109 protein-coding genes, 1 tRNA gene and 1 pseudogene (1 of these 111 only partly in view) are annotated in these 113,256 nt (G+C 65.9%); 82 read left to right on the forward strand and 29 right to left on the reverse strand.

The window, feature by feature from the left end; translation table 11 throughout:
* Positions 1-281: 281 nt before the first annotated feature.
* From J3U95_RS05770 to J3U95_RS05835, 14 genes are all read left to right on the forward strand, one after another.
* Positions 282-1,031, forward strand: coding sequence for a PEP-CTERM sorting domain-containing protein (locus J3U95_RS05770; RefSeq protein WP_208277698.1), 750 nt, complete (start codon positions 282-284; stop codon positions 1,029-1,031).
* Between the two features lie 74 nt (positions 1,032-1,105).
* Positions 1,106-1,909: a uracil-DNA glycosylase family protein gene (locus tag J3U95_RS05775; RefSeq protein ID WP_208277699.1), complete on the forward strand. Its 804-nt coding sequence runs from the start codon at positions 1,106-1,108 to the stop codon at positions 1,907-1,909.
* Positions 1,910-2,112: 203 nt separating this feature from the next.
* On the forward strand, positions 2,113-2,589 hold the full coding sequence (gene iscR / locus J3U95_RS05780) for a Fe-S cluster assembly transcriptional regulator IscR (protein ID WP_208277700.1): 477 nt from the start codon (positions 2,113-2,115) through the stop codon (positions 2,587-2,589).
* Positions 2,590-2,608: 19 nt separating this feature from the next.
* Positions 2,609-3,865 carry an IscS subfamily cysteine desulfurase gene (locus J3U95_RS05785; protein ID WP_208277701.1) on the forward strand — a complete coding sequence of 419 codons (1,257 nt, stop codon included), beginning with the start codon at positions 2,609-2,611 and terminating at the stop codon, positions 3,863-3,865.
* Positions 3,866-3,887: 22 nt separating this feature from the next.
* Positions 3,888-4,280 (forward strand): Fe-S cluster assembly scaffold IscU, encoded by a 393-nt coding sequence (gene iscU, locus J3U95_RS05790; RefSeq protein ID WP_005666324.1) that lies wholly within the window; start codon positions 3,888-3,890, stop codon positions 4,278-4,280.
* Positions 4,281-4,310: 30 nt separating this feature from the next.
* A complete protein-coding gene (iscA, locus tag J3U95_RS05795) occupies positions 4,311-4,634 on the forward strand; it encodes an iron-sulfur cluster assembly protein IscA (protein ID WP_005666326.1) in 324 nt (107 codons plus the stop codon).
* A 17-nt stretch (positions 4,635-4,651) separates the two neighbouring features.
* A complete protein-coding gene (gene hscB, locus J3U95_RS05800) occupies positions 4,652-5,167 on the forward strand; it encodes a Fe-S protein assembly co-chaperone HscB (RefSeq protein ID WP_208277702.1) in 516 nt (171 codons plus the stop codon).
* Positions 5,168-5,241: 74 nt separating this feature from the next.
* Positions 5,242-7,131 (forward strand): Fe-S protein assembly chaperone HscA, encoded by a 1,890-nt coding sequence (gene hscA, locus J3U95_RS05805; RefSeq protein ID WP_208277703.1) that lies wholly within the window; start codon positions 5,242-5,244, stop codon positions 7,129-7,131.
* A gap of 126 nt (positions 7,132-7,257) precedes the next feature.
* Entirely contained in the window at positions 7,258-7,599 is a 342-nt protein-coding gene (gene fdx / locus J3U95_RS05810; RefSeq protein ID WP_208277704.1) for an ISC system 2Fe-2S type ferredoxin, read from the forward strand.
* 7 nt (positions 7,600-7,606) lie between these two features.
* Positions 7,607-8,491 carry a class I SAM-dependent methyltransferase gene (locus tag J3U95_RS05815; RefSeq protein ID WP_208277705.1) on the forward strand — a complete coding sequence of 295 codons (885 nt, stop codon included), beginning with the start codon at positions 7,607-7,609 and terminating at the stop codon, positions 8,489-8,491.
* A gap of 4 nt (positions 8,492-8,495) precedes the next feature.
* Entirely contained in the window at positions 8,496-9,530 is a 1,035-nt protein-coding gene (ltaE, locus tag J3U95_RS05820) for a low-specificity L-threonine aldolase (RefSeq protein WP_208277706.1), read from the forward strand.
* Positions 9,527-10,213 carry an RNA pseudouridine synthase gene (locus J3U95_RS05825; RefSeq protein ID WP_208277707.1) on the forward strand — a complete coding sequence of 229 codons (687 nt, stop codon included), beginning with the start codon at positions 9,527-9,529 and terminating at the stop codon, positions 10,211-10,213. The genes ltaE and J3U95_RS05825 overlap by 4 nt, the downstream gene beginning before the upstream one ends.
* A gap of 12 nt (positions 10,214-10,225) precedes the next feature.
* Positions 10,226-10,732 carry a hypothetical protein gene (locus J3U95_RS05830; RefSeq protein WP_208277708.1) on the forward strand — a complete coding sequence of 169 codons (507 nt, stop codon included), beginning with the start codon at positions 10,226-10,228 and terminating at the stop codon, positions 10,730-10,732.
* Positions 10,733-10,799: 67 nt separating this feature from the next.
* Complete coding sequence (locus tag J3U95_RS05835) at positions 10,800-12,437, forward strand: choice-of-anchor I family protein (protein WP_208277709.1); 1,638 nt, start codon at positions 10,800-10,802, stop codon at positions 12,435-12,437.
* On the opposite strand, the gene J3U95_RS05840 is transcribed toward J3U95_RS05835, so the two are convergent.
* From J3U95_RS05840 to J3U95_RS05860, 5 genes are all read right to left on the reverse strand, one after another.
* On the reverse strand, positions 12,431-13,420 hold the full coding sequence (locus J3U95_RS05840) for an SDR family oxidoreductase (protein ID WP_208277710.1): 990 nt from the start codon (positions 13,418-13,420) through the stop codon (positions 12,431-12,433). The genes J3U95_RS05835 and J3U95_RS05840 overlap by 7 nt on opposite strands.
* Before the next feature lie 91 nt (positions 13,421-13,511).
* The gene (locus J3U95_RS05845) at positions 13,512-14,060 is read right to left on the reverse strand and encodes an RDD family protein (RefSeq protein WP_208277711.1); all 549 of its coding nucleotides are present in this window, start codon (positions 14,058-14,060) and stop codon (positions 13,512-13,514) included.
* The gene (locus J3U95_RS05850; RefSeq protein WP_208277712.1) at positions 14,047-14,892 is read right to left on the reverse strand and encodes a DUF3106 domain-containing protein; all 846 of its coding nucleotides are present in this window, start codon (positions 14,890-14,892) and stop codon (positions 14,047-14,049) included. The genes J3U95_RS05845 and J3U95_RS05850 overlap by 14 nt, the downstream gene beginning before the upstream one ends.
* Positions 14,889-15,305: a DUF3619 family protein gene (locus J3U95_RS05855; protein WP_208277713.1), complete on the reverse strand. Its 417-nt coding sequence runs from the start codon at positions 15,303-15,305 to the stop codon at positions 14,889-14,891. Before J3U95_RS05855 ends, J3U95_RS05850 begins: the two co-directional genes overlap by 4 nt.
* The gene (locus J3U95_RS05860; RefSeq protein WP_109347029.1) at positions 15,302-15,874 is read right to left on the reverse strand and encodes an RNA polymerase sigma factor; all 573 of its coding nucleotides are present in this window, start codon (positions 15,872-15,874) and stop codon (positions 15,302-15,304) included. Before J3U95_RS05860 ends, J3U95_RS05855 begins: the two co-directional genes overlap by 4 nt.
* A 218-nt stretch (positions 15,875-16,092) precedes the next feature.
* Between J3U95_RS05860 and J3U95_RS05865 the strand changes: the two genes are divergently transcribed.
* The 10 genes from J3U95_RS05865 to J3U95_RS05910 all read left to right on the forward strand — a co-directional run bounded on the left by J3U95_RS05865 (position 16,093) and on the right by J3U95_RS05910 (position 26,442).
* A complete protein-coding gene (locus J3U95_RS05865; RefSeq protein ID WP_208277714.1) occupies positions 16,093-16,968 on the forward strand; it encodes a TauD/TfdA dioxygenase family protein in 876 nt (291 codons plus the stop codon).
* A 17-nt stretch (positions 16,969-16,985) separates the two neighbouring features.
* A complete protein-coding gene (locus J3U95_RS05870) occupies positions 16,986-17,990 on the forward strand; it encodes an ABC transporter substrate-binding protein (protein WP_208277715.1) in 1,005 nt (334 codons plus the stop codon).
* Position 17,991: 1 nt separating this feature from the next.
* Positions 17,992-18,843, forward strand: a complete 852-nt coding sequence (locus J3U95_RS05875) for an ABC transporter ATP-binding protein (RefSeq protein ID WP_208277716.1) — start codon at positions 17,992-17,994, stop codon at positions 18,841-18,843.
* Positions 18,843-19,703: an ABC transporter permease gene (locus J3U95_RS05880; RefSeq protein ID WP_208277717.1), complete on the forward strand. Its 861-nt coding sequence runs from the start codon at positions 18,843-18,845 to the stop codon at positions 19,701-19,703. The genes J3U95_RS05875 and J3U95_RS05880 overlap by 1 nt, the downstream gene beginning before the upstream one ends.
* Positions 19,704-20,159: 456 nt before the next feature.
* Positions 20,160-21,887, forward strand: coding sequence for an acetolactate synthase 3 catalytic subunit (locus J3U95_RS05885; RefSeq protein WP_208277718.1), 1,728 nt, complete (start codon positions 20,160-20,162; stop codon positions 21,885-21,887).
* Positions 21,887-22,378 (forward strand): acetolactate synthase small subunit, encoded by a 492-nt coding sequence (gene ilvN, locus J3U95_RS05890; protein ID WP_005666354.1) that lies wholly within the window; start codon positions 21,887-21,889, stop codon positions 22,376-22,378. Before J3U95_RS05885 ends, ilvN begins: the two co-directional genes overlap by 1 nt.
* Before the next feature lie 101 nt (positions 22,379-22,479).
* Positions 22,480-23,496 carry a ketol-acid reductoisomerase gene (gene ilvC, locus J3U95_RS05895; protein ID WP_109347036.1) on the forward strand — a complete coding sequence of 339 codons (1,017 nt, stop codon included), beginning with the start codon at positions 22,480-22,482 and terminating at the stop codon, positions 23,494-23,496.
* Positions 23,497-23,744: 248 nt separating this feature from the next.
* Positions 23,745-24,515, forward strand: coding sequence for an SIMPL domain-containing protein (locus tag J3U95_RS05900; protein ID WP_208277719.1), 771 nt, complete (start codon positions 23,745-23,747; stop codon positions 24,513-24,515).
* A gap of 130 nt (positions 24,516-24,645) precedes the next feature.
* The gene (pssA, locus tag J3U95_RS05905; protein WP_208277720.1) at positions 24,646-25,512 is read left to right on the forward strand and encodes a CDP-diacylglycerol--serine O-phosphatidyltransferase; all 867 of its coding nucleotides are present in this window, start codon (positions 24,646-24,648) and stop codon (positions 25,510-25,512) included.
* Positions 25,513-26,442 (forward strand): alpha/beta hydrolase, encoded by a 930-nt coding sequence (locus tag J3U95_RS05910; RefSeq protein ID WP_370662046.1) that lies wholly within the window; start codon positions 25,513-25,515, stop codon positions 26,440-26,442.
* A gap of 3 nt (positions 26,443-26,445) precedes the next feature.
* On the opposite strand, the gene bamE is transcribed toward J3U95_RS05910, so the two are convergent.
* Together bamE and J3U95_RS05920 are read right to left on the reverse strand one after the other, a co-directional pair.
* Positions 26,446-26,931, reverse strand: coding sequence for an outer membrane protein assembly factor BamE domain-containing protein (gene bamE, locus J3U95_RS05915; RefSeq protein ID WP_208277721.1), 486 nt, complete (start codon positions 26,929-26,931; stop codon positions 26,446-26,448).
* 22 nt (positions 26,932-26,953) lie between these two features.
* Positions 26,954-27,448 carry a hypothetical protein gene (locus tag J3U95_RS05920; RefSeq protein WP_208277722.1) on the reverse strand — a complete coding sequence of 165 codons (495 nt, stop codon included), beginning with the start codon at positions 27,446-27,448 and terminating at the stop codon, positions 26,954-26,956.
* A gap of 188 nt (positions 27,449-27,636) precedes the next feature.
* Here J3U95_RS05920 and rpsO point away from each other — a divergent pair, with 188 nt between their 5' ends.
* The 14 genes from rpsO to J3U95_RS05990 all read left to right on the forward strand — a co-directional run bounded on the left by rpsO (position 27,637) and on the right by J3U95_RS05990 (position 45,103).
* A complete protein-coding gene (rpsO, locus tag J3U95_RS05925; RefSeq protein WP_005666365.1) occupies positions 27,637-27,906 on the forward strand; it encodes a 30S ribosomal protein S15 in 270 nt (89 codons plus the stop codon).
* A 176-nt stretch (positions 27,907-28,082) separates the two neighbouring features.
* Entirely contained in the window at positions 28,083-30,185 is a 2,103-nt protein-coding gene (gene pnp, locus J3U95_RS05930; protein ID WP_208277723.1) for a polyribonucleotide nucleotidyltransferase, read from the forward strand.
* Positions 30,186-30,457: 272 nt separating this feature from the next.
* Positions 30,458-32,299, forward strand: coding sequence for an ABC transporter ATP-binding protein/permease (locus tag J3U95_RS05935; protein WP_208277724.1), 1,842 nt, complete (start codon positions 30,458-30,460; stop codon positions 32,297-32,299).
* 198 nt (positions 32,300-32,497) lie between these two features.
* Positions 32,498-32,746 (forward strand): LysR substrate-binding domain-containing protein, encoded by a 249-nt coding sequence (locus J3U95_RS05940; RefSeq protein WP_229519670.1) that lies wholly within the window; start codon positions 32,498-32,500, stop codon positions 32,744-32,746.
* A gap of 145 nt (positions 32,747-32,891) precedes the next feature.
* The gene (locus J3U95_RS05945; protein ID WP_208277725.1) at positions 32,892-33,227 is read left to right on the forward strand and encodes a DUF2946 family protein; all 336 of its coding nucleotides are present in this window, start codon (positions 32,892-32,894) and stop codon (positions 33,225-33,227) included.
* Between the two features lie 97 nt (positions 33,228-33,324).
* Complete coding sequence (locus J3U95_RS05950) at positions 33,325-34,569, forward strand: TolC family protein (RefSeq protein ID WP_208277726.1); 1,245 nt, start codon at positions 33,325-33,327, stop codon at positions 34,567-34,569.
* Complete coding sequence (locus J3U95_RS05955) at positions 34,566-35,756, forward strand: efflux RND transporter periplasmic adaptor subunit (protein ID WP_208277727.1); 1,191 nt, start codon at positions 34,566-34,568, stop codon at positions 35,754-35,756. The genes J3U95_RS05950 and J3U95_RS05955 overlap by 4 nt, the downstream gene beginning before the upstream one ends.
* Positions 35,757-35,790: 34 nt before the next feature.
* Positions 35,791-38,964 carry an efflux RND transporter permease subunit gene (locus J3U95_RS05960; protein WP_208277961.1) on the forward strand — a complete coding sequence of 1,058 codons (3,174 nt, stop codon included), beginning with the start codon at positions 35,791-35,793 and terminating at the stop codon, positions 38,962-38,964.
* Between the two features lie 142 nt (positions 38,965-39,106).
* The gene (locus J3U95_RS05965) at positions 39,107-39,970 is read left to right on the forward strand and encodes an STAS domain-containing protein (RefSeq protein WP_208277728.1); all 864 of its coding nucleotides are present in this window, start codon (positions 39,107-39,109) and stop codon (positions 39,968-39,970) included.
* Between the two features lie 10 nt (positions 39,971-39,980).
* The gene (locus J3U95_RS05970; protein ID WP_005666383.1) at positions 39,981-40,337 is read left to right on the forward strand and encodes an STAS domain-containing protein; all 357 of its coding nucleotides are present in this window, start codon (positions 39,981-39,983) and stop codon (positions 40,335-40,337) included.
* Entirely contained in the window at positions 40,337-40,804 is a 468-nt protein-coding gene (locus J3U95_RS05975; protein WP_208277729.1) for an anti-sigma regulatory factor, read from the forward strand. Before J3U95_RS05970 ends, J3U95_RS05975 begins: the two co-directional genes overlap by 1 nt.
* On the forward strand, positions 40,792-41,820 hold the full coding sequence (locus J3U95_RS05980) for an ATP-binding protein (protein ID WP_208277730.1): 1,029 nt from the start codon (positions 40,792-40,794) through the stop codon (positions 41,818-41,820). Before J3U95_RS05975 ends, J3U95_RS05980 begins: the two co-directional genes overlap by 13 nt.
* Positions 41,817-43,199 (forward strand): ATP-binding protein, encoded by a 1,383-nt coding sequence (locus J3U95_RS05985; protein WP_208277731.1) that lies wholly within the window; start codon positions 41,817-41,819, stop codon positions 43,197-43,199. The genes J3U95_RS05980 and J3U95_RS05985 overlap by 4 nt, the downstream gene beginning before the upstream one ends.
* The gene (locus J3U95_RS05990; protein WP_208277732.1) at positions 43,196-45,103 is read left to right on the forward strand and encodes a hybrid sensor histidine kinase/response regulator; all 1,908 of its coding nucleotides are present in this window, start codon (positions 43,196-43,198) and stop codon (positions 45,101-45,103) included. The genes J3U95_RS05985 and J3U95_RS05990 overlap by 4 nt, the downstream gene beginning before the upstream one ends.
* 10 nt (positions 45,104-45,113) lie before the next feature.
* On the opposite strand, the gene modC is transcribed toward J3U95_RS05990, so the two are convergent.
* From modC to modA, 3 genes are read right to left on the reverse strand one after another with little or no spacing between them, the layout of a single operon-like run.
* The gene (gene modC / locus J3U95_RS05995) at positions 45,114-46,190 is read right to left on the reverse strand and encodes a molybdenum ABC transporter ATP-binding protein (protein WP_208277733.1); all 1,077 of its coding nucleotides are present in this window, start codon (positions 46,188-46,190) and stop codon (positions 45,114-45,116) included.
* The gene (modB, locus tag J3U95_RS06000; RefSeq protein WP_208277734.1) at positions 46,187-46,870 is read right to left on the reverse strand and encodes a molybdate ABC transporter permease subunit; all 684 of its coding nucleotides are present in this window, start codon (positions 46,868-46,870) and stop codon (positions 46,187-46,189) included. Before modB ends, modC begins: the two co-directional genes overlap by 4 nt.
* A gap of 4 nt (positions 46,871-46,874) precedes the next feature.
* Positions 46,875-47,618, reverse strand: coding sequence for a molybdate ABC transporter substrate-binding protein (gene modA, locus J3U95_RS06005; protein WP_208277735.1), 744 nt, complete (start codon positions 47,616-47,618; stop codon positions 46,875-46,877).
* A gap of 112 nt (positions 47,619-47,730) precedes the next feature.
* On the opposite strand from modA, the gene J3U95_RS06010 reads away from it, so the two are divergent.
* Positions 47,731-48,543, forward strand: a complete 813-nt coding sequence (locus J3U95_RS06010) for a TOBE domain-containing protein (RefSeq protein WP_208277736.1) — start codon at positions 47,731-47,733, stop codon at positions 48,541-48,543.
* A gap of 4 nt (positions 48,544-48,547) precedes the next feature.
* Here J3U95_RS06010 and J3U95_RS06015 read toward each other — a convergent pair whose 3' ends face one another.
* The 3 genes from J3U95_RS06015 to J3U95_RS06025 form a co-directional block, all read right to left on the reverse strand.
* Positions 48,548-48,829, reverse strand: coding sequence for a PAAR domain-containing protein (locus tag J3U95_RS06015; RefSeq protein ID WP_208277737.1), 282 nt, complete (start codon positions 48,827-48,829; stop codon positions 48,548-48,550).
* A gap of 118 nt (positions 48,830-48,947) precedes the next feature.
* Positions 48,948-50,357, reverse strand: coding sequence for a M16 family metallopeptidase (locus J3U95_RS06020; protein WP_208277738.1), 1,410 nt, complete (start codon positions 50,355-50,357; stop codon positions 48,948-48,950).
* A 10-nt stretch (positions 50,358-50,367) separates the two neighbouring features.
* Complete coding sequence (locus J3U95_RS06025) at positions 50,368-51,753, reverse strand: M16 family metallopeptidase (RefSeq protein WP_229519671.1); 1,386 nt, start codon at positions 51,751-51,753, stop codon at positions 50,368-50,370.
* A gap of 279 nt (positions 51,754-52,032) precedes the next feature.
* On the opposite strand from J3U95_RS06025, the gene J3U95_RS06030 reads away from it, so the two are divergent.
* Together J3U95_RS06030 and J3U95_RS06035 are read left to right on the forward strand one after the other, a co-directional pair.
* Complete coding sequence (locus J3U95_RS06030; RefSeq protein WP_208277740.1) at positions 52,033-52,809, forward strand: GIN domain-containing protein; 777 nt, start codon at positions 52,033-52,035, stop codon at positions 52,807-52,809.
* A gap of 24 nt (positions 52,810-52,833) precedes the next feature.
* Complete coding sequence (locus tag J3U95_RS06035; protein ID WP_208277741.1) at positions 52,834-53,457, forward strand: tetratricopeptide repeat protein; 624 nt, start codon at positions 52,834-52,836, stop codon at positions 53,455-53,457.
* Between the two features lie 4 nt (positions 53,458-53,461).
* Here J3U95_RS06035 and J3U95_RS06040 read toward each other — a convergent pair whose 3' ends face one another.
* Entirely contained in the window at positions 53,462-54,757 is a 1,296-nt protein-coding gene (locus tag J3U95_RS06040) for an SGNH/GDSL hydrolase family protein (RefSeq protein ID WP_208277742.1), read from the reverse strand.
* 261 nt (positions 54,758-55,018) lie between these two features.
* Here J3U95_RS06040 and J3U95_RS06045 point away from each other — a divergent pair, with 261 nt between their 5' ends.
* From J3U95_RS06045 to J3U95_RS06175, 27 genes and pseudogenes are all read left to right on the forward strand, one after another.
* A complete protein-coding gene (locus J3U95_RS06045) occupies positions 55,019-55,516 on the forward strand; it encodes an Rv1443c family protein (RefSeq protein WP_208277743.1) in 498 nt (165 codons plus the stop codon).
* Positions 55,517-55,588: 72 nt separating this feature from the next.
* Positions 55,589-56,539 (forward strand): MYG1 family protein, encoded by a 951-nt coding sequence (locus J3U95_RS06050; RefSeq protein ID WP_208277744.1) that lies wholly within the window; start codon positions 55,589-55,591, stop codon positions 56,537-56,539.
* A gap of 77 nt (positions 56,540-56,616) precedes the next feature.
* Positions 56,617-57,603, forward strand: coding sequence for an NAD(P)H-quinone oxidoreductase (locus J3U95_RS06055; protein ID WP_208277745.1), 987 nt, complete (start codon positions 56,617-56,619; stop codon positions 57,601-57,603).
* A gap of 159 nt (positions 57,604-57,762) precedes the next feature.
* The gene (gene tpiA, locus J3U95_RS06060; RefSeq protein ID WP_208277746.1) at positions 57,763-58,509 is read left to right on the forward strand and encodes a triose-phosphate isomerase; all 747 of its coding nucleotides are present in this window, start codon (positions 57,763-57,765) and stop codon (positions 58,507-58,509) included.
* Positions 58,510-58,597: 88 nt separating this feature from the next.
* A complete protein-coding gene (gene secG / locus J3U95_RS06065) occupies positions 58,598-59,065 on the forward strand; it encodes a preprotein translocase subunit SecG (RefSeq protein ID WP_208277747.1) in 468 nt (155 codons plus the stop codon).
* 297 nt (positions 59,066-59,362) lie between these two features.
* Positions 59,363-59,447, forward strand: a tRNA-Leu gene (locus J3U95_RS06070).
* Positions 59,448-59,618: 171 nt separating this feature from the next.
* On the forward strand, positions 59,619-59,978 hold the full coding sequence (locus J3U95_RS06075) for an NADH-quinone oxidoreductase subunit A (protein ID WP_005666426.1): 360 nt from the start codon (positions 59,619-59,621) through the stop codon (positions 59,976-59,978).
* Between the two features lie 3 nt (positions 59,979-59,981).
* Positions 59,982-60,458, forward strand: a complete 477-nt coding sequence (locus J3U95_RS06080; RefSeq protein ID WP_005666428.1) for a NuoB/complex I 20 kDa subunit family protein — start codon at positions 59,982-59,984, stop codon at positions 60,456-60,458.
* Between the two features lie 18 nt (positions 60,459-60,476).
* Positions 60,477-61,070: an NADH-quinone oxidoreductase subunit C gene (locus tag J3U95_RS06085; RefSeq protein WP_208277748.1), complete on the forward strand. Its 594-nt coding sequence runs from the start codon at positions 60,477-60,479 to the stop codon at positions 61,068-61,070.
* The gene (locus tag J3U95_RS06090; protein WP_109347070.1) at positions 61,070-62,323 is read left to right on the forward strand and encodes an NADH-quinone oxidoreductase subunit D; all 1,254 of its coding nucleotides are present in this window, start codon (positions 61,070-61,072) and stop codon (positions 62,321-62,323) included. The genes J3U95_RS06085 and J3U95_RS06090 overlap by 1 nt, the downstream gene beginning before the upstream one ends.
* Positions 62,324-62,344: 21 nt before the next feature.
* Positions 62,345-62,821 carry an NADH-quinone oxidoreductase subunit NuoE gene (nuoE, locus tag J3U95_RS06095; protein WP_208277749.1) on the forward strand — a complete coding sequence of 159 codons (477 nt, stop codon included), beginning with the start codon at positions 62,345-62,347 and terminating at the stop codon, positions 62,819-62,821.
* Entirely contained in the window at positions 62,818-64,113 is a 1,296-nt protein-coding gene (gene nuoF / locus J3U95_RS06100) for an NADH-quinone oxidoreductase subunit NuoF (protein ID WP_208277750.1), read from the forward strand. Before nuoE ends, nuoF begins: the two co-directional genes overlap by 4 nt.
* Positions 64,114-64,134: 21 nt before the next feature.
* Positions 64,135-66,477 carry an NADH-quinone oxidoreductase subunit NuoG gene (nuoG, locus tag J3U95_RS06105; RefSeq protein ID WP_208277751.1) on the forward strand — a complete coding sequence of 781 codons (2,343 nt, stop codon included), beginning with the start codon at positions 64,135-64,137 and terminating at the stop codon, positions 66,475-66,477.
* Positions 66,477-67,568, forward strand: coding sequence for an NADH-quinone oxidoreductase subunit NuoH (gene nuoH / locus J3U95_RS06110; RefSeq protein WP_005666438.1), 1,092 nt, complete (start codon positions 66,477-66,479; stop codon positions 67,566-67,568). The genes nuoG and nuoH overlap by 1 nt, the downstream gene beginning before the upstream one ends.
* Before the next feature lie 9 nt (positions 67,569-67,577).
* A complete protein-coding gene (gene nuoI / locus J3U95_RS06115) occupies positions 67,578-68,066 on the forward strand; it encodes an NADH-quinone oxidoreductase subunit NuoI (protein ID WP_005666441.1) in 489 nt (162 codons plus the stop codon).
* Positions 68,067-68,088: 22 nt separating this feature from the next.
* Positions 68,089-68,769: an NADH-quinone oxidoreductase subunit J gene (locus J3U95_RS06120; protein ID WP_208277752.1), complete on the forward strand. Its 681-nt coding sequence runs from the start codon at positions 68,089-68,091 to the stop codon at positions 68,767-68,769.
* Positions 68,766-69,074 (forward strand): NADH-quinone oxidoreductase subunit NuoK, encoded by a 309-nt coding sequence (nuoK, locus tag J3U95_RS06125; protein ID WP_005666445.1) that lies wholly within the window; start codon positions 68,766-68,768, stop codon positions 69,072-69,074. Before J3U95_RS06120 ends, nuoK begins: the two co-directional genes overlap by 4 nt.
* Positions 69,075-69,113: 39 nt before the next feature.
* Complete coding sequence (gene nuoL, locus J3U95_RS06130; protein ID WP_208277753.1) at positions 69,114-71,225, forward strand: NADH-quinone oxidoreductase subunit L; 2,112 nt, start codon at positions 69,114-69,116, stop codon at positions 71,223-71,225.
* 22 nt (positions 71,226-71,247) lie between these two features.
* A complete protein-coding gene (locus tag J3U95_RS06135; RefSeq protein WP_005666449.1) occupies positions 71,248-72,750 on the forward strand; it encodes an NADH-quinone oxidoreductase subunit M in 1,503 nt (500 codons plus the stop codon).
* 6 nt (positions 72,751-72,756) lie between these two features.
* Positions 72,757-74,271, forward strand: coding sequence for an NADH-quinone oxidoreductase subunit NuoN (nuoN, locus tag J3U95_RS06140; RefSeq protein WP_208277754.1), 1,515 nt, complete (start codon positions 72,757-72,759; stop codon positions 74,269-74,271).
* Positions 74,272-74,274: 3 nt separating this feature from the next.
* Positions 74,275-74,604: a DUF2818 family protein gene (locus J3U95_RS06145; RefSeq protein ID WP_208277755.1), complete on the forward strand. Its 330-nt coding sequence runs from the start codon at positions 74,275-74,277 to the stop codon at positions 74,602-74,604.
* A 119-nt stretch (positions 74,605-74,723) separates the two neighbouring features.
* On the forward strand, positions 74,724-75,281 hold the full coding sequence (locus J3U95_RS06150) for an NUDIX domain-containing protein (RefSeq protein WP_208277962.1): 558 nt from the start codon (positions 74,724-74,726) through the stop codon (positions 75,279-75,281).
* A gap of 29 nt (positions 75,282-75,310) precedes the next feature.
* A complete protein-coding gene (locus J3U95_RS06155; RefSeq protein ID WP_208277756.1) occupies positions 75,311-76,000 on the forward strand; it encodes a hypothetical protein in 690 nt (229 codons plus the stop codon).
* Entirely contained in the window at positions 75,997-76,734 is a 738-nt protein-coding gene (ispD, locus tag J3U95_RS06160; protein ID WP_208277757.1) for a 2-C-methyl-D-erythritol 4-phosphate cytidylyltransferase, read from the forward strand. The genes J3U95_RS06155 and ispD overlap by 4 nt, the downstream gene beginning before the upstream one ends.
* Positions 76,735-76,753: 19 nt before the next feature.
* Positions 76,754-77,269 carry a 2-C-methyl-D-erythritol 2,4-cyclodiphosphate synthase gene (gene ispF / locus J3U95_RS06165; RefSeq protein WP_109347082.1) on the forward strand — a complete coding sequence of 172 codons (516 nt, stop codon included), beginning with the start codon at positions 76,754-76,756 and terminating at the stop codon, positions 77,267-77,269.
* 48 nt (positions 77,270-77,317) lie between these two features.
* Positions 77,318-78,585: pseudogene (locus J3U95_RS06170) on the forward strand (MFS transporter).
* A 2-nt stretch (positions 78,586-78,587) separates the two neighbouring features.
* Positions 78,588-78,896 carry a hypothetical protein gene (locus J3U95_RS06175; RefSeq protein WP_208277758.1) on the forward strand — a complete coding sequence of 103 codons (309 nt, stop codon included), beginning with the start codon at positions 78,588-78,590 and terminating at the stop codon, positions 78,894-78,896.
* A 52-nt stretch (positions 78,897-78,948) separates the two neighbouring features.
* On the opposite strand, the gene J3U95_RS06180 is transcribed toward J3U95_RS06175, so the two are convergent.
* Together J3U95_RS06180 and J3U95_RS06185 are read right to left on the reverse strand one after the other, a co-directional pair.
* A complete protein-coding gene (locus J3U95_RS06180) occupies positions 78,949-79,134 on the reverse strand; it encodes a hypothetical protein (RefSeq protein ID WP_208277759.1) in 186 nt (61 codons plus the stop codon).
* 6 nt (positions 79,135-79,140) lie between these two features.
* Positions 79,141-79,500 carry an NADH-quinone oxidoreductase subunit A gene (locus J3U95_RS06185; RefSeq protein ID WP_208277760.1) on the reverse strand — a complete coding sequence of 120 codons (360 nt, stop codon included), beginning with the start codon at positions 79,498-79,500 and terminating at the stop codon, positions 79,141-79,143.
* 237 nt (positions 79,501-79,737) lie between these two features.
* Between J3U95_RS06185 and J3U95_RS06190 the strand changes: the two genes are divergently transcribed.
* Both J3U95_RS06190 and J3U95_RS06195 read left to right on the forward strand, forming a co-directional pair.
* Positions 79,738-80,292, forward strand: coding sequence for an NADPH-dependent FMN reductase (locus J3U95_RS06190; protein WP_208277761.1), 555 nt, complete (start codon positions 79,738-79,740; stop codon positions 80,290-80,292).
* A gap of 33 nt (positions 80,293-80,325) precedes the next feature.
* Positions 80,326-81,237 carry an ion transporter gene (locus J3U95_RS06195; protein ID WP_208277762.1) on the forward strand — a complete coding sequence of 304 codons (912 nt, stop codon included), beginning with the start codon at positions 80,326-80,328 and terminating at the stop codon, positions 81,235-81,237.
* A gap of 50 nt (positions 81,238-81,287) precedes the next feature.
* Here J3U95_RS06195 and J3U95_RS06200 read toward each other — a convergent pair whose 3' ends face one another.
* A complete protein-coding gene (locus J3U95_RS06200) occupies positions 81,288-82,100 on the reverse strand; it encodes a hypothetical protein (protein WP_208277763.1) in 813 nt (270 codons plus the stop codon).
* A 193-nt stretch (positions 82,101-82,293) separates the two neighbouring features.
* Between J3U95_RS06200 and J3U95_RS06205 the strand changes: the two genes are divergently transcribed.
* On the forward strand, positions 82,294-82,869 hold the full coding sequence (locus J3U95_RS06205) for a phasin family protein (RefSeq protein ID WP_208277764.1): 576 nt from the start codon (positions 82,294-82,296) through the stop codon (positions 82,867-82,869).
* Between the two features lies 1 nt (position 82,870).
* Here the strand turns inward: J3U95_RS06205 and J3U95_RS06210 are convergent, their stop codons facing one another.
* The 3 genes from J3U95_RS06210 to J3U95_RS06220 form a co-directional block, all read right to left on the reverse strand.
* Complete coding sequence (locus J3U95_RS06210; protein ID WP_208277765.1) at positions 82,871-84,091, reverse strand: acyltransferase family protein; 1,221 nt, start codon at positions 84,089-84,091, stop codon at positions 82,871-82,873.
* A 97-nt stretch (positions 84,092-84,188) separates the two neighbouring features.
* Positions 84,189-84,896, reverse strand: coding sequence for a LytR/AlgR family response regulator transcription factor (locus tag J3U95_RS06215; protein WP_208277766.1), 708 nt, complete (start codon positions 84,894-84,896; stop codon positions 84,189-84,191).
* The gene (locus tag J3U95_RS06220; RefSeq protein ID WP_370662043.1) at positions 84,884-85,954 is read right to left on the reverse strand and encodes a sensor histidine kinase; all 1,071 of its coding nucleotides are present in this window, start codon (positions 85,952-85,954) and stop codon (positions 84,884-84,886) included. Before J3U95_RS06220 ends, J3U95_RS06215 begins: the two co-directional genes overlap by 13 nt.
* A gap of 131 nt (positions 85,955-86,085) precedes the next feature.
* Between J3U95_RS06220 and J3U95_RS06225 the strand changes: the two genes are divergently transcribed.
* Complete coding sequence (locus J3U95_RS06225; protein ID WP_208277768.1) at positions 86,086-88,512, forward strand: hybrid sensor histidine kinase/response regulator; 2,427 nt, start codon at positions 86,086-86,088, stop codon at positions 88,510-88,512.
* A gap of 26 nt (positions 88,513-88,538) precedes the next feature.
* Here J3U95_RS06225 and J3U95_RS06230 read toward each other — a convergent pair whose 3' ends face one another.
* The 3 genes from J3U95_RS06230 to ribA form a co-directional block, all read right to left on the reverse strand.
* Positions 88,539-89,549 (reverse strand): FHA domain-containing protein, encoded by a 1,011-nt coding sequence (locus tag J3U95_RS06230; RefSeq protein ID WP_208277769.1) that lies wholly within the window; start codon positions 89,547-89,549, stop codon positions 88,539-88,541.
* Positions 89,546-91,009, reverse strand: coding sequence for a trypsin-like peptidase domain-containing protein (locus J3U95_RS06235; protein ID WP_208277770.1), 1,464 nt, complete (start codon positions 91,007-91,009; stop codon positions 89,546-89,548). The genes J3U95_RS06230 and J3U95_RS06235 overlap by 4 nt, the downstream gene beginning before the upstream one ends.
* 83 nt (positions 91,010-91,092) lie before the next feature.
* On the reverse strand, positions 91,093-91,785 hold the full coding sequence (ribA, locus tag J3U95_RS06240; protein ID WP_109347095.1) for a GTP cyclohydrolase II: 693 nt from the start codon (positions 91,783-91,785) through the stop codon (positions 91,093-91,095).
* Between the two features lie 242 nt (positions 91,786-92,027).
* Between ribA and J3U95_RS06245 the strand changes: the two genes are divergently transcribed.
* Positions 92,028-94,310, forward strand: coding sequence for an ATP-binding protein (locus tag J3U95_RS06245; protein ID WP_208277771.1), 2,283 nt, complete (start codon positions 92,028-92,030; stop codon positions 94,308-94,310).
* Between the two features lie 185 nt (positions 94,311-94,495).
* Here J3U95_RS06245 and J3U95_RS06250 read toward each other — a convergent pair whose 3' ends face one another.
* From J3U95_RS06250 to J3U95_RS06260, 3 genes are all read right to left on the reverse strand, one after another.
* A complete protein-coding gene (locus J3U95_RS06250) occupies positions 94,496-95,812 on the reverse strand; it encodes a hypothetical protein (protein WP_208277772.1) in 1,317 nt (438 codons plus the stop codon).
* Between the two features lie 51 nt (positions 95,813-95,863).
* A complete protein-coding gene (locus J3U95_RS06255) occupies positions 95,864-96,262 on the reverse strand; it encodes a response regulator transcription factor (protein ID WP_208277773.1) in 399 nt (132 codons plus the stop codon).
* Positions 96,263-96,335: 73 nt separating this feature from the next.
* Positions 96,336-96,557, reverse strand: coding sequence for a DUF3820 family protein (locus J3U95_RS06260; protein WP_208277774.1), 222 nt, complete (start codon positions 96,555-96,557; stop codon positions 96,336-96,338).
* A 65-nt stretch (positions 96,558-96,622) separates the two neighbouring features.
* Between J3U95_RS06260 and J3U95_RS06265 the strand changes: the two genes are divergently transcribed.
* Positions 96,623-97,039, forward strand: coding sequence for a DUF1810 domain-containing protein (locus tag J3U95_RS06265; protein ID WP_208277775.1), 417 nt, complete (start codon positions 96,623-96,625; stop codon positions 97,037-97,039).
* A 2-nt stretch (positions 97,040-97,041) separates the two neighbouring features.
* Here J3U95_RS06265 and J3U95_RS06270 read toward each other — a convergent pair whose 3' ends face one another.
* Positions 97,042-97,467 carry a DUF7684 family protein gene (locus J3U95_RS06270; RefSeq protein WP_208277776.1) on the reverse strand — a complete coding sequence of 142 codons (426 nt, stop codon included), beginning with the start codon at positions 97,465-97,467 and terminating at the stop codon, positions 97,042-97,044.
* A gap of 54 nt (positions 97,468-97,521) precedes the next feature.
* Positions 97,522-97,899: a MerR family transcriptional regulator gene (locus J3U95_RS06275; RefSeq protein WP_208277777.1), complete on the reverse strand. Its 378-nt coding sequence runs from the start codon at positions 97,897-97,899 to the stop codon at positions 97,522-97,524.
* Positions 97,900-97,969: 70 nt separating this feature from the next.
* Here J3U95_RS06275 and J3U95_RS06280 point away from each other — a divergent pair, with 70 nt between their 5' ends.
* Complete coding sequence (locus J3U95_RS06280) at positions 97,970-98,899, forward strand: alpha/beta fold hydrolase (protein WP_208277778.1); 930 nt, start codon at positions 97,970-97,972, stop codon at positions 98,897-98,899.
* Here the strand turns inward: J3U95_RS06280 and J3U95_RS06285 are convergent.
* Complete coding sequence (locus J3U95_RS06285) at positions 98,896-100,827, reverse strand: PAS domain-containing hybrid sensor histidine kinase/response regulator (RefSeq protein WP_208277779.1); 1,932 nt, start codon at positions 100,825-100,827, stop codon at positions 98,896-98,898. The genes J3U95_RS06280 and J3U95_RS06285 overlap by 4 nt on opposite strands.
* A 212-nt stretch (positions 100,828-101,039) precedes the next feature.
* On the opposite strand from J3U95_RS06285, the gene J3U95_RS06290 reads away from it, so the two are divergent.
* The 7 genes from J3U95_RS06290 to J3U95_RS06320 all read left to right on the forward strand — a co-directional run.
* Positions 101,040-102,527 carry an NYN domain-containing protein gene (locus J3U95_RS06290; RefSeq protein ID WP_208277780.1) on the forward strand — a complete coding sequence of 496 codons (1,488 nt, stop codon included), beginning with the start codon at positions 101,040-101,042 and terminating at the stop codon, positions 102,525-102,527.
* A gap of 114 nt (positions 102,528-102,641) precedes the next feature.
* Positions 102,642-103,073, forward strand: coding sequence for a hypothetical protein (locus J3U95_RS06295; RefSeq protein WP_208277781.1), 432 nt, complete (start codon positions 102,642-102,644; stop codon positions 103,071-103,073).
* Positions 103,074-103,153: 80 nt separating this feature from the next.
* Positions 103,154-104,638, forward strand: coding sequence for a sodium:solute symporter (locus J3U95_RS06300; protein WP_208277782.1), 1,485 nt, complete (start codon positions 103,154-103,156; stop codon positions 104,636-104,638).
* Between the two features lie 17 nt (positions 104,639-104,655).
* Positions 104,656-106,512, forward strand: coding sequence for a signal peptide peptidase SppA (gene sppA, locus J3U95_RS06305; protein WP_208277783.1), 1,857 nt, complete (start codon positions 104,656-104,658; stop codon positions 106,510-106,512).
* 252 nt (positions 106,513-106,764) lie between these two features.
* Positions 106,765-108,090, forward strand: coding sequence for an efflux RND transporter periplasmic adaptor subunit (locus J3U95_RS06310; RefSeq protein ID WP_208277784.1), 1,326 nt, complete (start codon positions 106,765-106,767; stop codon positions 108,088-108,090).
* A gap of 85 nt (positions 108,091-108,175) precedes the next feature.
* Positions 108,176-111,271, forward strand: coding sequence for an efflux RND transporter permease subunit (locus J3U95_RS06315; protein ID WP_208277785.1), 3,096 nt, complete (start codon positions 108,176-108,178; stop codon positions 111,269-111,271).
* On the forward strand, positions 111,268-113,256 hold the 5' portion of the coding sequence (locus J3U95_RS06320; RefSeq protein WP_208277786.1) for an efflux RND transporter permease subunit. The gene runs 1,278 nt beyond the window's last position; 1,989 of the gene's 3,267 nt are visible here — the first part of the coding sequence; its start codon is at positions 111,268-111,270; the stop codon falls past the right edge of the window. The genes J3U95_RS06315 and J3U95_RS06320 overlap by 4 nt, the downstream gene beginning before the upstream one ends.

The following is a 113,256-nucleotide window of genomic DNA, read 5'->3' on the forward strand; positions in this document are numbered from 1 at the left end:
CCGTGCCGCCATCCTCAATCGCTTCACGCGCTTGGGCACGCCCACGACCGTAGCGGTGACCATGCCGTAAATCCGTCTGGGGTTTGGGGTACTACGCGCTCAATTGATTTATGCAACAAAGCCCCGTAGACCGAGAAATAGGGCAGCCCTAGAATCACTCATCCATTTCCCCTGCATGTATTTCAGCGCGTTTTAAATCGATTCCGGTTTTGGCTGGAAGGGGTGGATATTCGCCTTTTTTTAAATATTCATAAGGGAAGATCATGACCTTGCATAAATTAATGTTTGTGTTGGCGCTTTCTCTGGCGGCGACCGTCGTCAAGGCCGCACCGGCCTCGTCGTTCGTCGACTTTTCCAACGGCGCCCAGGGATGGGAAGGGTCGCAGCCCGCCAATGGCGTGGGCGGGTCATGGATCGACACCTCCCTGGGCAATGGCGCTCCCGCCCTGCACACGGTGATGGAAAACTTCGGCATCGGTTTCAGTAACCGCAGCGAGAATTACGTGGGGGATTATTCGAAGCTCGGCAGCGTGACCATCGGCCTGGACATCATCGCCAATTCGATCAGCTATGTCGGCCAGCAGGTGTCGCGCAACCTGGTCGTCGAATTGCGTGACTACGACAATACGCCGGAAGGCATGCCTTATACCAGCGTCTGGTTCGACCTGGGCGTCATCGACGCCACGCTCGGCTGGCAGCACCTGTCGGTGACGATCGAAGATACCGCCATGGCGGCCCTGCCGGCCGGCTGGGGCGGATACGGCACGACGGATGACGCCCAGGGTCCGGGTCTCCCGCCCGGCCGCACCTTCGCCGACGTGCTGTCCAGCGTGGACGAACTGGTCTTCTCCACCCTCGTTCCCGGCTGGTTCTACGGCTTCACCGACTTCGACATCGCGATCGACAATATCTCGGTCAGCGCCGGGGTGGCCGAGGTGCCGGAACCGTCGAGCGTCGCCCTGATGTTTGGCGGTCTCGGCATGCTGGGCTGGATGGCGCGCCGCCGCTCGCGTCATACACCGATGGCCTGACCGAGGGCCACAGGCTGGCGAGCCGGATCGACGGGGCGGGATACAATCCGGCCTCGTCTTTTTACCGGTACGCCATGAACTCTACCGCCGCCCATGCGCCTTCCGCGCGCGTTTCCGCCTCGCTTCCCACCCCGATCCTGCAAACCCTCGACCTGGCCGACGCCTCCTGGCGCCCCATCCTCGAAGCCGGCCTCGAGGCCGTCGCCCGCGCCAATCCCGGCTACCTGCCGGCGCTCGCCGTCGACGACTACCTGCCCACCGAGCATCGCCTGTTCGCCGCCTTCGCCCAGCCGCTGGACAAGGTGCGCTACGTCCTGGTGGGCGAGGGCCCATACCCGCGCGCGGCCAGCGCCACCGGCGTCTGCTTCATGGATGGCGCGGTAGGCGAGTTGTGGTGCGAGAGCGGCCTGTCGAAGCCGGTCAACCGCGCGACCTCGCTGCGCAACTTCATGAAGATGCTGCTGGTGGCGAGCGGCCAGTTGCAGCCTGACGCGACCGGCAGCGCCGCGCTGGCGCCGATCGCGCTGGCGGCGCGTGGCGACGGCTCGATCCAGACCCTGGCCGAACTGCAGGACAACCTCACCAGCCACGGCTTCCTGCTGCTGAATGCGGCGCTGGTGTTCCGCAAGCACGTCGCGCCGGCGATCGATGCGCGCGCCTGGCTACCGTTCCTGCAGACGGTGCTGGCGGCGCTGGCCGAACGGCCGCAACCGCCGACCCTGGTCCTGTGGGGCAAGATCGCCGAGCAGCTGAAAAAGCTGCCCGAGACGGCCGCCTTCCCGCAGGCGCTGGCCGAGCATCCCTACAATCTGAGCTTCATCGGGCATGCCGGGATGCAACAGCTGTTTGGCCCGATGGAACTGTTGCGCAAGCGATAACGGCCGGCGTTGCGGCGTTCAAACGAAAGGGAGAGAGGGCGGGAGGCCCATTTTGAGGGCCTTCGAGACAAGATGTCCGCGATTTGCTATACTTGACTAAATCGTTCAACTAATCGGGTTTTTAGCCCGGTCCCGCGAGAGAAGTCGGCGGCAGGACGAGATAGTTGGACAAGAGGAATATTTTAACATTAACCGGGGTTGTAATGCGTCTGACCACCAAAGGCCGTTTTGCTGTTACCGCGATGATCGATCTTGCCATGCGTCAAGGCAATGGTCCGGTCACGCTGTCGGGCATCAGCCAGCGCCAGGCCATTTCGCTGTCCTACCTGGAGCAGCTGTTCGGCAAGCTGCGCCGCCACGAGATCGTCGAATCGATCCGCGGCCCGGGTGGCGGCTACAGCCTGGCCCGTCCGGCGGGCAAGGTGACGGTGGCCGACATCATCATCGCCGTCGACGAGCCGCTGGATGCGACCCAGTGCGGTGGCAAAGAGAATTGCCATGGCGCCCATACCGATGGCGCCCGCTGCATGACCCACGAATTGTGGACCACGCTGAACGAAAAAATGGTCGACTACCTCGATTCGGTATCGCTGCAAGACCTGGTCGACCAGCAGCGGCAAAAAGAACAGAACGTCGTGCACGTGCACCGTGGCGCCCCCGCCGCCATCGGAACAAACTGAAGCTTACTGGAGTGAATTGATGAACGCGCCTTTGGACAAGAAAACCGAGCAGAGCTTCGCGACTGCGCCCCATTTCCCGATCTACCTGGACTACTCGGCCACCACGCCGGTCGATCCACGCGTGGCGGACGCCATGATCCCGTTCCTGCGCGAGCAGTTCGGCAACCCGGCCTCGCGCAGCCACGCCTATGGCTGGAGCGCGGAAGCCGCGGTCGAAGAGGCGCGCCAGAACGTGGCGAACATGGTCGGCGCCGATCCGCGCGAGATCATCTGGACTTCGGGCGCGACCGAGAGCAACAACCTGGCGCTCAAGGGTGCGGCCCAGTTCTACAAGACCAAGGGCAAGCACATCATCACGGTCAAGACCGAGCACAAGTCGGTGCTCGACACCGTGCGCGAACTCGAGCGCGTCGGCTTCGACGCCACCTACCTCGAGCCGCAAGACAACGGCCTGATCACCGTCGCGCAGCTGGAAGCCGCGCTGCGTCCGGACACCATCCTGGTCTCGGTCATGCTGGTCAATAACGAGATCGGCGTGGTCCAGCCGATCGAAGAGCTGGCCGCGCTGTGCCGCTCGAAAGGCATCATCTTCCACTGCGACGCCGCGCAAGCCGTCGGCAAGGTGGTCATCGACCTCGACAAATCGAAGGTCGACCTGATGACCTTCACCGCGCACAAGGTCTACGGCCCGAAAGGCGTCGGCGCCCTGTACGTGCGCCGCAAGCCGCGCGTGCGCCTGGAAGCGCAGATGCACGGCGGCGGCCACGAGCGCGGCCTGCGCTCGGGCACCCTGCCGACCCACCAGCTGGTGGGCATGGGCGAAGCGTTCCGCCTGGCGAAAGAAGAGATGGAAGGTGAGCTGGTGCGTATCCGCGCGCTGCGCGACCGCCTGGCCAAGGGCCTGCTCGAGATCGAAGAAGTCTATATCAACGGCGACATGGACCACCGCGTGCCGCACAACCTGAACGTCTCGTTCAACTATGTCGAAGGCGAGTCGCTGATTATGGCGGTCAAGGACATCGCCGTGTCGTCCGGTTCGGCCTGCACCTCGGCCAGCCTGGAACCATCGTACGTGCTGCGCGCCCTGGGCCGCAGCGACGAACTGGCGCACAGCTCGATCCGCTTCACCATCGGCCGCTTCACGACCGAGGAAGAGATCGACTTCGCCGTCAACCTGCTGAAAGCGAAGGTTGGCAAATTGCGCGAACTGTCGCCGCTGTGGGACATGTTCAAGGAAGGGATCGACCTCAACTCGATCCAATGGGCAGCCCACTAAATCAAGATTAAGGAGCATCACCATGGCATATTCGGACAAAGTACTCGACCACTACGAAAACCCGCGCAACGTCGGCGCCTTCGACAAGGGCGACGATGCAGTCGGCACCGGCATGGTCGGCGCGCCGGCCTGCGGCGACGTCATGAAACTGCAGATCAAGGTCAACGACCAGGGCCTGATAGAAGACGCGAAGTTCAAGACCTATGGCTGCGGTTCGGCCATCGCATCGAGCTCGCTGATCACCGAATGGGTGAAGGGCAAGAGCCTCGACGAAGCGCTGGCGATCAAGAACACGCAGATCGCCGAAGAACTGGCCCTGCCTCCGGTCAAGATTCACTGCTCGATCCTGGCCGAAGACGCGATCAAGGCCGCCGTCGCCGACTACAAGGCAAAGCACGAGAAGGCAGCAGCGTAATTTTTTAGTAGAACAGAGCTGGAGAAGCACATGGCAATCACCCTGACCGAAAAAGCCGCGAAACACGTCAACCGTTACCTCGAACGCCGGGGCAAGGGCATCGGCTTGCGCTTCGGTGTGCGCACCACCGGCTGCTCCGGCCTGGCCTACAAGCTCGAGTACGTCGACGAGAGCGCCGCCGAAGACGCGGTGTTCGAGTCGCACGGCGTCAAGGTCTTCGTCGACCCGAAAAGCCTGGCCTACATCGACGGCACCGAGCTCGATTTCGCCCGCGAAGGGCTCAATGAAGGCTTCCGCTTCAACAACCCGAACGTCAAGGACAACTGCGGCTGCGGCGAGAGCTTCCGTATCTAAGCCGATAACCCACGCCGATGCAGAATCACTTCGACCTGTTCCAGCTGCCGGCCCGTTTCGAGGTCGACCAGGATGCCCTCGATAGCGCGTACCGCGAAGTCCAGGGCCGCGTCCACCCGGATCGCTTCGTCAACGCCACCGACGCCGAAAAGCGCGTCGCGATGCAGTGGGCGACCCGCGCCAACGAGGCCTATCAAACCCTGCGCAACCCGCAGAAGCGCGCGCAATACCTGTGCGAACTGAACGGCGTCGACCTGCAAACCGAGTCGAACACGGCCATGCCCCCAAGCTTCCTGATGCAGCAGATGGAATGGCGCGAGGAGCTCGAGGACGCGCGCGCGGCCAAGGACGCCATCGCGCTCGACCGCCTGGAAGCGCAGCTGCGCACCGAGCGCAAGAACATGCTGGCCGCCGTTGCGAGCCAGCTGGACGCGGGCGACTTCAGCGGCGCCGCGCAAGGCGTGCGCGGCCTGATGTTCCTCGATAAATTCGGCGACGAAGTGCAGTACGCCTTCGAGGCGATCGACGCCTGATCCGCTGCGGATCGCTGGTCGGACGGTCCACCGTTCGGCTCCCGGCGCAGAAAAACAATATTGGTATCACGACTATGGCACTCCTCCAAATCGCCGAACCCGGCATGTCCACCGCCCCGCACCAGCATCGCCTGGCCGTGGGCATCGACCTGGGCACCACCAACTCGCTCGTCGCCACCGTCCGTAGCGGCAGCCCCGAAGTGCTGAGCGACGAGGAGGGCCGTTCGCTGCTGCCGTCGATCGTGCGCTACCTGCCGAACGGCCACGCCAACATCGGCCACAAGGCGCGCGTCCACCAGACGACCGACCCGAAGAACACGATCGTCTCGGTCAAACGCTTCATGGGCCGCGGCCTCAAGGACATCGCCCACGCCGAGAACCTGCCTTACGACTTCGTCGAAGGCGAGGGCATGGTCCAGCTGAACACCGTCGCCGGCGTGAAAAGCCCGGTCGAGGTGTCGGCCCAGATCCTGGCCACCCTGCGCCAGCGCGCCGAGGATTCGCTGGGCGACGACCTAGTCGGCGCCGTGATCACCGTGCCGGCCTACTTCGACGACGCCCAGCGCCAGGCCACCAAGGACGCGGCCCAGCTGGCCGGCCTGAACGTGCTGCGCCTGCTGTCCGAGCCGACCGCCGCCGCCATCGCCTATGGCCTCGACCATGGCAAAGAGGGCGTCTACGCCGTCTACGACCTTGGCGGCGGCACCTTCGATATCTCGATCCTCAAGCTCTCGAAAGGCGTGTTCGAGGTGCTGTCGACCGGTGGCGATTCGGCCCTGGGCGGCGACGATTTCGATCATCGCCTGTTCTGCTGGATCACCGAGCAGGCCAAGCTGGCGCCACTGTCCGAACAGGACACCGCGACCCTGATGGTCAAGGCGCGCCAGGCCAAGGAACTGCTGTCGACCAATGAGGAAACGATGGTCGAGGCGATCCTGAAGTCGGGCGAGATCGTGCAGGTGACGGTCACCGCAGCGGTGTTCTCCGAGATCACCAAGCACCTGGTCGGCAAGACCATGAACGCGATCCGCAAGGCGATGCGCGACGCGAACGTCAGTGTCGAAGACGTCGACGGCGTGGTGATGGTCGGCGGCGCAACGCGCATGCCGCACGTGCGCCGCGCCGTCTCGGAATTCTTCCAGACCATCCCGCACGCCAATATCGACCCGGACCGCGTGGTGGCGTTGGGCGCCGCGATCCAGGCCAATCTGCTGGCCGGCAACCGCGCCGAGGGTGACGACTGGCTGCTGCTGGACGTGACCCCGCTGTCGCTGGGCATCGAGACGATGGGCGGCCTGGTCGAGAAGATCATCCCGCGCAATTCGACGATCCCTGTCGCGCGCGCCCAGGAATTCACGACCTTCAAGGATGGCCAGACCGCGCTGGCGGTGCACGTGGTGCAGGGCGAGCGCGAGCTGGTGTCGGACTGCCGTTCGCTGGCGCGCTTCGAGCTGCGCGGCATTCCGCCAATGGCGGCCGGCGCCGCGCGCATCCGCGTCACCTATCAGGTGGACGCCGACGGCTTGCTGTCGGTGGCCGCGCGCGAGATGCGTTCGGGCGTGGAAGCCTCGATCACGGTCAAGCCATCCTATGGCCTGGGCGACGACGACGTGGCGCGCATGCTGCAGGAGTCGTATAGCTCGGCGTCTAGCGACATGCAGATGCGCGCACTGCGCGAAGAGCAGGTCGAGGCCGAGCGCATCCTGCTGGCGACGCAGTCGGCGCTGGATGCCGATATCGAACTGCTGGCGGCGGAAGAGCAGGCCGCGATTGGCCAGCAGCTGCAGGCGGTGCGCGATGCGGTGACGGCGTCGAACGACGCGTCGACCGCACCGGGCCAGCGCCAGGACGCTCTGCACACCGCGGTGCAGGCGCTGGCCAAGGGCACCGAAGAATTCGCCGCCCGCCGCATGGACAAGAGCGTGCGCAAGGCGCTGGCGGGCAAGTCGCTGGACGAGGTTTGATTCGTCGAACTCGGCCCGCACCGCCCGCATGTCATTACCTCCAGTGGAGGTAACGACGTAGCGACTGACGCGGCATAGAATAAGCAGTAGCGCACCACACACAACATACAAACCGAGGTAACCCAAGTGCCACAAATCGTCATCCTCCCACACCCGGTGTTCTGCCCAGACGGCGCCGTGCTCGAAGCGCCAAGCGGCAAGTCGGTCTGCGACGTCCTGCTCGACAACGACATCGAGATCGAGCACGCCTGCGATCGCGTCTGCGCCTGCACCACCTGCCACGTGATCGTGCGCGAAGGCTTCGAATCGCTGAACGAGCAGGAAGAGAAGGAAGAAGACATGCTCGACAAGGCCTGGGGCCTGGAGCCGAATTCGCGCCTGTCGTGCCAGGCGATCGTCGCGGAAGAAGACCTGGTGGTCGAGATCCCGAAATACACGATCAACCACGCCGCCGAAAAGAATCACTGAGCCGTCCATGAAGCGTCTTGAGCAAGCCCGGAAATCCCCGGCACCACAGGAGCTGCCGCCGGAGGTCCGTCCCGGCCAGTCGATCGAGCTGCTCAAGGAGCTGCACATCCTGACCCGCGACGGCAAGTTGAACCAGGACAGCCGCCGCAAGCTCAAGCAGGTCTACCACCTGTACAACTTCATCGAGCCGCTGCTGCGCGACGTCAAGAGCGAAAAAGGCAGCGTCTCGCTGGTCGACCACGGCGCCGGCAAGTCCTACCTCGGCTTCATCCTGTACGACCTGTTCGTCAAGGCCGAGGGCGAAGGCTCCCACATCTACGGCATCGAGACCCGCGAAGAGCTGGTCAGCAAATCGACCGAGCTGGCCGCGCGCCTGGGTTTCAATGGGATGTCGTTCCTGCCGCTGTCGGTCGCCGAGTCGACCACATCGAGCAAGCTGCCCGAGACGATCGACATCGTCACCGCGCTGCACGCCTGTAACACCGCCACCGACGACGCCATCGATTTCGCCCTCAAGAAGAAGGCGAAACACATGGTGCTGGTGCCGTGCTGCCAGGCCGAAGTCGCGTCCGTGCTGCGCAAGAACAAGGGCAAGGACATCAAGCGCAGCGCGCTGACCGAGATCTGGCGCCATCCGATCCACACGCGCGAGTTCGGCAGCCAGATCACCAATGTGCTGCGCTGCCTGCAGCTCGAGGCCCACGGCTACCAGGTCACGGTCACCGAACTGGTGGGCTGGGAACACTCGATGAAGAACGAACTGATCGTCGCAACCTATAAAAACCTGCCGCGCCGCCGGCCGAGCGAACGCCTGAATGAAGTGCTGCACGAGGTCGGCCTTGAAGAAATGAAGAGCCGTTTTTATACCCCGCAAGCCGAGACCACGGAATAAGAAGATGAGCCAAGACCAACAGCGCTGGATCGACCTGCGCAGCGACACCGTCACCCAGCCGAGCGCCGCGATGCGCGCCACCATGGTGGCGGCCCCGGTCGGCGACGACGTCTACGGCGACGACCCGACCGTCAACCGCCTGCAGGACTATGCGGCCGAGCTGTTCGGCTTCGAAGCGGGCATGTTCGCCCCGAGCGGCACCCAGACGAACCTGATCGCCCTGATGACCCACTGCGGTCGCGGCGACGAATACCTGGTCGGCCAGGAAGCGCACACCTACAAGTACGAAGGCGGTGGCGCCGCGGTGCTGGGCAGCATCCAGCCGCAGCCGATCGCGAACCAGCCGGACGGCAGCATTTTACTTTCCGACATCGAGGCTTATATCAAGCCGGACGATATGCACTTCGCGCGCACCCGTCTGCTGGCGCTCGAAAACACCATCGGTGGCCGCGTGCTGAGCCAGGAATACATCGCGGCGGCGACCACGCTCGCCCACGATAAAGGCCTGGCGACCCACCTCGATGGCGCGCGCATCTGCAACGCGGCCGTCAAGCAGGGCATCAGCCTGGTTGACGCAGTCAAAGGTTTCGATACCGTGTCAGTGTGCCTGTCCAAGGGCCTCGGCGCGCCGGTCGGTTCGGTCCTGCTGGGACCGAAGTCCTTCATCGAGCAGGGCAAGCGCTGGCGCAAGATGCTGGGCGGCGGCATGCGCCAGGCCGGCGTGATCGCCGCCGCGGCCCACTATGCGCTCGAGCACAACGTCGCGCTGCTCGCCAATGACCACGACAACGCGGCCGAACTGGCGCAGGGCCTGGCGAAAATCGAACAGCTGAAGGTCGGCATGCCCCAAACGAACATCTTCTGGATGGAGGTGCCGGCAGCCGCCTGCGCGCCGCTGCGCCAGGCGCTCGAGCGCGCCGGCATCCGCGCTACCGTCGGCCCGAAAATGCGCCTGGTGACCCACCTCGACATCTCGAACGCCGACGTCAAGCGCACGGTCGAGGTGTTCACGGCCTTCTTCGCGGATTGGCGCGTATGACGGACGAAGGAATTCGCCTGGCCAAGCGCGTCGCCGAAGTGGCGGGGTGCTCGCGCGCCGAGGCTGAACGTTACATCGCCGGCGGCTGGGTCAGTGTCGATGGCGCGGTGGCTGAAGATCCCGCCTCGCGCGTGACGCCGACGCAGGCCGTCGTCCTGCTGCCGGGCGCGACCCCGGTCGAGCCGGAACCGGTCACCATCCTGCTGCACAAGCCGGCCGGCGTCCCGCAGGACGCGTTGCTGGCCGGGATCGGCGCCGACACGCAAGTGCTGGACAATGGTTTCGGCAAGCCTTTCCTGCGCCGGCACCTCTTCAAGCTGGCGCTGGCGACGCCGCTCGAGACGATGGCATCTGGCCTGGTCGTGTTCAGCCAGGACTGGCGCGTGATGCGCAAACTCGTCGAGGATGCGCCGCGCAACGAGTATGAATACGTGGCCGAGGTGGACGGAAAGATCGCCGAGGGCGGCCTCGATAAGCTGGGCCGCATGTTCCGCGCCAGCTGGCAAAGCGAGGCGCGCCTGCGCGTCGCCGGCAAGAACATCCAGCGCGGCCAGATCGAACGCCTGTGCGGCGACGTCGGCCTGAAGGTGACCGCGCTGCGCCGCCTGCGCATCGGCCGCATTTCCATGGGCAGCCTGCCGCCGGGCGGCTGGCGTTACCTGCGCGACGTCGAGCGCTTCTGAGTTCTTCCTGATATGCCAAGTTCGTTCCGCCTGGTCGCGACCAGCGTCCTGTTTTTCCTGTTGCTGGGGCCCGTGATCCCGGTGATCGAATTCACCCTGGCCACCCTGTTCACCAAGGGCCGCATCGAGCTCATGCCGTCGTTCTACCTGGCGGCGCTGCTGTTCGGCGCCCTGATCGCGGGCGCGCTCGGCCTGGTCCACGGCATGCTGGTGGCGCTGGCCGTCAAGCTGGAGCCGCTGCGCCGGCGCCTGCAGACCACGCCGCGGCGCGTGCTGCTGGGGGCGGGCGCGGCGCTGCTGTGCGGGCTGGCGATGACCGCCGCCACGCTCTACATCGCGCGCCATTCCTACGGCGACCTGCTGGGCGGGATGGACCCGAACAACCCGGATCCATGGAAGATCATCCGCGCCTATATGGTGATCGAGCTCTTCATCCTGCCGGCGCTGGCCTGCGGCATCCTGTTCCAGCTGCTGCCCTGGTCGCGCAAGCTGATGCAGCGCGCCGTCGAACGGGCTTGAGAAGTCACACTGCTGTCATCTCGCGCCCATATGCTGTCGATTTTTCATCCTTGGAAAATCGACAACCATGTTCCTGCGCCGTCCCGCCAAGCCTTCCCGTTACCTTCCCATGATGAGCGCGATCGCGCTGGCCTGCGTGCTCGCGGCCTGCGGTGGCGACGACGACGATCCGACCCCGACCATGCTCGCGCTGCAGAAGATCGGCGGCTACGACGGCGGGGCGGTCGGCGCGGCCGAGATCACGGCCTATGATGCGGGCAGCCGCCGCCTGTTCGTCGTCAACGGCGCCAACGGCACGGTCGACGTGCTCGACCTGGCGGCTCCAAGCACGCCGAAACTGATCGGCACCATCAACGTGTCGAGCCTGGGCAAGGCGGTCAACAGCGTCGCCGTGCACGACGGCCTGGTGGCGCTGGCGATCGAATCCAATCCCAAGACCCAGCCGGGCACCGTCGCCTTCTACAATGCGGCCGACCTCAAGCTGGTCAATAGCGTCAAGGTCGGCGCGCTGCCCGACATGCTGACCTTCACGCCGGACGGCAGCAAGGTGCTGGTCGCGAACGAGGGTGAGCCGAGCGGCTACGGCGTGGCTGGCACGACCGATCCGGAAGGCTCGGTCAGCATCATCACCGTCAACCGCGGCGGCACGCCCTCGGTCGCCACCGCCGACTTCCGCGCCTTCAACGGCCAGGAAGCCGCGCTGCGCGCGCAGGGCATCCGCATCTTTGGACCGAACGCCAGCGCGGCCCAGGACTTCGAGCCGGAATACATCACCGTCACCGACGACGGCCGCACCGCGTACGTGACCCTGCAGGAAAACAACGCGATCGCCATCGTCGACGTCGCGACGGCCAAGGTCACCGCGGTCAAGCCGCTCGGCTTCAAGGACCACAGCATTGCTGGCATGGGGCTGGATGCGTCGGACGAGGACGGCGGCACCAATACCAATAGCGGTTCGCCGGCCATCAAGATCGGTCCGCAGCCGGTGAAAGGCATGTACCTGCCGGACGCCATCGCCAGCTATTCGGTGGACGGCAAGCATTATCTGATCACCGCCAACGAGGGCGACGCGCGCGCCGACTGGCCGGGCTTCAACGAAGAGAGCCGCGTGCGTGCGCACTGCACGGCAGGCCTGGATCCGGCCGTCTTCCCGGACGCAACGAACCAGATCTTCGATTCGAACCTGGGCCGCCTGCGCATCACCACCACGCCGAATGGCGGCAAGGACGGCAAGAACGCGGCCGGCCAGTGCAATGAACTGTACACCTTCGGCGGCCGTTCGTTCTCGATCTGGGATACCGACATCAAGCGTGTCTACGATTCGGGCGACGAATTCGAGCAGCGCACCAAGGCGCTGCCGAACGTCAAGTTCAACGCCAGCAACGACAATAACGACCTGGAAGACCGCAGCGCGTCGAAGGGACCGGAACCGGAAGGCGCGGTGGTCGGCAAGTTCGGCAACAAGCACTACGCCTTCATCGGCCTGGAGCGCGTCGGCGGCGTGATGGTGTACGACGTGAGCAAGCCGGCCCAGGCCTCCTTCGTCACCTACCTGAACACCCGCGACGGCGACAAGGGCGACCTGGGTCCGGAAGGCCTGACCCTGATCCCGGCTCACAAGTCGCCGAACGGCAAGCCGCTGCTGATCGTCGGTAACGAAGTCAGCGGCACCACCGCCATCATGCAGATCAACCTGACTTACTGATCCGCGCGCTTACGCAGCAGCTGCATGCCGATCGCGGCGGCGACCACCGCCGCACCGGCCACCAGCGCCTTGCTGGCCGGCTGGCTGGGCTGCGGCCTCCGTTGATTGAGGCGGCTCGGGTCGGCATGCAGGCCACTGGCGCCATGCGGCGCTTCGTACAGCGCACCGCGCGTGTCGTGCGTGCGCTCGGCCCGCTTAGCCCAAGCATCCATGAAGCGATTCATCCCGGCCGCGACCAGATTCGGCGCCAGCTGGGTGGCCTTCATGGCGGCGGCGGGCGCCCCGATCACGGTCGTGTCGCGCGGACGGCGCGCCAGCTTGACGACGGCATCGGCCACGGTTTCCGGCGCCAGCGCGCCCGGCGGATACGAGAGATGGGCGCCGGTATAGTTGGCCGCGTGGCTGAAGCCGGGCGAATCCACGAAAGTAGGGTACACGTCGCAGACGTGGATGTGGCGCCGCTTGCCTACCTCCGCCCGCAGTGCCTTGGAAAAGCCGCGCAGGCCGAACTTGCTGGCCGCGTAGGCCGCGGCGTAGGGCGTGGCGACGTAGCCGCCGGACGAGATCATATTGACCCAGGTGCCGTGGTCCTGCTCCAGGAAGATCGGCAGCACCGCGTGCGCGTCGTTCATGTGGGTGAGCAGGTTCGTTTCGATCACCTGGCGGTGGTCGGCCATGGGCACGTCGTGGTACTTGCCGACCACGCCGGCGCCGACGTTGCTGAACCATAGGTCGATTGTCCCCAGGATGCTTCGCGCCTCGCGCGCGAAAGCTGCCACCGCCTTGGCGTCGGTCGCGTCGACCACCACCGTTTCGGCCCGGCCGCCGGCCTGGAAGCAGCGGCGGGCGACATCGTCGAGGCCTTCCTTGCCGCGCGCGCCGAGCACCAGGTCGGCGCCCTCGCGGGCAAAGGCGATGGCGGTCGCGGCGCCGATGCCGCTCGAGGCGCCCATGATGACCACACGGAGATTCGATCGCTTCATCGTTGACCTTTCATTCACAGTGAAAAGGCCGATTATTCCGCGATTTTAAATGCCGCCGCGTTCGAATTCCGCGCGGCAAGCTAGGGATGTCCTAGCGCTTGATCTTGGGCAGCTGGACCAGGCGGGTGCCGGCCAGGCGGTCGTGCAGGAACTGACGATCCTTGTCGAGGAAGGCGGTGAGCGCCCAGGCGACGATGCCGACCGCCAGCGCAATGCTGATCTCGGTCTTGGCATGCAGCCCGGCCGCGGCGCACACGATCAGAGCCGGCGCGAACCAGCACCAGGCGGCAAGATAGCGCACGATGGCCGTGCGCCATGGCAGGCGCGCGTGCCCGGCCTGGACCACCTTGATGCGCCAGGTCTTCATGGCCAGCGTGTGGCCGCTGTCGCGCCAGCACCAGGTGAAATACAGGCCCGTCACCAGGAACAGCCACAGCTTCAGCCCATGCTGGAACAGCGGTTCCTGGCGGTTGCCGGTGAGGAGCAGGTAGACCAGCACCGCCAGCATCTCGACGGCGAACAGCAGGAAGAATTCATAGACCATCACCGTCGCGCGGCGTTTGACGGTCGGCGTCGGGTAGGACGGGGCGTGCGCCGGACTGGCCGCGCCCGGATCGGCAAGCGACTCAGTTGCTTGCATTGGCGGCCTGCGCGGGTGCCTGCTGGCCGCTGGGTGCGGCGATCGCGCCGCCGGCATCGGCGGCAGGGGAGCTGGCCGCCGGCCCCGGCGTCACAGGGGAGGCGGGGGCAGGAGCAGGGCCGGGAACGGCGCTGCCCGGCGGCGTTGCCGGCGGTACGCTGGCGGTCGCGGTCGGGACCACGGTATCCGTGCCGATCAGGATGCATTCGGCGCCGCGGCGGGTGGTATTCGGTGGGCAGGGCGTCGGCGTGACCAGCATCGGCGCTTCAGGCAGCGCCACCGGGATGCTCTTGTTGCGCGCCGCAGCCGGGCTGTTGGCCAGCTTGCGTTTCTGGTCGTCCGACAGCTGCTTGTAGTTTTCCCAGTTGGCCGCCTTGTCGCCGCCCTGGGCCAGGCGACTGGTGCGGCTGTAGTTCTCGCGCGCGAGTTCGCGCTGTTCGGGGGTGAGCTTCATCCACTGGCGCATGCGCTCGTGCACGCGCTGCTGCTCGAACGCGGGCATCGAGGCGAAGCGGGCCGACATCTCGATCCACTTGCGCTTGCGCGGTCCTTCCATCTGGTTCCACTCGGGTTCCAGCGGCGCCAGCGCCACTTGCTGGGCGCTGCTCAGATCGTTCCACAGGGGCTTGTCGAAGCTTTTGGGCGACGCGCGTTCGCCATCGACGGCATCGGCCACCGACGGCAGGACGGACGGGGTGTCGAAACGGTCGACGATGACCCAGGCGATTACGCCCGCTACCAGGACCCCGGCCACCGTTTTCAGGACGGGGAACCGTGATTTCGAGGCGCCGGGCTCCGATGCGCGAGACTGTGAAGCGTCGTTCTTCGTCATTGCCGGCGCTGCTGCGACTCCAGGTAAGCGGAAAAGCCCGGGTCGAGGTACGCGTTGAGCGGCAGTTCATCGGACAGCACGGCTGCGTCGATGTCGGCCAGCTCGGCGATCTGCTGTTGCTGTTCGTGCTGGTAGACACCGCCCATGCCGATCACCAGGGCCAGGATCGGCACCGCGACGGCCAGGCGCGACATGGCCGGGCCGCTCACGATATTGCCGAAGCCGGCCAGCATCTCGCGCCAGCCGGAAGGGGCCGGTTTGAAATACTCGACCGGCGCGTCCGCCTTCTTGCGCGCGAGCGCGGCGGCGCGCGCGGCGGCCAGCCGGTCCGTGGTCGATGCCGGCAGGGTGTCGAGCTGTTCGTCCAGTGCATGGCGGATTTTGTACGCCAGGTTGATGTCGTCGGTATTCATAAAGTGATTCCCTTGGCCTTGAGCGCTGCGGCGAGGGCGTGGGTGGCACGGGAGCAATGTGTCTTGACGCTGCCTTCGGAGCATCCCATTGCTTCGGCCGTTTCGGCCACGTCCATATCCTGCCAGTAACGCATGAGGAAGGCTTCCCGTTGACGCGTTGGGAGCTTTTGTACTTCTTCTTCGATCAAGCGCAAGGTTTGTTCGCGCTCAATCTGGTCCGCGCTCGACTCTGCGGCGGCCGAACCTTCTTCGGCCTCGTATGAGGCAAGTATATCAAAGTCGTCATCGTCATCTCCCTCACGGCGGCTGAAGCCGGAAAACAGGCTGACCCAGGTGTTGCGCACCTTCTCACGGCGGAAGTAATCGAGAATGGTCGTCTGCAGGATGCGCTGGAACAGCATCGGCAGCTCGGCGGCTGGTTTGTCGCCATATTTTTCGGCCAGCTTGATCATGGCGTCCTGGACGATGTCCAGCGCCGACTCGTCCTTGCGCACCGCATACACCGCCTGCTTGAACGCACGCCGTTCGACATTCTCGAGGAAGTCGTTGAGTTCTTTATCTGTGGCCATGCGGGTTCAAGGAAGCGCTCGTCTTACTCGTGCTTTAAGGAAAACCTTCGCATCCTAGCAAAAAACGTCCTGGCCTGCACCGACATCTCACAGTGGAAGAAGGCGGTAATGCCATTTGCATAACGGTTAAAAACTGCATGAAGATACGCGAAATCATTCGTTGTTCGTCTATTGGAGCGTGATTAGGCTGTCAACACGACCATACAGCCTCCGCCATCATGCCGCTCGATATTCCCCGCCAAGCATTTGCTATTCACCCCATCATCGGCGCTCCGCTGGGCGCCGAAGTCGTCGGCCTCGACCTGTCGCGTCCGCTCGGTGTGCAGGATTTCGAGCGCCTGCACCGCGCCCACCTCGACCACCACGTGCTGGTGTTCCGCGACCAGCACATCACGCCTGCCCAGCAGGTAGAGTTCAGCCGCCGGTTCGGCCAGTTGCAGATCCACGTGCTGCGCAATTTCCAGCTGACGGGCCATCCCGAGGTGCTGATCGTCTCGAACATCCGCGAGAACGGCGAGCCGATCGGCCTGGGCGATGCCGGCCATTTCTGGCATTCCGACCTGTCGTACAAGGAAACGCCGAGCCTGGGCTCGATGTTGCATGCGCAAGAGTTGCCGCCGGAGGGCGGCGATACCCTGTTCGCGAACCAGCACACGGCCTGGCAAGCCTTGCCTGACGAGCTGAAGCGCGAAGTAGAGGGCTTGCGGGCCGAACACTGGTATCTGGCCAAGTACGACGAACTGCGCCGGAAAAATCCGTTCCGCCCGAAGCTCAGCCAGGCCCAGATCGACGAAGTCAAACCGGTCGATCACCCGGTGGTGCGTACCCATCCCGAGACCGGCCGCAAGGCCCTGTTCGTCAGCGAACATTTCACGACCCGCATCCTTGGCGTGCCGGAACAGCGCAGCCGTGAGCTGCTCGACGCGCTGTTCGACTACGGCACACGCCCGCAACATGTCTATCGCCATCAGTGGCGGCCCCACGACATGGTGTTCTGGGACAACCGCTCGCTGATGCACCTGGCGGCCGGCTGTCCGGATCACCTGCGCCGCAAGCTGTACCGCACGACCATCGAAGGCGACGTTCCGTTCTGACTTAAACTGGGAAATCCATGAAACTCCACAAGAAGTTCCTTGCCGTCAGCGCGGCGCTGGCCTTGGCAGTGCCATCACTGGCCCAGGCCGAAGGTCGGATCCGCATCGCCGAGCAGTTCGGCGTGGTCTACCTGCTGCTGAACGTGGCGCAAGACCAGAAACTCATCGAAAAGCATGGCAAGAAGCAGGGCGTCGACGTCGACGTCGGCTGGGTCAAGCTGTCCGGCGGCGCGGTGATCAACGATGCGCTGCTGTCGGGCTCGATCGATATCGCCGGCGCCGGCGTCGGCCCCCTGATGACGATCTGGGACCGCACCAGGGGGCGCCAGAACGTGCGCGGCGTGGCCTCGCTGGGCAGCTTCCCCTATTACCTGGTCAGCACCAATCCGGCGGTCAAGACCATTGCCGACTTCGGCCCGAAAGACCGCATCGCCTTGCCGGCGGTGACGGTGTCGGTGCAGGCCCGCATCCTGCAGATGGCGGCCGCCAAACAGTGGGGCAATGCCCAATTCAAGAAACTCGACCCGATCACCCAGACCGTTCCGCACCCGGACGCGGCCGCGGCCCTGATCGCCGGCAAGACCGAACTGAACGCCCACTTCGGCGGGCCGCCATTCCAGGAGCAAGAACTTGCCGGTAACCCGAATGCGAGAATCGTGCTCGATTCCTACCAAGTGCTGGGAGGGCCGGCCTCGGCGACGGTGCTGTATGCCACCGAAAAATACGTGAAGCAAAATCCCAAGACCTACCGCGCCTTCCTCGATGCGCTGGCCGAGGCGGCCGAGTACATCGCGACCAATCCGGAAGGCGCGGCCGATGCCTACCTGCGCGTCAACAAGGGCAATATCGACCGCGCGCTGCTGCTGAAAGTGATCAAGGATCCGAAGACGCAGTTCCGGGTCGCGCCGCAGAATACGCTGGGCCTGGCGCAATTCCTGCACCAGGTCGGCGCCATCAAGAACAAGCCGGCCTCGTGGAAGGATTACTTCTTCGAGCATCCGGTCATCGCCAACGGGAGCTGAGATGATTACCCCCGTCATACCGCTGAACCTGGTCCAAAAAGTTGCAACGGCAGAGCCACTGCTGCGCGCCGAGCACGTCACGCTCGAGTACGCCGGCGAGCGCGGCATCGTGCGGGCCACGGACGACGTCAGCTTCGACGTCCATCGCGGCGACCGCTTCGTGCTGCTGGGACCGTCCGGCTGCGGCAAGTCGACCTTGTTGAAAGCGATCGGCGGCTTCATCGCGCCGCGCGCCGGCAGCCTCAGCCTGTCCGGCAAGCCGATCACGGGGCCGGGACCGGACCGCATCGTCGTGTTCCAGGAGTTCGACCAGCTGCCGCCGTGGAAGACGGTGCGGCAGAACGTGATGTTCCCGATGCTGGCGGGTGGCGTAGCGCGGGGCGAGGCCGACCGGCGAGCTCGCCACTGGCTGGGCAAGGTCGGGCTGGCCCGCTTTGCCGATGCCTATCCGCACACCTTGTCCGGCGGCATGAAGGCGCGGGTGGCCATTGCCCGCGCGCTGGCGATGCAGCCGTCCGTGCTGTTGATGGACGAGCCGTTCGCCGCGCTTGATGCGTTGACCCGGCGCAGCATGCAGGAAGAATTGCAGGCGCTGTGGGACGAGATCGGCTTCACCATGCTGTTCGTGACCCACTCGATCGAGGAAGCGCTGGTGGTGGGCAACCGCATCCTGTTGCTGTCGCCCCATCCGGGCCGGGTGCGGGCCGAGCTCAATAGCCACCAGTTCAGCTTGCAAAGCGCCGGCAGCCAGGAATTCCAGGCTGCGACCCAGCGCATTCATGGCTTGCTGTTCGATGGCGATACCGCACCGGCTGTGCGCCAGGATGAAGACCGCATGGCGGAGGCGCACTGATGACGACCCTGCGCGAACCGCCGATCCGTCCAGAGTACGTTCTGCCATTGCGGCCGGCCGTGGCTGTCCCCGCCGCGGCATCGATCTCGCTGGAACGCTTTGGCTGGCTGAGAAAACCCGCGATCCTGCTGGCGCTTGCCGTCGTGTGGGAAGTGTTGGCGCGCTGGTTCGACAACGACCTGCTGCTGCCGGGGGCGCTGCAGACCGGCCGCGCCTTCGTGGACGGCATGCTGTCGGGCGAGCTGATCGGCTATGTATCGGTATCGCTGGCGATCCTGAGCCAGGGCTTCTTGCTGGGCGTATTCGGGTCTTTCCTGCTGACCTGGCTGGCGGTGTCGAACCGCTTCGGACGCGAGCTGATCGATACCCTGACCTCGATGTTCAATCCGCTGCCGGCGATCGCACTGCTCCCGCTGGCGCTGCTCTGGTTCGGGCTGGGCAAGGGCAGCCTGTTGATGGTGCTGGTGCACTCGGTGGTGTGGCCGCTGACCCTGAATGCGAGCGCGGGATTCCGCGCCGTGCCGGAGACCTTACGCATGGCAGGGCGAAACTATGGCCTCGGCGGATTGCGCATGGTGTTGCAGATCCTGATTCCGGCGGCGCTGCCTTCGATCCTGTCAGGCCTGAAAATCGGCTGGGCATTTGCCTGGCGTACCCTGATCGCGGCCGAGCTGGTGTTTGGCAGCACCTCGGGGCAGGGCGGGCTGGGGTGGTATATCTTCCAGAGCCGCAATGAGCTGTTCACCGATAAAGTGTTTGCGGGGTTGGCAACTGTTATCCTCATCGGGCTGGCGATCGAGCACTTCGTGTTCCAGGCATTGGAGCGCGTTACAGTGCGAAGGTGGGGCATGCAGCGGTGAACGCGTGGGCGGGTAACCCGCCCACCCCACGCAAAATTTGCGCACTTTTGGCTTTGTCGGCCAAATTTGTTGCACCACTTTTGGGAATGAAGCGATTTTTATCTTTCCTTCTTGACCAAAATGGTGCGGCGCGGTAAGGTGTCCCTCACGCTTTGCATCCCCAAGGCTTTTACGTCATCCGGATTCGGCACACAAGGCCCAGTCCGGTTGTGACACGCTTTCATTTGTAGGCAGTTTGCTCCGACCCGCGCCACAAGCGCGAGAGATGCGTAAGACCGCTACAAACACTCACGCTCAACGAGTTGCGCCCAGCGCCGGTGCGTAAGGATCCTACGGTGTCCGAAACATCGACGTGCACGCAGAAAGTAGTCAAGCCTGAGGGTTGTCGCGCAAAGACGCATATCGTTAGGAACGGGCATCCGATCAATCTCCCATTGGGTTTTGAAAGGAATGTACATGAGTAACGATTCAGCAGTCCCGATCACGGGCGCTGAGATAGTGGTCCGTTGTCTGGCAGAAGAGGGCGTCAAGCACGTCTTCGGTTACCCGGGCGGCGCGGTCCTCTATATCTACGACGCCATCTTCAACCAGGATAAATTCCAGCACGTCCTCGTTCGCCACGAACAGGCCGCGGTGCACGCCGCCGACGCCTATTCGCGCAGCTCGAACACCGTGGGCGTCGCCCTGGTCACCTCCGGCCCCGGCGTCACCAATGCCGTCACCGGCCTGTCCACCGCGTACATGGATTCGATCCCGATGGTCGTGATCTCGGGCCAGGTGCCGAGCCACGCGATCGGCCAGGATGCCTTCCAGGAATGCGATACCGTCGGCATCACCCGTCCTGTGGTGAAACACAACTTCCTGGTCAAGGACGTGCGCGAGCTGGCCTCGACCATCAAGAAGGCGTTCTTCATCGCCCGCACCGGCCGTCCCGGCCCCGTGCTGGTCGATATTCCGAAGGACATCACGGTCAATAAATGCCTGTTCGAGTACCCGCGCGAGATCGAAATGCGCTCGTACCGTCCGGTCGACAAGGGCCACGCCGGCCAGATCCGCAAGGCGGTCCAGCTGCTGCAGAACGCCGAGCGTCCGATGATCTATGCGGGCGGCGGCGTGATCCTGGCCAATGCCTCGGACGAGCTGAACCGCCTGGTCGAGAAAACCGGTTTCCCGATCACGAATACGCTGATGGGCCTGGGCGGATCGCGCTCTTCCGATCCGCACTTCGTCGGCATGCCGGGCATGCACGGCACCTATGAAGCGAACATGGCGATGCAGCACTGCGACGTCCTGATCGCCATCGGCTCCCGCTTCGACGACCGCGTGATCGGCAATCCCAAGCACTTCGCCTCGAATCCGCGCAAGATCATCCACATCGACATCGACCCTTCGTCGATCTCGAAGCGGGTGCGGGTCGACATCCCGATCGTCGGCAACGTCAAGGACGTGCTGGTCGAACTGCTGTCGCAGCTCGACGCCGGCAGCGTACAGACCAATACCAATGCGCTGCAGGGCTGGTGGAAACAGATCGCCGAATGGCGCGGCCGCGACTGCCTCAAGTATCCAAGCTCGGACATCGTCATCAAGCCGCAGGCCGTCATCGAGCAGCTGCACCGCGTGACCAATGGCGACGCCTTCATCACCTCGGACGTGGGTCAGCACCAGATGTGGGCCGCGCAGTACTATCAGTTCGACAAGCCGCGCCGCTGGATCAATTCCGGTGGCCTGGGAACGATGGGCGTCGGCCTGCCGTACGCGATGGGCGTGCAGATGGCCAATCCGGATGCGACGGTGGCTTGCGTCACCGGCGAAGGTTCGATCCAGATGTGCATCCAGGAGCTTGCCACCTGCAAGCAATACCATTTGACGCCGAAAATCATCCTGCTCAACAACCGTTTCCTGGGCATGGTGCGCCAGTGGCAGCAGATCGACTACGGTTCGCGCTATTCCGAGTCGTACATGGATTCGCTGCCCGATTTCGAGAAGCTGGCCGAGGCCTATGGCCACGTCGGCATGCGCATCGAGAAGCCGGGCGACGTCGAGGGTTCGCTGCGCGAAGCGTTCGCCATGAAGGACCGCCTGGTCTTCATGAACTTCATCACCGACCAGAGCGAGAACGTCTGGCCGATGGTCAAGGCGGGCCGCGGCCTGAACGAAATGCTGCTCGGCTCGGAGGACCTGTGATGCGCCACATTATCTCAGTCCTCCTGGAGAACGAAGCCGGTGCGCTGTCGCGCGTGGTCGGCCTGTTCTCGGCGCGCGGCTACAACATCGAAACGCTGACCGTGGCCCCGACCGAAGACGCGACCCTGTCGCGCATGACGATCGTCACCTCCGGTTCGGACGACATCATCGAGCAGATCACCAAGCACCTGAACCGCCTGATCGAGGTGGTGAAGGTGGTCGACCTGACCGAAGGCCAGCACATCGAGCGCGAGCTCATGCTGATCAAGGTGCGCGCGGTCGGCAAGGAGCGCGAAGAGATGAAGCGCACCGCCGACATCTTCCGCGGCCGCATCATCGATGTCACCGAAAAGACCTACACGATCGAGCTCACCGGCGCCAAGTCGAAGCTGGACGCCTTCATCGACTCGATCGACCGGGCTTCCATCCTCGAGACCGTCCGCACCGGCGGCTCGGGCATCGGGCGCGGCGAACGCATCCTCAAAGTCTGACAAGAAAAAACGCTGAACGAATCACGGACGTAGGGTTGGCGGCTTTGCCGCCGACGCGTAACGCCCGCATACCCATTACATAACGAATACAGGATATCCAAATGAAAGTTTTCTACGACAAAGACTGCGACCTCTCCCTCATCAAAGGCAAGAACGTCGCCATCATCGGCTACGGCTCGCAAGGCCACGCCCACGCCCAGAACCTGTCCGAATCGGGCGTCAACGTCACCGTCGGCCTGCGCCGCGGCGGCGCATCGTGGAACAAGGTCGAGCAGGCCGGCCTGAAGGTCGCCGAGGTCGACGAGGCAGTCAAGGCTGCCGACGTCATCATGATCCTGCTGCCGGACGAAAACATCGCCGAGGTCTACAACAAGAACGTCGCCCCGAACGCCAAGCAGGGCGCGGTGCTGGCTTTCGCCCACGGTTTCAACGTCCACTACGGCCAGGTCGTCCCACGCGCCGACCTCGACGTGATCATGGTTGCGCCGAAGGCCCCGGGCCACACCGTGCGCGGCACCTACACGCAAGGCGGCGGCGTGCCGCACCTGGTCGCCGTCTACCAGGACAAATCGGGCGCGGCGCGCGACATCGCGCTGTCGTACGCCATGGCCAACGGCGGCGGCCGCGCCGGCATCATCGAGACCAACTTCCGCGAAGAGACCGAGACCGACCTGTTCGGCGAGCAGGCCGTGCTGTGCGGCGGCGCCGTCGAGCTGATCAAGGCTGGCTTCGAGACCCTGACCGAAGCCGGCTACGCGCCCGAGATGGCGTATTTCGAGTGCCTGCACGAGCTGAAGCTGATCGTCGACCTGATCTACGAAGGCGGCATCGCCAATATGAACTACTCGATCTCGAACAACGCGGAATACGGTGAGTACGTGACCGGCCCGCGCATCGTGACCGAGCAGACCAAGGAAGCGATGCGCCAGTGCCTGAAGGACATCCAGACCGGCGAATACGCCAAGAGCTTCATCCTGGAAAACAAGGCCGGCGCCCCGACCCTGATCTCGCGCCGCCGCCTGACCGCCGAGCACCAGATCGAAGAAGTCGGCGCCAAGCTGCGCGGCATGATGCCGTGGATCGCCAAGAACAAGCTGGTGGATCAGTCGAAGAATTGATGTTTTTGTAGCAAAGCGAGGGTCAGGTCTGACATTCGGACACGGCCTCGACTGTAAGCGTTTCCATGGCTGGGGTCGTGTCTGAATATCAGACCTGACCCCGCTGTTATTTTGGCCGCGGCTGTTACAAATTCGACCGTAAACCTACTCATTTGCAACTGTCCATTACAAAATCACGATGGAATCATTGTGATTGGTATCGTATAAGTGCTGTCAGACATCTGTCGCAACTTATAGGAGAACAATAAATGGCTGTTTCTAAATCCCTCGTCGCCGCCGCCCTGGTCCTGGCCTTCAGCGCCGCCCAGGCGCAAACCCTGCCGTCGCCGGCCACCAGTGGCACCATGGTCGTGGTTCCCGCCTTTGGCGAGGTCAAGCACGCGAACGACCAGGCCACCGTCGTCTTCGCCGTCGAAGAGCACGACAAGGACAAGAAAGCCGCCGCCGACCGCGTCAATCGCAAGATGAAGGAGGGCACCGAGATCGTGCGCCGCGCCGATCCGAATGCCGAACTCAAGACCCAGGGCTATTACACCTACCCGGTCTACCCGGAAGTGCCGCCGCAGCCGGTCGGCCGCACCACGCAGCAGCCGGTCAAGCCGGTCCCGATCGCCTGGCGCGTCGGCCAGTACCTGGAAGTGAAGACCACTAACCTGGCCGCACTGCCGAAGACCGCGGCCGCCGCCCAGAAGGTACTGCAGATCAATGGCGTCAATTTCGGCCTGAGCCCTGAACTCCTGAAGCGCCTGGACGACCAGCGCATCGCTGCTACGTACCAGAACCTGAACGAGCGCATCGTCTCGATCGCGAAGGCCATGGGCCGCCAGCCGACCGACGCCGTGCTCGATACGGTCGACTTCGAAGGCTCGGGCAACTATGCAGGCGATGCAGCGGCGCCGCAGGCCATGATGATGCGCAGCGCCAAGCGCGAGATGGCCGACGAGATGTCGGAACCGAGCTTCGAGCCGGGCGAAACCACGCTGCAGATGCGCGTGGTGGGCAAGGTCAAGTTCAAGTAAATGATGGCTGTGTTCAAGTAAGCGCCAGGCAATCGCCAGTCGGGTTAGCGTAGTGTTTCGCTAACACGTGTCCCCACCTCTATAATGTGGGGGAACTGTCGCTCGGCGACTTACTTGAATACGATTCCTTATGCCAACCTTTCCACGAAGAAGAACACCAGGGACAACGCCAAAGGGTCCACGATTTTCCCGGCTGAAAAAGCGTTTCGGCCGCCGCGCGGAAGACCGCCAGGCCGGCGAGCGCGGCCGCGGCATCTACCTGCTCCCCAACGCCTTCACCACCGCGGCCCTGTTCTGCGGCTTCTACGCCATCGTCATGGCGATGAACCAGCGCTTCGAGCATGCCTGCTGGGCCGTGTTCATCGCCATGATCCTCGACGGCCTGGATGGACGCATTGCGCGCCTGACCAATACCCAGTCCGAATTCGGCGCGCAGTTCGACAGCCTGGCCGACATGGTCTCGTTCGGCGCCGCACCGGCGCTGGTGATCTATGAATGGTCGCTGCGCGGCCTTGGCAAGCTGGGCTGGATCGCGGCCTTCATCTACTGCGCCTGCGCGGCGCTGCGCCTGGCGCGCTTCAATACCAATATCCAGGTGGTGGACAAGCGCTTCTTCCAGGGCTTGCCGAGCCCGGCCGCCGCGGCGCTGGTGATCGGTTTCATCATGATGATGATCGACCCCGACATCAGCGTCAGCGCGCGCAAGGTGGACTGGGTGTCGTGGTGCATCGCCGTGTTCGCCGGCCTGACCATGGTGTCGAATGTGCCGTTCTACAGTTTTAAGGACATCAATTTCAGGAAGTCGGTGCCGTTCATCGCGGTGTTCCTGATCGCGCTGGTGCTGGCGCTGCTGGCGATCGATCCGCCCAAGGTGCTGTGGCCGATCTTCGTGGTGTATGGGCTGTCGGGCTATGCCGTGTATGTCTGGCAGAAGGCGAAGGGCAAGCCGGTCAGCATCATTCCGCTCGACGACGAGCCGGACGACGTGCGCCGCTGAATTCCCGTGCGTAGCCGCCGTTTGCTGTCGACGAAGACGCTCGCCGCCGCGATGGCGGTGCTGGCCGTCCTGGTCCTGGCCGGCGCGCTGAGCGCCTGTTCGCCGCTCACCCTGGTCAACGCGGTGTCGCCGGGCGGGACGGCGCGCTCGGTCGCGACGGCTGCCTTCGGTCCCGACCAGCGTCACGTGCTGTCCATCTACCGGCCCGAGTCTGGTGCAGGCAAGGCGCCGGTGATCGTCTTCTTTTACGGCGGCAATTGGGTCAGTGGAGAGCGCGACGATTATGCCTTCGTCGGCCGTTCGCTGGCCAAGCGCGGATTCGTGGTGGTGATTCCCGACTATCGCCTGTATCCGAAGGCCAGCTATCCCGACTTCCTGCACGATGGCGCGCGCGCCGTCGTCTGGACCGAGCGCCGGATCGCGGCCTATGGCGGCGATCCGAAACGCCTGTTCGTCATGGGGCATAGCGCGGGCGCCTACAACGCGGCGATGCTGGCGCTCGACCCACGCTGGCTGCGCGAACAGGGAAGTAGTCCCAACATCCTGCGCGGCTGGATCGGCATGGCGGGTCCGTATAACTTCTTGCCCGTCGAGAACGAGACCACGCGACCGGTTTTCCATTATCCCGATACGCCGGCCGACTCGCAGCCGGTCGCTCACGTCACCGCCGGGGCGCCCCCGGCGTTGCTGATCGCCGCCCGCAACGACACGACGGTGAACCCGGAACGCAATACCGGCGTGCTGGCGGCCAGGATGCGCAACGCCGGCGTTCCCGTGCGCGAGGAATACTACGACAACGTCAACCACGCCACCCTGGTGGCCACGCTCTCGTCCACGCTGAGCCGCCTGGCGCCGAGCCTGGACGCGATCGAGGATTTCGTGCGCAGCGATGGCGGTCGACACACCTCTCCGGCCGCTCCGGCAAAGTAGCGCCTAGAAACCGAAGCGGTCGCGCGGTTCGTACATCGGATCGGGCGCATTCATCATCTGGCGCACGACGCCTTGCTCGTCGAAGTGGACGTGCATCAGCGAATTCCAGACGCCAGCCTCCTTGTAGCGATAAGACCAGACTTCATAATTCTTCATGGCGACATGCGATCGCTCGGCGGGCCGGCCGACGGTGCGCAATACCTGCTCCCTGGTCGCGCCATCGATTTTAATCGTGGCAAATTTCTCGCTCGTGAGCACCTGCTCGTATGAGAGCAGGCGGCCATCCGGGCCGAGGTGCGCCATCCAGGTATATTGGCCCATGGGGCCGGTGGCGTATTCGAGCGTACGAGATGCGCCGTCGGCATACACTGCCGTTGGTATCCCCATCTTGGCCTGGATCACATCCTGCGTGTCGCCGGGGTTCGGCGGCGTGCGCATGGCGCATGCGGTCAGCAGCAAGGTGGCGATGAATATTGTTCGTTTGATCATTGTGTTCTCATCGTCGCGGCACTCACCAGATGCCGCGATCCTGTGGGTTGTACATGGGGTCCGACCCATTCATCATCTGGCGCACCACGCCTTGCCCGTCAAAATGGACGTGCATCAACGAGTTCCACACGCCGGCTTCCTTGTAGCGATATGACCATACCTCATAGTCGTGCATGGCGACGCGCGAGCGCTCGGCCGGATGGCCGAAGGTGCGCAGCATGTCGTCCTTGGTCGCATGGTCGATTTTAACTGTGGCAAATTTCTCACTTGTGAGAACTTGCTCGTAAGAGGTCAGGCGGCCATCCGGGCCCAGGTGCGCCATCCAGGTGTACTGGCCCATCGGGCCGGTGGAGTACTCGAGGGTGCGCTGCGCGCCGTCGGTGTAGACCGCGGTGGGCGTGCCCATCTTGGACTGGACGACGTCCTGCGAGTCGCCGGGATCCGGCGCCTGACGGATGGCGCAGCTGGCCAGCAGCAGGACGGTAGCCAGTGTTGTAAATTTGCTTATCTTGTTCATGATCGTCACCCCCGTGTCGAGCTTGCCAGCCAGGAGGCGCCCTGTCCAATCGCGGAAGGGGGATAGCAAACACTGGTTCGCGCCGGCGTTTTGCACTATACTGGCGGGTCTGTCCAATCCGGACAGCTATTTGATAAATCACGGTGCCTGGGGTTCCGACTCTTGCACCGCATGTGAAAGGTAACATCATGTCGGTTGAAAACATCAACAAAGCCGCAATCATCGCGGACAACGCACGTGGCCAGAACGACACCGGTTCGCCGGAAGTCCAGGTCGCACTGCTGACCGCACGCATCAACGAACTGAACGGCCACTTCAAGGCACACCAGAAGGATCACCACTCGCGTCGTGGCCTGATCATGATGGTCAACCGCCGTAAGAGCCTGCTGGCTTACCTGAAGAACAAGGACCTGAATCGTTATCGCGACCTGATCGCCAAGCTGGGCCTGCGTAAGTAATCGCAAGTTCTTGCTTCAGACGGTTTAGTCAAAAATGCCTGCGCCAGTTGTCTGACGCGGGCATTTTTCGTTTTGGCCGTCTTGTTGTTTGTTGCAAGGCCACTTCTCGGTGGCCCGTGGTGAGAGGTGAACGACAGCTCCTGAAAATCTGTCGGTAAAATGAAAGGGATTACCCAATGTTTAATAAAGTTACGAAAACCTTCCAGTACGGTCAACACACGGTCACCCTGGAGACGGGTGAAATCGCGCGCCAGGCAAGCGGCGCCGTCGTCGTGTCGGTCGAAGATACCGTCATCCTCGCCACCGTGGTGGCCAAGAAGGACGCCAAGCCGGGCCAGGACTTCTTCCCGCTGACCGTCGACTACATGGAGAAAACGTACGCTGCGGGTAAGATCCCTGGCGGTTTCTTCAAGCGTGAAGGCCGTCCTTCCGAAAAAGAAACGCTGACCTCGCGCCTGATCGACCGTCCGATCCGTCCGCTGTTCCCGGAAGGCTACCTGAACGAAGTCCAGGTCATCATCCACGTGCTGTCGGTCAACCCTGAAATCGATCCGGACATCCCATCGATGATCGGCGCCTCGGCTGCCCTGTGCATCGCCGGCATCCCGTTCGCCGGTCCGATCGGCGCCGCGCGCGTCGGCTACGCGAATGGCCAGTACATCCTGAACCCGACCACCACCGAGCTGAAAACCTCGCAGATGGACCTGGTCGTGGCCGGCACCGAAACCGCCGTCCTGATGGTGGAATCGGAAGCCCAGCAACTGTCCGAAGAAGTCATGCTCGGCGCGGTCGTGTTCGGCCACGAGCAGATGAAGGCCGTGATCGACGCGATCCACGACCTGGTCGCCGAAGGCGGCAAGCCGGAAGTCGAATGGGCGCCGGCGCCAAAGAACGAAGTGCTGATCGCCCGCGTCGGTGAACTGGCCGGCGCCAAGATCCGCGACGCCTATCAAACCCGCGAAAAGTCGGCCCGCCAGCAGAAGCTGAAGTCGCTGTCGTCGGAAGTGATGGCCGACCTGGCCGCCGCCGGCGTCGACGCCGATGCCGCCGATGTCGGCAACATCCTGTTCGACATGGAAGCCAAGGTCGTGCGTTCGCAGATCCTGGACGGCGAGCCACGCATCGACGGCCGCGACACCCGCACCGTGCGTCCGATCTCGATCCGCTCGAGCGTCCTGCCGCGCACCCACGGCTCGGCCCTGTTCACCCGCGGCGAGACCCAGGCGCTGGTGGTCGCCACCCTCGGCACCGCCCGCGACAGCCAGAAGATCGACGCGCTGATGGGCGAGTACACCGATGACTTCATGATGCACTACAACATGCCTCCGTTCGCCACCGGCGAAACCGGTCGCGTGGGCACCCCGAAGCGCCGCGAAGTCGGCCACGGCCGCCTGGCCAAGCGCGCGCTGGTCGCCGCACTGCCCAACCCTGAAGACTTCAGCTACTCGGTGCGCCTGGTGTCGGAAATCACCGAATCGAACGGTTCGTCGTCGATGGCGTCGGTCTGCGGCGGCTGCCTGGCGCTGATGGACGCCGGCGTGCCGATGAAGGCCCACGTGGCCGGCATCGCCATGGGCCTGATCAAGGAAGGCGGCAAGTTCGCAGTCCTGACCGACATCCTGGGCGACGAAGACCACCTGGGCGACATGGACTTCAAGGTGGCCGGCACCGCGCAGGGCATCACCGCGCTGCAGATGGACATCAAGATCCAGGGCATTACCAAGGAAATCATGCAGGTCGCGCTGGCGCAAGCCAAGGACGGCCGCCAGCACATCCTGGCCGAGATGCAGAAGGCCATGCCGACCGTGAAGACCGAGCTGTCGGACTTCGCACCGCGCCTGATCACCATCCGCATCAACCCTGAGAAGATCCGTGACGTGATCGGCAAGGGCGGCGCCGTCATCCGCGCGCTGACCGAAGAGACCGGCACCCAGATCGACATCACCGACGAAGGCATCGTGACCATCGCGTCGGTCGACGCCGCCGCCGGCCAGGAAGCCAAGCGCCGCATCGAAGAGCTGACCGCATCGGTCGAAGTGGGCAAGACCTACGACGGCACCGTGCTCAAGCTGCTGGACTTCGGCGCGATCGTGCAAGTCATGCCTGGTAAAGACGGCCTGCTGCACATCTCGCAGATCGCCAACGAGCGCGTTAACGCGGTGGCCGACTACCTGAAAGAAGGCCAGCAAGTGCGCGTGAAGGTCTTGGAGACCGACGAGCGCGGTCGTCTGAAGCTGTCGATGAAGGCGGCCGATCCGGTCGAAGGCGCAGCGCAGTAATAAGCTGAAAGCAGCAGAGCGGTTCGCCGCTGAATGAGAAAACCGCCAGTGCGTGAGCCTGGCGGTTTTTTTATTCGGCCTTCGTTATGTATGTTTTCGCACGGAATGGTTCGATTCCCAGTTCTATGCTTGGCTCGTGGCGTGAATAAATACACCCACAGGACCGCGGACACCGGCGTCGCGATGCAATGGGCGCCGCTGTCGACAAGGATGACAGCAGTACCAGTCACGTCCTGCGGCCGGACCTGACCGGCATGGGCACCACACGAATCATGACGACCCCTACACAGACGTCGAACGAAGGAATCGCTGGCGACATTCCAGGGTCAACGAAGAAGCGACGCAGCGGCGCGACCTTGTCGGTGGCTGCGTGGAAGCAGTTTGTCAGCGTCGCCAAGCCTTACTGGCTGGGCGACGAGAAGGGCAGGGCGTGGCTGTTGCTCGCGCTCCTGATCGTGCTGATGCTGGTGGAAACGAAGCTCGCGGTCATGCTCAACGACCAGGCCGGGGAAATGACCTCGGCGCTGGCGGGCCGGGATCGCGATCGCTTCTGGACCTCGGTCCAGGCCTGCCTGGTCGTCCTGGCCTTCGCCGTGCCGATCTATGCCTTCTACTACTACATGCGCGACCTGTTCGCGAACCAGTGGCGGCGCTGGCTTACCCGCCGTTGCCTCGACGGCTACCTCGGCGGACGCAAATACTACGAGCTCGGCTCGAACCGCGAAATCGACAATCCGGACCAGCGCATCAGCGAGGATGTGAACACCTTCACCGGACGCTCCATCCACTTCATGCTGATCTTCCTGGGCTCGCTGATGCAGCTGGTCGCCTTCAGCGCCGTCCTGTGGTCGATCTCGCAGGTGCTGGTGGGCGTGCTGGTTGCCTACGCATTGGTGGGGACGATGGTCGCGCTGTACGTGTTCGGTAATCCGCTGATTCACCTGAATTTCTGGCAGCTGCGGCGCGAGGCCGATTTCCGGTTCAGCCTGATACGCGTGCGCGAGAACGCCGAGTCGATTGCCTTCTATGGCGGCGAGGCGCAGGAGCGCGCGCGCATCGACGGCAAGTTCAACAAGGTCATCCATAATTTCTCGCGCCTGATCAAGAAGCAGCGCGCGCTCAACCTGTTCCAGCGCACCTTCAGCCAGCTCACGCTGGTACTGCCCTTTGTCATCCTGGCCGACGCCGTGCTGTCGGGCCAGCTGGAGGTGGGACGTGCGGTGCAGGCCGCCGGCGCCTTCACCGCGGTGCTGACGGCGGTGGGCGTCATCGTCGACAATTTCGAAAGCCTGAGCCGCTTCGTGGCGGGCATCGGGCGCCTGGAGACACTGTCGAGCCATGTGCTGCCGGCGCCGCAATCGGCGAGCGAACCGGCATGTGATCCGTCATCGCGTATTCAACGGGCGCCGTGCTCGCACCTCAAGATCGAGTCGCTGACGCTGTGCCCGCCGCAATCCGAACGGGTCCTGATCAAGGACCTGACGCTGGCGGTGCAACCCGGCGATGCCTTGCTGATCACCGGCGACAGTGGATGCGGAAAAAGCTCGCTGCTGCGCGCGATCGCCGGCCTGTGGCACCAGGGCAGCGGCACGATCCACCATCCGCCGCGCGAGGACTGCTTCTTCTTGCCGCAGCAGCCGTACATGCAGCCAGGTAGCCTGCGCAGCCAGCTCATCTATCCCAGCGACCGGACCGACTTGAGCGACGAGCGGCTGCTCTCCATCCTGGAGCAGGTGCATCTGCCTTACCTGGCCAGTCGCGTCGGTGGCCTGGACGCCGTGCTGGATTGGGAAAAACTGCTGTCGATCGGCGAGCAGCAGCGGCTGGCCTTCGGCCGCGTGCTGGTCCACGAGCCGCGCATCGTCATCCTCGACGAAGCCACCAGCGCGCTCGACAGCGCCAATGAATCGTCGCTGTACAAGCGCCTGCGCGATAAGGGGACGACGCTGGTCAGCATCGCCCACCGCGCCGGCGTGCTGCGTCACCATACCCATGTGCTCTGGCTGACCGGGGAAGGCTGCTGGGAGATGCACGCCGCGGCGGATTACCAGTTCGGCGCGATGGCGCCGCAGGCCGCCGCATGGCAGCCGCGCGAGACCGCGCTGGCAGGTTAGCGTCGGCCGCGTCCCCGTCCATGGAGACCTGGATCACCCGCCCGCCACCTTGCGCGCGCAGGGGGGGGCAGGGCGGCGGGAATCAGCCCGATCGATCCGAGCGGATTGGTGTCGAGCTGGCGCTTCACTTGCGCGTCGGTCGACTCCTCGTCCGCGCCCAACAGGCCTTAGGCCGCATTGCCGACGACGACGACGACGATGCGACTCGGTTCCGCGAAGGCGCGCGGAATCACGCGACGGAAGGCCGCCATCGCGGGCCCCGGCATCGCCCATGGCCTGGACACGACCGTGCGCGATCATTTGCAGGAGGGTCGTCTGGTGCCTTTGCTAGAGGACTGGTGCCAGCCGTCGTCAGAGCTGGCGCTGTACTACCCGGGGCATCGCCACGTGCCGGCGGCGCTGCGCGCTTTCGTCAAGGTGCTGCAAGAGGTGTACGCAACGGCGTGAGTTCCGGACCGATTCCCTTACGCGATATACGGGAATCGCAGCGAGCGATACGAATGTACTTGACCCTGTAGCGGCTACAGGGTATTTAATAGCTGGTAGAAAAAATTGGCCGACCGGCCCTGCGCTATCTGACCTCCCTGACGCGATGCGACGCCTGCTCCTGATACTCTTGCTGCTCATGATGCCGCTCCAGGCCGCCTGGGCCGCCGGCGCTCCGTATTGCAGTCATGACGAACAGACCATGCATCCGGGTCACCACGTCCACAAGCATCCGCCATCGAGTAACCAGGATGACGGCGCCCCGGGAGAGCATTGCGACGATTGCGACGCCTGCCACCACCTGTCGGCCAGCGCCGTGCTTTCCGCGCAACCGAATCTCCCATTGCCCAAGGGCGCCCCGCATATGCGCGGCGAGTTGCGGCGCTACGTCTCCCACGTCCCCGACCTGATTCCTCCGCCAGACCGGCCGCGCCGCGCCTGAGGCGGCGGGGACCTTCACAACGCCGCATAAATGCGGCAATGCCATGTGCGGCAACGCCATCGCACCCGCCGGACATCCACCCGTTCGGAGCATCATCATGAAACATCGTTTGACACCGCTGCTGGCGGCGCTCGCGCTCGCCTGCGCGTGCCTGCCTGTGGCGGCATGGTCGCAACCATCAACACCATTGACCCTGGAAGCGGCCATCGACCTGGCGCTGCGCGCCAATCCGACCCTGCGCGCGGCCGGCAGCGAAGTGGCGGCGCAAGAGGGCGCGCTGACACAGGCCGGAGCACTCCCCAATCCCGAGCTCGAGCTGCTGCGCGAAGGCGAGGGCGGTGACAGCCGCACCACGACCGCCACCCTGAATATTCCCATCGAACTGGGCGGCAAGCGCGCCGCACGGGTCGAGGCGGCGCGCCAGGAAGGCAGGCTCGCCGCCATCGCACTGGAAGCGGAGCGGGACAAGGTCCGCGCCGATACCGCCGCCGCCTTCCACGACGTCGTCGCGGCCTTGGCGCGCGAGCGGATGGCCCAGGAACTCGTGGCGCTCGCCGGCCGCGCGCTGGGCGCCGCCGGCAAGCGGGTCGAGGCCGGGACCTTGTCTCCGGTCGAGCAGACTCGCGCCCGCGTGGCCCAGGGCAGCGCCCGGATCGAGGCGCTGCAGGCGGGGCGCGACCTGGAAGCTGCGCGCATCCGCCTGGCCGCCCTGTGGGCCGGGGATGTACGCCAGCTGAGCATCGTCGCGCCGCGGACCGCCGAGCTGCCCCTGGCGCCGTCGCTGGACAAGCTCCTGGCGCAGCTCGACCAATCGCCGGCGATGCGCCATGCGCGCACCGAGGTGGGTCATCGCGAGGCGCTGGCCCGGCTCGAACGCGCGCGCCGTACGCCCGACGTCAACGTGATCGTCGGCGCCCAGCGCGAAGGGCCGGACACCCGCAACCGCGCCGTACTGGGCCTGTCGGTGCCGCTGCCGCTGTTCAACCGCAACGACGGCGCCGTGCTCGATGCGCTGCGCCGGGTCGACAAGGCGCGCAGTGAGGCAGATGCGGCAGGAGCGCGCCTGCGCGCCGAACTGGCCCAGGCGCATGCGCGGCTGACGGCGGCGCTGGCCGAATGCGCGCTGATCGCCGACGATGTGCTGCCCGGCGCCGAAGACGCCCAGCGCGCCGCCAACCGCGGCTTCGAGCTGGGCAAATTCGGGCTGATCGACGTGCTCGACGCCCAGCGCGTGCTGGCCCAATCGAAGAACCAATACCTGAACGCCGTCGCGGAGAGTCATCGCGCGGCGGCCGATATCGCACGGCTGCTGGGACACGCAGCCGTCCAGGAGAATCCATGAACAAGCAGCAAAGCAAGGTCATCGCCATCATGCTGGCGATCGCCATCCTGATCGCCGCCATCGTGATGGTGCGCGACCGCGCCCCAGCCGGCGCCGAGGAACACGGTCATCAAGAGGAACAGGAGCACGCGGACGAACATGGCGAAGAGGGCCACGCGGACGACGGCGTGATCCGCTTCACCGACGGGCAGGTCGGCGTGGCCGGCATCACGATCGCCACGGCCGGCCCGGTCCACCTGGACACCTTCATCCGCATGCCGGGCCAGATCGCGCTCAACGAAGACCGCACCGCCCACGTGACGCCGCGCGCCGCCGGGGCGGTCAGCGAAGTGAACGCCACTCTCGGCGAGAAGGTGAGCAAGGATCAGGTCCTGGCCAGCGTCGCCAGCGCCGAAGTAGCAGGCCAGCGCGGCGCGCTGGCGGCGGCCGAGCGCCGGCTGGACTACGCGCGCAAGATCCACGCATCCGAGAAAATGCTGTGGGAAGAGCAGATATCGCCCCGCCAGGACTTGCTGCGCGCCGAGCAGGAATTGAACGAGGCCCGGATCGCCGTGCAGAGCGCGCGCCAGCAGTTGCAGGCGCTTGGCGCCGTTGACGCCGGTTCGTCCAACCTCCTGAAAATCCGGGCGCCGTTCGACGGCGTGATCGTCGAAAAGCACATCACGATGGGCGAAGTCGTCGGCGCCGATACCCGCGTGTTCACGCTCACCGACCTGTCGACCGTGTGGGCCGATGTGGTGGTGCCGGCGCGCGACCTGGACATCGTCCGGGTCGGCACCGATGCCGTCATCCGCTCGATCGCATCGAACACGACGGCGCCGGGCAAGGTGTCCTACGTCAGCTCGCTGGTGGGCGAGGAATCGCGCTCGGCCAAGGCGCGGGTGGTGCTCGATAACCCGGGCGCGGCCTGGCGTCCGGGGCTGGCGGTGAACATCGACATCGTCACCGGCTCGAGCGACGTGCCGGTGGCGGTGGCGCGTGAGGCGATCCAGACTGCGGATGGGCGGCAAGTCGTCTACAAGCGGGTCAAGGAGGGATTCGTCGCACAGCCGGTGGCCACCGGCCGCTCGGACGGGCGCTTCATCGAGGTCACGGCCGGCTTGAACGCGGGCGACGCCTACGCGGCCGCCGGCAGCTTCGCGGTCAAGGCGGAGCAGGGCAAGGCGGAGGGCAGCCATGAGCATTAAGCCATCGACCGAGGCGTCTACCGAACCCTCGACCCTGTTCGACCGCCTGATCGCGACCGCCATCGCGCGCCGCTGGCTGGTGATGCTGGCCGTGCTGGCGATGGCCGGCATCGGCGTCTACAACTATGGCCGCCTGCCGATCGACGCGGTGCCGGACGTGACCAATGTCCAGGTGCAGATCAATACCGCGGCGCCGGGCTACTCTCCGCTCGAGACCGAGCAGCGCATCACCTATCCGGTCGAGGCGGTGCTGTCGGGCCTGCCGCACCTGGAGCATTTCCGCTCCCTGTCGCGCTACGGCCTGTCGCAGGTGACGGTGGTGTTCGAGGAGGGCACCGACATCCACTTCGCGCGCCAGCTGGTCAGCCAGCGCCTGCAGGACGCGCGCGAGGGGCTGCCCGCCGGCGTGATCCCGACCCTGGGCCCGATCGCGACCGGCCTGTCCGAGATCTACCAGTGGACGGTGGAGACGGAGCCGGGCGCGAAGAAGCCGGATGGCACGCCTTACACGCCGCTAGAGCTGCGCGAGATCCAGGACTGGATCATCAAGCCGCAACTGCGCACCGTGCCGGGCGTCACCGAGATCAATTCGATCGGCGGCTTCGACAAGGAATACCTGGTGGCGCCGAACACGGCCACCTTGTCGTCCTATGGCCTGGAACTGGCCGACATCGTGAACGCGCTGGAGCGCAACAACAGCAACGTCGGCGCCGGCTACATCGAGCGCGAAGGCGAGCAGTACCTGGTGCGCGCGCCTGGCCAGGCCGCGTCGATCGACGACATCGGCAATATCGTCGTCACCAGCATCCGCGGCATCCCGGTGCGGGTGCGCGACGTGGCCGAGGTGACGATCGGGCAGGAGCTGCGCACCGGCGCCGCCACCGAGAACGGCGTGGAGGTGGTGCTCGGCACCGTGGTGATGCTGATCGGCGAGAACAGCCGCGCGGTGTCGAAGGCGGTCGACGCGCGCATGCTCGAGATCAATCGCAGCCTGCCCAAGGGCGTCAAGGCCGTCACGGTCTATGACCGGACGGTGCTGGTCGAGCGGGCCATCGCGACGGTGCGCAAGAACCTGGTCGAGGGCGCGATCCTGGTGGTGGCGGTGCTGTTCTTCTTCCTCGGGAACCTGCGCGCCGCGCTGCTCACCGCCATGGTGATTCCCTTGTCGATGCTGTTTACCTTCAGCGGCATGGTGGCTAACCAGGTCAGCGCCAACCTGCTCAGCCTGGGGGCGCTCGACTTCGGCATCATCGTCGACGGCGCCGTGGTGATCGTCGAGAACTGCGTGCGGCGCCTGGCCGCCGCCCAGCATCGGCTGGGGCGCATCCTCACGCGTGAGGAGCGCTTTGCCGAGGTGTTCGAGGCGGCGCGCGAGGCGCGCCGGCCGCTGATCTATGGCCAGCTGATCATCATGATCGTCTACCTGCCGATCTTCGCCCTGACCGGCATCGAGGGCAAGATGTTCCACCCGATGGCCTTCACCGTGGTGTTCGCGCTGCTGGGGGCGATGATCCTGTCGGTGACCTTCGTGCCGGCCGCCGTGGCGCTGTTCATCGGCCGCTCGGTCGAAGAAAAAGAAAGCCGGGTGATGGGCGCGGCGCGCCGGTGGTATGCGCCGGCGCTCGACTATGCGCTGGCCAACCGCGCCGTGATGCTGGTCTTCGCGGCTGTGGTGATCGTGCTTGCCGCCCTGATGGCCACGCGCCTGGGCACGGAATTCGCGCCGAATCTCGACGAGGGCGACATGGCGGTGTTGACGATGCGCGTGCCCTGTACGAGCTTGTCGCAGTCAGTGAAAATGCAGCAGCAGATCGAGACCACCCTGATGCGTGAGTTCCCCGAGATCGCGCGCGTGTTCGCCCGCATCGGCACTGCCGAGATCGCGTCCGACCCGATGCCGCCCAGCGTGGCGGACAGCTACATCATCTTCAAGCCCGCGAAGGAGTGGCCCAAGCCGAAGCGTACCCGCGCGCAGGTCGAAGCCGCGATCCGCACGACGCTCGAAGGTATCCCCGGCAATAACTACGAATTCAGCCAGCCGATCCAGCTGCGCGTCAACGAATTGATCTCGGGCGTGCGCAGCGACGTCGCCGTCAAATTGTTCGGCGACGACCTGGGCGTACTGGAAACGAGCGCGAATGACATCGCCGCCGCCTTGCGCCGCGTCCCGGGCGCCAGCGAGGTGCAGGTGGAGCAGACCAGCGGGCTGCCGATGCTGCAGATCCGCGTGGATCGCGAGCGCGCCGCGCGCATGGGCCTGAACATCGGCGACGTGCAGGAAATGATCGCCACCGCCACCGCCGGCCGCGCCGCCGGCACCCTGTTCGAGGGCGACCGCCGCTTCGACATCGTGGTGCGCCTGCCGGAAGCGGTGCGCGGCGACATCGACGCGCTGCGCCGGCTGCCGGTGGCGCTGCCGGGCAGCATGGAGGGCACGCGCAGCTTCATCGCCCTGGGCGAGATCGCCAGCTTCGAGGTGGCGCCAGGCCCCAACCAGCTCAGTCGCGAGCAGGGCAAGCGCCGGGTGGTGGTCAGCGCCAATGTGCGCGGGCGCGACATCGGTTCCTTCGTCGCCGAGGCCGAGGAGCGCATCGCGCAGGAGGTGCGCATCGCGCCCGGCTACTGGATCGCCTGGGGCGGCCAGTTCGAGCACCTCACCCAGGCGGCCGAGCGCCTGCGCCTGATCGTGCCGGCCTCGCTGCTGCTGGTCTTCGTCCTGCTCTACCTGGTGTTCAACAACGTGCGCGACGGCCTGCTGGTGTTCACCGGCATCCCGTTCGCCCTGGCCGGCGGCGTGGCGGCCCTGTGGGCGCGCGGCATCCCGCTGTCGATCTCGGCGGCGGTCGGCTTCATCGCCCTGTCCGGGGTGGCGGTGCTCAACGGCCTGGTGCTGATCTCCTTCATCCGCAGCCTGCGCCAGGACGGCATGGCGCTGCCGGAGGCAGTGCGCCAGGGCGCGCTGGCGCGCCTGCGGCCGGTATTGATGACGGCGCTGGTCGCCTCGCTCGGCTTCGTGCCGATGGCGCTGGCGGTCGGCACCGGGGCCGAGGTCCAGCGGCCGCTGGCGACGGTGGTGATCGGCGGGGTGCTGTCGTCGACCGTCCTGACCCTGCTTTTGTTGCCGGCGTTGTATGAATGGGCGCACCGGGAGCGACTTGCGCACGCCTCGATGTCGTCGGTGCGTGCGCTTTTTTCATCACGACAGTAAAAATATCCGGTAGACAACCGTGCGCCACATATTGCTGTAAATGAAAATGGTATAGTTGGACGTTTAACAGAAATTTGTCCGTGCCGGCGGCCGCCAGCGGCCCAAGGCGCGGCGCCAATCACCATTTCAAGGGATAAGACAGATGAGCATGAAGGATTACGCGGATCGCATCAGCCAGACAATCCTGGACCAGGAGGCCGCGATCGGCGCCGAATGGTTCTCCCAGCTCGAAGCGCTTAGCGTGCGCAGCAACGCCGCAGCGCGCGAACAACTGCGCTCGCACTGCAACCAGTTCCTGAAAGCCTTCGCCGCCGCCACCCGCAGCGGCGAACTCGAAAACATCGAACACCGTTCGTGGGACGAGGTGCGCGACCTGCTGAGCGAGATCTCGTCGACCCGCGCCAAGTCGGGCTCGACCCCGAGCGAGACCGCCATCTTCGTGTTCTCGCTCAAGCAGCCGCTGTTCGCGCGCCTGCAGGCGACGTTCGCCGGCGACGCCGAAGGCCTTGCCGCGGCATCGTGGGTCGTCAATACCCTGCTCGACAAGCTGGGCCTGTACACCATCGAGGTGTTCCAGAAGACCAAGGACCAGATCATCGTGCGCCAGCAGCAGGAGCTGCTGGAACTGTCCACGCCGGTGGTCAAGCTGTGGAACGGCATCCTGGCGCTGCCGCTGATCGGCACCCTGGACTCGGCGCGCACCCAGGTGGTGATGGAAAACATCCTGCAGAAGATCGTCGACACCGGCGCCATGATCGCCATCATCGACATCACCGGCGTGCCGACCGTCGACACCCTGGTGGCCCAGCACCTGATGAAGACCATCGCCGCCGCGCGGCTGATGGGCGCCGACTGCATCATCAGCGGCATCCGCCCGCAGATCGCGCAGACCATCGTGCACCTGGGCGTGAACCTGGAAGACGTGATCACCAAGGCCACCCTGGCCGACGCCTTCCTGGTGGCGCTCGAGCGCACCGGCGCCTCGATCACCATCAAGCACGCCTGAGGCCAGCGCCATGGAACGCATTCCGATCCTGCGCATGGGCGACCTGCTCCTGGTGACGATCCAGGTCGACATGCATGACCGTCTCGCCATGCAGCTGCAGGACGACCTGACCGAGCGCATCGTGAGCGACGGCGCCAAGGGCGTCCTGATCGACATCTCGGCGCTCGACCTGGTCGACTCCTTCATCGGCCGCATGATCAGCAATACCGCCGCCATGGCGCGCGTGCTCGACGCCCGCACCGTGGTGGTGGGCATGCAGCCGGCGGTGGCGATCACCCTGGTCGAGCTGGGCCTGACCCTGCACGGCGTGAAAACCGCGCTGAACGTCGAGAAGGGCATGGCCCTGCTCGGAAAGAGTTACAGATAATGGTCGACGCGCATACCGATGCCGTCCTGTTCGAGACGCATCTGCTCGACCATCACCGCCAGCAGCGCACCGCGCGCGTGACCCTGCCGCTGCGTTCGGACGAGGACGTGGTGGGCCTGCGCAAGCAGGTGCGCGAACGCGCCGTGGCGCTCGCGCTGTCGCTGGTCGACCAGACCAAGCTGGTGACGGCCGCCAGCGAACTGGCGCGCAACACCATCAAGTACGGCGGCGGCGGCGAAGTCCACCTCGACGCGCTCGACGACGGCCTGCGCAAGGGCATCGGCCTGCTGTTCGTCGATGCCGGCCAGGGCATTCCCGACATCGACAGCGCCCTGCGGGATGGCTTTACCACCGGAGGCGGTCTGGGCCTGGGCCTGGGCGGCTCCAAGCGCCTGGTCGACGAGTTCGACATCGACAGCCGTGCGAAGGAGGGCACCGCGGTGCTGATCGTCAAATGGAAGCGCTGATCAGTTCCCAGTCTGTGCAGCAGGTGTTCGCCGTTTCCCACGCCAGCGACGTCGCCGCCGTGCGCCGCGCAGGGCAGAAGCTGGCCGATTCGCTGGGTTTCAACGAGACCCGCGCCGGCCAGCTGGCCCTGATCATCACCGAAGCGGCCACCAATATCCTCAAGCACGCCGGCGAGGGCGAGATCCACGTCGGTCCGGCGCAGTCGCCGGCCGGCATCGGTGTCGACGTGCTGGCGCTCGATAGAGGCCCGGGCATCGCCGACCTGGCCAGCAGCCTGGTCGACGGCGTCTCGACCGCCGGCACCGCCGGCACCGGCCTGGGCGCGCTGCACCGCCTGTCCGACGAATTCGACGTGTATTCGACGCGCGGCGACGGCGCCGCGTTCTTCATGCGCCTGTGGCGCGACGTGCCGGGCCCCGATCCGTGCGGGGTCGAGGTGGGCGCCCTGTGGAGCCCGATCAAGGGCGAGGAAGTCTGCGGCGACGGCTGGGCCGTCGCCTGCGCCGGCGACGGCGCGACCCTGCTCGCGGCCGACGGCCTGGGCCATGGTCCGGACGCGGCGCGCGCGGCCAATGCGGCGATCCGGGCGCTGGACCAGCGCGGTCCGATCGCGGCGGGAGAGCTGGTGCATGCGGCGCACGAGGCCCTGCGGCCCACGCGCGGCGCGGCGCTGGCGGTCGCGCGCATCGATTTCGCTGCCGACGAGCTGCGCTTCGCAGGCGTCGGCAATATCGGCGCGGTTGCGATCGACCATGGGCGCCGCGCGCTGGTGTCGCACAACGGCATCGTCGGCCACAATATGCGCAAGGTGCAGGAGTTCACGGTGCCGTTCGGCCCCGGCGCGCTGTGCATCCTGCATTCGGACGGCATCGAGACCCGCTGGGACCTGGACAAGTACCCGGGCCTGCAGGGCCGCAGCCCGGCCCTGGTCGCGGCGATCCTGATGCGCGACCACATCCGCGGCCGTGACGACGCCATGGTGCTGGTGGTGCGTCGCCTGGGTGAGAAGGCATGAGCAAGGTCCAGCGCATCCTGAGCGTCGGCCTGGACAGCGACCAGGACGTGGTGCTGGTGCGCCAGCGCGCGCGCCAGATCTCGGCGCTGCTGGGCTTTTCCCAGCAGGACCAGGTGCGCATCGGCACCGCCGTCTCGGAAGTGGCGCGCGGCGCCTGCCACCAGGGCCCGGGCGGACGCGCGCTGTTCCAGCTGCGCGAGAACGAAGGCCGCCAGCACCTCGAGGTGCTGGTGGGCGGCGGCAGCGCTCCCGCGGGCGTTGCCGACGCCGACGCGCCCGACACCGAGTCGCTGCGCGAACTGGCGATCATCACCGCGCACCGCCTGATGGACGCCTGCGAGGTCGATCCGGGCGACGCCGGCGCCTCCATCGTCACCGTGCGCAAGGCGCTGCCGCGCCACGAACACGTCACCCCGGCACGCCTGGCCGAGATCGGGGCGCGCCTGGCGGACAGCCCGGTGTCGAACCCGGTGCACGAGCTGCAATTGCAGAATCAGGAATTGCTGGCCACCCTGGCCGAGCTGCGCGAACGCCAGGACGACCTGCTGTCGCTGACGCGCGAACTGGAAGACACCAACCGCGGCATCGTGGCGCTGTACGCCGAGATCGAGGACAAGGCCGAGCGCCTGCGCCGCGCCGACGAGATGAAGTCGCGCTTCCTGTCCAACACCAGCCACGAATTGAGGACGCCCTTGTCGTCGATCCGCGCGCTGGCCCAGTTGCTGCTGGACCGCATGGACGGCGACCTGACCGAGGAACAGGAACGGCAGGTGAAATTCATCGCCAATGCCGCCAGCGACCTGTCGGAACTGGTCAACGATCTGCTCGACCTGGCCAAGATCGAGGCCGGCCGGGTCGAGACCCACGTCGAGCCGGTGGTGGTCGAGAACCTGTTCCGCGCCCTCAAGGGCATGTTGCGCCCGCTGGTGGATGAGGGAAGGGTGGAGCTGATCTTCGAGCCGTCCGGCATCGAGGAGCCGTTTCATTCGGACGAAGGGAAAATTTCGCAGATCCTGCGCAACTTCATCTCCAACGCGCTGAAGTTCACCGAACAGGGCTCGGTGCTGGTGTTCGCCGCCCACGATCCGGAAGCCGACACCATCGCCTTCGCGGTGGCCGACACCGGCATCGGCATCAGTCCCGACAACCTGCAGCTGATTTTCGAGGAATTCAGCCAGATCGAGCATCCGCTGCAGCGCCGCAGCAAGGGCACCGGGCTCGGACTGCCCTTGTGCCGCAAGCTCGCCGACCTGCTCGGCGGCCGGGTCGACGTATCGAGCACGCTGGGAGTGGGCTCCACGTTTACACTGACCTTGCCGCGCACGCCGCCCAACACATCGCAGCAACCGACCATGGATCCTGATGGAACCGCATCATGAATAGTCATCCGACCCAGATTCTCAACGTCGACGACAACGACGGTGCCCGCTACGCCAAGACCCGCATCCTGCAGAGCGCAGGCTTCGACGTCATCGAGGCCGCCAACGGCACCGATGCGCTGGAGATGGTCAAGCGCCACCTGCCGGCGCTGGTGCTGCTCGACGTCAAGCTCCCCGACATCAACGGCATCGAGGTGTGCCGCCGCATCAAGGCCGAATCGGACAGCAGCAGCGTGCTGGTGCTGCAGACCTCGGCGGCGCTGACCGGCCGCGCCGACAAGATCCGCGGCCTGGAGGGCGGCGCCGACAACTACCTGGCGGCGCCGATCGAGGCCGACGAGCTGATCGCCAATGTCAATGCGTTGCTGCGCATGCGCCGCATCCAGGTCGACCTGCGCGACAGCGAAGAACGCTTTCGCCAGCTGACCGACAATATCGACGACGTGTTCTGGATGTTCTCGGTGCCGGGACGCGCGCTGGTCTACGTGAGTCCGGCCTATGCCCAGGTCTGGGGCCGCAGCGCCGAGTCGCTGCGTGACGATCCGGGCGGCTGGCTCGAGGCCGTGCATGCCGACGACCGCGCGCGCATGACGACGCGCTGGCAGCGCCTGGCCGAGGAACCCCACTACGACGACGAATTCCGCATCCACGGCGCCGACGGCCAGCTGCGCTGGGTGCGCGACCGCCTGTTCCCGGTGCGTAACGCGCGCGGCGAGGTGTACCGGGTCGCGCGCATGAGCAGCGACATCACGGCGCGCAAGGAGATGGAAGCGCTGCTGCGCACGGCCGACAGCAACAAGAACCAGTTCCTCGCTACCCTGGCGCACGAACTGCGCAATCCCCTGAGCCCGATCCGCAACGCGGCGGCCCTGCTGGGCGCCAGCGGCGAGGGCGCGGCCGAGCGCCAGGCGCGCGCGCGCGACGTGATCACGCGCCAGGTCGACCACCTGGCCCACCTGGTGGACGACTTGCTGGACGTGGCGCGCATCTCGGAAGGCAAGATCGTGCTGCGCAACGAAGAGGTGGACCTGAAGGGCGTGATCGCGCAGGCGATCGAGACCGCGGGTCCGCTGATCGCCGCCCGCGAGCACAGCCTCGACGTACGCCAGCCGCTGGAAGACTTGTGGGTGGCGGGCGACCCGGTGCGCCTGGCCCAGTCGGTCGGCAACCTGCTGCACAACGCAGCCAAGTTCACGCCGGTCGGCGGCGCGATCACGCTGGCGGTGGACGTCAAGGGAGAAGATGCGGGCCGGCGCGTGCGCATCTCGGTGCACGACAACGGGATCGGCATCGATGCCGACAACCTGCCGCGCATCTTCGGCATGTTCGCCCAGGCCGCGGTGCCGCCGGACCGCGCGCCGGAAGGGCTGGGCATCGGCCTGTCGCTGGTGTCGCACCTGGCCGAGCTGCATGGCGGCCGGCTGGAAGCGACCAGCCCCGGCATCGGCCAGGGCAGCACCTTCACGATCGAACTGCCGCTGCTGCGCGCCGCGTCCGGCGCGCCCGCGGCCGCGCCGCAGGAAGCCGAAGACGGCCCCGAGTCCGTCGGCATGCGCGTGCTGCTGGTGGACGACAACGTCGACGCCATGGAGATGATGGGCTTCCTGCTGGCCGAAATGGGCTACCAGCCGGTCACCACGGCCGATGCCGGCGAAATCGAGGCGCTGGCGTTGCGCCACAAGCCGCAGGTGATCGTGCTCGACATCGGCCTGCCGGGCGTGGACGGCTACCAGGTCGCGCGCCGCCTCAAGGGCAATCCTGACCTGGCGCACATCCGCCTGGTGGCGCACACCGGCTACGGCTCGCCCGAAGACCGGCGCCGCGCGCAGGAGGCGGGTTTCGATGCCCACCTGGTCAAGCCGGCCGAGTTGTCGGACCTGGAAGCGGCGCTGCGGGGCGGCTGACCCGCGGCGATTACGCCAGCAGCGCCACCGCCTTCACCTGCGCCCACAGCGCAAGGCCCGGTTCCACCGCCAGCTCGCGCCGCGAGCGCTCGGTGATGTGCGCCAGCAGGGCGGTCTCGCCGATCATCAAACGCACCAGCACCTGCCCCGGCGCCGCCGCCGGGCCCACCGCATCGACGACCGCCGGCAGGATATTGGTGATGCTGCTGCCGCGCGGGCGCTCGAGCGCCAGGCTGACGTCGCGCGCATGGATGCGGCAGCGTACGCGGCTGCCGATGGCGGCCTCGCGCCGCCCGACCAGCAGCTCGCCGCCGGGGAAGGCCAGGTGCGACAGGCCGTCGGCGTCGCGCCCGGCGAGCACGGTCTCGATCATCACGCCGGCATCGTCCTCGAAGTTCGCCGCCAGGTCGAGCCGCGCCAGCGTTTCGGCAAGCGGTCCGCTGGCCAGCACGCGTCCCTGTTCCAGCACGACCAGGTAGTCGGCCAGGCGCGCCACTTCGTCGGCCGAGTGGCTGACGTAGACCACCGGCAGCGCCAGCTCTTCGTGCAGGCGTTCGAGATAGGGCAGGATCTCCTGCTTGCGCTTCATGTCGAGCGCCGCCAGCGGTTCGTCCATCAGCAGCAGGCGCGGCGAGGCGAGCAGGGTGCGCGCGATCGCGGCGCGCTGGCGTTCGCCGCCCGACAGCGTGGCCGGACGCTGCTTCAGCAGGTGTCCGATGCCAAGCAGTTCGGTCACGGGCCCGATCTCGAAACGGCGCGCGCCCGCTGGCAGGCGCTTGAGGCCGAACTCCAGGTTGGCGCGCACGTCCAGGTGCTCGAACAGGCTCGCTTCCTGGAACACGTAGCCGATGCCGCGCCGGTGGGTCGGCACGTACACGCCGCGCGCATCGTCCTGCCAGGTTTCGTCGCCGACGGCGATGGCGGCGCCGGGCGAGCGTTCCAGTCCGGCCAGGATGCGCAGCAGCGTGGTCTTGCCTGAGCCGGAATGGCCGAACAGCGCGCTCACGCCGTGGTCGGGCAGGTCGAGGTCGGCGTCGAGGCTGAACGCGCCGCGATCGAGTCTTACCTTGATGCGTATGCCGCTCATCGGCGCGTCCCCCTGACCGATTGCGGGTACAGCGTGTACAGCACCAGCAGCACCACGAACGAGAACACCAGCATGCCGCCGGCCAGCCAGTGGGCCTGCGTATATTCCATCGCTTCCACGTGGTCGTAGATCTGGGTCGAGACCACGCGCGTCTTGTCGGGGATGTTCCCGCCGATCATGAGCACCACGCCGAACTCGCCGATGGTGTGGGCGAAGCCGAGGATGGCGCCGGTGACGAAGCCGGGCCGCGCCAGCGGCACCACCACCGACCAGAAGGTGTCCCAGGGCGTGGCGCGCAGGGTGGCCGCGACTTCCAGCGGGCGTGTGCCGACCGCTTCGAAGGCATTGGTCAGGGGCTGCACCACGAAGGGCAGCGAATAGAAGACCGAGGCGATCACGAGGCCGGTGAAGGTGAACGACAGCGTGCCCAGGCCGAGGGCCTGGGTGGCCTGTCCGAGCGGGCCGTTGGGGCCCATCGCCAGCAGCATGTAGAAGCCGATCACGGTCGGCGGCAGCACTAGCGGCAGGGCCACCACCGCCCCCACCGCATGCCGCAGCCTGGAGTGCGTGCGCGCCAGCCACCAGGCCAGCGGCGTGCCGAAGACGAGCAGGAGCAGGGTGACGACCGTGGCCAGCTTGAGCGTCAGCCAGATCGCGGCGAAATCCGAACCATCCAGCATCCGGTCAGACTTCGTAGCCGAAGGTGCGGATCAGCGCTTTCGCCTTGTCGGTACGCAGGTATTGCAGCAGCGCCTGGGCAGCGGGGTTCTTCGCGCCCTTGGCCAGCAGCGCGGCATCCTGGCGGATCGGCTCGTGCATATTGGCCGGGACGATCCAGCCCGAGCCGGAGGTGAACTTGCCGTCGCGCCAGACCTGGGCCTGGGCCACGAAGCCCAGTTCGGCATTGCCGGTGCTGGCGAACTGCCAGGCCTGGGCGATGTTCTCGCCCTGGACGATGCGCGGCTGCACAGTCTCGTACAGGCCGAGCTTTTGCAGGGTGGCGACGGCGGCGGCGCCATACGGCGCGGTTTTCGGGTTGGCGATGGCGAGATGCTTGTAGCTGCCGGTCTTCAGGACGTTGCCGCCGGCGTCGACGACGCCATCCTTGGCCGACCACAGCACCAGCCGGCCGGTGGCGTAGGTGAAGCGGCTGCCGGCCACGACGTGGCCCTCGGTCTCCAGCTTGGCCGGGGTTTCGTCGTCGGCCGCCAGCAGCACCTCGAACGGCGCGCCGTTGCGGATCTGGGCGTAGAACTTGCCGGTGGCGCCAGTGGCGACGATGGCCTTGTGGCCGGTGTCGCGCTGGAACTCGGCGGCCAGCTTTTCCATCGGGCCGGCGAAGTTGGCGGCGACCGCGACCTGGACCTCGTCGGCGTGTGCCGTTCCCATGATGGTCAGTACGGCGAGCAGGCTGGCAAGGCGTTTCATGTTTTCTCCAGATAAGGTCAGCCACATCGTGGTAGCCTGCTGTGTGATTTGCAGGCGCTATGTATTAAAGTATATAACGCGAAGTATATAACGAAATATCGGACGACAACAGATGAGCACGGAAGACAAGAGCATCGCCCTCGATGGCAAGGTCTGGATGACGGTCGGCGGCGAGAACCTCGGCGGCGGCAACCGGGTCGAACTGCTGGCGGCGATCGGGCAGCTCGGCTCGATCACCGGCGCGGCCAAGGCGGTCGGCCTGAGCTACAAGGCCGCCTGGGATGCGATCGACACGATGAACAATCTCGCGGGCGAGGCGCTGGTGGAGCGCGTCACTGGCGGCAAGGGAGGCGGGGGCACGCAGCTCACGGCGCGTGGCCATCAGCTGGTGGGCAATTTCAGGATGATCGAGCAGGTACACAATGATTTTCTCGATCGACTCAACCGCCAGGCCGGCAACGTGGCCGACGACCTGGCACTTTTTACGAGGTTCAAGATGAGGACCAGTGCACGCAACCAGTTCTTCGGCACGGTGGCCCGGGTGGCGCGCGGCGCCGTCAACGACGAGGTCGAGCTCGAGATCGCGGGCGGCCAGACGATCGTCGCCATCGTCACGCGCGAGAGTCTTGACAACCTCGGACTCGCGCCAGGGCGGCAGGCCTTTGCGCTGATCAAGTCGTCGTCGGTGATCGTGATGACCGAAGGCGATGGCGCGCGGCTGTCGACGCGCAATCGGCTGAAGGGCCAGGTCACGCGGCTGATGCGCGGCGCGGTCAATTCCGAGGTCGTGATCGCGCTGGCCGGCGGCGGCAGCGTGGCGGCCACCATCACCAATGAAAGCGTGGATGCGCTCGAACTGGCCGAGGGCAGGGCGGCGACCGCGTTGTTCAAGGCCTCGAGCGTGATCCTGGGCGTGCCGGACTAGGCGCCTATTGGCCGCACAGGTGCTGTATCGCAACCAGCCGCGGCGGCGGATCGCAGCGGCACAGGCACAGGTCGCCGTCGAGGGCGTACTGCCTGCCGTCGTGGCGCGCCGGCAGGCGTGGGCCGTCGAGGCCGATGATGCCGGTCGTGCCGCAGACCGGGCAGGACACCTGGTCGCCTTCGAGCGCGACCTTTACGCCGTCGAGGGCCAGCAGCGAGCTGGCCGAGGTCACGGTGCCGCCGGCCGTCGTCGATGCGCCGAGCGTGATGTAGTAGCGCGTTGCCATTGTCCACTCCTCGTATGCAAGGATGCAGCATAAGGATGGACCGGGTGGCCGTTTTTGACAACCCATAAAAAAACCCCGCCAGGGTCGCGGGGGATTTCAGGTCAGCATCTGCGCTGGATTACTTGTCCTGCACCGTGAACGCGCCATACGGCTTGAGCTGTTCCTCGAGCTTGGACGGATCGCCGACCACTACGATCGACTGGTTCTCGGGCGCGAAATACTTCCTTGCCACGGTGCGCACCTGCTCCGGCGTGACCTTCTGGATCTTTGGCACATATTCTCCAAGGAATTCCGGCGGCAGGCCGACCAGCCAGTTGGCGGCCAGGGTATTGGCGACCGAGCGCTGCAGCTGGTTGCTGAGCAGGTAGCCGCCCGCGACGTAGCGCTTGTTCATGTCCATTTCCTTGGCCGGCACCAGATCAGCGCCGAGGCGCTTGTACTCCTTGAAGTATTCCTCCAGCGAGGCGCCGGTCACTTCGTTGCGCACGTCGGCGCCGCCCACCATCATGCCGCCCGCACGGCTCATGCGCGCGCCGGCCGAGGCGCCGTAGGTATACCCCTTTTCCTCGCGCAGATTGGTGTTGATGCGGCTCGAGAAACCGCCGCCCAGGATGGTGCTGGTCAGGCGCAGCGGGATCTGGTCCGCGGCGCTGGCCGCGATGCCGGGGCTGCCAAGGCGCAAGGTCGACTGCACGCTGCCGTCGCGCTCGAGCAGGATGCGCGCCGGTTTCACGCCGGTCGCCACCGCCGGGGTGTCGGGAAGCGCCGCGCCGCTGGCCTTCCAGTCGCCGAAGGCCGCTTGTGCCAGCTTCATCGCCTCGGCTTCCGTGATGCGGCCGGTGACCACCAGCAGCGCGCGGTCGGGGCGGAAGCGCTTCGCGTGTTCCGTGCGCAGCATCCCGGCGCTGACGGCATTGATCGACTCGACCGTCGGGTCGGTGCGGCCATACGGGTGGTCGCCATACACGGCCTTCTTGATCGCGCGCTCGGCGCGGAACGTCGGCTGGGTTTCGGACACGCGCAGCGACTGCAGCGCATTGGCCTTGGCCAGCGCCACCTCGTTTTCGGGGAAGGACGGCTGGCGCACGATCTCGGCCATCAGCTCCAGCATGCCGCTCGCCTGCGAGGCCAGGGCGTTGCCCGAGACGATGATGCCGTCGGCGGCCGGGCTGGCCGCCACTTCGCCGCCCATGCCCTGGGCCGCTTCGGCGATCGCGCGCGAATCGCGCTTGCTTGTTCCTTCGTTGAGCATGCCGGCCAGCATGGCGGCAAAGCCGCTCTGGTTCGGCGCATCGGCCGCGAAGCCGGCCCCGCGCAGCGCCAGCACGTAGTCCACGCACGGCAGGCCCTGGCGCGGCACGACCCAGACGGTCAGGCCGTTGGACAGGGTCTGCCTGGCGATCTTCGGCGCCGGGATCGATTTTTCCTGGCCGTAGGCGGGCATGCCGGATGGGGCCCTGGCGTCGGCGGACTGGGCCGCTGGCGCGAATGCGAACGAGATGGCAAGTGCGAGCATCAGTTTGTTCATGATGCGCTCCTTATTTGGTGTTGGTGGTGGCCGACGCAGTCTTGGCTGCCTCGATCATGGCGGCCGGCTTGCGGTCGATGACGGTGCGGTTGGCAGGCACCAGATAGGTCTTGACCGCGCGCTGGATGTCGTTCGAGGTCACGCCTTCGATCCAGCCCGGGATCTTGTTGACCACATTGGCGTCGCCCCACAGGGTCTGCAATTTCGCCAGGGTGTCGGCGCGGTTGACGAAGCTTTCCAGCTTGTTGTTCCAGTCGGCCAGCATGCGCGTCTTCACACGCTTGAGTGTCACATCGTCGACGCCGTCCTTCGCGATCTTCGCGATCTCTTCGTCCATCGCCTTGAGCACGGCGTCGGCGCTGCTGTCCGGCTTGTACAGCGCGAACACGGTCATCAGCGTCGGGCCGTTGTATTCCCATGGGCTGGTCAGGCCGAACATGGTGTCGACGTTGAGGGCGATCTCGCGGCCCTTCACCAGGCCCTGGTAGAACAGCGAGGCATCGCCGCCGCCCAGCAGCTCGGCAAGCACCGCGATCGGCGCCTGGTCGCGGCTGCCGCGTTCCGGCACCTTCCAGGCGGCCGCGATGGCCGGCACCTGGGCCAGGGCGTCGCTTTGCTCCAGCCGCTTTTCGGCGGTGTTGAGGGGCTCCGAGAAATCGGTGCCTTTCGGCACCGGGCGCGCCGCGATGCCGCCGAAGTATTTCTGGGCCAGCGCAAAGCCCTGCTGCGGCGTGATGTCGCCGGCGATCGCCAGCACCGCGTTGTTGGGGCCGTAGTAGTCGCGGTGGAAGGCGCGCACGTCGTCCAGGCTGGCGTTTTCCAGGTCTTCGAAGCTGCCGTAGCCGTCGTGGTTGTTCTCCCATTTCTGGAAGGCGTGATGGCTGATGTCGATCCACATGAAGCCGCCGTAAGGCTGGTTCTTGACGTTGACGCGGATCTCTTCCTTGACCACGTCCTGCTGGTTCTTCAGCGTGGTGGGGTTGAAGTCCAGGGTCTTCATGCGGTCGGCTTCCAGCCACAGGATCGGCTCCAGGCTCGAGGCTGGCGCGGTCTCGATGTAGTTGGTGAAGTCGGGGCGGGTCGAGCCGTTGTTCCAGCCGCCGCCGGCGGTGATGGTGGTGTCGAACACGCCCTTCGGCGCGTTCGGCGTGCCCTGGAACATCAGGTGCTCGAACAGGTGGGCGAAGCCGGTGCGGTTACGCGGCTCGAGGCGCATGCCGACGTGGTAGACCACCGAGACGCCGACGGTCGGCGAGCTGCGGTCTTCCGACACGATGACGGTCAGTCCGTTGTCGAGTTTCTTGGTATTGACCGGCAGGGTCCACTGATCGCTCGGGGCGGCGAAGGCCGACATCGACAGGGTGAGCCCGGCCATCAGGACAGGTAATTGGCGCATGCGCATGGGGACCTCATGATGAATGGTGGAACGGTGGCGCCAGGGCGCCACCGGCGGCCCATCTTATCGCAATGGCATGCCAATAAAGAATCTTTTTGTTGTTGCAGCGCAGGATATGACGACGTCATGCAGACGGCATCCGGCCCGTGCATGTGCATTTCGGGCGGCGAATCGTGCAGTTCGTCGCATAGCCCACCGGCGCAGTTGGCTTTCGGGCTATAGTTGCAACATGACAAGTCGCGGCGCAAAGCCGGCGCAAGAATTCACTGGAGAGAATGGATGAACCACCTGATCAAGCTGGGCGCCGCGTTTGCCCTGTTGGGGGCCTCGATCGGCATCGTGGATGCCGCGCCGGACACGGGCACCGAGACCCGCGCGATCGATGCGCGCGTTGTGCGCGTCAAGCTCGAAGGGGTTGGCGACCTGAAGATCCGCCAGGGGACGACGCCGTCTCTCATCCTGACCGGCGACGCGCGCCTGCTGTCGCGCACGACCACCTCGCAGCGCGGCGATACCCTCCAGATCGAGACCGAAGGTCGCAACTCGGGCTTCAGCTTCGGCCGCTCCTCGGGGCTGCAGGCCGAGCTGGTGCTGCCGAACCTGCGCGCGGTGTCGTCCGAAAGCGTCGGCGCTACCACGGTGAGCGGGTTTGCCGGTGAAACACTGGACATCAACCTCGATGGCGCCGGCTCGATGTATGTATCATCATCGGAATACCGCACCATCAAGGCCAGCCTGGGCGGCGTCGGCAATCTCAAGATCCAGGGTGTGGACAGCGAGACGGTCGACCTGAGCCTGGGCGGCGCCGGCTACGTGACCCTGAGCGGGCGCAGCAAGAACCTCAGGGCAGAGCTCGGCGGATTGGGCGGGCTCGACGCCCAGGCTTGTACGGTCGAAGCCGTGACCCTGGACCTGTCGGGGCTCGGCAATGCGACCGTCAATGCCCGCAGCAGCGCCAACCTGTCGCTGTCGGGCATGGGATCGGTGACGGTGTTCGGCAAGCCGGCCAATCGCAAGGTCGCCCTCGATGGCCTGGGCAAGGTCAACTGGAAATAACGATCCAGAATCTGTGCACGAGACATGAAAAAAATACTCCTTGTGACGCTGCTTGCCATCGGCCTGCAATTCGGCCTGCAGGCGAGCGCCCGGGCCGGCTTTGCGGAGGGCGCGAGCGCCTACAACGCCCGCAACTATGCGCTGGCATTGAAAGAAATCAGTCCGCTGGCCAAGGCCGGCAATCCCGACGCCCAGCACCTGCTGGGCCTGATGTACTACATGGGCCGCGGCGTCACGCGCGACTACAAGCAGGCCTTCGCCTGGCACCTGAAGGCGGCCGAGCAGGGCAAGGCCGACGCCCAGTACGTGGTGGGCGCCATGTACTACACCGGCAACGCCGTGCCGCAAGACCAGAAGCATGCGGTGAGCTGGTTCCGCAAGGCGGCCGAGCAGGGCAATCCCGACGCCCAGCACGCGCTCGGGCTGATGTACCGCTACAGCGTGGCCGGCGTGCCGCAGGATGCGGTGCTGGCCTATATGCTGTACAACCTGGCCGCGGCCGGCGGCCACCGCAACGCGGTCGAACAGCGCGCCGCGATCGGCAAGAAGATGACGCCGGAACAGGTCGAAGAAGCGCAGGCCCTGTCGCGCACCTGGAAGGTGGGCACCGCCTTGCCGACCGCGTCGAAGACGGGCGGCAGCACATGATGCGTCAACGACGGAGCAGCTCCAGCGGCATCGCCTCGCCCAGCGCCGCGTAGCCGCGGTCGTTCGGGTGCAGGTGGTCGCCGCTGTCATAGGCCGGCAATAGCCGGCTGGGGCGCGCCGGATCGCGCAGGACACGGTCGGCGTCGAACACCGCATCGAACTCGCCGCTGCTGCGGATCCAGGCGTTCACCGCCTGGCGCAGCGCGTCCTTTTCAATCGAGTACAGCGCCGCGCCTTCGAACGGCGCCAGCGTTGCGCCGGTCACCGCGATGCGCGCGGCGTGGGCGCGGGCGATCAGCTGGCGATAGCCGGCCACCAATTCTTCCAGCGTGACCGGATTGGTCGCCGAGCTGTTGCCGACATCCTCGATGCCGACCATCAGCACCAGCTGGCGCACGCCGCTGGTGGCCAGCACGTCGCGCTCGAAGCGCGCCAGGGCGCTGCGTCCGGCCAGCGGATTGGCCGGGTCGTCGCGGAGCAGGCGGTTGCCGCCTATGCCGCGGTTGATCACGCCCGGGCGCGCAGCGGCGCTGCGCTCGTCTTGCAGACGCCGCGCCAGCACGTCGGTCCAGCGCCGGTTGGCGTCATTGGTGCTGCGCGCGCCGTCGGTGAGCGCGTCGCCCAGCACGACGATGGCGCCTGTCGCGCCGTCGACCTCCAGCGCCGTCAGGAATGGCCAGGCCGTGATCGTGCGCTGGACCGGCAGGCTGGCGCTGGCGGTATGGTCGCCGCTCGGCGACACATAGCCGGTCTGGCGCGCCTGGGAGTGCAGGGTGGATGCCTGCACGGCGCCCGGCAGGTACAGGCTGACGGCCACGTGCGCGAGCGGCGGCAGGTTCAGTTCGACCGGATCGGACAGCGCCGGCGCGCCCGCCGGGATCGTCACGCCGGCGTGACCGCCAAAGGTCAGGGCGCGGTCGGTGCCGGGCGCCAGGTCCGAACCCTGGGCGCGCAGGCCGATGCGCGCCGCGCCGATCCGCAGCGGCGTCGACCCCAGCTCGTTCGACAATCGGATGCGCACGCGGTTGCCGCCCACGCTGGACTGGACGATCAGGCGCAGGGTCTGATTATTGAAAGCGTGCAGGCTGGCGTCCGGCGGCGGTCCGGCCGGCGCCGCGCCCCAGCTCGCGGTCCAATGGCTGGTGTCCCAGGATTGGGCCATGGCCTGCTGGCCGGCCAGGGTGATGGCGGCGGCCACCATGGCGCTGGCCAGCAGCAGGCGGCGCAGTGCAGGCGTGACATAAACTTGTGGCAACAACCGGCGCGCAGCCGCGGCCAGGGCGGACAGGAAACGGTTCATGTACGGCTCCTCGGGCGCCCATGCGATAAGCATGAGCTCGTAATGACAATCTAGCCTTGCCGGGCGATGTGGAAAAGATGGCAAGTCGCCCGATCGTTGCGCGATATCGAAGCGCATTTTGTTTGCGATTCCAACAAGAAAATTCTAGCGGCCAAAAGTTCGCGGTAAGCGATCTGGCGAACTGAGCGGAACGCCGATGCGGTCCAGCATGGGACCGAACACATCGACAAGGAGGTGGACATGGCGGATGTTGAATTGACGATGACGACCCAGGTGCCGGTCTCGACGCAAGAGGCCTGGGCCTGGTCGACCTCGCTCCAGAGCGTGCGCGCCGAGATGCGGCCTTTGCTGAAGCTTGTCTTTCCGAAAGGAATGACGGATATCGGCGCCAATACGATGCTCGGCAAGTCGCTGGGCCGCTGCCAGTTCCTGCTGTTCGGCCTGTTCCCGGTCGATATGTCGAAGTTGACGTTTACCGAGATCGTGCCGGGCCATCGTTTCGTCGAGCAATCGCAACTGCTCTCGATGCACGCCTGGCGGCATGAGCGCGTGATCACGCCGGCCCCGGACGGCCGCGGAGCACTGATTACCGACAAATTGAAGTTCGCGCCCCGGTTCGCCGCTCCCGTCGTGCGCGCCATGGTCAAGCTGCTGTTCGCGCACCGCCACAAGATGCTGGCGCGTGCGCTCGGCGTCCAAAGCCAGGAAATTGCTCAAAACAGAGATGGAAGGGCGCGCCGGGACAGGTCCGCGTGGTAGGCTTCGGCTTCGACTCACTCGCGCGCGCCTGTCAATACAGTGGCTATGGCGCGGCGACCATTTGGAGCATGTATGTTGATTGCCACTCACGGCGGCAAATTCCACGCGGATGATGCGTGGGCGGTCGCCGTCCTGAAGGTGCTGTTCCCCGAGGCGGACATCGTCCGCACCCGCGAACAGGCCAGGATCGATGCCGCCGACTTCGCGATCGACGTCGGCGGGGTCTGGGACCCGGCCACGGGCCGCTTCGACCACCACCAGAAGGAATTCGACGCCACCCGCGTGTCCGGCGTGCCCTATGCCAGCGCCGGCCTGGTCTGGCGCGAGTATGGCGCGCGCTGCGTCGCCGCCCTGGCCGAGCGCCATACCGGCGAGCGGCTCACGGACGACACGGCCCAGCAGATCGCCTACGCGATCGATGCCGACATCGTCCAATACCTCGACCTGTCGGACGTCGGCGTGGCCAAGAATGCGCCGGGCAGCTATGGCTTGTCGGCGGTGGTATCCGGCTTCAATCCCGGCTGGCTCGACGAGCAGCGCCTGGGATATGGCGAGGCGGTGGAGGTCTACCGCATGGGCCAGTTCATGCGCGCCGTCGAGTTCCTGACCGACATCATGGGCAATGCCGTGCGCTACCGCGTCGGTGCGATGCTGGCCGTGACCCAGGTGCGCCAGGCCGAGGTGCTCGAAGACGGCAAGCTGCTGTTCCTCAAGAATGCCGCGCTGCCCTGGAGTAGCGTGGTGCGCAAGGAGATGCCGAAGGTCCTGTTCGTCATCAGCCACAGCCTGACCGAGCAGCGCTACATGCTGCACACGGTGTCGGTCGACACCGAGAGCTTCGACGCCAGGGCCGACCTGCCGGAAGCCTGGGCCGGCCTGCGCGAAGCCGAGCTGGCGGCCGTGACCGGTGTCGAGGACGCGGTGTTCTGCCATACCGGCCGCTTCATCGCCGCCGCCCGCAGCTATGCGGGCGCCCTCACCATGGCGCGCCAGGCGCTGGCTGCGGTAGAGCCGGGGCTATAACGACGCGCACGGCGGCGCGCAAGCCGGCCCCGACTCCCGTACAATTACGGTTTTGCTAACACGGGGAGTAATCAACCATGCGCGCCATCGAGATCACCCAGCCCGGCAAGCCGGAAGTCCTGCAACTGTGCGAGCGCCCGACGCCGGCCTTGAGGTCCGGCGAAGTGCTCATCAAGGTCCACGCCGCCGGCATCAACCGGCCCGACGTGCTGCAGCGCATGGGTAAATACCCGGTGCCGCCTGGCGCATCAAGCCTGCCCGGCCTGGAAGTGGCGGGTGAGATCGTCGACGGCGACCTGGAAGGCAGTGACTTCAAGAAGGGCGACCTGGTATGCGCGCTGGTGCAGGGCGGCGGCTATGCCGAATACTGCGCGGCGCCGCTCGAACAATGCCTGCCGGTGCCGGAAGGCCTGAGCGCGCTGGAAGCGGCCACCTTGCCGGAAACGTATTTCACCGTGTGGAGCAATGTGTTCGACCGCGCCCGCCTGTCAGAGGGCGAGAGCCTGCTGGTGCAGGGCGGCAGCTCGGGCATCGGCGTGACCGCGATCCAGCTGGCCAAGGCCCTGGGCCACCGCGTGTTCGCCACCGCCGGCAGTGCCGACAAATGCCGCGCCGTCGAGGCGCTCGGCGGCGACCGCGGCATCAATTACCGCGACGAGGATTTCGTCGCCGTGGTCAAGGAACTCACGAACGGCAAAGGTGTCGACGTTATCCTGGACATGGTGGCGGGCGACTATGTGGCACGCGAGATCGATTGCCTGGCCGATGACGGCCGCCTGGTCGTGATCGCGCTGCTGGGCGGTGCGCGCGCCAACGTCGACATGGGGCAGGTGCTGCGGCGCCGCCTGCACATCACTGGCTCGACCCTGCGGCCGCGTCCGGTGGAATTCAAGGCGGCGATCGCGCAGCAGTTGCGCGAACATGTCTGGCCGCTGTTCGCCCAGGGCAAGATCAAGCCGGTGATCCACCAGGTCTTCCCCATGGAGCAGGCGGCAGAGGCGCATGCGCTGATGGAGTCGAGCACCCACGTCGGCAAGATCGTGCTGCAGGTGCAGCCGGGCTGAAGTAAGCGAAAAGGGGCGTGCCGGCAGGGCCAGGACGGTCTCGCGGGCACGCGGTTTCGGCGGATTCCAGGCAAAAATCAGCGAGCTGAGCAGCTCAGCCTTTGTTTGACCGCCATATGATCGACCGCTAGAATAGCGGGTTATTTGACATGGGGTAGTATGCGTCCCAAACTCGTCGTAGGTAACTGGAAGATGAACGGCAGCCGTGCAGCCAATGCACAGCTGCTGCAAGGTATTCTCGCAGGATTGAACGAGGCAGGCGCCGCAAGCGCCGTCTGCGTCCCCGCTCCCTACCTCTTTCAGTGTGAACAACTTCTCGCAGGCAGTGCAATGGCATGGGGCGCGCAAGACGTCGCGACCGAGCCATGCGGCGCCTTCACCGGCGAAGTCTGTTCCTCGATGCTGCAGGATTTCGGCTGCCGTTACGTGATCGTCGGCCACTCCGAGCGCCGTGCCTACCATGGCGAATCGAATGCGCTGGTGGCAGGCAAGGCCAAGGCGGCGCTGGACGCCGGCCTGACCCCGATCGTGTGCGTCGGCGAAACGCTGGAGCAGCGCGAGGCGGGCGCCACGCAGGACGTGGTCGGCGCCCAGCTGGATGCGGTGCTCGAAGTGGTGGGCGCCGATGCCGTGCCCAAGCTCGTGGTTGCCTACGAGCCGGTATGGGCGATCGGCACCGGCAAGACGGCGACGCCGGCGATGGCCCAGGAAGTGCACGCCTTCTTGCGCAAAAAACTGCGCAACTGCAACGCCGAGGCAGCGGAGAACGTACAAATCCTTTACGGCGGCAGCATGAAGCCGGAGAATGCAGGCGATCTGATGGCGCAACCGGATATCGATGGCGGCCTGATCGGTGGAGCCGCTTTAAAGTCGAGTGATTTCCTTGGGATTATTCGGGCAACATAAGATTTGGCTATAAGTATCACGAATTTTCGAATCTTTTGAAAATATAAGAAATTTAAAAACGTTGTTTTAAACTTGGAATGGAATTGCAATGATCTGGTTCAATTTGATTATCGTCGTGCAAGTTGTTTCGGCCCTGGCCATTATCGGCCTGGTCTTGATGCAGCACGGTAAGGGCGCCGATATGGGCGCGGCCTTCGGTTCGGGCGCCTCGGGCAGCCTGTTCGGCGCCTCGGGTTCGTCGAACTTCCTGTCGAAGTCGACTGCCGTCGCGGCCGCCATCTTCTTCGGCTCGACCCTGGCGCTGGCCTATATCGGCAACAGCGGCAGCGGCGGCGAAAGTGGCGGCGGCGTCATGGGTCGTGTGACCGTGCCGTCGAGCCAGGCGCCTGCGACGGGCATCCCTGGCGGTGCTCCAGCCCAGACCGCGCCGGCCGACGTGCCGACCCTGCCGGCCAACAATGCCGCACCGGCCGCAGCCATTCCCGCGACCCCGGCGCCAGCCGCTCCGGCAACCGAGGCGCCGGCAGCGCCAGCACCGGCCGCTCCAGCCAAGTAATGGAGTAGGGCGCGGCAATCGCGCCACACTTGTTGTTCAGAAACGCGCCGTTCTACGGCGCGTTTGTGTTTTTAGGCGTAGAATGCTGCGGCGCGTGGCTAAAGTATCAAGCCATGAGGTACGTGACCCTGGAATATTGACGCGTACCGTGTTTAGCAGTGCGGTCTTACGGCGCAAGTAATTGATGAGCCATCGATTATTCGGCGACGTGATTCAAAAAATTCGCAAATATCCTTGTGATTGCGCAATTTGAGCATTGATAAGTAATGCTAAGGCAGGGTAAAATACTGGTCTCCAGCCGACGTGGTGAAATTGGTAGACACGCTATCTTGAGGGGGTAGTGGCGCAAGCTGTGCGAGTTCGAGTCTCGCCGTCGGCACCAAAATTTAGAAAGAAAGCCAGCAAGGGCGCACGAGTTTTCCCTCATGCCTGAGCTGGCTTTTTTACGAGGATCGTCGTCCGGTCCTGGTGGCAGGCTTGAAGCCAGGTTCGCACGATTCGGTGCTGCATCCCCGCAGCATTTCATTAACCGATCGTTCAGGAAGCTTCAGCTGTGAACCTCGAAAATTATCTCCCCGTTCTTCTCTTTATCCTGGTTGGCATCGGCGTCGGTGTTGCCCCGCAGGTGCTCGGTCGCCTGCTCGGCCCGCACAAGCCCGACGAAGCCAAGCTGTCCCCGTATGAATGCGGCTTCGAAGCGTTCGAAGACGCACGCATGAAGTTCGACGTCAGGTACTACCTGATCGCGATCTTGTTCATTTTGTTTGATCTGGAAACGGCATTCTTCTTCCCATGGGGCGTCTCGATGCGCGAGCTGGGTTGGACCGGTTTCATCACGATGATGGTGTTCATCGCCGAGTTCGTGGTCGGTTTCTGGTACATCTGGAAGAAAGGTGCCCTTGATTGGGAATAAGCCATGGCAATTGAAGGCGTATTAAACGAAGGTTTCATCACCACCACAGCCGACAAGCTGATCAACTGGGCGCGTACGGGGTCGATGTTCCCGATGACGTTCGGTCTGGCCTGCTGCGCGGTCGAGATGATGCACGTGGGCGCGGCCCGCTACGACATGGACCGCTTCGGTATCGTGTTCCGTCCATCGCCACGTCAGTCCGACGTGATGATCGTCGCCGGCACCCTGTGCAACAAGATGGCGCCGGCGCTGCGCAAGGTCTACGACCAGATGGCCGAACCGCGCTGGGTGATCTCGATGGGTTCCTGTGCCAACGGCGGCGGCTACTACCACTACTCGTATTCGGTGGTGCGCGGCTGCGATCGCATCGTCCCGGTCGATGTGTACGTGCCAGGCTGCCCGCCGACTGCCGAAGCTCTGCTCTACGGCATCATGCAGCTCCAGAACAAGATCAAGCGCACCAATACCATCGCGCGCTAAAAACGGACGGCGTACTCCATGACGACAAAACTCGAGACCCTTGAACTCGCCCTGAAAAATGCATTGGGCGAGGGCGCCGCTATCTCCGCGGCGCTGGGCGAAGTGACGGTGGTGGTCAAGGCTACTGATTACATCAAGACCATGGCCACCCTGCGCGATGACCGCAGCCTGGCGTTCGAACAGATGATCGACCTGTGCGGCGTCGACTATTCGACCTATGGCGAAGGCACCTACGAAGGTCCGCGCTTCGCGGTGGTGGTGCACCTGCTGTCGATCGAGAAGAACTGGCGCGTCCGCGTGCGCGTGTTCTGCCCGGACGACGACATGCCGCTGGTCGAATCGATCACCGGCATCTGGCGCGCCGCCAACTGGTTCGAGCGCGAAGCGTTCGACATGTACGGCATCCTGTTCGACGGCCACGGCGACCTGCGCCGCATCCTGACCGACTACGGCTTCATCGGCCACCCGTTCCGCAAGGACTTCCCGATCTCGGGCTACGTCGAAATGCGCTACGACCCGGAACAGAAACGCGTGATCTACCAACCCGTCACGATCGAGCCGCGCGAGAACATCCCGCGCGTGATTCGCGAAGAGACCTACGGGACGAAATAATGGCTGAGCTTAAGAACTACACCCTGAACTTTGGTCCGCAGCACCCGGCAGCGCACGGCGTGCTGCGCCTGGTGCTCGAACTCGACGGCGAGGTGATCCAGCGCGCCGACCCGCACATCGGCCTGCTGCACCGCGGTACCGAGAAGCTGGCGGAAACCCGCACCTATCTCCAGTCGGTTCCCTATATGGACCGCCTCGACTACGTGTCGATGATGTGCAACGAACACGGCTACGTGCTGGCGATCGAAAAGCTGCTCGGCATCGAAGCGCCGATCCGCGCCCAGTACATCCGCACGATGTTCGACGAGATCACCCGCATCCTGAACCACCTGATGTGGCTCGGCGCGCACGCGCTGGACATCGGCGCCATGGGTCCGTTCCTGTACTGCTTCCGCGACCGCGAAGACCTGTTCGACGTCTATGAAGCGGTGTCGGGCGCGCGCATGCACGCGGCCTATTACCGTCCGGGCGGCGTCTACCGCGACCTGCCGGACACCATGCCGCAACATAAACAGTCGCCGATCCGCAGCGCCAAGGCGATCGCCGAGCTGAACGAACACCGCCAGGGTTCGGTCATCGACTTCCTGGACGCGTTCACCAAGCGCTTCGACGGCTATGTCGACGAGTACGAGACCCTGCTGACCGACAACCGTATCTGGAAGCAGCGTACGGTCGGCATCGGCGTGGTTTCGCCGGAAGACGCGAAAGCCATGGGCTTCACCGGCGCCATGCTGCGCGGCTCGGGCATCGCCTGGGACTTGCGCAAGCACCAGCCTTACGCGGCCTACGACAAGGTCGAGTTCGACATCCCGGTCGGCACCAACGGCGACTCCTACGACCGCTACCTGGTGCGCGTGGAAGAGCTGCGCCAGTCGAACCGCATCATCAAGCAGTGCCTGGCCTGGCTGCGCGCCAACCCGGGCCCGGTGATGATCGACAACAACAAGATCGCGCCGCCGAACCGGATGGACATGAAGTCCAATATGGAATCGCTGATCCACCACTTCAAGCTGTTCACCGAAGGCTTCCACGTCCCAGAGGGCGAGGCCTATGCCGCGGTCGAGCACCCGAAGGGCGAGTTCGGCATCTATATCGTCTCCGACGGCGCCAACAAGCCATACCGCCTGAAAATCCGCACTCCGGACTACGTCCACCTGCAGAGCCTCGACGAGATGGCACGCGGCCACATGATCGCTGACGCGGTGGCCATCATCGGTACCCAGGACATCGTGTTCGGCAGTATCGACCGGTAAGAGGAAGGGCAGAGAAAAACTATGTTATCCGCGCAGTGCTATCAAAAAATCGATCGCGAGCTGGCCAAGTACCCAGCCGATCAACGCCAGTCGGCCGTGATGGCTTCGCTGGCCCACGCCCAGGTCGAACTGGGCTGGCTGTCGCCTGACACCATGCAGGAAATCGCCGACTACATCGGCATGCCGGCCATCGCCGTGCAGGAAGTGGCGACTTTCTACAATATGTTCAACATCAAGCCGGTCGGCAAGCACAAGATCACCGTGTGCACCAACCTGCCATGCGCCCTGTCGGGCGGCGAACGCGCCGGCCAGTTCCTGAAGGACAAGCTGGGCATCGACTACCGCGACACCACCGAAGACGGCCAGTTCACGCTGATGGAAGGCGAGTGCATGGGCGCCTGCGGCGACGCGCCGGTCATGCTGGTGAATAACCACCGCATGTGTTCGTTCATGAGCGACGCCAAGATCGACGCCCTGGTAGAGGAACTGAAGAAATGACCAGTCTGCACGACCGTCACATCAAACCGCTGATCCTCGCCAACCTGAATGGCGAGAACTGGCACCTGGCCGACTACGTCAAGCGTGGCGGCTATTCGGCGCTGCGCCGCATCATCGAAGAAAAGATCACGCCGGAACAGATCATCGCCGACATGAAGGCTTCGGGCCTGCGTGGCCGCGGCGGTGCGGGCTTCCCGACCGGCCTGAAGTGGAGCTTCATGCCGCGCCAGTTCCCGGGCCAGAAATACCTCGTCTGCAATACCGACGAAGGCGAGCCGGGTACGTTCAAGGACCGCGACATCATCCGCTACAACCCGCATGCGCTGATCGAAGGCATGGCCATCGGCGCCTACGCGATGGGCATCACCGTGGGTTACAACTACATCCACGGCGAGATCTTCCAGGACTACCTGCGCTTCGAAGAAGCGCTGGAAGAAGCGCGCGCGGCCGGCTTCCTGGGCAATAACATCCTGGGTTCGGAATTCTCGTTCCAGCTGCACGCCCACCACGGCTACGGCGCCTATATCTGCGGCGAAGAAACCGCGCTGCTCGAGTCGCTGGAAGGCAAGAAGGGCCAGCCGCGCTTCAAGCCGCCATTCCCGGCCTCGTTCGGCCTGTACGGCAAGCCGACCACGATCAACAACACCGAAACGTTCGCGGCCGTCCCGTTCATCCTGAACATCGGCGCCGAGAACTACATGGCGCTGGGTAAACCGAACAACGGCGGCACCAAGATCTTCTCGATCTCGGGCGACGTCGAGCGTCCGGGCAACTACGAAGTCCCGCTGGGCACGCCATTCGCGACCCTGATGGAACTGGCTGGCGGCATGCGCGGCGGCAAGAAGATCAAGGCCGTCATTCCTGGCGGTTCGTCGGCGCCTGTCGTTCCTGGCGACCTCATGATGCAGACCGACCTCGACTACGATTCGATCGCGAAAGCCGGTTCGATGCTGGGTTCGGGCGCCGTCATCGTCATGGACGAGACCCGCTGCATGGTCAAGTCGCTGCTGCGCCTGTCGTACTTCTATTACGAAGAATCGTGCGGCCAGTGCACCCCGTGCCGTGAAGGCACCGGCTGGATGTACCGCATGGTCCACCGTATCGAGAACGGCCAGGGCCGTCCGGAAGACATGGACCTGCTGAACAATATCGCCGACAACATCAAGGGCCGCACCATCTGCGCGCTCGGCGATGCGGCCGCGATGCCAGTCCAGGCGATGATCAAGCACTTCCGCCAGGAATTTGAATATCACATCGAGCACAAGCACTGCCTCGTGCCCGCATACCTTTAAACCAGGTCAGGTAACGATCAAATGGTTGAAATCGAATTAGACGGCAAGAAAGTCGAAGTCCCACCAGGTTCCATGGTGATGGACGCCGCAAACAAACTCGGCACCTATATTCCGCACTTCTGCTATCACAAGAAATTGTCGATCGCAGCGAACTGCCGCATGTGCCTGGTCGAAGTGGAGAAGGCGCCAAAGCCGCTGCCGGCATGCGCCACGCCAGTGTCGCCAGGCATGATCGTGCGCAGCCACAGCGACAAGGCCGTGCAGGCCCAGAAGTCGGTGATGGAATTCCTGCTCATTAACCACCCGCTGGATTGCCCGATCTGCGACCAGGGCGGCGAATGCCAGCTGCAGGATCTGGCCGTCGGCTACGGCAAGAGCGGATCGCGCTACGAAGAAGAAAAACGCGTGGTGGCCCCGAAAGAGGCGGGCCCGCTGATCTCGATGGAAGAGATGTCGCGCTGCATCCAGTGCACCCGATGCGTGCGTTTCGGCCAGGAAGTGGCCGGCGTCATGGAATTCGGCATGCTGGGCCGCGGCGAACACTCCGAGATCACCACCTTCGTCGGCAAGACCGTCGACTCGGAAGTGTCCGGCAACATGATCGACCTGTGCCCGGTCGGCGCGCTGACCAGCAAGCCGTTCCGCTACTCCGCGCGTCCATGGGAACTGCAGCGCCGCAAATCGGTGTCGCCGCACGATTCGCTGGGCGCCAACCTGATCGTCCAGGTCAAGGGCGGTAAAGTGATGCGCGTGCTGCCGCTCGAGAACGAAGCGGTCAACGAGTGCTGGCTGTCGGACAAGGAGCGTTTCTCGTACGAGGCGCTGGACAATGCCGACCGCCTGACGAAGCCGATGATCAAGCAGGACAACAAGTGGATCGAGACCGAATGGTCGACGGCCCTTGAATATGTTGCTCACGGCCTGCGCAATATCCGCCACGAGCACGGCGCCGACAGCCTCGCGGCCGTCGCCACCGCCCACTCGACCGTGGAAGAACTGTACCTGCTGAACAAGGCTTTCCGCGGCTTCGGTTCGGAGAACGTCGACTTCCGCCTGCGCCAGAGCGATTTCGCGCTGGATGGTCAAGTGACCCCATGGCTGGGCATGCCGATCGCGCAACTGTCGACCCTGAAGCGCGCACTGGTCATCGGTTCCTTCCTGCGCAAGGATCACCCGCTGGTCACCACCCGCCTGCGCGCCGCCACCAAGGCCGGCCTGCGCCTGTCGGTGCTGGGTGGCAGCGACGAAGAACTGCTGATGAAGGTCGCCCACAAACTGGTCGCGGCGCCAAGCGACTGGCTGGTCGCGCTGTCGGAAGTCGTGGTCGCCATCGCCGCCGACAAGAACATCGCCGTGCCAGCCGGCTTCGAGAACATCGAAGCGTCGGAGCAGGCGAAAGCCATCGCCGCCTCGCTGGTCGTCGTCGGTGACGTCGAAGTCCCAGGCGCGATCCTGCTGGGCAACGCCGCCGCGCAACATCCGCAAGCCTCGAAGATCCACGCCGCCGCGCAATGGATCGCCGAGCAGACCGGCTGCTCGTTCGGCTACCTGGTCGACGCCGCCAACACCGTCGGCGGCCACCTGGTGGGCGCCACCTCGGGCAAGAAGGAATCGCTGTTCGCCACGCCGAAAAAAGCCTATGTGCTGCTGAACGCGGAACCGGAACTCGATGCAGCCAACCCGCAGCAAGCCGTCGCTGCCCTCCAGCAGGCCGAGATGGTCGTCGCAATGTCGGCCTTCAAGCACGGCATGGATTACGCCGACGTGCTGCTGCCGATCGCACCGTTCTCGGAAACCTCGGGCACTTTTGTGAACTGCGAAGGCCGTGCACAGAGCTTCAACGGCACCGTGCGTCCGCTGGGCGATGCGCGTCCGGCCTGGAAAGTGCTGCGCGTGCTGGGCAACCTGCTGGGCTTGAGCGGCTTCGACTACGAGACTTCGGAAGCGATCCGCGACGAAGCTTTCGGCAAGGGCAATACCGATCTGTCCGCCAAGCTGAACAACGTGGCGAAACTTGCCTTGAGCGCGGGCAGCTATGCCCCGGCCGGCCAGCTCGAGCGCCTGACCGACGTGCCGGTGTACTTCACCGACGCGCTGGCCCGCCGTTCCGAGCCGCTGCAGCGCACCGCCGACGCCAACGCGCCGCTGGTCACGCTGTCGAAAGCGGTCGCCGAATCGATCGGCGTCACTGCCGGCGACAAGGTCAAGGTCTCGCAAGGCAACGGCTCGGCCGTCCTGGTCGCCAGCGTCGACAAGACCCTGCCGTCGAACGCGGTGCGTGTCGCCGCCGGCCATCCGGCCGTCGCCACGCTCGGCGCGATGTTCGGTTCCATCCAAGTTGAAAAAGCAGGGGAGGGCAAGTAATGGCAACGCCCGGTTACATCGATTCATTCAACGCCGGCGGCGCCGACCTGCTCGGCCCGGTCTGGCCGCTGGTCTGGACCATCATCAAGATCGTCGCGGTGGTCGCACCGCTGATGATCGCGATCGCCTACGCCACCCTGTGGGAACGTAAATTCATCGGCTGGATCCAGATCCGTATCGGCCCGAACCGCGTCGGCCCCGGCGGCCTGCTGCAGCCGATGGCCGACGGCCTGAAACTCTTGATCAAGGAAATCGTGATTCCGGCCAAGGCGAACCGCAACCTGTTCGTCATCGGCCCGATCATGACCATCATGCCGGCGCTGGCCGCCTGGTCGGTGGTGCCGTTCGGCCCGCAGTTCGCGCTGGCAGACGTCAACGCGGGCGTGCTGCTGCTGCTGGCGATCACCTCGGTCGAAGTCTACGGCATCATCATCGCCGGCTGGGCTTCAAACTCGAAGTACTCGTTCATGGGCGCGATGCGCGCCTCAGCACAGATGATCTCGTACGAAATCCCGATGGGCTTCGTCCTGGTGGTCGTGCTGATGGTCTCGGGCACCCTGAACCTGTCGGGCATCGTCGCCGGCCAGCAAGTGGGCATGTTCGCGGACATGGGCATCAACTTCCTGTCGTGGAACTGGCTGCCGCTGTTCCCACTGTTCATCATCTACCTCGTGTCGGGCCTGGCCGAGTGCGGTCGTCACCCGTTCGACGTGATCGAAGGCGAATCGGAAATCGTGGCCGGCCACATGGTCGAGTACTCGGGCATGTCGTACGCGATGTTCATGCTGGCCGAATACGGCAACATGATCCTGATCGGTACCCTGGCTTCGCTGTTCTTCATGGGCGGTTGGTCGGCGCCGTTCGCCTTCCTCGAAGTGGGCGGCACCATTGGCGGCTTCATCGGCTTCTTCTGGCTGTTCCTGAAGGCCTTCCTGTTCGTGACCTTCTTCATCTGGGTCCGCGGTACCTTCCCACGCTACCGCTATGACCAGATCATGCGCCTGGGCTGGAAAGTGTTCATCCCGCTGACCCTGATCTGGCTGGTCGTCGTCGCCGTCTGGATGCAGACGCCGTGGAATATTTGGAAGTAAGGAACGGACATGTCTCGAATGAAAGAAATCCTCGGCAGCTTGATGCTGACCGAGTTGATCAAGGGCCTTGCCCTGACCGGGAAATATGCGCTGTCGCGCAAGATCACGGTCCAGTACCCGGAAGAAAAGACCCCGATGTCGAACCGCTTCCGCGGCCTGCACGCGCTGCGTCGCTACCCCAATGGGGAAGAGCGCTGCATCGCCTGCAAGCTGTGCGAAGCGGTGTGCCCGGCCATGGCCATCACGATCGAATCGGCGCAGCGCGATGACGGCACCCGCCGCACCACGCGCTACGACATCGACCTGACCAAGTGCATCTTCTGCGGCTTCTGCGAAGAATCGTGCCCGGTCGACTCGATCGTGGAAACCCACGTGCTGGAATACCACGGCGAGAAACGCGGCGATCTCTATTACACCAAAGAGATGCTGCTCGCCGTCGGCGACCGCTACGAAGCCGACATCGCCGCCGCCCGCGAGGCGGACGCGAAGTACCGCTAAACATAAGGGTCCTGGGTAAGTCATGACATTTACAACTGTTCTGTTCTACGTGTTCGCGGCCATCATGGTGCTGGCCGCACTGCGCGTCATCACCGCCAAGAATCCGGTCCACGCCGCGCTGTTCCTGGTGCTGGCCTTCTTCAACGCGGCCGGCATCTGGCTGCTGCTGAAGGCCGAATTCCTCGCCATCGTGCTGGTGCTGGTCTATGTGGGCGCCGTCATGGTGCTGTTCCTCTTCGTCGTCATGATGCTCGACATTAATATCGACCGCATGCGCGAAGGCTTCTGGGGCTACCTGCCCCTGGCGTCCGGCATCGGCGCCCTGATCGTGCTCGAGATGGCCGCCGTGCTGTGGCGCGGTTTCGTCGACTTCGAGCAGACGCCCGAAGCGGCCGCCCTGAACATCGGCGGCACCAAGGAACTGGGCCTGCAGATCTACACCAAGTACATCTACGGCTTCGAGATCGCCGCCGTGGTGCTGCTGGTGGCGATCATCGCCGCCGTCGCCCTGACCCTGCGCCGCCGCAAGGACACCAAAGCCATCGACCCGGGCCAAGCGGTTCGCGTCAAGCGTAACGACCGCCTGAAGATCGTCAAGGTCGAAACGGTCAACCAGCGCGCCATCGACGCAGCGAACGTCGAGAAGGCAGCCGCAGCCGCAGCCGCTGCAGCAGCCGCCGCCGAACCGAAGGAGCCAAAATGACTTTGTCGCTCGCACACTACCTGATCCTGGGCGCGATCCTGTTCGCGATCTCGGTGGTCGGCATCTTCCTGAACCGGAAGAACATCATCATCCTGCTGATGGCCATCGAATTGATGCTGCTGGCGGTGAACCTGAACTTCATCGCCTTTTCCCATTACCTGGGCGACGCGGCGGGGCAGATTTTCGTGTTCTTCATCCTGACCGTCGCTGCCGCCGAATCCGCAATCGGCCTGGCAATCCTGGTGGTCCTGTTCCGTAACCTGGACACGATCAACGTGGAAGACCTCGACAGCCTCAAAGGCTGATGAGCTCGTCTCGATAACTAATAACGAATAAGGTTCAACATGGCGGGGCAAATTTCAACCTCACTCTTACTGGCGGTGCCTCTGGCGCCGCTGGCAGGCTCGGCGATCGCCGGCCTGCTGGGCACCAAGTTCCTGGGCAATGTGGTCGGCCGCAAGGTGTCGCATACGGCGACCATCCTGGGCGTGCTGATCGCGCTGATCATCTCGGTGCAAACCCTGATGGCCACGCTCGACGGCTTCAAGCTCAATGAAGACATCTACACCTGGATGACGGTCGGCACGCTGAAACTGGCGGTCGGCTTCCAGATCGATACCCTGACCGCGATGATGATGTGCGTCGTGACCTCGGTGTCGCTGATGGTCCACATCTACACGATCGGCTACATGGCGGAAGACGACGGCTACAACCGCTTCTTCTCGTACATCTCGCTGTTCACCTTCGCGATGCTGATGCTGGTCATGTCCAACAACTTCCTGCAGCTGTTCTTCGGCTGGGAAGCGGTGGGCCTGGTCTCGTACCTGCTGATCGGTTTCTGGTACACCCGTCCGACCGCGATCTTCGCCAACATGAAGGCCTTCCTGGTCAACCGTGTCGGCGACTTCGGCTTCATCCTGGGTATCGGCCTGCTGCTGGCCGCTTCGGGTTCGATGAACTACACCGAAGTGTTCGCCCAGGCCGACCAGCTGGCCCTGATGACCGTGCCTGGCACCGACTGGCCGCTGCTGACCGCCGCCTGTATCTGCCTGTTCATCGGCGCGATGGGCAAGTCGGCGCAGTTCCCGCTGCACGTCTGGCTGCCTGACTCGATGGAAGGCCCGACCCCGATCTCGGCACTGATCCACGCCGCGACCATGGTTACCGCCGGCATCTTCATGGTGTCGCGCATGTCGCCGCTGTTCGAACTGTCGGATGGCGCGCTGTCGTTCATCATCGTCATCGGTTCGATCACCGCGCTGTTCATGGGCTTCCTGGGCATCATCCAGAACGACATCAAGCGCGTGGTCGCCTACTCGACCTTGTCGCAGCTGGGTTACATGACCGTGGCGCTGGGCGTGTCGGCCTACTCGGTCGCCGCCTTCCACCTGATGACCCACGCCTTCTTCAAGGCGCTGCTGTTCCTTGGCGCCGGCTCGGTCATCATCGGCATGCACCACGACCAGGACATGCGCAACATGGGCGGCCTGAGGAAATACATGCCGATCACCTGGATCACCTCGCTGATCGGTTCGCTGGCCCTGATCGGTACCCCATTGTTCTCGGGCTTCTACTCGAAGGATTCGATCATCGAGGCGGTGCACGCAAGTAACCTGCCGGGTTCGGGCTTCGCCAACTTCGCGGTGCTGGCCGGCGTGTTCGTCACGGCGTTCTACTCGTTCCGTATGTATTTCCTGGTGTTCCATGGCGAAGAGCGTTTTGGTAAAGCACATGCACACGATCATCATGACGATCACGCGCATCACAAAACTGCCGCGCACGATCACTCGGATCCGCACGCCAAGCACGATTCGGACGCGCACCATGAAGAAGAGCACGATGACCACGGCCACCACGGCCTGGCCCCAGGCCAGAAGCCGCACGAGTCGCCATGGGTCGTGACCCTGCCGCTGATCCTGCTGGCAATCCCGTCGGTCATCGTCGGCTACCTGGCGATCGGTCCTATGTTGCACGGTGATTTCTTCGACGGCGTGATCACCGTCAATCCTGCTCACCCTGCGATGGCTGAACTGGGCGAGATGTTCCATGGCGCCGGCGCGATGGCCCTGCACGGCCTGCAGACCGCACCGTTCTGGCTGGCACTGGCAGGCGTCGTTGCCGCCTACTACTGCTATATGGTCAATCCGCGCGTACCGGCCTGGTTCTACGCCAAGCTCAAGCCGCTGCACACCCTGCTGGACAACAAGTACTACATGGATGCGTTCAACCAGAAGTTCTTCGCTGGCGGCGCACTCGGCGTGGGCAAGGGCCTGTGGAATGTCGGCGACCGCGGCCTGATCGACGGCCTGGTCGTCAATGGCAGCGCCAAAGTGGTGGCCTGGTTCTCGACCATCACCAAGCGCGCGCAGACCGGTTACATCTATCACTATGCGTTCGTGATGATCGTCGGCGTACTGGCAGCGATGCTGTACTTCTTCCCGTTCTGGCGCGGTTAATCACAGGCAGAGATAAAGAAAAATGATGCAGTCAACAATTTCTACGTTTCCACCGTACCTGAGTCTGGCGATCTGGCTCCCGATCCTGTTCGGCGTGCTGGTCCTGGCCATCGGCCGCGACAAGAACGCCGGGATGGTGCGCATGATGTCGCTGGTCGGCGCCGTCGTCAGCCTGCTGCCGACGATCCCGCTGATCGCCAACTTCGACAACGCCGCCCACGGCATGCAGTTCTATGAACAGGCGGCCTGGATCGAGCGCTTCAACGTCTTCTACCGCCTCGGCGTGGACGGCCTCTCGCTGTGGTTCGTGCCGCTGACCGCCTTCATCACCATCATCGTGGTGCTGGCGGCGTGGCAGGTGATCGAAGAGCGCGTGGCCCAGTACATGGGCTCGTTCCTGATCCTGTCGGGCCTGATGATCGGCGTGTTCTGCGCGCTGGACGGCCTGCTGTTCTACTTCTTCTTCGAAGCCACCCTGATCCCGATGTACATCATCATCGGCGTGTTCGGCGGCCCGAACCGGGTGTATGCGGCATTCAAGTTCTTCCTGTACACCTTCTTCGGTTCGCTGCTGACCCTGGTCGCGATCGTCTACCTGTACACCCAGTCGCAAACGTTCGACATCCTGGCCTGGCATCAGCTGCCGCTGACGATGAAAGAGCAGATTCTGATCTTCATCGCCTTCTTCATGGCCTTCGCCGTGAAAGTGCCGATGTGGCCGGTGCACACCTGGCTGCCGGATGCCCACGTCGAAGCGCCGACCGGCGGTTCGGTCGTGCTGGCCGCGATCATGCTGAAGCTGGGCGCCTACGGTTTCCTGCGGTTCTCGCTGCCGATCACCCCGGACGCATCGCAATACCTGGCGCCGGTCGTCATCGGTCTGTCGCTGGTGGCCGTGATCTACATCGGTCTGGTGGCCCTGGTGCAGAAGGACATGAAGAAACTGGTCGCCTATTCGTCGATCGCGCACATGGGTTTTGTCACCCTGGGCTTCTTCATGTTCAACGACCTGGGCGTGCAGGGCGGCCTGATGCAGGCGATCTCGCACGGCTTCGTGTCGGGCGCGATGTTCCTGTGCATCGGCGTGCTGTACGACCGCGTGCACTCGCGTGAAATCGCCGACTACGGTGGTGTCGTGAACACCATGCCGAAGTTCGCCGCCTTTGCCGTGCTGTTCTCGATGGCCAACGCCGGCCTGCCGGCGACCTCGGGCTTCATCGGCGAGTTCATGGTGATCCTGGGCGCGGTCGAATTCAACTTCTGGACCGGTGTCGCATCGGGTACCGCCCTGATCCTGGGCGCGGCCTACTCGCTGTGGATGGTCAAGCGCGTCGTGTTCGGCCCTGTCGCCAACAAGAAAGTCGCCGAGCTGACCGACCTGAACGGCCGTGAGTTCGCCATCCTGTCGGTGCTGGCAATCGCCACCCTGGCGATGGGCCTTTATCCAGCGCCGATCGCCGAGACGCTGCAGGTGTCGGTCACCGACCTCTTGCAACACGTCGCAGTCAGCAAAGTGCCTCAATAAAACGCCATGAATGAAATGAACTCGACCCTGTTATCGGCTGCCGACACCAATCTGGCGCCGGTCTATGCCGAAATCTTCCTGCTGATCGCGACGTCGGCGATCCTGCTGATCGACCTGTTCCTGAAAGAGGGCAAGCGCAACCTGACCTACGGCCTGTCGCTGCTGGCGATCGGCGGCTGCGCGATCTTCTCCTTCATGGACTTCAACGCCGGCACGACCGTGTACACCTTCAGTGGCATGTACGTGGCCGATCCGATGTCGAACCTGCTCAAGATGTTCACCTACCTGGCCACGGCCATGACCATCGTCTACTCGCGCCAGTACGCCGGCGAGCGCGGCATGATGTCGGGCAACCTGGGCGGTGAGTTCTACACGCTCGCGCTGTTCTCGATGCTGGGCCAGATGATCATGATCTCGGGTAACAGCATGCTGTCGATCTACCTGGGCCTGGAACTGATGTCGCTGTCGCTGTATGCGCTGGTGGCACTGCGCCGCGACCACGCAATCTCGACCGAAGCCGCGATGAAGTACTTCATCCTGGGCGCCCTGGCATCGGGCTTCCTGCTGTACGGCATCTCGATGATCTACGGCGCGACCGGTTCGCTCGACATCACCACCATCGCGCAAGTGACCGCCGCCGAAGGCGCAAACCGCACCATCCTGGTGTTCGGCCTGGTGTTCGTGGTGGCCGGCCTGGCCTTCAAGCTGGGCGTGGTGCCGTTCCACATGTGGGTGCCTGATGTGGTGCAAGGTTCGCCGACCGCCGTGACCCTGCTGCTGGGCGGCGCGCCGAAGATCGCTACCTTCGCCATCGTGATCCGCCTGCTGGCCGAAGCGCTGCCTTCGATGGCCTTCGACTGGCAGCAGATGCTGCTGGTGGTCGCCGTGCTGTCGCTGGCCTTCGGTAACGTGACCGCGATCGCGCAGACCAATATCAAGCGCATGCTGGCATATTCCACCATCGCACAGATGGGCTTCGTGGTGCTGGCCCTGGTGGTCGGTAACGTCGATGGCGACACCACCAATGCCGCAGCCGCCTACAGCGCCGCGATGTACTACACCATCATCTATGTGCTGACCACGGTGGGCACCTTCGGCCTGATCATGATGCTGGCGCGCGCCGGCCATGAGGCGGAGCTGATCAGCGACTTCAAGGGTCTCGGCAAGCGCAGCCCATGGTTCGCGATCGTCGCCACGATCCTGATGTTCTCGTTGGCCGGCGTGCCGCCGATGGTGGGCTTCATCGCCAAGTATGCCGTGATCCAGGCCGTCGCCGATGCCGGCATGGTGTGGCTGGCCATTGTGGCAGTGATGTTCTCGCTGATCGGCGCGTTCTACTACCTGCGCATCGTCAAGACCATCTGGTTCGACGAGGCCGTCGACACCGCCGCGATCTCGACCCCGGCCGACATGCGCGTCATCATGTCGCTCAACGGCGTCGCCATCGTCGTGCTGGGCATCGTCCCGGGCGGCCTGCTGGCGATCTGCTACAGCGCCATGCAGGCGACCCTGGCGAACTGATCCATGGATAGCTCGCTGGCCGCATTGCTGGTGATTGCCCTCGCCTTGGCGGGGGCCAATCTGCCGTTCGTGAACGAGCGCCTGTTCGGGTTCGTGCCGGTCCCGGCCGGCAAGGCCACGGCAGGGGAGCCGCGTAACAAGGCTTTCGCGCTGCGCCTGCTCGAGCTGGTGGTCTTGTACTTCATCGTCGGGCTGGTCGCCAGGCTGCTGGAATCGCGCATCGGTTCGGTGTTCGTCCAGACCTGGGAGTTTTATGCGGTTACCGGCTGCATGTTCCTGGTGCTGGCGTTTCCAGGGTTCGTGATGCGGTATATGCGCAAGCGTCGCGGCTGAGTTCCCGTTCCTTGAACGCGTCGGCGGCGGAGCCGCCAACCCTACGGTAAGCAGGGTTGGCGCTCCGCCGCCGACGCGTTTGGCTTATGATATTTCCCATCTGCGTAACATTGGAGCCCATAGTGTCGGACCTGAAAGAAACCCGCATCGACGGCGGCGTCGTCTACGACGGCCATTTCCTGAAAGTCGAGAAAGACCGCATCCGCCTGCCGGACGGCTCGGAGAGCCAGCGCGAGTTCTTCCGCCATCCCGGCGCCGTCGTGATCCTGCCGCTGCTGCCCGATGGCCGCGTGCTGCTCGAGCGCCAGTTCCGTTATCCGAACTCGCAGGTCTTCATCGAATTCCCTGCCGGGAAGATCGACCCGGGCGAAGACCACCTCGAATGCGCCAAGCGCGAACTCAGGGAAGAAACCGGCTACACGGCGGGACGCTGGCGCTTCGTCTGCACCATCCATAATGCGATCGCCTATTCGGACGAGCACCTCGAGATCTTCCTGGCCGAAGACCTGACCGCGGGCGAGCAGCAGCTCGACGCCGGCGAGTTCCTGGAGCTCTTCAGCGCCACCGTGCCCGAGCTGCTCGAGATGGTGCGCAAGGGCGAGATCACCGACGTCAAGACCATCATCGGCACCTTCTGGCTCGAGAAGATCCTGGCCGGCGACTGGACGCCTGCCTGACGATCATGCGGCCGTGTCGGAGCCTGGCTGTGTTGTCGGCGGCGATTGCGATCGTCGCGTCGGCCCCGGCCTCGGCCCAGACCCGCACCCCGTTCCAGGCGCAATGCGAGGACACCATCGGCGAGACGATCTCGGTGCTGTCCAGCCGCAGCGAAGGCTACCGCATCGACAACACGCGCTCCTACTTCGACCTGACGCGCCTGAAGGGCAGCGTGCGCCGCGGTTCCTGGGTGCTGGGCCTGACCCATACCGAGGCGCGGGTGAGCATCAAGGTCGGCGGGCGCATGTTAACGGATCGGTCCAGCGGCTACGAGTGCGTCGCGCCGCGCATCGACGTCAACCTGTATTACGCGCCGATTGTGATCTACGTCAGCCGCGAATTCCCGCCGGGATCGTGTTCCTACCGGGAAGTGCTGGCCCACGAGATGCGCCACCTGCAGACCTACCAGGATTTTTTGCCGAAGGCCGAAGCCATCGTCCGCGCCCGGCTGGCGGCGCGCTTCGCCGGCAAGCCGCTGTATGCGCCCATCGGACAAGCGCGATCCCTGCTCCAGCGCGAAGTCGACCGCAGCTGGATGCCCTACATTAAACGTGAGATGGAAAAGGTCGAAGTATTGCAGGCAGCCATTGATACGCCGCAGGAATACGCTCGCCTGGGCAAGGTTTGCGCAGGTGAGGTACAGTCTTTGCTTAGACAGGCAACACGAAGCAGTTCATGACCACCGAACAAGCAAACGAAACGAACAGGGCAGCGCAGCAGCACGTCGCCCTCATTCCGGCGGCCGGCGTCGGCGCCCGCATGGCGGCCGGCAGCCCCAAGCAATACCTGGCCATCGGCGCCAAGCCCATGCTGCGCCACACGGTCGACGCCTTCCTTTCCAGCCCGCTGATCGCCCACACCTACGTGGTGGTGAGCGCGGACGATCCCTTCATCGACGGCGTGCTGCCCGACGCAAACGAACAGGGCAGTCGCGTCACCGTGCTGCGCTGCGGCGGCGCGACCCGCATGGAGTCGATCCGCAACGGCCTGCATGCGCTGGCCGCCGTGCTCGGCGCACAAGACCGCGTGCTGGTCCACGACGCCGCCCGGCCGGGCCTGAACGCCGCGCTGATCGAACGCCTGATCGTCGAGACCGGCGACCATGCGGCCGGCGGCCTGCTGGCCCTGCCGGTGGTCGATACCGTCAAGCGCAGCGGCGCGGACGCGGTCGCCACCGTCCCGCGCGATGGCTTGTGGCTGGCCCAGACCCCGCAAATGTTTTCCTACGCGCTGCTGTGCCGCGCGCTCGACGCGGCCACGGACCCGGCCGCGATTACCGACGACGCCAGCGCTGTCGAAGCGTTGGGCCTGGCGCCGAGACTGGTCGAAGGCCATCCGCGCAACCTGAAAGTCACGCTGCCATCCGACATCCGCATCGCCGAGATGTACCTGGCGCTCGATTCCACCATTTGACCGACACGAACCACACACCATGGCACTCGCATCCTACAACCCCCATCCTCCGTTTCGCATCGGCACCGGCTATGACAACCACGCGCTGGTCGAAGGCCGCAAGCTGATCGTCGGCGGCGTCACCATCCCGCACCGCCTGGGCCTGCTGGGCCATTCCGACGCCGACGTGCTGCTGCATGCGATCATCGATTCGCTGCTGGGCGCGGCCGCGCTGGGCGACATCGGCAAGCATTTTCCTGACACCGACCCGATGTTCGCCGGCGCCGATTCGCGCACCCTGCTGCGCGAAGTCGCGCACCGCGTGCTGAACTCGGGCTACACCATCGGCAATATCGACGCCACCATCATCGCCCAGCAGCCGAAGATGGCGCCGCACATCCCGCTGATGGTCTCGCGCATCGCCGAAGACCTGGGCGTGTCGCCGCAGCAGGTCAACATCAAGGCCAAGACCAATGAAAAGCTGGGCTACCTGGGCCGCGAAGAGGGCATGGCGGCGCACTCGACGGCGCTCCTGATCCGGGCTGCTACAGAGTAGTATTGACGGGGTTCGGCAAAGGTCGAAAAGGCAATCTATAATCGCCTGATGACCAACGCCAACCCAACGCTCTCGCCGCGCGCGGCCTGGACCCTGATCCTGGTCGCCAGCGCCATCATGATGATCACGATGGGCGCGCGGCTGACCACCGGCCTGTTCCTGTCGCCGCTGAATACCGCGACCGGGCTCGGCGTGGCCACCATCAGCTTCGTGATGGCGGTGGCCCAGCTGATGTGGGGCGCGGCCCAGCCGGTCTTCGGCGCCGTGGCCGACAAATACGGGCCGGGCAGAGTGATCGCCCTCGGCGGCCTGATGCTGGCGGCCGGCACCGCGCTCACGCCCTTCATGAGATCGGAGTGGGCGCTGCTGCTGACCATGGGCTTCCTGTCGGCGGCCGGGGCCGGCGCCGGCAGCTTCTCGATCCTGATCGGCGCCACCGCCCAGCGCCTGCCCGCCGAACGGCGCGCCTTCGCCTCCGGTTTCATCAATGCCGGCGGCTCCTTCGGCCAGTTCGTCTTCGCGCCGCTGATGGGCGCCATCATCGCCGGCGCCGGTTGGATCTGGGCCATGCTCACCATGGCCGCAGCCACCTTGCTGACCATTCCGCTGGCCTGGCCGCTGCGCGGCAGGAAGGCCGCTGAAGCTTCCACGACCACTCCTGCCGCCGCCGCGCCGGCAGCGTCCCAGCCGGCCGCGCCCACGATCTCGCTCGGCCAGCAGCTGCGCCAGGCCATGCGCGACCGCAGTTACATCTGCCTGCACCTGGGCTTCTTCACCTGCGGCTTCCACATCGCCTTCCTGGTCACCCACCTGCCGGGCGAGGTCGCGATGTGCGGCCTGCCGGCCAGCGTCTCGGCCACGGCCCTGGCCCTGATCGGCCTGTTCAACATCGCGGGCAGCCTGGGCGCCGGGATGCTGGCCTCGCGCTACCGCATGAAGTCGCTGCTGTTCTGGATCTATGCCAGCCGCGCCGTGCTGGTCGGGCTGTTCCTGCTGGCGCCCAAGACCGCGTGGACCTTCTACCTGTTCGCCGCCGCGCTCGGCGCCACCTGGCTCGCGACCGTCCCCCGACGGCCGGCCTGGTCGGCAAGCTGTTCGGCGTGCGCTACCTGGCCACGCTGTTCGGCATGACCCTGCTGTCGCACCAGATCGGCGGCTTCTTCGGCGCCTGGCTGGGCGGCCTGGCCGTGGTGCACACGGGCGACTACAGCTGGATGTGGTATGCCGACATGGCGCTTGCGCTGGCCGCGGCCCTGGTGAACCTGCCGATCCGCGAAGCGGCCGTGGTGCGCGCGCCCAAGCTGGCGGGAGCCTGACCATGGCGCGCGACGCCTGGGCCTACCGCGAGGTGGCGGTGGAATCTGCGCTCGACGCGGGGAGCAGCAAGCCGCGCATCCGGCCAGTGTCGGGGCAGGCCTTCGCGACCGATATGCGGGTGCAGTGTTCGCGCCGCCTGCTCGACACCGAACGGTATCCGGTCGGCACGCGCTTTTTGCTGTCGGTGCGGATCACGGACCGCCAGGGAGGCGAGCCGTTTCTCTATGCGTGGCATGGCGATCCGGTGACGGTCATGAGCAAGGCGCAGTTGACGCGCTTCCTGCAGATGTACCGGCGTTTGCGGTTGTGAACGGGACGAAAAAAAAGCCGCGAAGTTCAACGAGATTCGCGGCCTTGATTATTCAATCGACGCTGGGAGGAGGGACGCCAGCGCCGCTGGCAAGCATGAACAGGCTCAGAGCGATCCCGCTACCGGCGATGGTCGCCAGCAGCGCCGCCGTGCGCGGCTTCGCGTTCTTGTGCGAGCGCCAGGCGGCATCGAGCAGGCCGATGCCGATCACCAGGTTCACGAACAGCATGACGTCCATCGCGGCTCAGTCCCAGTCCAGCGCGCCTTTTTTCCACTCGTAGGCCAGGCCGATGGTCAAGAGGCCCAGGAACACCATCATGGCCCAGAAGCCGGTCGAACCGATGTCGGTGACGACCACCGCCCATGGCACCAGGAAGGCCACTTCCAGGTCGAACAGGATGAACAGGATCGCGACCAGGTAGAAGCGCACGTCGAACTGCATGCGCGCATCGCCGAAGGCTTCGAAACCGCACTCGTAAGGCGACAGCTTCTGTTCATCGGGGCGATGCGGACCCAGCACGCGGCCCAGCACCTGCGGCGCGACGCCGACCAGGATGCCGATGATGATGAACATGAGTACGGGGAAGTATTCTTCGAGATTCATGGTTCTGCTGCGCGGTGATGCGCGTGGGTTGATAAAGGAATGGTGCGGCCTCGACAGGCAAAGTTGGCTCGATTCTAACCGCATATAACCCTGTTGCCAACCAGGCATTTTGCGTGCAATTACTGTGTTTACGCAGGTATTTACACGCAACTGGCATCGATCCGCTCCGTGCGCGACGCAAACTGGTTATCATCAGGGGTTGGCAAATCGACCTCATCCAAAACCCAAAGGAGCACCATGGCCTCGAAAAAAATCGCCGTCCTCGTCGGCAGCCTGCGCAAGGATTCGTACACCCGCCGCGTCGCCCACAGCCTGATCGAACTGGCGCCCGCCGGCCTCGAACTGACGATCGTCGAACTGCGCGACCTGCCCCTGTATAACGAGGACGACGAGACCGATCCGCCTCCAAGCGCATTCGCCGCGTTTCGCGACGCCATCCGCCAGGCCGACGGCGTCCTGTTCTGCACCCCGGAATACAACCGTTCGGTGCCGGGCGCGCTGAAGAATGCGATCGACGTCGGCTCGCGCCCCTACGGCAAGGCGGCCTTCGCCGACAAGCCCTGCGCCATCGTCAGCGTCTCGCCGGGCGCGCTGGGCGGCTTCGGCGCCAACCACCACCTGCGCCAGATGCTGCCGTTCCTGAACATGCCGACCATGCCGGCGCCGGAAGCCTATGTCGGCGGTGTCGCCGGCAAGTACGAGGGAGACAAGCTGGTCGACGAATCGTCGCGCGCCTTCTTCCAGAAATTCATGGCTGCCTTCGGCGCCTGGGTGGAGCAGCATGCCAAATAAGGAAGTGCTTCCGCTCGCGGGTCTTTACTGCAGATGATCCGCGCGACCGACAGCAAGACCGATAGCAGATTCGTGCCGACGCCGCCGCGCGACCTGCCCACGCTGCTGGGCCGTCCGCCGGACGGCTGGCGCGCGCGCATGTTCGACGTCATCTTCGGCAACGACACGCCGGCCGGGCGCCGCTTCGACATCGTGCTGGTGATCCTGATCCTGCTCAGCATCCTGGTCGTGATCCTCGACAGCGTGCCGGCCATCTACAGCCAGTATTCCGGCCTGACCTCGGTGCTCGAATGGGGCTTCACCCTGCTGTTCACGGTCGAATACATCGCGCGCCTGGTGTGCGTGCAGCGCCCGGTGCGCTATGCGCGCAGCTTCTACGGGATCATCGACCTGGTGTCGGTGCTGCCGACCTATCTGTCCCTGTTGCTGCCGGGCAGCCAGGTGTTCCTGGACGTGCGCATCCTGCGCCTGCTGCGCGTGTTCCGCATCTTCAAGCTGACCTTGTACATCGAGGAATACACGCGCCTGGGCGAAGCCCTGGTCGCCAGCCGGCGCAAGATCATGGTGTTCCTGTCGGTGGTACTGATGCTGATCCTGATCCTGGGCACCGTGATGTACGTGGTCGAGGGGCCGGATAACGGCTTCACCAGCATCCCGATGTCGATGTACTGGGCCACGGTGACCATCACCACGGTGGGCTATGGCGACATCGTGCCGCACACGCCGGTGGGCAAGGCGATCGCCTCGTTCATGGTGTTGCTGGGCTGGGGCATCCTGGCGGTGCCCACGGGGATCGTATCGGCCGAGATGACGTCGCAGAAGATGTCGCGTCACGCCCCGCGCGGCATCCCGCGCCAGTGCGGCGCCTGCGGCAGCGGAGACCATGACCCGCGTGCCCACTTCTGCAAGGATTGCGGTGCGCCGCTGGCGCCGGCGCAAGGTTGACGCTGCGCGCGCACCGCACACCATGATGGTGCGCGGTGCACCGCGATTGGTCAGGCCATGGCGGCGTGCATCGCGTACCGCGACGGTGCATGCGCTGGCGCATGCACGGGCGCACGCGGTGGCGCCGGGCGCGCCAGCGTCACCGGCGGCGGCACGGCGGCGTCGCGCTCGAGCCAGTAGTTGAACTGGCCGAAGCTGGGCAGGGCGCCGGCGTCGACGTCCTGGAAGAAGTCCTCGATCATCTGGCGATAGGCGGCGCGGCGCGAGAAGCCGTCGTTGCTGGCGGCATAGCGCGCGGCGGCGGCGCGGAAGATCGCGCGCATCCGCTCGTCGGCATTGGTGCCGGTGCCGGCGCCCTTGCGCGGCCGGCCGCGCTTGATGCCGGCGGTGACCGCGCGGGTGCGGCCCGGCGCGCCCGAATTGCCGTAGTCGGGCAGCAGGGCGTCGGGCGTCTGGCCACGCTCCCAGTAGCGGCGCAGGTAGCGCAGGATGCTCGATTTCGACATGCCGTGGGCGGCGGCGTAGCCGGCCATCAGCGTGGCGCGCTGGCGCGGATCGTACAGCGCCTTGCGGTCGGCGTGCAGGGCGCGCACGGCCGACCAGGCCTTGGCCTGCAGGTTCAGGTAGCCCTGTGGCACCGGCTCGCGCGGCGGCGCCGCGGCGAACGGGTCGACCAGAAGGCGGCGCGCACGGCTTGACGCCAGCGCTTCTTCCAGCGCCGCCACCGGCATCGGCTCGGGCATGGCGGCATGGCTGCCCAGTTGATAGGTCCAGGCCAGCGCCTGCGGCTGCTCGATCCACAGCACGCGGACCGTGCGGCCCGGCATGCCCGCGAATTCGACTACATCGTTCTGTCCAATCATCTTTACCTCCCACAAAGCCCTTGGAATCCAGGGTGCTTTCTGACATGCAAGGATCGGGCCAGCTCGCGTGCACTGGGGGGACTGCACGTTTGGTGCACCTCAACTGTGCAGGAGTGGGAGCGTTTTAGTCTCGTTGCTCGTGCCGAGGCACGCCATTGCACATTCGATCTCATTCATTCACAGAGAGGCATGCATGTATCCGTTTCCGCAATCCGTGACGCCGGCCGTGCGCACCCATATGGACGCCCAGACCGCCTTCGTCAACGAGATGTCCAAATCCCTGTTCCGTTCCTTCCAGGAGATGTGTGAGCTCAACATCCAGCTGGCCCAGACCATGCTCGAGGAAACCACGCTGGCCAGCCAGCACGTGCTGAGCGTCGACCGCCAGTCCGACCTGCTGGGCGCGGCCTCGGCGCGGGCCCAGCCGGCCACCGAGAAGCTGCGCGCCTACCAGCAGCACATCTCGCGCCTGGCCACCGATGCCCAGGTCGAGCTGGCGCGCGTGACCGAGCAGCACGTGCAGAACACCACCCGCACCGCGCGCGCCGTGGTCGACGAAGTGGCGCGCACCTCGGCCGAGGAAGCCGAGCGCGGCATCCGCAGCCAGCAGGAGGCGCTGCGCACCATGACCGACCCGTTCACGCGCGCCGATGGCGCAATCCATGCGCGTGCCGATGGCGCGCTGCAGCCGGCCCCGTCGCCACAGCAGGCCAGCCAGCAGGCGGCCCAGGCCAGCCAGCAGGTGCGTCAGGCGGGCGTGACCCACTGAGTCAGCGCGGCGCCAGTGCCTGGCCGTGCGCCGGGGTTGGCGTGCCCGCGGTCCTCGCCCGCGGCGCCAGGCCGAACAACGGCCGCGCCCAGGGCAGGCGGCGCACGGCTTCGTACAGCGCGAAGCTGCCGGTGGCGGTGAGCACCATCAGCAGCAGCGCCTCGACGCCTGGCGCGAGGTTGAGCGGCTTGAAGGCGTGCGCCATGACCACGATCAGGGTCTGGTGCGCGATGTAGACCGGGAATACCGCATCGGTGAGGTAGCGGCGCGCCGGCCCGTCGCGGTCCAGGTGGCGGCGCGCGAAACCGCAGGCCGCGACGATGGCGCTCCAGGCGCACAGCGTATACACGCAGCGCATGATGGGAACCCAGATCGCCATCATCTGCGCGCTGTGCTCATGGTGGGGCGCGGCATGCCAGGCCACGATGGCGGCCCACCCGGCTAGCGCGATGCCGAGCGCGATCCAGCGCACGCACTCCATGTGCGCCCACACGGTGCGGCTGCTTGCGACAAGGGCGCCGAGCAGGAACATCGGCAGGTAGGTGGCGTGGTTGAACCAGTCGTCGATCAGCGCGTGGGTGCTCGGGAAGCGGTCGGCCAGCAGGATGCGCACGAGCGCCAGGAACAGCGCCGGCAGCACGATCAGCTTCCAGCCCCCCAGCGCGGCGGCGGTGCGCGCGGCCAGCGCCTCGACGCGGGCATTGCCCAGCAGCGCAGTGCAGGCGGCGAGCACCAGCGTGTACACCCACAGGTAGGCGACGAACCACAGGTGGTTCCAGGTCGGCAGGACCAGGCAGCCGTCCTGGCAGAAGCCGCCGTAGCCGGCGAGGTACAGGCGCATGAAGGCCATGAAACCGTCGGCATAGCCGAGTTTTTCGACCACTTCGAGCCAGGGCTGCGGTGGCACGATGACCAGCATCCCGAACAGCAGGGGCAGCAGCAGGCGCAGGCTGCGCCGGCGCACGAAGGTTCCCGGCGCCATTTTGCGCAGCAAGAAATGCGAGGCCGCGCCAGCCACGAAGAACAGCAGGCTCAGGCGCCACGGAGAGGACAGCAGCATGAACGGTTCCGGGCCGGTCCCGGCGTGCGGACTTTTCACATGCCAGCCCCAGCTCACATAGTACATGCCCACGTGATAGGCGATCAGCACGAAGAAGGCCAGGATACGGACCCAGTCGAGGAAATACAGGCGTTGCTTGCCCGCGGAAGTGGTTGGCTGCATGGCGCGCTCTGGTGATGATGAAGACACCAGCATCGCGCGCAGGAGGGATGGATGCCAGCGCCAGGGGGCGAACCGGGCCTTGCATGGGGCGAACCGGCTAAAGGCGTTCGAGCAGGGCGGGCCGATACTGGCGGCTGCAAGGCACCCGTGCGCCGCTGCGCAGCACCAGTTCGCAATCGCCCTTGTCGAGCGGCTCGATGCGCGCGACGGCCGACAGGCGCACCGCCGCGCGCCGGTGGCAACGCACGAAGGCCGGGCCGAGCTGGCCGAGCAGGGCGCCGAGGGTCTGGCGCAGCAGCGGGGCGCCGGAGGACGTGTGCAGCGCCACGTAGTTATCGGCCGTCTCGAGCCACTCGATATCGGCCACCTGCACCACGCGGGTGGCGCCGCGCTCGCTCACCAGCAGCTGGCGCGGCGCACTGGCCAGCGGCGGCGCGGCCTGCATCGGCGCCGCCAGGCGCGCGCGCAGCCGTTCGAGCGCCCGGTGCAGGCGGGCCTGGTCGAAGGGCTTGAGCAGATAGTCCACCGCCTCGCTGTCGAAGGCGCGCAGCGCATAGTCTTCGTGGGCGGTGACGAACACCACCAGCGGCGCCGGCGCCGGCAGCGATGCGGCCAGGTCGATGCCCGACAGTTCCGGCATCTCGATATCGAGCAGCAGCGCATCCGGCCGTTCGCTTTCCACCATGCGCAGGGCCTCGACGCCGTCGACCGCTTCGCGCACCGACCCGATGCCAGGGGCCAAAGCCAGCATGCGGCGCAGCCGGTCGCGCGCCGGGCGTTCGTCGTCGACGATCAGCAGGTGCATGGCAGCCTCATCTCCGCGCGCACGCCGGCCGGCGCCAATGCGATCAAGGCCAGGCTGGCGCTTGCTCCGTGCAGGGCCGCCAGCCGCGTGCGCAGGTTGACCATGGTGATGCCGGGCGTGCACGAGTCGTCCAGCACGCCGCCGTCGTCCTCGACCCGCACGACCATCGTGTCGCCGTCGACGGCGGCCGCGACCCGGATCGCGGTCGCCTCGCGGCGCCGTCCGACCGTGTGCTTGAACACGTTCTCGAGCAGCGGTTGCAGGCTGATGGCGGGCAGCATGACGTCCAGCGCGGCCGGATCGACGTCCCAGGCCAGCGTCACCCGTCCCTCGAAGCGCTCGGCCATCACCGCCGCATAGCCCTGGGCCAGGCGCAGCTCGTCGCGCAGGCGCGCCTGCGGCCGCTCGCCCAGGGCCAGGGTGGCGCGCAGCACGTCGGCCAGCCGCACCAGGGTGGCGTCGGCGCGCGCCACGTCGGTATGCATCAGGGAAGAAATCGTGTTCAGTGCATTGAACAGGAAGTGCGGCTGCATCTGGCGCGTCAGGCGTTCGAGCTGGGCTTCGCGCAGCAGGGCGCCGGCCTGCTCGGCGCGCACCCTTTCCTTCATCATCTCGCGATAGGACAAGAGGCCGAAGCCGATCGTCGTGAACAGGCCGAAGAACACCGAAATCTTGAGCGCCTCGTAGACGAATACCTCGGACCAGGGGTGGTGCTCGTAGTGGGCGCCGGCCAGCGCATAGATGCCGTGGCGGATCGCGAACACGATGGGCGTGAAACCGAACCAGTACAGCGGCAGCCAGCGCAGTTGCCGGCCGAACCAGCGCCGTGGCGTGGCGACCAGCGCATCGTCGCCGCGGCTGAAGCGGCGCTGGACCAGGAACAGGATGGTCGCCACCACGGCCGACGAGGTCTCCCACAGGATCGGCTGCCAGAGCGCGGCGCCGCCGTCGCGACGGTAATCCTCGAGCGCCACCAGCACCATCAGGCTCCAGAACAGGACCCAGGCGATGCCGGCGACGGCGAGGCTGCGGTTTGCGCGCTGCGAGGAAGAAGGCACGATTGGCGTTCCATCTGAGAAAGACCCGATCATCGTGCATCGGTCCACGGTTGTCAAAACGGCGTGCCGTGGCAGATGTGACAATTGGTGACGATTGCCGTGCCTCCAAGCTCATCGTGCGACAATGGGCCATGCGTACACTTGGCCCATACAGCGACGACTCCAACGATCCACAACGGATGCAGGCCGTGCTTGCCACCCACGACTGGACGTCCACTCCGCTGGGCGAGCCGGGCGCCTGGCCGGTCGAGCTGCGCGTGGCGCTCGACTTGATGCTCGATGCGCCCCATCCGACCCTGGTGTGCTGGAGCGGGCGCTACCTGATGCTGTACAACGATGCCTATGCGGCGCTGCTCGGCCCCGCCCATCCGGGCGCGCTCGGCAAGCCACTGAGCGAGGTCATGCCCACCATGTGGCCCGAGGTCAGGCCGCTGGCCGACGCCGCCATGGCGGGACGGCCCGCCCACGTCGAGGACCTGTGCGTGACGCTGCCGCCGGGAGACGAGGAATGCCAGCGCTGGTTCAGCGCGTCCTACGTGCCCTTGCGCGGCCTCGATGGCGCGGTCGGGGGCTTCGTCCATACCGCGTTCGAGACCACCGGTCCGGTGCTCGAGGCGCGCCGCGCCGACCAGGCGCGGCAGGCCAGCGAAGCGCGCCTGTCGGCGGTGTTCGACAGCCTTCCGGTGGGCGTGGCCGTGACCGACACCAGTGGTGCGGTCGTGCTGGCCAACGATGCGATGCAGCGCTACGTGCCGACCCGCTTCATGCCCTCGCGCGACGCGCAGCGGCTCGCGCGCTGGACGATCCTGGATGGCGCCGGCAAGCCAGTGGCGGCCGACGATTTCCCCGGAGCGCGCGCCCTGCGCGGCGAGCGCGTGGTGCCGGGGATGGAGGCTTTGTATCGTGCCGATGACGACCGTGAAATCTGGACCCACATCAGCTCGGTGCCGATCGTCGATGCCGACGGCAGGATCAGCGGCCAGGTCTCGGTGGTCACCGACATCGACCGCGTCAAGCGCACCGAGGCGGCCTTGCGCGAGTCCGAGGAAAAATACCGCAAGCTGTTCGAGGAAGTCGACGAAGCCTTCTGCATCCTCGAGGTGACCTTCGACGGCGCCGGCGCACCGGTCGACCTTGTGTTCCTGGAGGTGAACCCGATGTTCGCGATCCAGAGCGGCATTCCCGACGCCAGGGGGCGCTCGGTGCACGAGCTGGCGCCCGGCCTCGAATCGGTCTGGCTGGAACGCTATGGCGCGGTGGCGCGCACCGGCGAGTCGATCCTGTTCGAGGAATACTCGCCGAAGCTCGAACGCTGGTTCGAGGTCAATGCCTCGCGCATCGGCGCGCCCGAGGCGCGCCAGGTGGCGCTGCTGTTCCGCGACACCAGCGCACGCAAGCGCATCGAGGAGGACATGCGGCGCCTGGCCCGCGAGGCGTCGGAAGCGAGCCGGCGCAAGAGCGAATTCCTGGCGGTGCTGGCGCACGAGCTGCGCAACCCGATGGCGACCATCCGCACCGGCCTCGAGATCATGCGCCTGCGCGCCGACAGTGCCGACACCATGGCGCGCGTGCGCGAGATGCTCGAGCGCCAGACCCATCAGCTGTCGCACCTGGTCGACGACCTGCTCGACATCGCCCGCGTCAGCAGCGGCAAGATCGAGATCCGCAAGCAGCTGGTCGACCTCAACCGGGTGATGGCGAGCGCGGTGGAGACCAGCACGGCGGTCATCCAGGGCGCGCGTCATCGGCTCGAGGTCATCCTGTGGCCGGAGCCGCTGTTGCTGGACCTCGATCCGACCCGGATCGCCCAGGTGGTGAGCAATCTGTTGACCAACGCCGCCAAGTACACCCCGCCCGGCGGCGACATCCGCCTGGAAGTGGGCAAGGATGCGGGCCAGGCCACGATCGCGGTGAGCGACACCGGCGTCGGCATCCTGCCCGAGCACCAGGAGGCGATCTTCGAGATGTTCAGCCAGGTCGGCGACCATGGCGGCCTGGCCCAGGGCGGGCTGGGCATCGGCCTGTCGCTGGTGCGCCAGCTGGTGACCCTGCACGGCGGCGCCATCTCGGTGCACAGCGCCGGCGCCGGCCAGGGCAGCACCTTCACCGTGCGCCTGCCGCTCGGCGCGCGGCCAGGCGCCGGGCAGGACGAGGCCGTGCAGGAGCCGCGGCAAGAGCAGCGGGCGCTCCCGCGCCGCCGCTTCCGCGTCCTGGTCGTGGACGACAATACCGATGCCGCCGAGAGCCTGTCGCTGCTGCTGCAGATGAATGCCCACGAGATCCGCACCGCGACCAATGGCCGCGACGCGCTGGCGCTGGTGCGCGACTTCACGCCCGACATCGCCTTCCTCGACATCGGCATGCCGGGCATGACCGGCTACGAGCTGGCGGCGCGGCTGCGCGCCATGCCGGCGCTGGCGCACACGACCCTCGTCGCCGTCACCGGCTGGGGTTCGGAAGAAGACCAGCTGCGCGCGCGCGAAGCCGGCTTCGATCACCACTTCACCAAGCCGATCGCGGCCGAATCGGTGAGCCGGCTGCTGGGCCGGCTGGGCTAGCGCGCTCCGGCGGATTCAGTTGCCGCTTAGTTGCCACCACTACGTTCGGCGTCGATGTCCTTCTTCATGGCCCCGACCTGGTCGATGTAGTCGGCAACCGGCACGTCCGGGCTGGCGCGCAGCTCGGGCGGCAGCAGCACCGGCATGTACAGCTCGTCGGCGGTGCGGCCGTGGCGCTGCATGTTCCCGGCCAGGATCAGGCTCGACGCCAGCACCGCCAGCGCGCCGCAGGCCAGGCGCAGGCGGCGCCGGAACTGCGGCGTGACGGTGGCAAGGTGGAAGTAGACCGCCACCGCCACCGTCGCCACCGCCGCGTGCGAGGCGTAGGCGGTCAGCCATTCGAGCGACCAGGCATAGGCCACGACGCTGGCCAGCAGGCGCACGCCCACCAGCGCCGCCAGTGCGCAGCCATAGATGAACAGGTGGCGCCCGAGGCGCGCGCGGCGCCCGAACAGGCGGTTGCCGAAGGCCCACAGGCCGGCCCACACCAGGCCGATGCCGCTGGCCGCGGCCGGGAACAGGGCATAGCGCTCGAGATCGTTGCTGGTGTCGGTCAGCCAGGCCACCAGCAGCGCCGCCAGCACGGCCAGCACGATGCCGGCGCCGCCCGGCAGCATGCCTTCCCAGCCGTGCATGGTGCGGTCGACCAGTTCCGGTGCGACCCGGTGCGCGGCGCCGCGGATGCGCAGCGAAGTATGGCCCATGCGCACCACGGTGTCGCCGTCGATCGCCAGTTCGTCCTTGATGCGCCGGCTCTTGTGCACGATGCCGTTGCGGCTGCCGAGGTCGCGCAGCCGCAGCCGCCCGTCCGGGCCGGCTTCGACGACGGCGTGGTGGGCGGCCGCGTAGTCGTCGTCGACGATGAAGTCGTTGTCGTAGGCGCGGCCCATGCGGATCGGCAGCCCTGCCACGCGATGGCGGTGCAGCACCTCGCCGTTGCGCGCCAGGGTCTCGATGGTCCACGGACCGCGCAGCGACTCGGTGCGCGCCGGTGCGCTGGCCGTCGGACTCGATGGCTGGCTGGTGTGCTCGCTCATCGCCGTCCACTGCGCCCGAAGGCGCCCAGGTAGGCGCGCGTGACGCGCAGGCCGTTTTCGTAGGAGACGCCGGACACGTCCAGGCGGCTCTGCAGGCTCGATTGCGAGGCGTCCGTGCTGGCCGTGAGCAGCGTGAAGTTGTACAGGCCCTCGAACTTGCGGTAGGCGCGCACGCAGGTGACGGCGCGCAGCGGCAGGGTCCGGGTATGCACGAAGCGCTCGGTGCAGAACGGCTTGGTCAGGCGCGGGTCGCCCGTGCTGCCCAGATTGTTGACCTGGAAGGTGTCGCTGGCGAGCGTCGCGAAGCGCATCGGATCCATGGTGCCGCTGCGGATGTACTGGTGGGTCATGGCCACGTTGCCGGTCTGCTGCACGTCCGATACGAACACCGCCGACTGCATCACGCAGCTCATCGAGTCGGTGCTGTAGACCGCGCCGCGGGCATTCGAACGCCCCCAGCAGCGCACCTCGCCCGATTCGCGCACCGGCACCAGGTACTGGCCCATGCCCTTGAGCGTGAGGGGTTCCTCGAGCAGCTTGTCGACCATATTGCCCTGGTGCGCCAGCAGCTGCTTGCCGATCAGGGGATTGAAGTCGGCCGGCGGGGCGGCCTGTTCGGCCACCTTGCGCAGCAGCTCCTGCGCGTGCTTGACCGGCACCAGGAAGCTGACCGACTCGCCGTCGCGCCGGCGCGAGACGTTGATGCCTGCCACGGTGCCGCTGGCGGTCACGCTCGGCCCGCCGCTCATGCCCGAGTTGATCGGGCCACTGAAGATCAGGCGGTCATAGAAGCTGCGCGTGAGCACGCCGTTATAGGCGCCTTCCGAGATCGCGAAGCCCAGGTCGAGAGGATTGCCGAGCGAGTACAGGCGCTGCCCCTGGCGCAGCCGCACCGGCTGCTCGGGCACCTTGAAGAAGCCGCTGCCGTTGCGGTTGATGCGCACCACGGCCAGGTCGTGCAGCACGTCGACCGCCATCAGCTCGACCGGGCCGGTATTGCCGTCGGTGTCGATGTATTCGGCCGTATAGATCGCGGGGTCGAGCGCCATCTGCGACACCACGTGGTAATTGGTCAGCGCCAGGTTGCTGGTGCCGACCAGGAAGCCCGAGCCGACCGTCGACTGGGTCCGGCCATTCTTGAGCAGCATGCGGATCTGCAGCAGGTCGCCGCGCGCGGAGTCGTACAGGTCCTGGGCCGCCAGCGAAGGTTCGGGCAGGGCGTCCTGGGCCTCGGTCTCGCCAGGCAGCGGTGCGTTCGGCGTGGCCGCGGGCGCGGTATCGACCGGCATCTGGGGCGCGCCGGCGGCGGCCCCGGCCCCGGCGGTGTTCTGGGTCGTGCGCGGCGCGGGCGGAGCGAGATTCTGCGGCTGGGGCTGGGCAGCCGCCGGCGGCGACGTCGCCTCGAGGGCGATGCCGATGGCGGTGCAGGTCAGCAGGAGTGCCAGGACAGCTCGTTTCATGCAATAGTTTGATGGCAGTGTGAGATGCTATCTTGCCACCGGATCAACGAGCGTTGCGCGCGTTAGCGCACGTTTACACGCAATTACGATGCCGATGCCGGCGTTTTGGCGGGTTCGACCAAGGCTTGCTCTCCCTGTTCGACGGCGGTCAGCGGCGCCATCATGTGGCCCAGCTTGGCCTGCTTGGTATTCAGGTAGCTGTTGTTGTAGGCATTGCGGTTGACCAGCAGCGGCACGCGTTCGGCGACGGTGACGCCGATGCGGTTCAGGGCGTCGATCTTGCGCGGGTTATTGGTCATCAGGCGCACCGACTTGATGCCGAACTGCTCCAGCATCGGCCGGCACAGCTCGTAGTTGCGGGCATCGGCATGGAAGCCCAGCTGCAGGTTGGCCTCGACCGTGTCGGCGCCGGCTTCCTGCAGGCGGTAGGCGCGGATCTTGTTGACCAGGCCGATGCCGCGGCCCTCCTGGCGCAGGTAGAGCAGGATGCCGCGGCCTTCCTCGGCGATGCGCTGCAGCGCGCCTTCGAGCTGGGCGCCGCAGTCGCAGCGCTGCGAAAACATCACGTCGCCGGTGAGGCATTCGGAATGCACCCGTGCCAGCACCGGCTCGCCGGTCGACAGGTCGCCCAGGGCCATCGCCAGGTGTTCCTTGCCGGTGGCCGGTTCCACCCAGGCATGCAGCGTGAACTGGGCCCACGGCGTCGGCAGCGCGCACGAGGTGGCATAGTCCAGCAGGGAAGGCGGGGTGAGTGCGGCGGCGGCGGTGGCTTGCATGACGGTGTTTCCAATCGATATCGATGTACTTATAGCCGTGAAGTTTACCGGAAATCGGGCATGGCCGTGCGGAATCACCTGCTTTTCGGCCCGCACCGCCGGTTACTCTGCCGTAAGAAAGACCAACACTATTCATGCGTGCTGGATGGAATCCGGTCATGACGCACGATTGACCAAGTCTCCTCTTGCCGGATGCCGGGATGCACGTGATACGCTGGCAAAAAAATAATTCCAGGTGCCGTATGCCAAGTCTCCCTCGTTTTCCTTCCAGCCTGACCCCGCGCGGCCTCGGCGCCTGGCTCGCGCTCGCATTCTCGGCGCTGACCGTGGTCCTGACCCTGCTGCTGGTCGAAGTGGTCGAGCGCGCCGCCACCGACCAGGTCAAGAGCAGCATCGGCAGCGGGTTGGGCGAGCTGGCGATGCAGACCGCCGACAAGCTCGATCGCGGCATGTACGAGCGCTATCGCGAGGTACGGCTGATGGCGCGCCGCGGCGACCTGGTCGCGGCCGGCACCTCGCACGCCGAACGCCGCCGCATCCTGGGCGACATGCAGTCGACCTACGGATACTACGAGTGGATCGGCATGGCGGCCCTCGACGGCACGGTGCTGGTCGAGGCGCGCGGCCTGCTGGAAGGGAAGAACGTGGCCAAGCGGCCGTGGTTCATCAATGCCCTCGCGGGCACCTACGTCGGCGACGTCCACGAGGCGGTGCTGCTGGCCAAGCTGCTGCCGGTGCAGGAAGGCGAGCCGCGCCGCTTCGTCGACGTCGCCTTTCCCTGGCTGGATGCGGACGGCAAGCCGGTCGGCGTGCTGGGCACCCACCTGTCGTGGGAATGGGCGCGCGACGTCGAGCGTTCGATCATCGTGCCGGTGCAGGCGCGCAACCGGGTGCAGGCGCTGATCGTCAGCGCCGAGGGCGTGGTGCTGCTCGGCCCCGAGGGCCTGCAAGACACGAAAGTCGACCTGGCCAGCCTGGGCGAGGCGCGCCAGGGGCGCACCGGCTACGCGGTCGAACGCTGGCAAGATGGGCGCGATTACCTGGTCGGCTACGCCGCCACGCGCGCGGTGGGAGACTATCCGGGCCTGGGCTGGCACGTGCTGGTGCGCCAGGACCTCGAGGATGCCTATCGCCCGGTGCGCGAGCTGCGCACGCGCGCGCTGTGGAGCGGCGCCGCGCTGGCGGTGCTGTTCTCTCTGGCCGGCCTGCTGCTGGCGCGCCGCATCACGCGTCCCTTGCAGGCCCTGGCGGCGTCGGCCGACCATCTGCGCCGCGGCGACAGCCAGGTGCTGGTGCCGGCGCGGCGCGGCTACACCGAGGTGCGCCAGCTGTCGGGCGCGCTCAATGCGCTGGTGACGGCGCTGGTGGACCGGCGCGCGGAGCTGCAGACGCTGAACGACACGCTCGAACAGCGGGTCGAGCAGCGCACCCTGGAACTGGAGCGCGCGCTGGCCTCGGTGCGCGCCAGCGAGCAGCGCATGGCCACCATCGTCGGGGCGGCGCAGGACGCCTTCATCGCGGCCGACCAGCGCGGCATGATCCTCGACTGGAATCCGGCCGCCGAACGCATGTTCGGCTGGAGCCGTCACGACGCGGTGGGATGGCCCTTGGCCGAGATGATCCTGCCGGAGCGCTACCGCGCCAGCATCGCCAAGGCGCTGCGCGGCTTCCACCAGGGCGGCGAGTTTGCGTATGACCGGCGCCTGGAGCGGATCGTGGTCAACCGCCAGGGCGCGGAATTCACGGTCGAGACCACGGTGGCGCTGGCGGGCGAGGGCGAGGACGCCTTCTTCAGCATCTTCCTGCACGATATCTCCGAGCGCAAGAAGGTCGACCGCATGAAGAGCGAATTCGTATCCACCGTCTCGCACGAGCTGCGCACGCCGCTCACCTCGATCCACGCCTCGCTGTCGCTGCTCGACACCGGCATGGCAGGCGAGCTGCCGCCGGACGTGGCCAAGCTGATCCACATCGCCAGCCAGAGCTGCGAGCGCCTGATGCGGATGGTGAACGACCTGCTCGACATCCAGAAGATCGAGGCGGGCCAGATGGAATACCAGCGCAGCGTGCAGCCGCTGGCGCCGGTGCTGCGGCACGCGGCCGAGACGATGGAAGGCCAGGCGCGCCAGGCCGGCATCGCCCTGCGCCTCGACCTGCCGCCGGGCGCCGAAGGGGTGCAGGCCGCGATCGACCACGACCGCCTGGTGCAGGTGCTGAGCAACCTGCTGTCGAACGCGATCAAGTTCACGCCGTCCGGCAAGGCGGTGACCGTGGGCCTTGCGCAGCGGCCGGGCTGGGCGCGGGTGAGCGTGACCGACGAGGGGCCGGGCATCCCGCCCGCATTCCAGGGCCGCGTATTCGATCGCTTCGCCCAGGCCGATGGCGCCGACTCGCGCCGCCGCAGCGGCACCGGGCTGGGACTGAGCATCAGCAAGGCGATCGTCGAGGAGCACGGCGGCACGATCGGCTTCGAAACCCGGGCCGGGATGGGGACGCGGTTTACGGTGGAGTTGCCGCTGGGATGACCGTATGCGCAAAGCGGCGCAAAGCGGGGTCAGGTCTGACATTCGGACACGGCCTCTGCGATGGTCCTCCGTAACACAGTTCAGTTCGTGTCCAAATGTCAGACCTGACCCCCGATATTTTGACGTTCGGGTCCAAATGTCAGACCTGACCCCGGTTTTTGACCTGTCAGGTCAGCAGCGACCATTCAGCGCAGCTCGTGCACAGCCATCCCGCCAAAGCTCTTCCACGCGCCAAAGGATTGTTCCAGCTGCGGCAGCAGGCGCATCAGCGAGGGCTTGTCGAAGTGGAAGGTGGTGGCCGAGCCGGCGATGCCGCGCCGGTCGGCCAGCGCATAGGCCTGCGCCTCGTCCTGGGCCGCGGGCACCTTCAGCAGTATCAGCACCTTTTGCCCGCCCAGGTCGAACATCAGCAGGTTGCCCTTGGCGCCCGGCCCCACGCGCCGGTAGTGGCGTTCCACGCCGGTGCCGGCCGGTCCGGCCTCGAGCGCGATGCGCACCCGCTTGCCATGCTTGACGCCCCAGTCCAGGAAGGGCGCCGCGTGGCGCCGTATCTCATCGGGGTCGGTGCGGTAGTTGCGCACCGTTAGCGCGTCCACGTGGCGCGCCAGGCCGCGCAGCAGTGCGTCCTCGTCGCGCCAGTCGGCCGGCGCCACGGCCTCGAGCCGGATCTTGCCGGCGGCCTCGCGCAGCGCGGCGAGCAGGTCGAGATAATGCTCGTCGCGCGCCGCCTTCGGCAGCTTGTCGGGATCGAGCAGCTGGGGCTGGACGTCCAACTGGACGCCCTTCAGCCGCTCTTGTGCGCCGGCCTGCGCGTTGTAGGCGGCATAGGCGCGCATGCGGCCGACGGCGTCGGCGCGCGCGGTCGGCAGGATCAGGTCGGGGCCGTCCTCGAAGACGGTCACCGCGATGCCGCGGCCGCCAGCCTGGCGCACGAAGGCCGCCAACGCCTGCGGCTCGGCGACCTGGCCGGCGCGCACCGGGACATTGATGAACAATTCGCCCATCCCCTGGCCTGCGGCCCAGTCGAGCATGGCGTCGGCGCGTTCGCGCCAGGCGTTCGGACTCCAGGCCCAGGTGGCGCGCGGCGCGCGCCGGCGCACCTCGGCCGCGTCCTCGGGGTCTTGCGTGGCCAGGCCCGGCTTCGGTGCGGGCGGCGGCTGTTCCTCGCCCAGCGTGTGGCCGGTGATGGTGAATTCCTTGTCGCGTTGTTCGCCGCGCAGCAGGATCGTCTCGCCCGGCGCCGCGTCCCGTGGCAGCAAGTGCAGGGCCTGGACGCCGCTCGCGGCCACCTTGAGCGGCACGGCGTGGCAGCCGGGATCGGGCTTGCCGGGCGCCTCGGTGACGATGGCGCGCATGCGCGCGCCCAGGGCGGTGGTGTAGTCCTCGGTCACGGCGCCGGGCGAGGCGAGCGGGGCGCCGGGGCACAGCAGCAGGGTGGCCGCCTGGGCCGGCAAGGACAGCGATGACAGCAGGAGTGGAAGCAGGAAGACGGAGCGCGACATGCCCCGAGTGTAAGCGAGCCGGGCGATTCGCAGCGCCCGCTTCGGAGGGCTTCAGGTGGTGGGCAGCAGCAGGCGCCGTACGCGCGCCAGCAATTCGTTCGGCTGGAAGGGCTTGCTGACGAAGTCGTTGGCGCCGGCGTCGAGCGCGCGCACGGTGTCGCGCTCGGTATTCTTGGCGGTCAGCATCAGGATCGGCACCGCCGTCCAATCGGCGCGCGCGCGGGCCAGGGCGACGATCTCGAAGCCGTCGAGATGGGGCAGCATCACGTCCATCAGCACCAGGTCGGGAATCTCGGGACTGGCGGCGACATACTCGCTCGCGGCGCGGCCGTCGGCCAGGTGCGTGACGCGGTAGCCCTGGCGTTCGAGCATGAAACGCAATACCTGGGCGATGTGGTCGTCGTCTTCGACCACCAGCACCAGGGGCGCGGGAGCGTGTTCGTTGAGCATGGTGGATTCTTCGTTGAATGTTCGATTATACCGATGCCCAAGAGGATTTTGGCGGGTGTATTGCTAGAGGGAATCACCTAGTCTGCGGCTTGCGCAGCGGATCGAGCAGGCCGCGCAAATCATTATGGTCGAGTTCGTACATCAGGGCCAGTAACTGGCCCAATTCGCCGCGCGGAAAGCCCTCGCGTGCGAACCAGCCCAGGTAGTGGCCCGGCAGGTCGGCCAGCTTGCGGCCTTTATATTTCCCGTAGGGCATTTCGCGGACGAGGAGAAGGGAGAGGTGTTCGGCGTTCATCGTGCGGCACTTTAGCAAACAACGATGACGTTGTAGCATTTCGATGACAAGGGGAGGGAAATGTCATGGATGACTTCAACCTGACGCGCTTCGTCGAGGCGCAGGAGCCGGTCTACGCCGGTGTGCTGGCCGAATTGCGGGCCGGGCACAAGCGCAGCCACTGGATGTGGTTCGTCTTTCCGCAGTTTAAGGGGCTGGGCAGCAGCGAGATGGCGCGGCGTTATGCCATCGCCTCCGAGGACGAGGCGGCCGCCTACCTGGCCCATCCGGTGCTGGGCCGGCGCCTGCGCGAATGCGCCGGCATCGTTGCCGCGCTCGACGGGCCGTCGGCGCACGAGATCTTCGGCTACCCGGACGAGCTGAAATTCCGCTCGTCGATGACCCTGTTCGCCGACGTGGCGCCGGACGAAGCCGTGTTCCAGGCCTGCATCGACAAGTATTTCGACGGCGAGGCCGACCCGGAAACGCTGGCGCGGGTGTAGGTTCAGGCGTCGGCGAACTGCGCCAGCAATTCGTCGGGCCGGCCGCGCACGGCCACGTGCAGGATCACCGCGGTGGTAAAGCGCAGCGCCGGATGGCTGGCGCGGTGGCGGGCGAACCAGAACACCTCGTCCAGGTCGTCGTCCTCGTGCGCCGTGGTCAGCACGGTCTGTTCAGGCGCCACGTCTTCGTAATCGAACGCTTCCAGAGCCGCATCCTCGACCGCCTCGTTCCAGCTCCCGCACTCCTTGCCCCACGCCAGCATGAAGCGGCAGCCGGAATCGACCAGCCAGCGCGCGACGTCCCAGCGCCACATCTCGTCGCTGTCGTCGTCGATCACCACCACGGCCATGAACGGCGCCAGGTGCTTCAGGTCGGGCAGGGCGTCGTGGGGACGCAGCTGCAGGTAATGGGCTTTGTGTGCTTGCATGGTGTCGATGCCGGAAAAGGTTGGCGGCATTATCGCCGCCCGAAGCCGATCGTGCTAGTCGCCGGCGGTTCCCGCCAGCATGGCGCGCAGGCGCGCGCGCCGCCGTTCGAGTTCGCCCATCTCGGCTTCGATGGCGGCCAGCAGCTTGTGCTGGGCCGGCGCCGTTTCGGCGCACATGGCGGCGCCCTCGACCGCCAGCATGCAGTTGGGGAAGCCGCGGATCTCGGCCAGGGTGAAGCCGGCCGCGATCAGGCGCTGGATCTGGCGCACCCGGGTCACGGCGGTCGGCGGAAACACGCGGTAGCCGTTGGCGGCGCGGCGCGCGTCGAGCAGGCCCTGTTCGTCGTAGTGGCGCAGCGAGCGCACGCTGGCGCCCGTCTGGCGCGCCAGCTCGCCGATCGACAGCACCGCAGGGGAAGAATCGGATTGCATGCGGTTTTCGCTTGACCCTCACATTAATGTCAGGCTTCAGGATAGCACTTCATCGACCCTGGAGCACACCATGAACCCGAATCATCCATTCTCGCGGGCGCGCGCCCGCATCTTCCTGCTGGCCGCGATCCTGCTCGCCGCCTGCTCCCTGGCGCAGGCCGCGATCCGGCACAGCACCGTTACCGCGCCCGACGGCGTGACCCTGGCGGTGCAGGAGTCCGGCAATCCGGACGGCCCCGCCATCCTGTTCGTCCACGGCCTGCTGGGCAGCCACCTGAACTGGGATGCCCAGCGCGCCAGCCCGGCGCTGCAGGGATACCGCCTGATCAGCTACGACCTGCGCGGCCACGGCCTGTCCGGCAAGCCGGGCGGCGCGGACGCCTACCGCGAAGGGCGGCGCTGGGCCGACGACCTGGCGGCCGTCATCGCGGCCACGAAGGCGCACAGGCCGGTGCTGGTCGGCTGGTCGCTGGGAGCGGCGGTGATCTCGAACTACCTGGCCGCATATGGCGACGCCGCGATCGGCGGCGCGGTCTATGTCAATGGCGTCGTCGAATTGACGGATGCGCGCCAGATCGTCGCGCACCCCGACGTCTATCGCGAGCTGAATGCTTCCGACCTGGGCACGCGCCTCGATGCCCAGCGCGCCTTCCTGGCCCTGTGCTTCCACACCAGGCCGGACCAGGGCGACTTTGAGCGCCTGCTGGGCGCCGCCGCCATGGCCTCCTGGGACATGCAGGCCGCGGTGCATTCGATGGACGTGTCCTTGCGCGGCCTGGCGGCCGCGCGGGTACCGGTGCTGCTGCTGTATGGCGCGCGCGACGCCCTGGTCCATGCGGCGCCGACGATGGCAAGGGCGCGCCAGATCAACGCACGCATGGAACAGGCGGTGTATGCGGAGTCGGGCCACGCTCCGTTCGTCGAAGAGCCGGAACGCTTCGCGCGGGACCTGGCGCGCTTCGTGCAAAGCGCGTCGCGCCAGAGCGCGTCGGGCGGCTAGGCTGCAGTGTGACAGCAGGCGCCGAGCAGCGCGTACAGCCGCCCGGTATCGATCGGCTTGACCAGGTGATGGTCGAAGCCGGCCGCGAGGATCTGGTCGCGGTCGCGCGCCTGGCCGTAGCCGGTGACCGCGACCAGCATCGCCTCCGCCGTTTCCGGCAGCGCGCGCAGGCGGCGCGCGAGCTCCAGCCCGTCGATCCCGGGCAGGCCGATGTCGAGCAGGCAGGCCTGGGGCCTGAACTGGCGCGCGCAGTCCAGCGCGCGCAGCGCGTCGTGCTCCACCGCCACCCGGTGGCCGCCCGACTCCAGCAGCATCGACAGGGTGACGGCCGCGTCGACGTTGTCGTCCACGACCATCACGCGCAGAGGTTCCGGCTGCGCGGCGCTGTGCAGTTGCGCGCGGGGCGGCGTGGCGTCGGAGGTCTGCGGCTCCAGCAGCGGCAGGCAGACCGAGAAGCGGCTGCCGCGGCCCTGGCCGGGACTCTCGCACGACACCGCGCCGCCATGCAGCTCGACCAGGCTTTTCACCAGCGCCAGGCCCAGTCCCAGGCCGCCCGAGGAGCGGTCGGACGAGCGCTCGGCCTGGGCGAACAGCTCGAAGGCGCGCGCCGCCAGCTCGGGCGCCATGCCGATGCCGTTGTCGAGCACGTCGATGCACAGGCGCCCTTCGGCGTCGACGATCGATCCGACTTCGAGGCGCCCGGCTTCCGGCGTGTACTTGGCTGCGTTGTTGAGCAGGTTGGAGACCACCTGCACCAGGCGCTTGCGGTCGCCCGCGACCAGCGTGCCCGCCGGCGGCAGGCGCAGCGCCAGGTCGTGGCGGCGCGCCTGGATCAGCGGCATGACCTGTTCCACCGCCTCGTGCAGCACGGCGCCGACGTCGAGCGGCCCGGTATCCAGCTCGACCAGGCCGCGCGTGACGCGCGAGACGTCCAGCAAATCGTCGATCAGCCCCGTCATGTGGCCGACCTGGCGCCCGATGATCTGGCTGGTGCGCTTGATGATCGTCTCGTCCAGCTTCATGCGCTGCAGCAGCTCGGCCGCGGCGCCGATCGGCGCCAGGGGATTCCTCAGCTCGTGCGCCAGCATGGCCAGGAATTCGTCCTTGCGGCGGTCGGCCTCGCGCAGCTTTTCTTCCGCCGCCTTGCGCTCGGTGATGTCACTGGCGGCGCCGATCCATTCGTAGACTTCGCCGGCGGTGTCGAACATCGGCACCGCGCGCGACAGGGTCCAGCCGCTGCTGCCGTCGGCGCGCCGCACCCGGTGCTCGAGCTCGAACACCGAGCGGTCGCGGATGGCGTGCGCGATCGCCTGGTGCAGCCGGCCATGGTCTTCGGGCGGGATGTATTCTTCGAGCCAGAAGCGGTTGGTGTCGGCCGTGTCCTTCAGGAAGCCGCGTCCCTCGAGATGGCGCAGCTGGGTCCAGTCGGGGCTCATGCGATAGACGACTTCGGCCGTTGCATTGGTCAGCGCACGGAAGCGCTTCTCGCTTTCGCGCACGGCGGCCTCGGAGCGCACCTGGGCGGTGACGTCGCTATTGCTGTGCGAAATGCAGACCAGCTCCCCGCCGGGGCCGAAGAGCGGCGTGCTGGTCGAGGTCCAGAAGCGTTCCTCGAACACCGTCTGGCCGTTGGGCAGCATCACGGGAATCGGATAGCGCACCGCCGGCAGGGTGTCGGGCAGGCCGGTCGCGCGCACCTTGTCGAGCGAGGCGCGCAGGTCGGCCTCGCCGGTATCGTGCGGGTCGTCCGGGTTGCCGGGAAAGGCCTTGAACAGGCTGACCCCGACCAGTTCCTCGCGGGTGCGCGACGAGGCCTTGAGGAAGGCATCGTTGACGGCAAGGATGATCGCGTCAGGCGTGGGCGACAGCAGGTAGTGCCCGAAGGGCGAGCTGTTGAATGCTGACTCGAACAGGGTGGAAGAGAGCATCGTCGAAGGCCGGTTGCAGGAGCCGAAATTATAGGGCAGAAGCGGGCGTGTTAAACGGACAATTGAAGCGGCCACAATCCTTGTATGCACGACTGGTAAATTCAAACATACAGAGCCGATCGGCCGCCGGCGCGAGCGGGACGGCGGAAAGCCCCGGCGGTTGCGTATAATCGCCGTTAGCCTGTCCACTTATTACCAGAAAACAACAACTCATGGCCTCATCTTCCGACAACATCAGCATGGCGGTGTTCTGCGACTTCGAAAACGTCGCACTGGGCGTGCGCGACGCCAACTACGAGAAATTCGACATCAAGCCGGTGCTGGAACGCCTGCTGCTCAAGGGCAGCATCGTGGTCAAGAAGTCGTACTGCGACTGGGACCGCTATAAAGGCTTCAAGGCGGCCATGCACGAGGCGAACTTCGAGCTGATCGAGATCCCGCACGTGCGCCAGTCGGGCAAGAATTCGGCCGACATCCGCCTGGTCGTCGACGCCCTCGACCTGTGCTACACCAAGTCGCACGTCAATACCTTCGTCATCATCAGCGGCGACTCCGACTTTTCGCCGCTGGTCTCCAAGCTGCGCGAGAACGCCAAGCAGGTGATCGGCGTCGGCGTCAAGCAGTCGACCTCCGACCTCCTGGTGGCCAACTGCGACGAATTCATCTTCTACGACGACCTGGTGCGCGAAAAGAACCGCGCCAACGCCAAGCGCAAGGAAGAGCAGGAGGCGCGCAAGGGCCAGTCGACGCGGCGCCCGAACGCGACCGACGACAAGCGCAAGGAAGAACTCGAGGCGCGCAAGGTGCAGGCGCTGGACATGGTGGTCGAGACCTTCGACGCCCTGGTATCCGAGCGCGGCGACACCGGCAAGATCTGGGCTTCGCTGCTGAAGGACACGCTCAAGCGCCGCCGTCCGGACTTCTCCGAGACCTATTACGGCTTCCGCACCTTCGGCAACCTGCTCGAAGAAGCGCAGACCCGCGGCCTGTTCGAGTTCGGCCGCGACGAGAAATCGGGTACCTACGTCTACCGCAGCGCCAACGCGCCGGCCTCGGTCCCGAGCGTCGAGAGCGCGGCGCAGGACGTCGGCCAGGCGCCGGAAGCAGTGGTCCAGGACCTGGTCGACGCCATCGCTCCGGTCGAAGGCGCGCCGGAAGAGGCGGCCAAGCCGGACACCCGCCGTGGCCGTGGCCGCGGTGGCCGCAAGGGCGGCCGCGCCGAGGCGGCGTCGGCCCCAGCGCCGATCCCGGCACTGCTGGAACCGGTCGTGACCGATGCCGAAGCGGAAGCCGAAGCCGAAGCGATCGAGCAGCCGGCCTCGCAGCCGACGCTGTTCGTGAGCGAGCCGGAAGCGCCTGCCGCCCAGGAAGCGGAGCCGGCCGAAGCAGCGCCGGCCGAAGCGGCCCCGGTCAAGGAACGCCGCCGCACGCCGCGCAAGCCGTCCGCCAAGAAGCTGGCCGAACAGGCCGCGCTGGCGGTCGTGGCCGAGGAGGCCGCCGCCGTGCCGGCTGCGGTCGTGCCCGTGGAGCTGGACGCGACCGAAGCGGCCGAAGCGGAGCCGGTGTCGGAGGAGACCCAGGACGACGCCAAGCCGGCGCGCAAGAAGACCGCCCGTCCGGCCCACAAGGCGCCGGCGCGCAAGGCTGCCCCGCGCGCCCGCCGCCCGGCCAAGCCCAAGGCCGGAAGCGAGAACGGCTGATCCTGCACAGGAGGGGCAGGCCTGGCGCGTGCGCCATCTCCTTCTCTCCGATGCAATAATGGCATCGCCTGTCCGGGCCCGGACAGGCGCCATCCGGCCGCGAAGGAGCCCGCCATGCGCACAGTTGCCAGCCTGTTGCTGTTGTCCCTGTTGGGCGCCTCCCTGCCGGCGCTGGCCCAGAAGGGACCGGCCTCCGACCATCCGATCCTCGGCATCTGGCATCTCGCCGTGCCCGACACCGACTGCCTCGAAACCTACCGCTTCCGCGCCGACGGCACCACGCTGGTCACCAGCGCCGCCGAGATTTCCGAGAGCGTCTACGCGATCCCGAACGAGCCCGACCCCGACGGCTTCTACCGCCTGACCGACCGCGTCACCAAGGACAACGGCAAGCCCGATTGCTCCGGCAACGTCATGAAGCCGGGCGCCAACGCCACCCATTTCGTGCGCTTCCATCCGTCCGGCAAGCTGTTCCTGCTGTGCGCCGAAGCCTCGATCGAGGCCTGCATCGGCCCCTTCACCCGGGTGCGCGGCGAGGAGATCTGAGCGGCGGGAGTGGCGCCGGCCCTTGGGCCAGCGTGGCGTAAGGTGTATATTGCTGAGCGAAACGTCAACCTCGGCATGCCATGTCCCCGCTACTCCTCTTCTGCATCCTCATCGCTTATTTCGCACTGCTGCTCGGCGTCGCCTGGGCCACCTCGAAGGGCGCCAACAACGACAGCTTCTTCATCGGTAACAAGAGCAGCAACTGGATGCTGGTCGCCTTCGGCATGGTCGGCACGACCCTGTCCGGCGTGACTTTCGTGAGCGTGCCGGGCGCCGTGGGCGTCGACGGCTTCGGCTATGCCCAGATCGTGATCGGCTACGTGATCGGCTACATCGCCGTGGCCTACGTGCTGCTGCCGCTGTACTACCGCCTGCAGCTGACCTCGATCTACCACTACCTCGACGTGCGGCTGGGCAGGCGCGCCTACCAGAGCGGCGCCGGTTTCTTCATCGTCTCGCGCCTGCTGGGCGCCACCGCGCGCCTGTACCTGGTGGTGAACATCCTGCAGGCCATCATCCTCGACAGCCTGGGCGTGCCGTTCTGGCTCAGCACCCTGGTCGTGCTGGGCATGATCCTGCTCTACACCTACCAGGGCGGCGTGAAGACCATCGTCTGGACCGACACCCTGCAGACCAGCTGCATGCTGTTCGGCCTGTTCGCCTGCGTCTGGATCCTGCTGGGCGAGTTGAACATGTCGATTGCGGAAAGCCTGAACCAGATGCAGTCGCAGGGCCTGGCCACGATCTTCACGCATGACGTCGACAGCCCCAATTTCTGGCTCAAGCAGATCATCGCCGGCGCCCTGATCACGATCACCATGACCGGCATGGACCAGGAGATGATGCAGAAGACCATCTCGGTCAAGACCCTGAAGGACTCGCAAAAGAACATGCTGACCCTGACCGCGGTGCTGGTCGTGGTGCTGCTGTCCTTCGTGTTCCTGGGCGGGTTGCTGTACCTGTATGCGCCGACGGTCGGCGTTACGGCTACCGGCGACAAGATCTTCCCGGCGGTGGTGATGGGCCACCTGCCGGCGGCCCTGCAGATCATCTTCCTGATCGCCCTGATCTCGGCCCTGTTCCCCAGCGCCGACGGCGCCATCACGGCGCTGACCTCGTCGACCTGCATCGACCTGCTCGGCATCAAGCGCCGCACCGACCTGAGCCAGGCCCAGGCCGAAAGCCTGCGCCGCCGCGTGCACCTGGGTTTCGCCTTCCTGTTCCTGCTGCTGGTGCTGGGCTTCAAGGCGGCCGACAACCCGAGCATGATCGGCGTGATCCTCAAGCTGGCAGCCTATACATACGGCCCCTTGCTCGGCCTGTTCGCCTTCGGCATGCTGACCGCGCGCATGCCCAACGACCGCCTTGTCCCGCTGGTGACGATCGGCGCGCCCGTCCTGTGCGCGATCCTTGAGTACAATCAGGCTTACCTGCTCGGCGCTTACCGCCTCGGGCTGGAATTACTGTTGATTAACGGCATGCTGGTGTTTGCCGGCTTGTATGCGATCTCGCGCCGCAACCCCGGCCTTGCCGGGGCCGGGCAGGTCGCCCGACCGCTTCATTGACCTAGACTGGAGTTTAGATGGCCTTCAAGCCCCTGAGTGCGTTGCGGCGCGGGTTCGTGTTCCTCTGGACCGCGCTCGACGTGACCCGCCGCACCTTCTTCAACCTGCTGTTCCTGCTGATCCTCATCCTGATCGTCGCGATGTTCTTCGGCGGCGGCGTCAAGCCGCTGTCCGAGAAGACGGCGCTGGTGGTCGAGGTGAAGGGCGACCTGGTCGAGCAGTACGAGACCACCTTGCGCGACACGGTGCTCGACAACGTCGGCGGTGACAGCAAGCGGACGGTGCGCCTGCGCGACGTGATCCAGGTGCTGGACAATGCCGCGCGCGATCCCGACATCACGAGCGTGGTGCTGCTGCTGGACGAGATGAACGGCGGCGGCATGGCCATGCTGCGCGAATTCGGCGCCGCGGTGGACCGCGTCAAGAAGGCCGGCAAGACGGTCGTGGCCTGGAGCGGCCAGTACGACCAGAAGCGCTACCTGGTCGCCTCGCACGCCAACGAGGTCTACGTGCATCCGATGGGCATGGTGCTGATCGAAGGCTTCGGCGGGCGCCGCAACTACTACCGCGACGCGCTCGACAAGGTCGGCGTGACGGTCAACCTGGTCAAGGTCGGCACCTACAAGAGCGCGGCCGAGCCGTATATCGCCAACGGCCCGTCGGACGCCGCGCGCGAGGCCGACGCCTTCCTGTACAACGCGATGTGGTCGGGCTACACCGGCCTGGTCGAAAAGAACCGCAAGCTGCCCGACGGGGCGCTCACCAGCATGATCGACACGCTGCCCGAGCGCATGGAAGCGGCCGGCGGCAGCGCCGCCAGGGTCGCCCTGCAGGCCAGGCTGGTCGACGGCCTCAAGACCCGCGACGAGCTGCGCGCGCTGATGGTCAAGCGCGGCGTCTACGAAGAAGACATCAAGTCGTTCCGCCAGATCGGCATGTACGAGTACCTGGCGCGCCACCCGCAGAAGGCCTTCGGCGACGCGGTCGGCGTGATCGTCGCCTCCGGCACCATCACCGACGGCGCCGGCGGTCCCGGCGTGATCGGCGGCCGCGCCACGGCCAACCTGATCCGCCAGGCGCGCGAGGACGATTCGATCAAGGCCCTGGTGCTGCGCGTCGATTCGCCCGGCGGCAGCGCCTATGGCTCCGAGTTGATCCGGCGCGAGCTGGAGCTGACGCGCGCCGCCGGCAAGCCGGTGGTGGTGTCGATGGGCAGCGTGGCGGCGTCGGGCGGCTACTGGATCTCGATGGCGTCCGACGAAGTCATCGCCGACCCGGCCACCATCACCGGTTCGATCGGCGTGTTCGCGCTGCTGCCGACCGCCGACAAGGTGGCCGACAAGCTGGGCGTGCGTACCGACGGCGTGACCACCACCTGGCTGGCCGATGCCTACAATCCGCTGCGTCCGCTCGACCCGCGCTTCGAAAAGCTGGTCCAGCAAAGCATCAACAACGTCTATGCCGACTTCACCAGCAAGGCGGCGGCGGCGCGCAAGACCACCCAGGCGAAGATCGACGAAGTGGGGCAGGGTCGGGTCTGGACCGGTGCCCAGGCCAAGGAGCGCGGCCTGGTCGACCGCCTGGGCAGCTACAACGACGCGCTGGCTTCGGCCGCCGGCCGCGCCAAGCTGTCCAAGGATTACCGCGTGGTCTATGTCGAGCGTCCGGTCACGCGCGTGGAGCGCTTCCTGCAGATGGCCGGCGCCTCGGCCGCGCAGGCGATGACGATCCAGGTCAAGCTGGGCCTGGTCGAGGGGGCGATCCCGGCAGGTCCGGTTGGCCAGGTGGCGCAGGACATGGCCTTCCTGTCCGAACTGACGCAAGAGCGCAAGCCCTTCGCGGCGGTGGCCCATTGCTTCTGCGGCAACTGGTGATCGCTCATGTAAGTAGTTTGTAACTGATTAATACAGTGTTTCAACGGGCGCGAGCGGGATCTCGCGCCCGTTTTTCGTTTACGTCGCCTAAATAGGGGCGAACTGTGTAAATCGGCGTTAAGGCGGGCGTGAGAGCGTCGATTCTACGGTAGAGCAATGTACGTTACGAAACATTGTGACTGAAACGGCCATGCTAAAGTCATTGTGACCCGTATTGTGCAATTGGCAAAACTATATAGAACAAGGACAAGCATGGACCAGCACCTCCCGCCCCATCCAACCACCGGCCGTCCCGCCCGTACCCGGCGCGCCCGCCTCATCGGCGGCGTGATCGCCGTGCTGTCGATGGTGGCGCTGGGCGGCCTCGCCTGGTGGCTCACCCATCAGCCGGCGGGCGGCCCCGGTGGCGCGGGTGGGCCGGGGATGGCGGCCGGCGGTCCCGGTGGCCCAGGCGCCGGGCGCGGTCCGGGTGGACGGGGCGGCCCGGCCACCACGGTCGGCGTCGCGCGCGCCGAGCAGGCCGACATTCCGGTGACCCTGGAGGCACTCGGCACCGTGGTCGCCGCGGCCACCGCCACCGTGCGTCCGCAGGTGTCGGGCGTGGTCCAGAAGATCCACTTTACCGAGGGCCAGCTGGTCAAGCAGGGCCAGGTGCTGGCGACGATCGACCCGCGCCCGTTCGAGATGGCCTTGCTGCAGGCGCGCGGCCAGCGCCAGCGCGACGAAGCCCAGTTGGAGAGCGCGCGCCTGATCCTGTCGCGCTACCGCACCCTGCTCGAGCAGGATTCGATCGCGCGCCAGGAAGTCGATACCCAGGCCGCGCTGGTCAAGCAGCTCGAAGGCACGGTGATGACCGACAAGGCGGCCGAAGGCACGGCCCAGCTGAACCTGGATTACGCGACGGTGCGCGCGCCGATCAGCGGTCGGGTCGGCCTGCGCACGGTGGACGTGGGCAACCTGGTGGGCAGCGGCGATGCGGCCGGCATCGCCGTCATCACCCAGCTGTCGCCGATCGACGTCGAATTCGCCGTGCCGCAAGACCACCTGCCGGCGCTGCAGGGACGCATCGCGCAGGATGCGAAGCTGCCGGCCACCGCGCTGGACCGCACCCGCACCGATGCGCTGGCCACCGGCAGCTTCATCGCGCTCGACAACCAGGTCGACACCCAGACCGGGACCGTGCGCGCCAAGGCGCGCTTCGCCAACGGCGACAACAAGCTGTTCCCCAGCCAGTTCGTCAACCTGCGCCTGACCGTCAACACCCTGAACGATGCGGTGGTGGTGCCGGTGACGGCGCTGCGCCACGGCGCCAACGGCGACTTCGTCTACGTGCTCGACCCGGAAGCGCGCACCGTGGCGCTGCGCACCGTCAAGCGCGGCCAGGCGACCGTCGACAAGGTGCAGATCGCCAGCGGCCTGAAGGTGGGCGAGCAGGTGATCACCGAAGGCGCCGACCGCCTGCGCGATGGCGCCAGCGTGGTGTTGCCGGGGGATCGTCCGGCCGGGGCGCGTGGCCAGGGGCAAGGGCAGGGACGTGGCCAGGGGCAAGGCCGTCCGGCCCAGGGAGCGCAGCAATGATGTTGCGGCACCGCGTAGGGTGGACGGGTTCCCCGTCCACGCGTCCAACCGGCCGTGAAACCGCCGCGCCTGATGGGAGCGCCGCATGAGTCCCTCCACTCCCTTCATCAACCGCCCGGTCGCCACCGCCCTGCTGATGCTGGCGATCGTGCTCTCGGGCCTGGTCGGCTACCGCTTCCTGCCGTTGTCGGCGCTGCCGCAGGTCGACTTCCCGACGATCCAGGTGCAGACCCTGTACCCGGGCGCCAGCCCGGAGGTCATGGCGCGCACCGTCACCGCGCCGCTGGAGCGCCAGTTCGGCCAGATGGCCGGCCTGACCCGCATGAGTTCCACCAGCGCCGCCGGGGTCTCGATCGTCACCCTGCAGTTCGCGCTGGGCGAGACGCTCGACGTGGCCGAGCAGGAAGTGCAGGCCGCGATCAATGCCGGGGGCTCGCTGCTGCCGACCGACCTGCCGGCGCCGCCGGTCTACGCCAAGGTCAACCCGGCCGACGCGCCGGTGCTGACCCTGGCCATCACGTCCGACACGCTGCCGCTGACCGAGGTGCAGAACCTGGTAAACACGCGCCTGGCGCTCAAGATCAGCCAGGTCTCGGGCGTGGGCCAGGTTTCGCTGTCGGGCGGCCAGCGGCCGGCGGTGCGGATCCAGGCCGATACCGAGGCGCTGGCGTCGTATGGCTTGGGGCTGGACACGCTGCGCACCGCAATCACCGCCGCCAACGCCAACAGCGCCAAGGGCAGCTTCGATGGCCCGACCCGCTCGTATGCGATCAATGCCAACGACCAGCTGGTCACCGTCCCCGATTACCAGAACCTGATCGTCGCCTACCGCAACGGCGCCCCCGTGAAACTGACGGAGGTAGCGAAGGTGGTCGACAGCGCCGAGAACGTGCGCCTGGGCGCCTGGGCCAATATGAAGCCGGCGATCATCCTCAACGTCCAGCGCCAGCCCGGCGCCAACGTGATCGCCACCGTGGACGCGATCAAGGCGCGCCTGCCCGAGCTGCAGGCCGGCCTGCCCACGGCCTTGCGCATGGACGTGCTGAGCGACCGCACCACCGGCATCCGCGCCTCGGTCAAGCACGTGCAGATCGAGCTGCTGCTGGCCGTGGTGCTGGTGGTGCTGGTGATCTTCGCTTTCCTGCACAGCCTGCGCGCGACCATCATCGCCAGTCTCGCCGTGCCGATCTCGCTGATCGGCAGCTTCGGCGTGATGTACCTGCTCGGCTACAGCCTCAACAACCTGTCGCTGATGGCGCTGACGATCGCAACCGGCTTCGTGGTCGACGATGCGATCGTCATGATCGAGAACATCGCGCGCTATATCGAGAAGGGCGAAAAGCCGATGGCGGCGGCGATCAAGGGCGCCTCCCAGATCGGCTTCACCATCATCTCGCTGACCGTGTCCCTGATCGCGGTGCTGATTCCGCTGCTGTTCATGGGCGACGTGGTCGGCCGCCTGTTCCGCGAGTTCGCCGTGACGCTCGCCATCACGATCCTGATCTCGGGCGTGGTGTCCCTGACGCTGGTGCCGATGATGTCGGCGCGCTGGCTGCGCAGCCACGAGGAGGAAAAGCCAGGCAAATTCGCCGTCAAATTCCAGGCCTTCTTTGACCGCGTGATCGCGCGCTACGACGTGATGCTCGGCTGGGTGCTGAAGCGCCAGGGCCTGACGCTGCTGGTGGCCGTGGGCACCCTGGTGCTGACGGCGCTGATGTGGATGATCATCCCGAAAGGCTTGTTCCCGACCCAGGACACCGGCCAGCTGCAGGCGCGGGTGCAGGCGCGCCAGTCAATCTCGTACACCGATATGGCCAAGCTGCAGCAGGAAGCGGCGCGGAGAATCATGGCCGATCCCGAGGTCGCATCGGTGGCGTCCTACGTCGGCGTCGACGCCGCCAACAACACCATGCTGCATACCGGGACCATGCTGATCAACCTGAAAGCCGACCGCGGCGACCAGCTCGAGACCATGCAGCGCCTGCGCCAGCGCGTGGCCAATGTGCCGGGCCTGCAGCTGTTCCTGCAGCCGACCCAGGATCTCACCATCGACGCCGAGAGCGGCCCGACCCAGTACCGGCTGTCGATCGAAGGCTCCGATGAAGAGACCGTCAACGAATGGGCGCGCCGGCTGACGCAGAAGATCGGCAGCCTGCCCGAGCTGCGCACGGCGATCACCGATGCCGGCGCCACCGGCGCCGCCGCCTTCATCGACATCGACCGCGACACCGCGTCGCGCCTGTCGATTACGGCCGCCTCGATCGACGACGCGCTGTACAGCGCCTTCGGCCAGCGCATCGTGTCCACCATCTTCACCGAGACCAACCAGTACCGCGTGATCCTGGAGGCGCAGCAGGACGAGGCGATGTCGATCGCGGCCCTCGGCCGCCTGCAGCTGCGCACCGGCTCCGGCCAGCCGACGCCTCTGTCGGCGATCGCCACCATCAGCGAGCGCCAGGCGCCGCTGCAGGTGATCCACGTGGCCCAGTATCCGGCGGCGACGGTCGGCTTCGACACCGCCTCCGGCGCATCGCTGGGCCAGGCCGTGAGCGCGATCCGCGCCGCCGCCGAGGAGATCGGCATGCCGGCCTCGGTCAGCATGACCTTCCTCGGCGCGTCCGGCGCCTACGAGGCGTCGCTGTCGAACCAGCTGTGGCTGATCCTGGCCGCCGTCGTCTGCGTCTATATCGTCCTGGGCGTGCTCTACGAGAGCTACATCCACCCGATGACGATCCTGTCGACCCTGCCGTCGGCCGGCGTCGGCGCGCTGCTGGCGCTGTGGGTCAGTGGGCAAGGGCTGGGCGTGATCGGGATCATCGGCATCATCCTCCTGATCGGCATCGTCAAGAAGAACGCGATCATGATGATCGACTTCGCGATCGAGGCCGAGCGCGAGGAGGGCAAGTCGCCGCTGGACGCGATCCGCCAGGCCGCGCTGCTGCGCTTCCGCCCGATCCTGATGACGACCCTGGCGGCGCTGTTCGCGGCGGTACCGCTGATGCTGGGCACTGGCGAAGGCGCCGAGCTGCGCCGGCCGCTGGGCCTGGCCATCTTCGGCGGCCTGATCCTGAGCCAGCTGCTCACGCTCTTTACCACCCCGGTGATCTACCTGGCCTTCGACCGCACGGCGCGCCGCTGGACGGGTAAAGCACCGCACAAGACCGAAGGGGCGGGCGCATGAACCTGTCGCGCCCCTTCGTCGAGCGCCCGATCGCCACGGTCCTGCTGACGATCGGCCTGGCGCTGGCCGGCATCGGCGCCTATTTCGTGCTGCCGGTGGCGCCGCTGCCCCAGGTCGACTATCCGACCGTGTCGGTCTCGGCCTCGCTGCCGGGCGCCAGTCCGGAGACGATGGCTTCGAGCGTGGCCACACCGCTGGAGCGGCGGCTGGGCGTGATCGCCGGCGTCAACGAGATGACCTCGAGCAGCAGCACCGGCTCGACCCGCATCAACCTGCAGTTCGAACTGAACCGCCAGATCGACGCCGCCGCGCGCGAAGTGCAGGCCGCGATCAGCGCCTCGCGCGCCGACCTGCCGGCGACCTTGCGCAGCAACCCGACCTACAGGAAAGCCAACCCTTCAGATGCGCCGGTGATCATTCTCGCGCTGACCTCGAAGACGAAGTCGCCGGCCCAGATCTATGATTCGGTGTCGAACCTGGTCCAGCAGCGCCTGGCCCAGGTGAAGGGCGTCGGCGAAGTGGAAATCGGCGGCGGCTCGCTGCCCGCGGTACGGGTCGAGCTGGTGCCGTATGCGATGAACCGCTACGGCATCTCGAGCGAGGACGTGCGCGCCGCGATCCAGGCCAGCAATCCGAATCGCCCCAAGGGCGAGATCGAGGGCAATGGCAACCGCCTGCAGATCTATTCGCAGCCGGCCGGCGGCGATGGCCGCAGCGCCAGCGACTACAAGGACCTGGTCGTGGCCTGGCGCGACGGCGCCGCCGTGCGCCTCTCGGACGTGGCCACCGTGTTCGACGGCCCGGAGAACCTGTACACGCTGGGCCTGTTCAATGGCCAGCCGGCGGTGATCGTGCTGGTCACGCGCCAGCCCGAAGCCAATGTGATCGAGACCGTGGACGGCATCCGCGACCTGCTGCCGTCGCTGCAGGCCCAGCTGCCGGGCGACATCAGCCTGGCGGTGGCCTCGGACCGTACCAACTCGATCCGCGCCTCGCTGCACGAGATCGAGTTCACCCTGGTGCTGTCGATCGTGCTGGTGGTGGCGGTGGTCAGCGTGTTCCTGCGGTCCCTGCGCGCCACCGTGGTGCCGGCGGTGGCCACCGTGGTGTCCCTGCTGGGCACCTTCGGCGTCATGTATGCGCTCGGCTTCTCGCTCAACAACCTGTCGCTGATGGCCTTGACGGTGGCCGCCGGCTTCGTCGTCGACGACGCCATCGTGGTGCTGGAAAATACCGCGCGCCATATCGAGAACGGCATGGATCGCATGCAGGCCGCGCTGCTCGGCGCGCGCGAGGTCGGCTTCACCGTGCTGTCGATCTCGCTGTCGCTGGTGGCGGTGTTCATTCCGCTGCTGTTCATGGGCGGGCAGGTGGGCCGCCTGTTCCGCGAATTCGCGGTGACGCTGTCGGCGGCGGTGCTGATCTCGCTGGTGATTTCCTTGACCACGACGCCGATGATGTGCGCCTGGCTGCTGCGCAAGGAAGATCCGGACAAGAAGCCGGGCCGTCTGGCGCGCTGGTCCGAAAATGGTTTTGCCCGCGTGCTGCGCGTCTACGAGCATGCGCTCGACTGGGCGCTGGACAGTAAACTCCTGGTGATGATCATCCTGCTGTTCACGGTGGCGCTGAACGTCTACCTGTTCTCCAGCGCCCCGAAAGGATTCTTCCCGCAGCAGGACTCGGGCCAGATGAATGGCGGCATCCGCGCCGACCAGAGCATCTCGTCACAGGCCATGCAGCAAAAGATCTACCAGCTGGTCGAGATCATCCGCAAGGATCCGGCGGTCGATACGGTCGTCGCCTTCACCGGCGGCGGGCGCGCCGGCGGCGGGTTCATGTTCGTCAACCTGAAACCGGTGGGCGAGCGCGACGTCGCGGCCCAGGCCGTGATCGCGCGCCTGCGCCCGCAGATGGCGAAGGTCACCGGCATCACGATCTTCCTCAATCCCGTGCAGGACTTGCGCATGGGCGGGCGCTCCAGCAAC

It is taken from the genome of Massilia oculi, assembly GCF_017582745.1.
Classification (GTDB): Bacteria; Pseudomonadota; Gammaproteobacteria; order Burkholderiales; family Burkholderiaceae_D; genus Telluria; species Telluria oculi_A.

Bases quoted from the DNA above. Each gene is read 5' to 3' on its own strand.
- J3U95_RS06235 (WP_208277770.1), bottom strand. From the start codon at position 91,009: ATGAAACGAGCTGTCCTGGCACTCCTGCTGACCTGCACCGCCATCGGC.
- J3U95_RS05965 (WP_208277728.1), top strand. From the start codon at position 39,107: ATGAGCATGAAGGATTACGCGGATCGCATCAGCCAGACAATCCTGGAC.
- J3U95_RS06230 (WP_208277769.1), bottom strand. From the start codon at position 89,549: ATGAGCGAGCACACCAGCCAGCCATCGAGTCCGACGGCCAGCGCACCG.
- nuoN (WP_208277754.1), top strand. From the start codon at position 72,757: ATGAATGAAATGAACTCGACCCTGTTATCGGCTGCCGACACCAATCTG.
- J3U95_RS05850 (WP_208277712.1), bottom strand. From the start codon at position 14,892: ATGACGAAGAACGACGCTTCACAGTCTCGCGCATCGGAGCCCGGCGCC.
- J3U95_RS06205 (WP_208277764.1), top strand. From the start codon at position 82,294: ATGTATCCGTTTCCGCAATCCGTGACGCCGGCCGTGCGCACCCATATG.
- J3U95_RS05920 (WP_208277722.1), bottom strand. From the start codon at position 27,448: ATGAACAAGATAAGCAAATTTACAACACTGGCTACCGTCCTGCTGCTG.
- J3U95_RS05840 (WP_208277710.1), bottom strand. From the start codon at position 13,420: ATGAAGCGATCGAATCTCCGTGTGGTCATCATGGGCGCCTCGAGCGGC.
- J3U95_RS05990 (WP_208277732.1), top strand. From the start codon at position 43,196: ATGAATAGTCATCCGACCCAGATTCTCAACGTCGACGACAACGACGGT.
- J3U95_RS06300 (WP_208277782.1), top strand. From the start codon at position 103,154: ATGTCCCCGCTACTCCTCTTCTGCATCCTCATCGCTTATTTCGCACTG.
- J3U95_RS06195 (WP_208277762.1), top strand. From the start codon at position 80,326: ATGATCCGCGCGACCGACAGCAAGACCGATAGCAGATTCGTGCCGACG.
- J3U95_RS06280 (WP_208277778.1), top strand. From the start codon at position 97,970: ATGAACCCGAATCATCCATTCTCGCGGGCGCGCGCCCGCATCTTCCTG.
- J3U95_RS05950 (WP_208277726.1), top strand. From the start codon at position 33,325: ATGAAACATCGTTTGACACCGCTGCTGGCGGCGCTCGCGCTCGCCTGC.
- nuoI (WP_005666441.1), top strand. From the start codon at position 67,578: ATGTCTCGAATGAAAGAAATCCTCGGCAGCTTGATGCTGACCGAGTTG.
- J3U95_RS06050 (WP_208277744.1), top strand. From the start codon at position 55,589: ATGTTGATTGCCACTCACGGCGGCAAATTCCACGCGGATGATGCGTGG.
- J3U95_RS05935 (WP_208277724.1), top strand. From the start codon at position 30,458: ATGACGACCCCTACACAGACGTCGAACGAAGGAATCGCTGGCGACATT.
- ispF (WP_109347082.1), top strand. From the start codon at position 76,754: ATGGCACTCGCATCCTACAACCCCCATCCTCCGTTTCGCATCGGCACC.
- nuoL (WP_208277753.1), top strand. From the start codon at position 69,114: ATGGCGGGGCAAATTTCAACCTCACTCTTACTGGCGGTGCCTCTGGCG.
- J3U95_RS06210 (WP_208277765.1), bottom strand. From the start codon at position 84,091: ATGCAGCCAACCACTTCCGCGGGCAAGCAACGCCTGTATTTCCTCGAC.
- J3U95_RS06015 (WP_208277737.1), bottom strand. From the start codon at position 48,829: ATGGCAACGCGCTACTACATCACGCTCGGCGCATCGACGACGGCCGGC.
- J3U95_RS06290 (WP_208277780.1), top strand. From the start codon at position 101,040: ATGGCCTCATCTTCCGACAACATCAGCATGGCGGTGTTCTGCGACTTC.
- hscA (WP_208277703.1), top strand. From the start codon at position 5,242: ATGGCACTCCTCCAAATCGCCGAACCCGGCATGTCCACCGCCCCGCAC.
- J3U95_RS06260 (WP_208277774.1), bottom strand. From the start codon at position 96,557: ATGAACGCCGAACACCTCTCCCTTCTCCTCGTCCGCGAAATGCCCTAC.
- J3U95_RS06055 (WP_208277745.1), top strand. From the start codon at position 56,617: ATGCGCGCCATCGAGATCACCCAGCCCGGCAAGCCGGAAGTCCTGCAA.
- sppA (WP_208277783.1), top strand. From the start codon at position 104,656: ATGGCCTTCAAGCCCCTGAGTGCGTTGCGGCGCGGGTTCGTGTTCCTC.
- J3U95_RS06040 (WP_208277742.1), bottom strand. From the start codon at position 54,757: ATGAACCGTTTCCTGTCCGCCCTGGCCGCGGCTGCGCGCCGGTTGTTG.
- J3U95_RS05830 (WP_208277708.1), top strand. From the start codon at position 10,226: ATGCCAAGTTCGTTCCGCCTGGTCGCGACCAGCGTCCTGTTTTTCCTG.
- J3U95_RS05860 (WP_109347029.1), bottom strand. From the start codon at position 15,874: ATGGCCACAGATAAAGAACTCAACGACTTCCTCGAGAATGTCGAACGG.
- J3U95_RS06225 (WP_208277768.1), top strand. From the start codon at position 86,086: ATGCGTACACTTGGCCCATACAGCGACGACTCCAACGATCCACAACGG.
- J3U95_RS05985 (WP_208277731.1), top strand. From the start codon at position 41,817: ATGAGCAAGGTCCAGCGCATCCTGAGCGTCGGCCTGGACAGCGACCAG.
- iscU (WP_005666324.1), top strand. From the start codon at position 3,888: ATGGCATATTCGGACAAAGTACTCGACCACTACGAAAACCCGCGCAAC.
- J3U95_RS05880 (WP_208277717.1), top strand. From the start codon at position 18,843: ATGACGACCCTGCGCGAACCGCCGATCCGTCCAGAGTACGTTCTGCCA.
- J3U95_RS06255 (WP_208277773.1), bottom strand. From the start codon at position 96,262: ATGCTCAACGAACACGCTCCCGCGCCCCTGGTGCTGGTGGTCGAAGAC.
- J3U95_RS06120 (WP_208277752.1), top strand. From the start codon at position 68,089: ATGACATTTACAACTGTTCTGTTCTACGTGTTCGCGGCCATCATGGTG.
- J3U95_RS05775 (WP_208277699.1), top strand. From the start codon at position 1,106: ATGAACTCTACCGCCGCCCATGCGCCTTCCGCGCGCGTTTCCGCCTCG.
- J3U95_RS05870 (WP_208277715.1), top strand. From the start codon at position 16,986: ATGAAACTCCACAAGAAGTTCCTTGCCGTCAGCGCGGCGCTGGCCTTG.
- J3U95_RS05785 (WP_208277701.1), top strand. From the start codon at position 2,609: ATGAACGCGCCTTTGGACAAGAAAACCGAGCAGAGCTTCGCGACTGCG.
- nuoK (WP_005666445.1), top strand. From the start codon at position 68,766: ATGACTTTGTCGCTCGCACACTACCTGATCCTGGGCGCGATCCTGTTC.
- modC (WP_208277733.1), bottom strand. From the start codon at position 46,190: ATGAGCGGCATACGCATCAAGGTAAGACTCGATCGCGGCGCGTTCAGC.
- J3U95_RS06025 (WP_229519671.1), bottom strand. From the start codon at position 51,753: ATGCGCCAATTACCTGTCCTGATGGCCGGGCTCACCCTGTCGATGTCG.
- J3U95_RS06275 (WP_208277777.1), bottom strand. From the start codon at position 97,899: ATGCAATCCGATTCTTCCCCTGCGGTGCTGTCGATCGGCGAGCTGGCG.
- nuoE (WP_208277749.1), top strand. From the start codon at position 62,345: ATGTTATCCGCGCAGTGCTATCAAAAAATCGATCGCGAGCTGGCCAAG.
- J3U95_RS05835 (WP_208277709.1), top strand. From the start codon at position 10,800: ATGTTCCTGCGCCGTCCCGCCAAGCCTTCCCGTTACCTTCCCATGATG.
- J3U95_RS06010 (WP_208277736.1), top strand. From the start codon at position 47,731: ATGAGCACGGAAGACAAGAGCATCGCCCTCGATGGCAAGGTCTGGATG.
- J3U95_RS05875 (WP_208277716.1), top strand. From the start codon at position 17,992: ATGATTACCCCCGTCATACCGCTGAACCTGGTCCAAAAAGTTGCAACG.
- J3U95_RS05975 (WP_208277729.1), top strand. From the start codon at position 40,337: ATGGTCGACGCGCATACCGATGCCGTCCTGTTCGAGACGCATCTGCTC.
- J3U95_RS06190 (WP_208277761.1), top strand. From the start codon at position 79,738: ATGGCCTCGAAAAAAATCGCCGTCCTCGTCGGCAGCCTGCGCAAGGAT.
- J3U95_RS05845 (WP_208277711.1), bottom strand. From the start codon at position 14,060: ATGCAAGCAACTGAGTCGCTTGCCGATCCGGGCGCGGCCAGTCCGGCG.
- J3U95_RS05940 (WP_229519670.1), top strand. From the start codon at position 32,498: ATGCGACTCGGTTCCGCGAAGGCGCGCGGAATCACGCGACGGAAGGCC.
- J3U95_RS06020 (WP_208277738.1), bottom strand. From the start codon at position 50,357: ATGAACAAACTGATGCTCGCACTTGCCATCTCGTTCGCATTCGCGCCA.
- nuoF (WP_208277750.1), top strand. From the start codon at position 62,818: ATGACCAGTCTGCACGACCGTCACATCAAACCGCTGATCCTCGCCAAC.
- J3U95_RS06085 (WP_208277748.1), top strand. From the start codon at position 60,477: ATGACGACAAAACTCGAGACCCTTGAACTCGCCCTGAAAAATGCATTG.
- J3U95_RS05815 (WP_208277705.1), top strand. From the start codon at position 7,607: ATGAAGCGTCTTGAGCAAGCCCGGAAATCCCCGGCACCACAGGAGCTG.
- nuoH (WP_005666438.1), top strand. From the start codon at position 66,477: ATGGCAACGCCCGGTTACATCGATTCATTCAACGCCGGCGGCGCCGAC.
- J3U95_RS06185 (WP_208277760.1), bottom strand. From the start codon at position 79,500: ATGAATCTCGAAGAATACTTCCCCGTACTCATGTTCATCATCATCGGC.
- J3U95_RS05885 (WP_208277718.1), top strand. From the start codon at position 20,160: ATGAGTAACGATTCAGCAGTCCCGATCACGGGCGCTGAGATAGTGGTC.
- J3U95_RS06310 (WP_208277784.1), top strand. From the start codon at position 106,765: ATGGACCAGCACCTCCCGCCCCATCCAACCACCGGCCGTCCCGCCCGT.
- ilvC (WP_109347036.1), top strand. From the start codon at position 22,480: ATGAAAGTTTTCTACGACAAAGACTGCGACCTCTCCCTCATCAAAGGC.
- modA (WP_208277735.1), bottom strand. From the start codon at position 47,618: ATGAAACGCCTTGCCAGCCTGCTCGCCGTACTGACCATCATGGGAACG.
- J3U95_RS06135 (WP_005666449.1), top strand. From the start codon at position 71,248: ATGATGCAGTCAACAATTTCTACGTTTCCACCGTACCTGAGTCTGGCG.
- tpiA (WP_208277746.1), top strand. From the start codon at position 57,763: ATGCGTCCCAAACTCGTCGTAGGTAACTGGAAGATGAACGGCAGCCGT.
- J3U95_RS05970 (WP_005666383.1), top strand. From the start codon at position 39,981: ATGGAACGCATTCCGATCCTGCGCATGGGCGACCTGCTCCTGGTGACG.
- J3U95_RS05770 (WP_208277698.1), top strand. From the start codon at position 282: ATGTTTGTGTTGGCGCTTTCTCTGGCGGCGACCGTCGTCAAGGCCGCA.
- J3U95_RS06315 (WP_208277785.1), top strand. From the start codon at position 108,176: ATGAGTCCCTCCACTCCCTTCATCAACCGCCCGGTCGCCACCGCCCTG.
- ilvN (WP_005666354.1), top strand. From the start codon at position 21,887: ATGCGCCACATTATCTCAGTCCTCCTGGAGAACGAAGCCGGTGCGCTG.
- pnp (WP_208277723.1), top strand. From the start codon at position 28,083: ATGTTTAATAAAGTTACGAAAACCTTCCAGTACGGTCAACACACGGTC.
- nuoG (WP_208277751.1), top strand. From the start codon at position 64,135: ATGGTTGAAATCGAATTAGACGGCAAGAAAGTCGAAGTCCCACCAGGT.
- J3U95_RS06245 (WP_208277771.1), top strand. From the start codon at position 92,028: ATGCCAAGTCTCCCTCGTTTTCCTTCCAGCCTGACCCCGCGCGGCCTC.
- ribA (WP_109347095.1), bottom strand. From the start codon at position 91,785: ATGCAAGCCACCGCCGCCGCCGCACTCACCCCGCCTTCCCTGCTGGAC.
- J3U95_RS06180 (WP_208277759.1), bottom strand. From the start codon at position 79,134: ATGGACGTCATGCTGTTCGTGAACCTGGTGATCGGCATCGGCCTGCTC.
- J3U95_RS06035 (WP_208277741.1), top strand. From the start codon at position 52,834: ATGAAAAAAATACTCCTTGTGACGCTGCTTGCCATCGGCCTGCAATTC.
- J3U95_RS05955 (WP_208277727.1), top strand. From the start codon at position 34,566: ATGAACAAGCAGCAAAGCAAGGTCATCGCCATCATGCTGGCGATCGCC.
- ispD (WP_208277757.1), top strand. From the start codon at position 75,997: ATGACCACCGAACAAGCAAACGAAACGAACAGGGCAGCGCAGCAGCAC.
- iscA (WP_005666326.1), top strand. From the start codon at position 4,311: ATGGCAATCACCCTGACCGAAAAAGCCGCGAAACACGTCAACCGTTAC.
- J3U95_RS06175 (WP_208277758.1), top strand. From the start codon at position 78,588: ATGGCGCGCGACGCCTGGGCCTACCGCGAGGTGGCGGTGGAATCTGCG.
- pssA (WP_208277720.1), top strand. From the start codon at position 24,646: ATGCCAACCTTTCCACGAAGAAGAACACCAGGGACAACGCCAAAGGGT.
- J3U95_RS06250 (WP_208277772.1), bottom strand. From the start codon at position 95,812: ATGTCGCGCTCCGTCTTCCTGCTTCCACTCCTGCTGTCATCGCTGTCC.
- J3U95_RS06030 (WP_208277740.1), top strand. From the start codon at position 52,033: ATGAACCACCTGATCAAGCTGGGCGCCGCGTTTGCCCTGTTGGGGGCC.
- bamE (WP_208277721.1), bottom strand. From the start codon at position 26,931: ATGATCAAACGAACAATATTCATCGCCACCTTGCTGCTGACCGCATGC.
- modB (WP_208277734.1), bottom strand. From the start codon at position 46,870: ATGCTGGATGGTTCGGATTTCGCCGCGATCTGGCTGACGCTCAAGCTG.
- J3U95_RS05855 (WP_208277713.1), bottom strand. From the start codon at position 15,305: ATGAATACCGACGACATCAACCTGGCGTACAAAATCCGCCATGCACTG.
- J3U95_RS05825 (WP_208277707.1), top strand. From the start codon at position 9,527: ATGACGGACGAAGGAATTCGCCTGGCCAAGCGCGTCGCCGAAGTGGCG.
- J3U95_RS06080 (WP_005666428.1), top strand. From the start codon at position 59,982: ATGGCAATTGAAGGCGTATTAAACGAAGGTTTCATCACCACCACAGCC.
- secG (WP_208277747.1), top strand. From the start codon at position 58,598: ATGATCTGGTTCAATTTGATTATCGTCGTGCAAGTTGTTTCGGCCCTG.
- rpsO (WP_005666365.1), top strand. From the start codon at position 27,637: ATGTCGGTTGAAAACATCAACAAAGCCGCAATCATCGCGGACAACGCA.
- J3U95_RS06045 (WP_208277743.1), top strand. From the start codon at position 55,019: ATGACGACCCAGGTGCCGGTCTCGACGCAAGAGGCCTGGGCCTGGTCG.
- J3U95_RS06295 (WP_208277781.1), top strand. From the start codon at position 102,642: ATGCGCACAGTTGCCAGCCTGTTGCTGTTGTCCCTGTTGGGCGCCTCC.
- J3U95_RS06270 (WP_208277776.1), bottom strand. From the start codon at position 97,467: ATGCAAGCACACAAAGCCCATTACCTGCAGCTGCGTCCCCACGACGCC.
- iscR (WP_208277700.1), top strand. From the start codon at position 2,113: ATGCGTCTGACCACCAAAGGCCGTTTTGCTGTTACCGCGATGATCGAT.
- J3U95_RS05865 (WP_208277714.1), top strand. From the start codon at position 16,093: ATGCCGCTCGATATTCCCCGCCAAGCATTTGCTATTCACCCCATCATC.
- J3U95_RS06090 (WP_109347070.1), top strand. From the start codon at position 61,070: ATGGCTGAGCTTAAGAACTACACCCTGAACTTTGGTCCGCAGCACCCG.
- J3U95_RS05980 (WP_208277730.1), top strand. From the start codon at position 40,792: ATGGAAGCGCTGATCAGTTCCCAGTCTGTGCAGCAGGTGTTCGCCGTT.
- ltaE (WP_208277706.1), top strand. From the start codon at position 8,496: ATGAGCCAAGACCAACAGCGCTGGATCGACCTGCGCAGCGACACCGTC.
- J3U95_RS05945 (WP_208277725.1), top strand. From the start codon at position 32,892: ATGCGACGCCTGCTCCTGATACTCTTGCTGCTCATGATGCCGCTCCAG.
- J3U95_RS06215 (WP_208277766.1), bottom strand. From the start codon at position 84,896: ATGCACCTGCTGATCGTCGACGACGAACGCCCGGCGCGCGACCGGCTG.
- hscB (WP_208277702.1), top strand. From the start codon at position 4,652: ATGCAGAATCACTTCGACCTGTTCCAGCTGCCGGCCCGTTTCGAGGTC.
- J3U95_RS06145 (WP_208277755.1), top strand. From the start codon at position 74,275: ATGGATAGCTCGCTGGCCGCATTGCTGGTGATTGCCCTCGCCTTGGCG.
- J3U95_RS06200 (WP_208277763.1), bottom strand. From the start codon at position 82,100: ATGATTGGACAGAACGATGTAGTCGAATTCGCGGGCATGCCGGGCCGC.
- J3U95_RS05900 (WP_208277719.1), top strand. From the start codon at position 23,745: ATGGCTGTTTCTAAATCCCTCGTCGCCGCCGCCCTGGTCCTGGCCTTC.
- J3U95_RS06265 (WP_208277775.1), top strand. From the start codon at position 96,623: ATGGATGACTTCAACCTGACGCGCTTCGTCGAGGCGCAGGAGCCGGTC.
- J3U95_RS06285 (WP_208277779.1), bottom strand. From the start codon at position 100,827: ATGCTCTCTTCCACCCTGTTCGAGTCAGCATTCAACAGCTCGCCCTTC.